A 115,343-nucleotide genomic window follows, 5' to 3' on the forward strand; every position below is an offset into this window, starting at 1 on the left:
GCCCGCTCCTGCTGCAGCTCCGCAACCAGCTTCTAAACCAGCAGTTCAGGCGCAACCAGCTCGGCAAACAACTAACAATGTTCCAGTTAACAATGACGGCTCAATGGATTCAATTGCGCGCGTAGAATCAGGTGGTTCATACACAGCTCGTAACGGTCAGTACATTGGTAAGTACCAATTGTCAGCTTCCTACTTGAATGGTGACTATTCTCCAGCTAATCAAGAACGAGTTGCTCGGCAGTACGCAATTAGCCGATACGGTTCTGTTCAAAACGCCGTTAACTTCCGTGCTTCACACAGTTACTGGTAAAAATAAAAAAATCTATCTCGTTTGAGATAGATTTTTTTTATTTAATTACTGTTTAATGTTATAAATTTGGGAACCCAGCGTGATGGTGTCTAAATTTTGTTGTTTTGAATCTGAAAAAGGTTGCTCACTTTTAGAGATGGTTGCTTGAAGCGTGACTGGATCAGTTTGGTTTTTTAGCTGATAACTGGTGGCATTTTCTACCGATTGATTCGATTGAAGTTGTCGCTGGTTGTTATCAGGAATACTGGGATCTTTAAGGGTTGTCGTTGGTAATTGATTTCCCTGTTGTAGAGCGTTAAACGATTTCTTCCAAGTACTTTGTGGTGTGATCGAAGTGGACCCATTATTGGTAGTTTTATAAATAAAAGTAATGATTGGTTGCGGATAGGTTTGATTGGGTCGTGTGGTTTTAACTGCCGTAATCTTAATCGTGGCCTGATTTGTTTTTAGAATATTATTTTCAAAAGAAGCCTTTACGGGTTGCGAGGTGGTTTTCTGATTGGTTGATTTTGATTGTCGGTTAGCACCAGGATTAACAAACGAACAACCTGCTAATAATCCGCTACTTAAGATAATTGGAACGCTTAACCATCTTTTTTTCATTTTAATGTTCTCCTTTATTAATAGTCTAATCATATTGTACTCTAAATGGGCTGGAAAATTTTTGAATAAAAGTTAGTGAACACTTGGTTTCTATGCATTATCAGTTTATAATAAGTACAGGAACTGTGGTTGTGCACAATTTTAACGCACATACTCCGGCTCAAGAAAATTTAGGAGGTCCAATAGGATGAAAGTTGCTGTTATTGGTTCATCACACGGTGGGTATGAGGCTGTCAGAGGGGTTTTGCATGATTTCCCTGATGCTCAAATCGATTGGTATGAAAAGGGAGACTTTGTTTCGTTTCTATCATGTGGAATGGAACTATATCTTCAAGGAGTTGTAAAAGATGTTAACTCCGTTAGTTACGCAACCGTTCCTGGTATGGAAGCTAAGGGTGTTCACGTTCACATTAATTCTGAGGTAACTGCGATTGATCCAGATGCTCATCGCATGACGGTCGTTGAAGTTCAGAGTGGGAGAGATACGACGGCTGAATACGATAAGTTAATCTTGGCGGTCGGAGCGGTGCCCTTTAAACTGCCCGTTCCTGGTAAAGAGCTGAAAAATGTTTATGCCATGCGAGGCCGTGATTGGGCAATCAAGCTGAAACAAGCTAGTGTTGATCCAACGATTAAGAATGTGACAGTCGTTGGTTCTGGTTATATTGGTATCGAAGCTGCCGAATCGTTTGCAAAGGCTGGCATGCATGTAACCATTATTGATCTGAATCCAACCATCTTAGGAACCTATCTTGATTCTGAATTTACTGACATTTTACAAGACGAATTAACGGCACAGAATGTGGAATTGCGGTTAAGTCAGTCGGTTAAAGAATATGTTGGTAATGATCACGGAGCCGTTAAATCAGTTATTTCAACTACCGGTAGTACTTGGCCAGCCGATTTAGTGATTGAAACCGCGGGAATTCGTCCTGCTACGAAGTGGTTAGCCGATGTGATTGATCTAGATGAACACGGTATGATCAAGACAAATGAATATCAACAAACAAGCCAGCCAGATATTTTTGCAGCTGGAGATGCAACTGAAGTAGAGTTTGCACCGACTGGTAAAAAACAGTTGATCGCTTTAGCAACCAATGCTCGTCGTCAAGGGCGTTCGGCTGCTTATAATCTTGAAGAACAACGGCGGAAGACAACGGCAGTTTCTGGCTCGTCTGCTTTGCATGTGTTTTCTTACAAGTTTGCTTCTACGGGAGTTAAAGATGTAACAGCAGCTACAGTTGGCGCAAAGATTGAATCGGTCTTTCTTAAGGATACAGTGGTACCACCATTTGTTCCAGAATCACATAATGCACCAGTATATTTCAAACTAAGTTTTGATCCTGAGACCAGAGCCATTATGGGGGCTCAGATTATGTCTACAATGGATGTTACTGCTAATATCAATGCAATTTCGTTGGCATTACAACAACATCTGACGATTGATGATTTAGCCTATGCAGACTTTTTCTTCCAGCCTGGCTTCGATCGTCCTTGGAATATCATGAATGTTGCTGCTCAAAAAGCGCAAGATAAGTTAGATTAAAATTAAGCAAAAAACCTCATCATTTGATGAGGTTTTTTATTTACATAAGATAAGCGCAATTAACCGTAGCAAACCAATGATTTTATATTTTAGGTAAAATTATTAAGCTTGACAATTTTTTAATACTTAGTTAAATTTAAATGGTATTATAGAAAAATTGTTAGCATTATTATTTTGCAGGAGGGAGAAAACTTGAAGATGAGTTTCCTTCCTTTTTGTCTTTTAAGAAAGGATTACGTAGTTGAGTAATTATATTAATGTGGAAATTAGGGAACCAATTCAGCAGCGAAGCTTGGATTTGCGAATTTCTCGGAATTTAACGCTCAAAGAACTAAAAAAATTAATTGCTCCGGTAATTTTTCAAGCAGGTTTGTCAAAAAATGATGCATATAAGCTCAGGGTTGTTAACAAAAACGGTTTTTTTATCTTACCCTTGAAGGATTATGCCATTAGTGATGGTGATGTTTTTATGATTGATTATGATGAGGGGGGAACCCAAGATGCGTGAAATTAGTAACGGAACAATGCAACTGAAATTAAACAATCTAACTGATCGAATTGAAATTTATTTATCAGCCGAGCAAGTGCAAGAAAATGTCCTAGTAACAATCAATAATTATCTAAGCTTAGACTCCAATTTATTTTTGCGGGGTCACATTGAGCATCAAGATGATGGTTCTTACAAACTTACTTACCAAAACCCCGGTAAATTAATGTCATTGAGAAATACCGCTAGTCAAGCCAGCTATATCGATCGATTAAAATTAAGCTTGGCCGTTATTGATTTGATTGCACTACCACATTATCGGTTCATAATGTTTTTGAATCCACGTAACATTTTAGTAGCACCTGGCGAGCGTTTATTAGTGGCACACCGTGGTATTCGTGAATTGCTTGATCCTAGAGAGCTTACTTCCACGGAAAAATTAAAACAAATTAAGGCCATGATAATTAGTATCGTAGTTAAGCAGGTTGAATTTGATGAGATCATTAATGATACCGATTTAATTGGTAGTAATAAATTTGCGGCAAAAATTTTATCATTACCAAGTTTGGAAGCGGTTAAGGATTATTTACTAAAGTTGGCTCAGACTGAATCCGAACGCCGTAATAAGGTTATTAAAACAATGCCCAAGTGGCTATATGATTTACTACGTTGGGGGAGCGTTACTCTGGCGGTTATCACCGTTTTAATTGGGTTAAGCTGGGGGATCTCACTCCATCATAATCATGAGCAGCAGTTGGCGTTGAAATCTGCAAATTCATATCTAGATGGTCGTTATCAGGATGCCGTAGATGTAATGAAGGGGCAAGATCCTAGCCAACTCTCTTTAGAAGCACAGTATGTCTTGGCAGGGAGCTATGTGCAGCTGGCTAACTTGAGTAATCAGCAAAAACAAAAATTCTCAGCGCAATTATCGCCTAATTCCGATAATAATTTATTGATGTATTGGATTAGTGATGGGCAAAAAGATTACACTGGCGAACTCAACTACGGCAAGAAAATCAATGATAATGAGTTAATTCTACATGCATATCAGCAACTGTTGGGAAGTGTTAAGGACAATGGTTCCATTAATGGTGAAAAGAAGCAGAAACTGTTGAAAAATTACCAAGATGAAATCAACAAATACCAAAAAAAGGTTAACCCACCCAAAAAACACTAGGGTTTAAATGATAACAGATGGTTGCTGGTAAAGATTTGTAATGAACAGACGATGATGTAGTAAATAAGGAATGTATAATTATGCCAAAAGATAATGCTACAGTAAAACAACGCTTATTTTATCCATTTGCTCCTAATTTTGATAATAGTATTATTTCTAAAGAAAATGTAACTTTTATCGTGTTTTGCTGGGGAGCAACGTTTGATTACTTTGAATTTGATAGGCAAAACACCAGTTGGAAACTACCCAATCAGCAACAACTAACCATTCAAGATGATCAAGTATATCTCGAACAGGAGCAGCTTCAACTTAACAAGCTGATTAATTGCCAGGATCTGGTGTTAATTGTCAAACGGTATCAGGATTTAGTGATTAAAACCACTAACTTACCTAATACAGCCATTACCATTAGTAACCAACGAGCAGCACCGCTGAGTGGTTTGAATCAAATGGCTGGACAGGAAATCCTGATGCTACCCAGCAGTAATAAAAAGCAAGAATCGTCCTTTGAATATGATTTGGGAAAGATAAATGCGGCGACAAAGACTTATTTTAATGACCAACTAGTGAAAACTCAGTTAGCAGGAAAGTTTGAAGTCGGCGATAGTTTCTTTGTTAACGGTCTTTATATTGAGATGAATCCGCAACAATTTAAGATTACAGAAGTTTTTGGTAAATTATGGTTAGATGAGCGTTATTTCATTGAAGAAACATTTAAGCCGTTAGTACCAATCGATTTTCCCGAATATACTAGGTCGCCACGAATTCGACTAGCACAGCCAGATGACAAGGTACCTGTTAATAATCCCAAACCAGCTGATCGAAAACCAAGTAATCTATTGCGGATGTTGATTCCATCACTTGGAATGTTGGCGGCAAGTGTGTTAATGACCTTTGTTTCGGGGATGAACTTGTACATGATGATGGGAATGGGGTCAATGTCCTTAATTACGGTGTTGATGACATTATATCTAGGGCATAGTGACAAGAAAAAGTTTAAAAAAGATCAAAAAGATTTTAAAAATGCCTATAAATTTACTAGAAATTGTATTAATCACTTTAATCTGTGGGGAAAAGAAGCTGTCTCAGGAGGTAAAATTGCGATTAATTCAGAAATTGTTGCTGAAATGTCACATGATGCGAGTGAGATTAAAGAACAGTTAACACAAATTAAACATGCAAACGACACCATTATTCCAGAAATGGATAAGGCATTACGTGAGGTTAAAGAAAAGTTTGTGAATATGTTTCCAGTTGATATGAGTAGTGTGATTGAGGAAACCATCAGTGAAAATCGATTGCGTCCCCATCAGTATGCTGATCTTGGAGCAATTCACGAAGTTGATCATGAAATCATGCACAATGAAGTAAATCTTGGTCAGTTGGAGCGGGCTGTTCATCGAACGGTTATTGATGAACAGCAAACGGATTCGGAATGGAGTCGGAAATTCCATCTTTAAAAATATCACCTAATAACATTGTTAGTGGAGGAAATNCCCTTTTTATCCCTTTTACTTACGCAATTGACCATAGTTCCACCGCTATGGACGTGATGGGTGGGGTGTTAATGGGACTTTGTGGATTTTTATTAATTTTTTATTGGTGTTTTACAAGTGCTCCCCGCTCGGAGATTAGTAATCATATTGATCAAATTGTAGTTGGAGAGATTAGCGATAATTGAAGTAATTATAAAAAAACGATCTTGTTTATGCGGTTGGAGGATGGTCATGGAAAGAGGCAATGCCAAATTATATGGGATTAGATTTAATTTAGATCATCAAACAAGTTCGGCTAGCCCGACGGATTCCCAGTGGTTTTTGCCACCGTACGCTTGGTTAGAAAAAGATGACCAGTGGTATTTGATTAAGATTTTCACTCCATGGATCGCCAATCTTTTCCCACGTTATCTGACTAAGTTTCCCCACCAAGCGTGGCAGGTAACACCGGACGAAGTGCTGAATAATGATATTTTTCGTTTACATGAATATCATCAGCCGAATCTTGATTATGCAGCCTCAGGATCCTTAGGCGCGGCTGGTGGATATTCGGGAATAGGAGCTTTACCCCTTGTATTAATAGGAATTTTTTTACCCACGGATAATAAATTATCCTTTTGGCCGGCCTATTTGCTTTATTTTGCAACAATTTTAATTTCATACTTCTTTTTTTCGTTTTTAATGAAATTTTATAATTATGTAACAGTAGGGTCATCAAAAAATCCTATTAAAAATTATTCTGAGTTAGAAGCACAGATCAAGAGCATCTCTCAAACACATGTTAAAAAACACGTTTTAATTTCACAAATAAAAACTTTAAGTGGTTTGGTAATAGTTATTAAAGTGGTGTGCCTTACCCTTTTCTTGATTGTATTCCTTCCGTTTACATATGGAGCTTACCGTAGTTCAACTTCCATGGTTGTCTTTATGGGAATTATAGTTGGGATGGACACATTTTTCTTTTTAGTTTTGGGATGCTTTAAATTTCCTTCACGTATAACAATTAGCAATCACGTTGATCAGATCATTGTCAGTAAAATTGAGTGAGTAGGAGATAATTTATGCAAGACTTTAATGCTTTAAATCAAAGTTTATCTTTGGGTTCGACATCACCTAATAACATTGTTAGTGGAGGAAATTATTAATGGTACTAAAAGGAAATGCCAAATTATATGGGATTAGATTTAATTTNATTAATGGCACTAAAAGGCAATGCCAAATTATATGGGATAAGATTTAATTTAGATCATCAAACAAGTTCTGCTAGCCCCACGGATTGCCAGTGGTGGCTAACGCCATACGCCTGGTTAGAAAAGGATGACCAGTGGTATTTGATTAAAATATTTACTCCGTGGTTTGCTAATCTTTTTCCAAGGTTTATTACTAAGTTTCCCCACAAGGCTTGGCANCGGCTAGCTTTTTTCAATATTTTCTGCAAACCTCATTTTTAATGATCATATCATTGATTAATTTTAGTTTTGAAATATTTATCTTTTAAAAATATAACTAACCCTTATTATGTTGTAGTTTATAAATTATTTATGGAAGCCATTAAAGATGGTAAGGAGAGTGTAAAAATGAATAAATTAAATGCAAACCAGGTAAGTTTAAAAAATCCTCAAACTGGAGAAGTTCAAATATGTAAGTTAGGGGTTTCGTGGACAGTTTTTTTCTTTGGTTTCTTCGTACCAATTTTTAGAAAAGATTGGACATGGTTTCTAATCATGTTTATAAGTCAAGTAGTTGCATTTTATATTTTTCCGCCTATTAACCTTCCAGTGCAAATTGGTTTTGTATTTGCTTATAACAATCAGTATATCAAAGGTAAACTGAATGATGGCTGGATTGGTACTACAGAAAGGGATGTTCAGATTTTAAACTTGGAAAATTTGAAGAAATAAAATATTGAATTACGCCGATGCTTAATTATTGGCATAAATTATTTTTTCATAGCAAGTAAAACTATTTCAATATTAAATTTAATGGTGTCAAACTTTTATTAGTATATAAAAACTGGAGCATATAAAATATATGATGACGATAAAAAAATGAAAAATCCGGATATGTATAATATATTTTGAAATACAAATAATTTCTTTATTATCGAATAAGGAGTAGCTATGCCTAGGAGTATTTTTTCAGCAACATTCGATGAAAGCAAAAATTTAATAAATGATATTCTTCTTAATATGAATGTTGCTAATCTAAAGAAACCTAGCAAAATTGGTATATTAATTTATTCTCTTTTGTTAATACTATTACCAAATTATATCATTGTTTATTTTGTAGCATTAGAATGGAAAGACTTTCGTTCATTTTCTTATGCCATATTCATTGTAGGATTAATAATTTGGTTACTGATATGGATTATCGTTTTCTTAGCACCTAATTATCTCAAGCTGTATCTTAATTACTTTAATTTGCTTTTTATAGGAGCAGTGTGGTTGACGGTTGAGATGGTTTGGTTTCTAATATATTGTCTTCATAGATATCACCAAGAATATTTACTTGTATTTATGTTTGCAACAATCATAATTTTTTTGACTATCTTTATTAAACATAGAGTTCACTTGTTTAGAGTTTTACTATTCAATGATAAAGAAAATTGGGCAGATAATCTTTTGAAAAAAAAAAAGAAGGTTTTATATGCGATTTTACCACCGTTTGTTGCAGTATGCTTAATTATAAAATATATTTCAAAATATATTTTTAAAGTTAACATTGAATTGCATTATAATTTATTTAGTCTTTTTATAATGTTTGACATAAGCCTTTTAGCATTAATTTTTGCTGAAATTTATTTCATATCACCAATTATGTTATTTGGCTACTATCTTCATAAGTATCCTGAAGAGTATCGTGAATTTAAAAACCAAACCTCGATTCAATGGTATGGAAAACTTTACGCTAGAATTAAAGGCTTCAAATTGGATGACAATTAACACGTCTAATACTCGTTTTTTTAGGAGGATAATTTTTACATGTCACAAGAAGTTAAGGAGCTCCTTCCACTAGGTAGTATTTTAATTTTAAAAGAGAGTCTACAAAAATTAATGGTTGTTGGAAGAGGAGCTGTTTACAATGATCCTAAAACTGATGAAGAAAAATTTGCAGATTATATGGCGGTTCTCTATCCTGAGGGAATTAATCCAAAATCTACGATTTTTTCAATCAAAACGATATTAGTAAAGTAGTTTTTCAAGGCTACACTGATGGGGCAAAAACCAGATTTTTAGAAATTTATAATCAATGGAAAAATGAAAATTATCCAAATTAAAATTAATCAGAAGCTTTTTATCAAAGTGAATCAGTTGTGATCAGAAAGTTTCAAAAATAAAATGCTATAAATGTACTTACCAAATTTATTATAATTCTGATTATTAGGGCGCTAGTCTAAAGTATCACTTAAGACTAGACGCTTTTTTATTTTATGAAAATAAATTTAAAATATTTATTTATCTTCACAACTAAATAGCATATAATTATAATCATTAGTATCGTAAATCAAATGCAATTTGGATAGTGATTGTTTATAACGGAGGATTATCAGTGGGAAAAATAAAAAAAGCCGCATAATGAGAGCTATCATGCTAGTTTTGGTATGTGTGGTTCCAGTATTGATTACATATGAAACCTTTCAGTTAATTGAAAATAGTTCCACATATAAAGCAAATAATATTCGAGTGGCAGTCGTCAATCAAGATCGACCAACTCAGCAAAACAATCGAACCTGGGATGTTGGTGGTAAATTAATCAATCGCTTACGCGATGAGCAGCAACGAGATGTTCATTGGAAATTTCTTTCGGCTGGAGCAGCCAAGCGGGAATTAAATAACGGGACCGTTGATATGATGGTCACAATTCCAGCTGATTTATCATTCAATGCGTCCACGGCGCTAAGTCCCTCACCGCGCATGAGTACAATTAAGATTAAGATGGCAAAAAGGAATAATTTTTTGTCCGTACAAGTTAATCAACAAATCGCGGCAGGAGTTAAAGAAAAAGTCACAAAGGACATCCAGGCGGTTTATAATAAACAGTTACTGAATGATATCAAGGGATTAGGTTCTCAAATGAAGACTGCTTCAAAAGGAAGCAGCCAAATTAATGGCAATGTACTCTCAATTAAATCAGGGAAGATTTCTGTTTCTCGTGATCTGGATGGCTTAGTGCAACAAATGCTCGTGTTTCAAACTGGCTCGAAAGCGGTCGATGATCAAATTGCCGAGAGTAGTAGTAAATTAAGCAATCAGGTTAATAATAATGCCGAAAAATTGAATCAGAATCTGGATTCAAATTCTCAGCAATTTGATCAACAGCTTGGCAGCAGTCAACAATTGATGGGCAAACAAATTAATTCGGCAGCTGCGCAAGTAAATGGACGGATTGATACGATCGCAAGTGGAATTGATACCTTGGCAGTTAATAATAAAAAAATAAATTTGAATGTCAGTAATTTGCAGGCACAATCAGGAGTCATGGGAACGGGATTGCAGAATTTATCAGCCACTACTAAGGCAGCTAATGGAACCGTTGATGATTACACCAATCAATTGGGGAGTTTGTACCAACAGATTGACAGTAATTCGGCTTCCTTAGGAAAATTGGCGCAAGCCACTGATAGTGATGTTGCAACAATTAATCAAGCACAAGCATTTATCAAAAATGCTGGAAGCCTGATTACGAAAGTCCTAGTACTAAAAGGTGCTAAACTGGATCAATTAGATTCAGAAAAAACGACTCAGGACGATTTGAAAAAAGCAACGGGAAATATTGATGATGAAACCAAGCAAATTGACGATCATAATCAACAAGCGTTGCAACAACTCAATGATTTGCAAAATGATGACACGATTGATGCCGATACTAAGGCTAACCTAAATAAATATTTGGATCCTGTTAAAAAGAACTTAAATGATAATAAAGATGCTTTGAAATTGATTAACCAAAATACAGGGACAATTAATGATAAGTTATCCGGTCTAAATGAAGATATCGATAAAATTAATGATTTACTACCAAAGATTGATGATCTCACAAAAGAAAAATTAGTTGATCAAAAAAGTATTGATGAGATTAATGATCTAGTAAAAACTTTACCGCAAACGGTAACCACCTTAAATGGCTTCCAAACAGCGAGCGCACAAGCACAGCAAACCGCACAAACTGGAAAAGAGATGGCAAACCAGTCGGCAAGGATTAAACAATCTTTTGGGGGCGTGGGAAACAACTTAGCAAAACTAAATGATAATTATCATGGACTTAATGATGGAGTTACTACATTAAAGACTAGTTCCGATGAGGCAGTTTCACAAGGAAATGACCTTAACACCAACCAAGTAAATGTTCAAGATAATCAGAAACAAACGGTTAATGACCTTACTGATAGTAATGATCAAGAAAATCAGAAGCTGACAGGAGGGCTACAAGCAGCAACTGAACAGTTGAGTAATAATTTAAACCAATATCAAGAAAACTCTGATTTTGCTGATCCTTTGAATGCGCAAACAGCTGCTGGCAGATCAGAAAATGCTGATCGCTTAGAAGCGGGAACAAATGCCGCCAAAGATATTTCGAAACGAGCAGCAGATAATGATAATAAGATTCACGGTAGCTTAGCCGATTTACTAAATAATAACGCCCGTCTGTATCAAATGTTAAATCGAGATTCAGGAAAAGTAATGCGGGTAAATGCTGGTCAGCGAAACGTGAACAAAATGATTAATCCTGTTAATAATACGATTTCTGGCAAAGGTTATGGGGCAGCCCTTAATAAACTATTTGCACCAACCATCATTTCAATTGCGTTATATGTGGGTGCCATACTGACGTATGCTGCTAAGCTGTATTTACGTAGACACGGAAAGAAATCTTTTAATGATAAAAAAGCGATGGCTGTTGCAGTTGTTCAGGCACTTGGAGTGGTAGTTTTCTCGGTGCTTTTCAAAGTTAATCCTAATAATTTTGGACTATTTGCCTTTAATATCTTGTTTATTTCGCTAAGTTTTACGGTGATTGCCCTGATTTTAAATCGGATGATGGGAACCAACGGTTTAATTTTAATGGTGATTTTATTAGCGGTACAAGCATTGATTTCAAATAATATTGTGCCAACGAGTGCACTTGGTATTTTCAATAAAATTGCATGGCTATTGCCACTTACCTATGCTGTCAATGCGCTTAATGACGCAATTAATGCAGTTTATTTTGGAGCTGGTCAGTTGTTATCCTTAATTGGCCTAGGGATTTATCCAGTTATTTTGGGAGTAGCCATGCTATTGTTGGAATTTAAGAAAAAAAGGAATCAATTAGCGACTGATTAGTGCTGGTTGTCGTTGTACACAACCAGATTAATACGGGAGGAAATAACCAATGGATATTAATCGAGTTGAAAAAGAAATCTTTAAACGAGCCATCAAAACTGCTTTGCCGGCCGCGGTCCGAGTTAAATATCAAATCATTAAGAGTGAAAAGCAAATTAAAATTAATGAAGCTAGCGCTGAACGCAGTTCCAGTATCAAGGACATGGAATTAGCACTACAGCTCAAGCTGCAGGGGAAAGCGGGTCGTGCTGCTGAAAAAGCGTGCGCTAAGCTACAAAAAGGTCACTTTACCAAGGGTGCCGATAGTTTATAATTCTGATCCAAAGTTTAAAATTAAGAGATTGTGATAAAATTAGCAAAAAGTCTTGTAGTTTTTTAGAATTCAGCTAAACTGACAGTAATCAAAAGTTGATAAGGGAGAAGACTATGCCAAACTTAGATCCTAATTTAACGGAGGTTTTTAATCAGCATTTAACGCAGATTAAACCGTCGCAAATTCGCTCGTTTTCAAAAGAGATTAAAGATATTCCTGGTCTGATTAGTTTGAATGTTGGAGAACCTGGATTTAATACTCCTGAGCACATTAAAAAAGCCGCTATGGCCAGCATTGCAGAAAACAAATCCCATTATTCGCCACAAAATGGGTGGCTTGAGTTGCGCCAAACGATTAGTGATTTTCTTCAGCAGCGACTTCATTTGACCTATGACCCTGAACAAGAGGTAATTGTGACGGATGGTGCTACCGAGGCACTTTCTAGTACTTTTTTAGCCACTGTTAATCCCGGGGATCAGGTTTTGGTACCCCAACCAGCTTATCCAGCTTATGGCGCAATGATTGAACTGGCTGGGGCAAGTGTAATCCCATTGGATACATCTCCAAACCAATTTAAAATTGATCCACAAACATTAGATGAGCAACTAACGGCTTATCCAGAAGTCAAGGAAATTATTTTAAATTATCCAAACAATCCAACGGGAGTGGAATACACAGCCACGGAACTAGAGGCATTGGCAGCAGTGATTCAACGCCACCATTTGTTGGTAATTGCGGATGAAATTTATTCCGAATTAACCTATAGTTTACCGCATACTTCGATTGCCAACATTATTCCAAATAGTACCATTTTAATTAATGGAGTTTCAAAATCACATGCGATGACGGGTTATCGATTGGGGTATGTTGCTGGACCAGCTGCGGTAGTTGCAAATATCAATAAGGTGCATGGTTATTTAGTGACGTCTCCATCTAATCCGGCCCAATATGCTGCAATTGAGGCACTCCAGCATGGTCGCCACGATACTGAACCCATGCTGGTTGAATACCAGCAACGTCGTGATTTAGTAACCGAGACCTTGCGTCCGTTAGGATTTGAAATTATTAATCCAGACGGAGCGTTTTATATCTTTGCTAAAATACCTAGTTGTTATCATGAAAGCTCACGTGAATTTTGTCTCAGACTGGCACAAGAAGCTCATGTGGGGGTTACTCCTGGCAGTGCTTTTGGAACTAGCGGGGAAGGGTATTTTCGGATTTCCTATGCTGCAAATCTTGCTCAAATCAAACAGGCGCTTACAAATATTAAACGCTTTGTAGCAGAGACGGCTACTCCTAAATCATTGTAATTAAAAAAAGCATCCTAATGAAATAATTAGGATGCTTTTTTATAAATTCATCTTTAAAAATTTCAACAGGTTTGTGAGGTAGTTGCGGCGCTGTTTTTGCCATTTACCGGTATAATCGGTAAAATTAAAGCAATCGGCACAAAAACTAACGAGGTGAGTAAAATGGATGTTGGAATTGATCGGATGGGTTTTTATACGCCGTCTTATAAGGTAGCAATGGCTGATTTAGCACAAGCACGGGGGGAAGATCCCGCTAAATATCTAATCGGGATTGGCCAGACTAGCCAAGCAGTAATCCCCCCTTCACAAGATGCTGTCACGATGGCTGCTAATGCGGCGCTGCAGGTATTAGATGAAGAAAATCGATCAAAAATTTCATTGATTATTTTTGGAACGGAAAGCGGTGTCGATAATTCGAAGTCGGGAGCAATTTATTTACAAAAATTACTACACTTAAACAGTGCGGCACGTGCTTTTGAGATTAAACAGGCTTGTTATGGGGCAACCGCTGGTCTGCAAATGGCTCAAGATTTTGTACGTGCGCATCCAGAGCAACAGGCTTTGGTTGTTGGTTCAGATGTGGCACGGTACGGTCTATATACACCTGGTGAAGTGACCCAAGGTGCAGGAGCAGTAGCCATGATAGTTAAGGCTAAGCCAACCATTTTAGCACTCAGCACGTGCAGTAGTGTTTATTCAGAGGATGTGATGGATTTTTGGCGTCCTTTGAATCGAACCGAAGCAATGGTTGATGGGCATTATTCAAATGATGTCTATCAACAGTTTTTTGTAAAAACAGTCCATGAATATTTACGACAAACAGGTTTATCGCTAAACGAATTGCAGGCGCTAGTTTTTCATTTGCCATATACAAAGATGGGTTTGAAGGCGCTTAAAAGGTTACTACCTGAAGTTAGTGAAGCACAACAACAAAAATGGCTAGCAGCTTTTAATGCTAGCAGTCTAGCCAGCCGTGAAGTTGGAAACTTGTATACGGGATCATTATATTTGAGCTTGTTGTCATTGCTTGATCACTCGGATAGCTTACAGCCAGGTGCTCAGATTGGCTTATTTAGTTATGGTTCGGGAGCACAAGGTGAGTTTTATACCGGGACGTTGCAACCAGGATTTAGGAATCAGAGGCGGTCTCAGTTAATCGAACAGATGTTGGAGCAACGCACTCAGTTATCGGTGCACCAGTATGAAATTATGTTTTCGCAATGGCCATCGGCAGGAACTGAAAATTTAGTTGTCGATACTCAACATGACCAGTCTGATTTTGTGTTTACTGGGATAGTTGATTATAAACGTCAGTATGTACAGCAGAGTCTTAGTTGACACTCCTTTGGAAAACGGGTAAGTTTGTAATAATTAATCTTGAAGCACGTCCAGAGAGACAGCAAGATTTTAGTTGCGAATACGGATGTTTAGCCAGCTAAAAATCACTGTCTCTGGATAGTGATTTTTTATTAGGAGGAGCTCCGTGACAAAAGAAAATGAGATTGTTTTGGACGTTAATGATCGTCCTGGTTGGTTAAGCTGGATCGGTTTATCGTTGCAGCATATGTTTTCTATGTTTGGAAGTACGGTCATTGTTCCGTTGTTGGTCGGATTAAGTCCAAGCATTGCATTGTTTGCTTCTGGGATTGGAACTTTGCTGCATATTCTAATTACCCGCGGGAAGATTCCAGCTTATATGGGTTCCAGTTTTGCATTTGTAACCCCCATGCTTGCTTTGATGAAAACGACAGGAATTGCTGGGGTTCAGCAAGGAGTAATTGCAGTTGGGTTGATGTATTTGATTGTCGCGCTGTTAGTGTGGCTTTTAGGAACCGCTTGGATTGACCATCTCTTGCCACCAGTGGTTGTTGGACCAATCGTCATCGTGATTGGACTATCCTTAGCTGGAAGTGCAGCAACTGATGCGATGATGAAGCATGGCAGTTATAATCTAACTTATTTTTTAATTGCCCTCGCAACCCTTTTTCTAGCGATTTTCTTTAACATGGTATTAAAGGGATTTTTAGGGATGATTCCAGTGTTGTTGGCAATTGTTTGCGGATATTTACTTTCAATTGGCTGTGGCTTAGTTGATCTGCATGCCATTGCGGTAGCCCCCTGGTTTAAAGTTCCACAATTTTCGTTTTTGGGAACCGAAACCGGTTTTCATTTCGAATGGAATGCCATCTTAGTAATGGCTCCGATTGCATTTGTAACTATGACAGAACATATGGGACATCTCTTGGTATTAGGTGAGCTAACTCATCGTAATTTTTTTAAGCATCCTGGATTAAATCGAACGCTTGCTGGTGATGGGGCCGCTTCGATTGCAGCTGGTGTAGTTGGTGGTCCAGCAGTGACTAGTTACGGCGAAAACATCGGCGTTATGGCGATCACCAAAATTTATAGTGTGTATGTGATTGTAGGAGCAGCGTTATTTGCAATTGCTTTTGCATTTATTAATAAGTTGAACGTCTTGATTATGCAGATGCCGTTACCGGTCATCGGGGGAATAAGTTTTCTCCTTTTTGGAACGATTGCAACTAGTGGGATTAAAGTGATGGTTGATGATCGGCTTGATTTAAATGAAAAACGAAATCTTATGATTGCATCTGTTATTTTAGTAATTGGAGTCGGCAATGCTTACCTTCAAATTGGCGCTTTCCAGTTCACGGGAGTAGCATTAGCAACCGTTATCGGGATTGTTTTAAACTTGATTTTGCCACCGGCCTCAACCACTAAATAAAGATTAACCGCGACCGACTAGCTCTTATTAGCTAGTCGGTTTTTGTTATATATTTTTAGAGAAGTTTAGTAATCCTTGGAAAAAAGTAAGTAATTATGTATAATGAAAAAGTCAAATTTTTTAAGATGAGGGATGGATTAATTATGAAGAAAAAATGGTCATTGTTGGTAATGACAGGATTAACAATTTTGGGATTGACTGCCTGTGGTAAGACTCAGACGGCCGAAACTAAGACACCTAAGACACTTACAGTTGGTCTTGAAGGAACCTATGCGCCATATTCCTATCGTAAAGACGGTAAGTTAACTGGTTTTGAAGTGGAATTGGCCCAAAAGACCGCTCAACGAATGGGATTAAAGACTAAATTTGTAACAACCGGTTGGGACTCGTTGATTGCTGGGCTGAATACTAATAATTATGATGTGATTTTTAACAATATGGCTGAAAATCCTCAGCGAAAAAAACAGTTTCGATTTGCTAGTCCATATGCCTATTCTAAGTCAGTGATTATTACTAAAAAAGATTCTAAGATTAAAGCTCCACAGGACTTAAAGGGTCAAAAAGTTGCGGAAGGAACCGGAACTGATAACTGGAATAATGCTAAAAAAATGGGAGCACAACCAGTAGCATCTCCTGATTTTCAAACCTCGATGGACATGATTGACCAAGGACGAGTGGTGGCTGCTGTTAATTCACGGGAAGCCTTTGAATACTGGAAGAAGAGCCACAAATCTACTGATTTGGTTTATAAAGAAGTTCCTAATGACGTAATTAAGGCCGATGTGATTGCACCAATGATGAATAAAAAATCTAGTGAGCTCAATCAGAAGATGAACAAAGCGCTTGCTGCTGAACGTCGTGATGGGACATTGAAGCAACTGTCAATTAAATATTTTGGAACTGATATTACTAATAAATAGGGGTTAATTAACATGTGGGAAATCTGGAGTTCATCGTTACCCAGTTTATTCGGGGCAATGCTTAAATTTACCATTCCACTGTCATTATTATCATTTGCAATTGGTTTAGTAATTGCAGTCGTGGTGGCTTTGATAAAATTTTTACCAGTGCAAGGTAATCGATTCATTAAACTGTTGTGGCAGGGAATTCGGCTCTTGGTTAGTTTTTATGTTTGGGCCTTTCGCTCAACTCCACTGTTAGTGCAATTGTTTATTATTTTCTTTGGACTACCATCGATTGGAATCAAATTAGCACCGTTTACAGCGGCAGTCATTGGCTTTTCCCTCAATACAGGTGCTTATGGTTCAGAAACGATTCGCTCCGCACTTTTAGCTGTTAATCAAGATCAATGGGATGCAGCCTATACTTTGGGATTTAGTACACCACAAACTTTATGGAGAATTATTATGCCACAAGCTTTGCGGATCGTGTTGCCACCATTATCAAATGAATTTATTGGTTTAGTAAAAGATACTTCATTAGCAAGTACGATTACAATTGCAGAGATGTTTCAAGTTAGCCAGCAGATTGCTGCACAAAATTTTCAACCACTGACAATGTATATAGAAGTCGCCTTTTTATATGCGATCTTATGTACAATTTTGAGTACGCTACAACATTATTTGGAACGTCGTTCGTCAAAATTTGTACAGGAGGTCAGTCACTAATGTTACAAATTTCAAAATTAACTAAGCAATTTGGTAGCCAACAAGTACTAAAGGGAATTAGTGCTCGGTTCCCCGAAAAACAAACCACGGTAATCGTTGGTCCATCTGGTTCGGGGAAAACAACACTCTTACGTTCTTTAGATTTACTAGTGCGTCCCGATTCCGGCGAATTAATGTTTGATGATTTAAAGCTTGATTTCAGCCAACCAATTAGTTCCAAGCAGCGTAATAAATTACGCAATAAAACTAGTATGGTGTTTCAAAATTGGAACCTTTTTCCTAATTTGACCATTCTGCAAAATATTACGAGTGCTCCAATTCATGTTCACAAAGTTGCAGTTGACCAAGCAGAGCACCAGGCCCACAAGTTATTGCAAGAAGTTGGTTTAGATGAATATGCGACGGCATATCCACATGAGTTGTCTGGCGGGCAGCAACAAAGAATTTCTATCTGTCGGGCGCTTGCGGTGCAGCCTCAGTATATTTTGTTGGATGAACCGACTAGTGCGCTTGACCCGGAAAGGGAAAATCAAATTTTACGTATGCTTGAACGGCTTTCTAATGAGGGTAATTCGTTGATTATGGTTACCCATAATATGCAATTTGCCAAAAATGTTGCTGATAAAATTTTATTTTTAGAAGATGGCGAACTTCAATTCGATGGTGATAAAGAAGCATTTTTCAGTGCTAAAACTGATCGGATTCAACAATTTTTACAAGGAGTCACGCTCAATTAAAAAACGTAGCCTTAGGCTACGTTTTTTAATTGAAAATAATAAGGCTTAAACAAAGATATAATAAAAATCCTAGTATCCAACTTTCTCGATTAGTAAAAATCTGAAAGCCATAGCTACCGAGCAGGATTGCAATGGCAACGACTCCTTTATAAATTGGATAGTTAGCAAGTAATAGTCCGGCAAGCAGAATGATGGCTATTAAATTTGCTCTAGTTTCAAGGTGGTTTGTAAAATGTAGATTAAACGATATAAAATAGAGGGTTGCTAAAATGGCAGCGTTAAGAATGGTGTGTTGATCGAGGTACTGGTTGTTGAGATAGTTTAGAGCGGTGATTGGTAAGACCGCATTGACTAAGCAAAAACAAATGAGACCGTAGTAGTTATGCAATTGAAATTTAGGCATTAAAACAGCAATATTAACAACTGCAATCAATAAAAATGAACAGTCTAAAACGATTGGAAAACCGGAACTAATTGCTAAAATGACTGGAATTGGATTAAAAATTAACGAGAGACGCCCATCCAATTTTCCTAACACGATCCAGCCAGCGATTGCCCAGCAGAGCTGATTGATTAACATGACATGACCAGTTACGTTAGTGCTAAGTGCCCAATTACTACCGGCTGCTAAATTCCAAATTAAAAGATTAGCACCAACAAAGCTAATTCCTAAAATCCAATTGCTGATTTTATTTATAAAAATTGTTTTCATAGTAATAACCTCGATTACTATTATATTAATGTAATTTATTAGCAACGGCAACTTAAATTATGGTAACATTAAATAGTTATAAGCATGTTCCCGATGGGATTCACATTTTGTGAAGCTGCCTTGTAACCAATTTTTAAGGGGGAAAATAAATTGACAGAAAAGCATTTATTCAGTTCAGAGTCTGTTTCAGAAGGGCATCCTGATAAGATTGCAGACCAAATTAGTGATGCGGTTTTAGATGCAATTTTAAAACAAGATAAACAGGCTCGAGTTGCTTGTGAAACATCAGTTACAACCGGGTTAGTCTTGGTATTTGGGGAGATCTCGACGACTGCTGATGTAAATATTCGTGAAATTGTGAAAAAAACTTTACGGCGGATTGGATATGATAATCCTGCGTATGGGTTTGATGCGTCGAATGTGGCGATTTTAGTATCACTAGATGAACAGTCGCCGGACATTGCAGTGGGCGTTGATGAGTCGGAAGAGACCAGAAGCGGAGCTAGTGATCCAATGGATCAATTAGGTGCTGGTGATCAGGGGATTATGTTTGGCTATGCTACAGATGAGACTCCCGAACTAATGCCATTGCCGATTTCTTTAGCGCATCAGTTGATGAAGCGAACTGCTTTGGTGAGAAAAACCGAACAATTGCCATATCTTCGTCCCGATGCAAAAGCCGAAGTGACAGTTGAGTACGATTCAAATGGACAGCCATTCCGAGTTGATACGGTAGTTTTGAGTACGCAACATGATCCAGAAATTAGCCAGCCACAGCTGCACCAGGATGTCATCGAACAAATTATTAAAGCGACGATTCCAAAACAATATCTAGATGCAGAGACTAAATACCTAATTAATCCAACTGGTAAATTCGTGATTGGCGGTCCTAATGGAGATGCAGGGCTAACCGGACGAAAGATTATTGTTGATACCTATGGTGGTTCTGCCCATCACGGTGGAGGGGCATTTTCTGGAAAAGATGCAACTAAGGTTGATCGTTCTGCCAGTTATGCTGCTCGGTATATTGCTAAAAATATGGTGGCAGCCGGACTCGCTCGTCGAATTGAGCTTCAGTTAGCGTACGCCATTGGCGTGGCCGAACCAGTTTCCATTGAGGTTAATACCTTTGGTACATCTCAGTATTCGGATGACGAGTTAATTCGTGCAATTCGTGCAATTTTTGATTTACGTCCGGCTGGGATTATTAAAATGCTTGACTTACAAAGACCGATCTATGAACAGACAGCTAGTTACGGTCATTTTGGTCGTACTGATATCGAATTGCCATGGGAACAAACGGACCAAATTGAAAAATTGCAACATTTTTTTAATTAATTTTTAATCGACTCTTTGGGAGTCGATTTTAGTTTGAAGGGAAATTTTAATGCAAGCGCGAACAAACATCAAAATTACTACGATTGCTTTATTTATTGCAACCTTTATGACAGCAGTCGAGGGGACGATTGTTTCAACAGCGATGCCAACCATTGTTGGTGATCTGCATGGAGTCTCCCTGATGAATTGGGTTTTTTCCATTTTTCTATTGACCAATGCAATTACCACGCCAATTTATGGTAAATTAGCTGATCAGTTAGGGCGAAAAAAGATTTTTCTTGCCGGAGTTGTTGTGTTTATCATTGGCTCGCTTTTTTCTGGTCTATCTAATAGTATGGAAACGCTGATTTTTTGGCGGGCTCTTCAAGGAATCGGGGCGGGAGTGATCATGCCGGTTTCCTTTACTATCGTGGCTGATATGTATCCATTTGAGAAACGAGCCCAAGTGATTGGAATCCTCGGATCAGCATGGGGAATTGCTTCAATCATCGGGCCGCTCTTAGGGGGATTCATCGTTGACAGTTTATCATGGCACTGGATTTTCTTCATTAATGTTCCAATTGGCTTGTTGACAATTGTTTTGCTTGCTTGTTTTTTCTATGAGCAGCCCCATAAAAAGACGCAGCCGCTCGACGTGGCGGGAATTATATGGCTGGGCATCTTTTTATTAGCACTAATGGTGGGTTTTCAGCAACTAAGCAGCCAACCTATAAATTATCTAGTGTTAGGTAGCTTTTTATGTGTGACAATTTTGAGTGGGCTCGCTTTTTACTTGCAGGAGCGACACGCTAGTGATCCAATTATTCCCATTGATTTATTTCATAATCGCACTTTCGTAATCCAAAATTGTATTGCTGCTTTGATTAGTGGGTTTATCTTTGGCTACGAAGTATATTTGTCTGATTGGACACAGGGAATTATGGGATTGAAGGCCACATTTGCTGGATTTGCAGTCACTCCAACATCGATTCTTTGGATGGTAGGATCATTTTGGTCAGGGAAATTACTATTAAAGTGGCGACCACAGTTGGTAACCGGGCTTAGTTTAATTTTTATTGGCTTTGGAGCAGTTTCATTAGCATTGCTACCAATTACAACCCCGCTTGTAATCTTTTGGGTTCTGTCAACGATTATGGGGATTGGCTTTGGTCTGTGCATCACGACCTCATCTGTAACTTCTCAAAATGAGGTTAGCAATGAACGAATTGGGGTGGCTTCTTCGTTTAATACTTTGAGCCGAACTTTGGGGCAGACGTTGATGATCTCAGTTTTTGGGATCGTTTTAAATCAAGGAATGGCCAACGGAATTAAGCAGCATCCCCAAGCGAGCCTTAAGTTGATGGATCAATTGATTAATCCACGTACCGCAACTACGTTACCAGCAAGTGTTTTGCCGACGTTACGTCAGATTTTATATGGCGCTTTACACAATGTTTTTTTAGTAGCGTTGTTGTTGGTAATAGCTGCAGTAATCGTTAATTTTTTTGATCGTAAGCAGATTAACTAGCGCTTTTCGATCGCAATCAACATTGGTGGGTGGTTAATTTGATTAATAAATTGATACTGCATTACGTGAAAGTCGGTTTGGGGAAGGTGGGTTACAAAATTTAAAACGGCTTGTTGTTCTTGTTGGCTTCCGTGATGACCGACGTAAACCACTAGGAGCAAGACACCATGGCGGCGTAAGTTTGCTAGCAATTTTTGCATGGCAATTACCGTGGTCTGAGCGGTAGTTGCCAGCTGATGGTCGGCGCCTGGTAAATAGCCAAGATTAAAAATTGCGGCGGCAAGCGGTTCCTTAACGTAGTGATCGGCATTCTCGTGTCCAGTATTTATGAGGCTAACTGGTGTTTCGACGTGATGATTTTCTAACAATGCTCGAGTAGCCTGGATGGCTTTTTTCTGAATATCAAAGCTATAGACATGACCATGATGACCGACTAACTGAGCTAAAAAAAGGGTATCATGCCCATTCCCAGCCGTTGCATCGACAACGGTATCACCAGGATGGACACTTTTAGCTAAAAGATCATGACTGGTTTGCAGTGCTGATTTTAAGTACATGGCAGGTTCCTTTCAGACTAGATAAAAAGACGTTTGAAACTTGTTTTTTGGCAATTGATTTGCTATCATTAATTTAATTATAGTTTAACTTAAATTGTTGAGATGAATTATTACGTTGAAGGTATTGGTCAGCGACTAGGTGGATGGTGTGAACCTAGCTTACCCTCTGCGGAACTTATCATTGAGAGTTAGCCGAATCGAGTAGGTTAATCGTTGTCCGCGTTAAGGAAACCAAGGGTCCCGGTTTTGCGGGGAATTTAGGTGGTACCGCGGTTTTTCGTCCTATAGAATGAAATGTTCTATGGGGCTTTTTTTATCGAGACAGGAGATGGATAAAGATGGTTTATGATCACAATAAAATCGAGGCAAAATGGCAGCATTACTGGGAACAAAATCAAACTTTTCAAACGGAAAATAGTCCCAAACCTGAGCAAGAGAAGTATTATGTCTTAGACATGTTTCCCTATCCATCTGGACAGGGCTTACATGTGGGTCATCCAGAGGGTTATACTGCAACTGATATTATGGCACGATTTAAACGGATGCAGGGAAAGAATGTTCTACATCCCATGGGTTGGGATGCTTTCGGCCTTCCAGCAGAGCAGTATGCTCTAAAAACTAAACATAACCCAGGAAGCTTTACGCAACAGAATATTGCTAACTTTAAGCGTCAAATTAAATCACTCGGATTTTCTTATGATTGGAGTCGAGAGGTTAATACGACTGATGCAAGTTACTATAAGTGGACTCAGTGGATTTTTGAAAAGCTCTATGAAAAGGGCTTGGCGTATGAAGATGAAATTGAAGTTAACTGGGCTCCTGATTTGATGGGAGGAACGGTGGTTGCCAATGAAGAGGTCGTTAATGGAAAAACTGAGCGAGGTGGTTATCCGGTCTATCGTAAGCCGATGAAACAATGGGTTTTGAAAATCACGGCGTATGCGGATCGCTTACTTGATGACCTCGAAGATCTCGATTGGCCAGAAAGTATTAAACAGATGCAACGAAATTGGATTGGTCGTTCAACGGGAGCGCGGATCACTTTTCCAGTGGTTGATTGTCAAGACACCATCGACGTCTTTTCTACTAGGGCGGACACGTTGTTTGGGGCAACTTATTTAGTTCTTGCACCTGAAAATGAACTAGTTGACCGCCTGACTAGTTCCGAACAACAAGCAGCCGTAGCCGATTATAGAAAACAAATTGCCTCAAAATCTGATTTAGAACGAACTGATCTTAATAAAGACAAGACTGGCGTTTTTATTGGATCATATGCTACCAATCCCGTAAATGGTAAGCATTTACCCATTTGGATTAGTGATTATGTACTATCATCTTATGGAACGGGAGCGGTTATGGCTGTTCCAGCTCATGATCAGCGCGACTATGATTTTGCTAAAAAGTTTGCGCTACCGATCATCCCAGTGATTGACGGTGGAAATGTTGAAAAGGAAGCTTATACTGGTGACGGTCAGCACATTAATTCTGGTTTTTTGAATGGATTGAACCGCCAAAAGGGTCTAGATAAGATGATGGAGTGGTTACAGGACCATCATGCTGGGAAATCTCAGGTGAATTACAAATTACGTGATTGGATTTTTTCACGGCAACGCTATTGGGGTGAACCTATTCCAGTAATTCATTGGGATGATGGCACGACTAGCTTGGTTCCAGAGACGGAACTACCACTAAGGTTGCCACAAACGGATGATTTAAAACCATCTGGAACCGGACAGAGTCCCCTTGCAAATCTGACTGAGTGGGTAAATGTAACCGACTCACAGGGACGCCATGGGGTTCGTGATACCAATACCATGCCACAATGGGCGGGTAGTTCTTGGTATTACCTACGTTATATTGATCCTCATAATGATCAAATGATTGCGGATCCAGCAAAGCTAAAGTACTGGCTACCAGTTGATTTGTATGTCGGCGGTGCCGAACATGCGGTGCTCCATCTTTTGTATGCTCGCTTCTGGCATAAGTTTTTATATGATCTGGGGGTTGTCCCAACCAAAGAGCCATTTCAAAAACTAGTTAATCAAGGGATGATTTTGGGTACAAATCACGAAAAGATGTCTAAATCAAAAGGAAACGTGGTTAATCCTGATGAAATTGTAGCGGAGTACGGAGCTGATACGTTGCGCCTATATGAAATGTTCATGGGTCCGCTCGTGGAGTCAAAACCATGGAGTACCGAAGGGCTTGCCGGGGCAAATCGCTGGATCAAACGTTTTTGGCGCCTCTTTATTGATGATGATAATCAAATGAGCGAATTTTTAACGACTGAGAATGATGGCAATTTGACTAAAATTTATCATCAGACTGTGCAGAAAGTCACTAATGATTTGGAAAAAATGCGGTTTAATACTGCTATTTCACAATTAATGGTTTTTGTTAATGCGGTTTATAAGGAACAAAAACTGCCAACTGAATATGCGACCGGACTCGTTAAACTACTGTCACCAATTACGCCCCATCTCTGTGAAGAACTTTGGCAACGTCTAGGAAATAAGAATTCGATTGCCTATGCTGACTGGCCTAGCTATGATGAACAGCAAACGGTTGCTGATCAAATTGAAATTGTAGTTCAAGTCAATGGCAAAGTGCGGGCTCATCTACAGGTTGAGCCGAACATAAAAAATAGTGAACTACAAGAATTAGCACTTGCTAATCAGCATGTGAAAACAGCGGTCACAGGGAAAAAGATTCATAAAATAGTGGTAGTTCCTAGCAAAATTGTTAATATTGTAGCTAGTTAATAATCTGATTGCTTAGAATGTTGAAGGCGGGTTTGATTTTGAATAATGATTTTGATGAAGACGCAGTTCTAGCTGCCAAACAGGCGACGGCTTCGGAACACGGTCGTGCTCAAATGTTGAAGGGTTCAGCCTGGATGACAATTGGGAGTATTCTTTCAAGGATTCTTGGTGCGCTATATATCATTCCATGGCGCTTGATTTTTGGCGCTTCATTATTTCCAATTGCGAATTCACTATATACGCAAGGATATAACATCTATAGTTTTGTATTGATTGTTGCAATTGCAGGGATTCCATCTGCGATTGCAAAACAAGTTGCGCATTACAATGCTTTAAATGAGTATCAAATTGGAGTTAAACTGTATCAGCGTGGACTCATGTTAGCAGTTGGTATGGGGATTATTAGCGCTTTGATTCTATGGCTAGGAGCTCCATTTTTAACTAACGGAGATGCTAATGTAATTCCTGTAATTCGGTCACTAGCATGGGCAGTTCTGATTATTCCAACCATGAGTTTGACCCGTGGATTTTTCCAAGGATATGAAGACATGGCACCCTCAGCTCTGTCGCAGTTTGTGGAACAGCTGGCTCGGGTTATCTATATGTTATTGTCTGCTTTCGTTATTTTACGGGTGTTCAATGGCAGTTGGGTTACCGCAGTGGCACAATCAACCTTTGCTGCTTTTATTGGTGCTATCTTTGGCTTGCTAGTACTCGGTTGGTATTATTGGCGACGGCATGATTATTATCAGCAATTAATAGCGCAGAGTAGCAACAAACTAAGTGTACCAACGCGTCAATTGTATCGCGAAATTATTATGCAAGCAGCTCCGTTTGTGATTTTAGGAGCAGGTGTAACCATTTTTTCTTTGATTGATCAATTTACCTTCTTCCCGATTATGCAAGCTACCACCAAGATCTCAATGCAAGCTTTGCAGGTGAATTATGCAATCTTTGCGGGCAATGCCAATAAACTGACTATGATTGTGATTTCGCTTGCGTCTTCGATTGCAATTACGATGGTTCCGATGTTATCGGCAGCCTTTACCCGCAAAAATGGTCAAGAAGTTCGTTATCAGTTTTCAAATGCATTAATTTTATTTGAATTTGTGATGCTCCCGGCGGCGCTGGGGATGGCTGCAGTTGCGGGTCCTCTAAACAGAACCTTCTATGGTACTTCTAATATGAATTTTAGTAGCAATATTCTATCATTTTCTGCTCTGCAAGCGATTCCAGTGGGGCTGTTTGTGGTAGCGGCTGCCTTAATGCAGGGGGTTTCCCAAAACAAAAAGGCAGTAAAATTTTTTGTGATTGGAACGGTTGTGAAACTGTTGACGCAGTACCCATTGGTAGTCTGGATGGGAGCTTTTGGAACCTTACTATCAACGATCTTGGGTTTTTCGCTAGCTAACTATTTAATCTTGCGAGTGTTAAGTCGACAGTTCGGGATTGAAACTGGTCGAGTTGTTCAAAAAACCGCTGAAATTTTATTATTTTCTTTGGTGATGTATGTCGTATCCTTAGTGGGTGTTTATGCTCTGAACTTCTTGATTGGTTTGGTAGGAAATCCGTTTGGCTCGCTAGCAAGCTTTTTTGTGACAGTGGTTGTTGCTTGCATGGGGGGCATGGTGTATATCTATCTAACTTTAAAAACACATGTTGCTGATGAAGTATTGGGTCAAAAAGTGCAACGTCTCCGTGATGGACTGCACATTAAAAGCTAATTTAAGTAAAAAACAGGGCAGAGATCGTTCAACGGTCTCTGCCCTGTTTAGTTTGATTTTAAAGTGATAGTTTCTGTTCGTGCTGTTTCATAAAGGTAGGTAATGCGGCTGAAATTTGATGTGGCAGGACAACATATTGGGTGGTGGCCAGTTGTTCAGCAATGGCACTGTGGGTATAGACAGCGCTAAGTAAGGCATTTTGGACATCAGTAAACTGGGCAAGGAAACCCGTAATGATGCCAACCAGAGTATCTCCCATTCCTCCAGTTGCCTGGGCTGGGGTCCCAACGGTGTTTTCATAGCAATCGGTAGGGGTATAGACACAAGTTCGATGGGACTTTAAAACGAGATAGCCAGATTGTGACCCTAAAATTTGTTGAAAGGCAATCCGATTTTTCGTGGTAGTTTGTTGGGAGACCTGCAAACCAGAAAGTCGTTCCCATTCGATTTGATGTGGTGTCAGGACGATTGTAGCGGTTGGCAGTGCTAACTGATGGTTTGCGATTAAGGTTAGTGCTGATCCATCTAGGATGAGGATTTGATCAGCAGTAATCATGGCTAAAATTGCTTTCAAGATATGTAGTGCTTGATCTGAGACCCCTAGTCCTGGACCAATGGCCACTACTTTTGCCGTCTTTATAAGTTGCGATTGTTGTTGCTGATAATCAGCCGTCATGGCTTCTGGCACCCAATTATGCACACTTGCAAAATTGATGGGATCAGTTAGGGTGGTAGTTAATCCGGTTCCGGCATACACGGCACCCAGAGTGGCCATGATGATAGCTCCGCCAAATTGCTGATTACCGCCCACCAATACTGCTTTTCCATAGGTTCCCTTAAAACTAGTATTCGGCCGAATCCGAATCGTTTGTGGTAAGATTGCTGATGTAATCTTTTGCATAATAGTTCACCTCTTGTTTAGTATAGCACGAGCTCTTGCATAAGAAATTAACACAGAAAAGGATGATTAAAATGGATTGGAAAGCAGCTGCAGCCGCTCTGCAACCTGAATATTTGGCTGACTTAAAAAAATTAGTAGCAATTGATAGTTCTCGTGACGTAGAACATCAGACGGATGAATTTCCGCTTGGTCCGGGTCCTGCCCATGCGTTACAACAATTCTTAGCATTTGGGGAACGAGATGGGTTTGTTACTAAAAATATTGATAACATCGTTGGTTATATTGAGTACGGTAGTGGTTCTGAATATTTTGCGGTGTTGGGACATGCAGATACGGTTCCCGCTGGAAAGGGTTGGACGACTGATCCATTTAAACTTGAAGTTAGTGGTGATAACCTGATTGGGCGAGGTACTTCAGATGACAAGGGTCCGGCCCTTGCCGCTTACTATGCTTTGCGAATCTTAAAAGCTAATGGGATCCACCCTATGCGTAAAATTAGATTAGTTATTGGAACTGACGAAGAAACCAACTGGACTGGGATGAAACGTTATTTTGAAACTCAACCAGCTCCTTGCGGTGGTTTTTCTCCAGATGCTGAATTTCCATTGATAAATGGAGAAAAAGGTAACACAAGTTTTGAAATTAAATTCCCTCAAACCCAAGATAGCGTTGTGCCCCAATTAAAATCTTTTCAAGCCGGGTTGAAAGAAAATATGGTTCCTCGGGATGCCACTGCGGTGTTGACTAGTGATGAACCGCAAACAGTGGTGAAGGCTTTTAATGATTTCTTACAAACAGTTCCGGTCACTGGAAGTAGCGAAACAGAATCTAATCTGATTCGGTTAGCAATTGTAGGAAAGGCAGCCCACGGAATGGAGCCTAAAAAAGGTTTGAATGCTGGAACATATTTAAGCTCGTTTTTGGCTTCGCAGTCATTAGATCCGGTCGGACAGAAGTTTGTTACTTTCATTGCCCAAAAGCTGCATGATGATTCTCGAGCGGTAAAATTAGGCTTGAATTTCACTGATGAAGTCATGGGGGATCTAACCATGAACGTTGGTCAGATGCAATATACAAATGATACTGGCGGTCTGATTAACACTAACTTTCGTTATCCGCAAGGTGTGGATCCAAATCGAATTGCACAGCAGCTTCAGGCAGCAACTGCTACAGCAACCGTACGACAAATCAGTAATATGCAACCTCATTTTGTAGCAATCGATGATCCGTTGGTTGAATCATTAATGGAAGTTTACCGAAAACAGACTGGTCGTTACCATGATCAACCAGAAGTAGTTGGTGGTGGAACTTATGCACGTCTAATGGAACATGGAGTTGCTTTTGGGGCATTGTTGCCAACGACAACTGATACGATGCATCAAGCAAATGAATTTCAGCCACAGTCGGACTTATTGCTAGCAATGTCAATTTACGCTGAAGCACTGGCAACAGTTACTGATAAATAATCATTGACAAATGATCGCGTTCAGATTATATTCATTGTCAAACGAATAAAAATAAACGGAACAGCAGAGTATAAAACAGGTTAATCTCAGAGAGTTTCTGGTTAGTGCGAAGAAATGATAACGGTTTTAGAAGATGGGCTGGGAGTTATTCTTACTAGTTATGGTAGGAACGGGATGGATGCCGATATTAAATCCGGTGAGATCCAGTGTGATGCTGGGAACTAAGGTGGTAACGCGAGAGCACTCGTCCTTTATGGATGGGTGTTTTTTCTTTTTAAACTTTTTAGGAGAATGAAGATGCGACTAAAAAAACATTGGATTTGGGGCGGAGTTTTGCTGATGATTTTTGTTTTGGGCTACTTTAGCTTTGGAAACAATCGTTCTCAGCAAAAAAATACCATTCGGGTTGGTATTATGGCAGGGTCACAATCTGAACAAGAAATTTGGAATACAGTAGCTGCGACAGCAAAAAAAAGGTATGGATTAAATGTCCAGTTTCAGACCTTTACTGATTACAGTCAACCGAATGCAGCCTTGAGCAGCCATAATATTGATGTTAATGCATTTCAAAACTATCCGTTTTTAAAGCTTTGGAATCAAAAACACCACACCAACATTACAGCGGTTGGCGATACTATTATTGAACCAATGCGAATATATTCTTACCAAGCTAAGCGGCTTAATGATCTGCCAACGAAAGCTACAATTACGATACCTAATGATACCAATAATGAATCGCGGGCACTATTTTTATTGCAGAGTGCGGGATTACTAACACTGAAACCACACGTTAAAATCGCTACTTTACAATCAATTCAGTCTAATCCCAAGCAGCTCAAAATTAAGGAAGTTGATGCTAGTCAGACGGCTCGTTCATTATCTGATGTGTCAGCGGCAGTAGTTAATGGCAACTATGCCCAAACTGCCAACTTAAATCCGCAGCGAGCTATTTTTTCAGAACCATTGCAAAAAAATGCGCACCAATGGATTAATTTTATTGCGGCTAACCAGGCTGATCGTAACAACCCCAAAATTCAAAAATTAGTAAAGGCATACCAATCTGAGCCAACCGCTCGTAAGATCAAACAGGTTTCTGGAACTAATCAAATTCCCGCTTGGAAATTAAATTTAAAGGAGTAATTAGCGATGGAACGTGCACAAAAAATTCAAATTCTGCAAAATATTATTAAAATAAAATCAGTTAACGGTAATGAAAAAGCGGTGTTGCGTTACTTATCGTCCGAGTTACGTAATTTTGGCATTGAGAGTACGCTACTCCCATTTGCTAATGAACCGGAGCGAGCCAATTTATTGGTAGAAATTGGGCAAGGCAAAGATCCCCGAGTATTAGGTCTGACGGGTCATGCTGATACAGTGGCAGTTACCAATGATGATGATTGGAAATTTCCACCATTTTCCGCCACCATTTTGGATGACAAGCTGTATGGACGAGGTGCGGCAGACATGAAAAGTGGGTTGGCGGCTGAAGTGATTGCTTTGATTGAACTAGTTGAAAAGCAGCAAGAACCAGCAGGGATCGTGCGCTTATTGCTCACTGCAGGAGAAGAATTTGGAGCACCAGGAGCCTATCAATTTTTGCCAGAAAAAATCAAAGATTTATCGGCGCTGATAGTTGGGGAAGCAACTGATGGGAATGTTACATTTGCGCACTCCGGCAGTATTAACTATCGGATTACTAGTCAGGGGAAACCAGCGCATAGTTCAACCCCAGAGCTTGGAATTAATGCGATTACGGGACTTGCTAAGTTTTTAGCGGTAGAGGCACACTTGTTTGACAAAGCTCCTCACGACGAAGTTTTGGGTGAAGTTCAGCATAGTGTCACTGTAATCGAAGGAGGGAATCAGGTTAATACAATTCCAGCACGAGCCACCCTCTTAGGAAATGTACGACCAACTACTAGTTTTGATAATCAGGCAGTGATTAGCACGATTCAAGCAGCTCTAGATAGAATTAATCAAGAATCTAGCTACAAATTGAAGTTTGAACTATTACATGATTTTTATCCAATTGAAACGGAAGCAAACCATGCTTTTGTGCAACTAGCTTTGAAAATTAGTCAAATGAACTATCAAGATCGGAAACCAAAATTAATTGTTAATAATGGGGCGAGTGATGCCAGCGTATTTGTACAAACTAATCCAAAAATGCCAGTAATTCTGCTTGGGCCTGATAAAGATCAGTCATCTCATCAAATTGATGAACACACGACCATTTCAAGTTATCTAACCACGATTGCCATCTACGAACAGTTAATCACTGACTATTTTCGCGAATCATCGGCGGACTGATCTAGCTAATCTATTGTACGATTAAAGTCAGGTGTTGACGATAAAATTAAAAACAGCCGTGGGATATAACGAGATGCACGGCTGTTTTTAATAGACTTTTAGGGTTTTCAAACTGAGAATTTTTAATTAGATGGACGCTAGTTTTTGATCGATTTTTTTCAGGACAATTTCGGTATTTTTAGCATCACTTAAATCATATTTTTGTAGATTAAGCATCATTTTTGGACCAAGATCATATTCTTGATACCATGTTTGGTAAGCTAACCACATTTTGTAATAATATTTTTCTAATTCGGGATTTCCCTCAAACTGTTCATAGTCCCGCCCGCGTTTTTTGATACGGGCAAGAATAGTAGGAAAATCTGTTGCTGCATAAACTAGTAAGTCGGGATGCTTTTTTGGTAACTCGTTCAATTCTGACATCATGTTGTCGAGCAGTTTGAGATAAACGCTTAACTCAATGTCAGAAATATTGCCAGCTGCATTATTTTCACGAGTAAAAAGTGCATCTTCATAAATTGAACGGTCTAAGACATTATTATCATCGTTGAGCGCTTGTTTTATCATAGCAAAACGCTTGTTTAAAAAATATATTTGTAATAAAAATCCATATTGTTGTGGATTTTGATAGTACAATGGAAGCACCGGATTATCACCAACGGGCTCAAAAAAAGGTTTGGTTCCTAAGTGGTTTGCGATTAGACTAGTTAGTGTAGTTTTACCGACACCGATCATTCCTGCTGTAATTATCACCATAATAGCTCCTTTTTACTGATGATCTTAGTATAGCATGCTCTATTTTTGGCGGTAAATAGCTGTGAAATAAAGTTTACTAATATGATATTCTAGGAGTGATTAGTTTTGATCAAGATAGTGGTTGCACAAGTATTACAGAAATCTAATAGTTTTTTGCTATTTGGTCTTAGTAACAATGTCATTGGATTTTTTTCTGGTAAAAGCTGGAAGTTACTAATGCTACTTGTCATGATTGCAGTAGTAATTCGAATGGTTTTAACTCCGATAGTGATGCTGATTTTTCAAAAGCTGGATAAGCAGCGCTCCGATGACGTAGCCAATAAAAAGCAGGGGGAACAGGATGAAAAATAGATCACTACTCTGGCAGTATATAATGAGAACCCTGATTTTAGTAGTTTTAATTACAATGGTTTTATTTGTTTCTTCGCCAGTCATCTATCTAGCAAACCATTCGACTAGTATGGCAATACAAATTGTCACTGGAATTGTTTACATAGCCGGATTTTTGATTGCGATTGCGATAGCTTGGCAAGCTTATCAGTCAGTCTGGAAGCAGTCCACGCACCGCCTAACAATCACAGACGTTGGGTTAGTGATAAAAACTTGGATTTTATTTTATGTAATTGAAGTTTTGATGCAGATTTTAAATGAATTGGTTTTTCATCAAGTCGGAACTAAAAATGACCAAGCAATTTCTCATTTGTTACGATCAAATCCGACAGTTCTCTTGTTATTGAGTTTCTCCGTGATTTTTTTGTCTCCGGTTTTAGAAGAACTGGTGTTTCGGGGGTATTTAATTCGCGGTGTTTTTGATAGATTTCCAAAGTGGCTCTCATTAGTTGCCAGTGGCTTGATTTTTTCTAGCGGACATTTAAGTTCTAATATTATTAGTTTTTTTATCTATGCTTTTTTGGGAATGTTATTAGCTTATGTATATTTTAAATCTGAAAAGATCGAAGTAGCAATTATGGTTCATTTTCTAAATAATCTGTTGGCAACGATCCTAATGATTATCTCCTTATACAAAGTGAAAGGATGATTTGGAATGGATATTAGTGAATTTAACTACTATAACAATTTAAAAAATCGACTTGCAAAGGTTGCTTTAGAAATAAAAATCACAGAGCAAGAATATTTGCAAAATATGAAAAATCTCCCGCAGTTACTCAATGACAATGATGTAGCAACGGTTTCTGATCTAGCTCTGGTATATCATCAGGGGAACGATGATCAAGTTGCCGAGGAAATTAAGATGGCACTCGAACATCATGATCGCAACTACCTCTTGAAACACGTAACGTGGTTTTCGGATCCAACCGCAACAAACCTTGCTGCATTGACATCAGAGCAAAAACAGGTTGAAGCGGAGTTAGCTGATGCAGTTTCTTTTTACAAATCATTTGTGCTACCCATCATTCAGAAAATGAAAAAGAACCGCCTTATTCGGATTGATGAGATTAAATCAGACGGTGGTAGCTGTGATACAATCATAAAAATCGATTATTTTTCAACGATTGATGATTTTCGTGAAGACTTTCAGGGAGCTGATTTTGTCACTAGTGTGATTGAAGATTTGTTAGAACGCCATGCATCATTGCATATTCTAATCACTAATAATCAAAACCCGAACCCGTATGATGTAACCGTTACCCCAAAAACAGATGTCAGATAGGAGAAGACCATGGTTGATAAGCGAGACTATAAATATCCGGATACCCAAGCGTATAATTTTGTGATAAAAACTTTAAATGACAACGGGGTCACTGTTCGGGATATTGCCCAAGTGACCTATAATTTACAAAAATCCTATATAAAAATTCCAAGCATGGAGTATGTCGATAAGATCGTAATCGATGTTTTGCACAAACGTGAAGTTTTAAATAATGCGATGGTGGGTTTAGAAATTGACCGCTTAGCAACGCAACATAAATTAGAAGAGCCATTACAGAGTATTGTTGAACATGATTTGGGTGTTTTCGGAGTCGATGAAACCCTTGCGCTCGGCATAGCAAACATTTATGGCACCATCGGAATTACAAATTATTGTGGTCTAGATACAAATAAGCAGGGAATCGTAAAAAAGCTTGATCAAGCGCAAGATCGAGTAACTACTTTTATTGATGATTTGGTTGGTTCGGTGGCTGGAGCCGCCTCGGCTAAAATCGCTCACGAAAATTCATAGTTGCTTAATCAATCTGATCACGGTATAGACCGACCACTTTTCCAAGGATGGTACATTCAGTTAGGATGATGGGTGTCATGCTGTCATTTTCTGGTTGGAGTCGAAAATGGTCGCTTTCTTTATAAAACCGCTTACACGTAGCTTCACCTTCATCATTCATAGCAATTACAATCTCACCATTTTCTGCATTGGGAGTTCGCTCTACAATGACTTGGTCGCCGTCTAGGATGCCAACATTGATCATGCTTTCGCCGCTGATGGTAAGCATAAAGAGATCTTGATGCAGGTGTTTTAAGCTGTCGGGGATGGGAAAGTAGTCAGTCGCCTCTTGAACGGCCAAAATCGGGTTTCCGGCTGCAACGGTTCCAAGTAACGGAATTTTTGTAGCTGTAGTCGGTTGTTCGACTCCTAAAACATCAATCCCGCTCGGAGTAATTTCAATTGCTCGAGGTTTGGTGGGATTTTTAGTTAAAAGCCCTTTTTTTTGCAAACGAGCCAAATGACCGTGCACTGTTGAGGCAGAAGATAAGCCGACGCCGGCTCCAATTTCGCGAACGGTTGGTGGATAACCCTGTTTTTTTACCTCGTCATAGATAAATTGTAAAATTTGAATTTGTTTTGAATTAGATGACATGTGACACCTCAATGTTTTTTGGTATGTTAATAGTAGCATAATTGACCATGATTGCAAACGTTTGTTCGTGCTTGAGCATTGTCTTTTTGGGATCTTTCATGCTATGATAGGAATATATTTTAAAAGGGGAGTGTCGTGATGGCTGAGGACGAAGAACTAAAAAAAATCATCCCAAGAATTAATGAGTTAGCTCATAAAGCAAAATCCGAAGGTTTAACCACTGCAGAAACAGCAGAGCAAGAAAAATTGCGCCGTCAGTATTTAGAACGATTCAAGTCCAACTTTAGAAATCAGGTTGAGCTTACTCGTGTTTTTGATAAAAATGGAAATGAAATCACTTCGGAAAAAGTAAAGGAAGTTCAAAGAAATAAAGATTTACGTGACAACTAGGGAAGGGGAACTCGATAATGTCGACTTTCATTTGGATTTTATTAATTATTTTGGCAGCCGTTGCTGGAGCGGCTGTTGGCTTCTTTGCAGCCCGCAAGTACATGGAAAAGTATTTAAAGGATAATCCGCCAATCAACGAAGAACAGTTGCGAGCAATGATGTTACAGATGGGACAAAAGCCCTCCAAGAAAAAACTAAATCAAATGATGATTGCCATGAAGCGTAACGCGAAGGCATAACAAAAAAACAACCAACTCAATTATCTAGTTAATTGAGCTGGTTGTTTTTTAATGGGGCATTTTACTAACATCCTTATACACGTAATTTGGATTGATTTCATTGTCTAATTCTTTAAAAGCAGCGGTCATTTGGGTTTCAATCTTTTGCTGAGCCGCTTCGTTTAGTTTCAGCCCCTTTTCAATATAAATGGGGTTACCAAAGTTAATGAAAGCCTTATTTCTGCAAAAAGCTGCTTTCAAGGTCAGAGGCCCCTGATAAACGACTGGAATCATAGGCACTCCAGCAGCCTGGGCGATGAATGCAGCACCGCCCTTAAGTTTGCTGGAGTGACGGGTGCCAGAGGGGAACATCATTACGGATAAATCAGTTTTTCGTAAAGTTTTGATTGGTTTTTTAACCACCGAAATCCCTGGATTATCACGATCAACGGGCTCAACATGACATTTTTTCAGACACCAAGCAAAAATACGGTTTTTAAACAATTCTTTTTTAGCGAGAAAGTAAAATTGTTTGGGGAGAAGATTTACGGTGAAGAACAGCATATCAAACCAGGTGCGGTGGGGAGCAATTAACACATAGTTTCCTTGGGGAATTCGGTCTTTGTTAGTAACTTTAGTTTTTCCATTCAGAATCCAAATGATAAATTTAATGAGTGAGAATATAATCGAGTAAAACAAGCTTCTCATCCTTTCTTTTGAGAGGTACAATTGGCATTATATCATCTTTACGGGTTTAGAAATTGAAAGGATTTTTTGATGGATCACATTCAATTATTTCCTGGCGAACGAATTGATCAATTATACAGTCAGAAAATAAAAATTATTCAAAGTTCAGCTGTTTTTTCGTTTTCACTTGATGCCGTTCTTTTAGCTGATTTTGCCCAGGTACGCACTAGTTCAAAGGCTCAAATTGTTGATCTCTGTGCAGGAAATGGGGCAGTGGGGTTGTTTGTAAGTCAAAAGACACATGCTAAAATTACCGAAATCGAAATTCAGCCCGAGCTCTGTGATATGGCTAGGAGAAGTGTCACATTAAATCGTTTAGAAGAACAGATTACGGTTTGTCAAGCAGATCTCAGCGATAGTTTACAATTTTTTACTAAAGAATCCGTTGATAATGTATTGGTAAATCCCCCTTATTTTCCAGTAGCTGCCACTAGCCTAAAAAATCCAAACCAGCATTTGGCGCTAGCACGACACGAGATTGCTACCAATTTAGCCACGGTGGTGGCGATGAGCAGTAAGTTACTGAAAACCGGTGGTACGCTTTTTTTAGTGCATCGGCCAGAGCGACTAACCGAAATTTTAGCAACTTTAGTCCACGAGCGCTTGGTTCCAAAACAAATGCAATTGATCTATCCTCGTATGGGGCAAGCGGCCAATTTAGTATTAATCTCAGCAAAAAAAGACGGCAGACCTGGCGGGTTGAAAATTAAATCCCCAATTGTAACCTATGAAGGAGACAAGTATAGTCCATACTTGCAGCGGTTGTTGTATGCCAAATAAGAAATATTTTATGTATGTATTACTTTGTGGTGATGGCTCATTTTATGGCGGATTTACCACCGATGTTTTGCGACGCTTGCATCAGCATCAGCAGTGCTGTGGTGCTAAATATACCAAGAGCCGACAACCGGTTAGTCTATTGTATAGCTGTCAATTTGCAACTAAGCATGAAGCTTTACAAGCAGAATATCAGTTTAAGCATCAGAGTAGACGCAGTAAGGAAAAGTTTTTGCGGGATCACCAAATTCATTGGTAGTTTAAAGCAGTTACTGAACTTGCCACTTGTATTTTTAATCAAGTGTTTGTATAATTGGTATCGGTATTAATTTACTAATACGCACTCAGACGGTTTTATTCAATAGTGCTCAATGAGTTTTGAATATAAGTCTGGGGAGGTCTAACTATATTTTGGAGGTTTTATTATGGCTGTAGTATCAATGAAACAGTTGTTGGAAGCAGGGGTTCATTTTGGACACCAAACTCGTCGTTGGAATCCTAAGATGGCGAAATATATTTTTACCGAACGAAACGGGATTTACATCATTGATTTACAAAAGACGGTTAAGTTGCTTGGAGTCGCCTATGATTTCTTGAAAAAAGAAGCTGCAGATGATGCCGTTGTATTGTTTGTTGGAACTAAGAAGCAGGCACAGGACTCGATTGAAGAGGAAGCTAAGCGAGCTGGTTCTTTCTATGTTAATCATCGATGGTTAGGTGGAACTTTAACTAACTGGGATACGATCCAAAAACGAATTAAGTATTTAAAGCAGTTAAAGAAGATGGCCACTGATGGAACCTTTGATCGGTTGCCCAAAAAAGAAGCTTCCTTATTAGCAAAACAAACAGAAAAATTGGAACGCTTTCTTGGTGGTATCGAAGATATGCCTAAGCTTCCTGATGTGATGTTTATTGCTGATCCACACAAGGAACAGATTGCTTTGAAAGAAGCGCAAAAATTAAATATCCCTGTGATTGCAATGGTTGATACTAACACTGATCCTGATGGAATTGATTATGTGATTCCTTCTAATGACGATGCGATTCGAGCTATTCGACTGATTACTGCTACGATGGCAGATGCGATTATCGAAGGTCGTCAGGGTGAAGATGAAGTTAGTGAAGAAAGCTTTGAAAAAGCTGATTCAACTAGTGAATCTGAAGATAAATAAGCAGTTAATGGCTGACTTTGCTGAGACCAATGCGGCCTAGCAAGTTGGCTTTTTTAATCGATATATATATATATATATAAAGGAGAGTTAGTTATGGCAAATATTACAGCAAAACAAGTTAAAGAATTACGTGACAAAACTAGTGCCGGCATGATGGATGCTAAAAAAGCACTGGTGGAGGCAGATGGTGATCAACAAAAAGCAATTGATATCTTACGTGAAAAGGGAGTTGCCAAAGCACAAAAAAAGAGTGGGAACACTGCTGCTGACGGATTAACTCGGGTTGCTATCCACGATGACCGCGCTGCAATTGTAGAAGTAAACTCCGAGACGGATTTTGTGGCTGCAAACGATGATTTTAAAGATTTAATTGATGCAATTACTGATCAAATTGCGTTAGAGCAACCGGCTAATTTAGAGGCTGCTAATGAGCTTCACCTTGAAGATGGGAAAGTTCAAGATGAAATTATTCACACTAGTCAAATTACAAATGAAAAGATCACTTTACGTCGGTTTGAAACAATGACAAAGACTAGCGATCAAAGTTTTGGAGCTTACCTCCACAATGGTGGACAAATTGGTGTGTTGGTTAAATTAGACGGAGCTAATTCTACGATTGCTAAGGATGTAGCAATGCATGTGGCTGCGGAAAACCCAGAATTTTTAACGAAAGATGACATCTCCAAAGAACGCCTTGAGCACGAAACCGAAGTTTTGAAAAAAGAGGCTCTGTCAGAAGGGAAACCTGCTAACATTGTTGAAAAAATGGTTGTTGGTCGTTTGAACAAGTTTTTGGCAGGGATTTGCCTGGCAGACCAACCATTTGTAAAAGATCCTGATCAAACCGTTGGCGAATATGTGAAAGCAAATGGTGGTAAATTAGCCGGCTTTGTTCGTTACCAGGTTGGTGAAGGAATTGAATCGGCTTCAGAAGCTGAAGACGAATAATTATGAGAGTTGGCGGGTTCGCCGACTCTTTTTTTGTGGCTAGAATGCATGCTGTTGTTCTAAAAATATTTATGCTAAAATTAAACCATCATGGAATATTTCAGGGGGAAAATTTTAATGTCTGAGTTAAAATATAAACGAATCATTTTAAAGCTAAGCGGGGAAGCGCTGGCTGGAGAAAAGGGATTTGGGATTAATCCTCCGGTAATTAAAAAAATTGCTAAAGAGATTCACGATGTTTATAACCAAGGAATTCAGATTGCAATTGTCGTTGGTGGTGGCAACATGTGGCGTGGCGAAGCTGGTGCTGAAATGGGCATGGAGCGTTCCCAAGCTGATTATATTGGGATGCTATCAACAATTATGAACGGTTTGGCATTACAAGATAACCTCGAATCTGAGGGAGTTCCAACAAGATTACAGACTTCAATTGAAATGCGACAGATTGCAGAACCATACATTCGGCGAAAAGCAATTCGTCATCTTGAAAAGGGACGAATTGTTATTTTTTCTGGTGGAACTGGAAACCCTTATTTTTCAACAGATACAACCGCAGTTTTGCGGGCGGCTGAAATCGACGCCGATGCAATTCTGATGGCAAAAAATGGAGTTGATGGCATCTATTCGGCTGATCCCAAAACCGATGCTTCGGCTATTAAGTATGATAAATTAACTCAACTTGATATTTTGAATAAAGGCTTGCAGGTAATGGATTCAACGGCAAGTTCCCTATCGATGGACAATAACATTCCATTGGTAGTTTTCAATTTAAACGAGCCGGGGAATATTAAACGAGTTGTTCATGGTCAAAATATTGGAACAATTGTGGAGGGGAAATAATTTATGGCAGGACAGCAACAGTTAGTTAAAGATGCACAAGATAAAATGAAAAAGAGTAATTCAGTATTAGCAACCGATTTAAGTCAGATGCGAACGGGACGAGCTAATGCCAACGTATTAAAACCGGTTCGCGTTGATTATTACGGTGCTAGTACGCCACTAAATCAAGTCGCATCGATTTCAATTCCGGAAGCACGGATCATCATGGTGACACCTTATGATAAGAATTCATTAGGAGACATTGAACGTGGGATTTTGGAAGCTGACTTGGGATTAAATCCGATGAATGATGGTGACAACATTCGAATTGAGATTCCCCAGTTAACTGAGGAACGGCGTCAAGAAATCGCTAAAAAAGCTAAGGCAGTTGGAGAACAGACCAAAGTAGCAATTCGTAACATTCGACGTGATAGTATGGATTTAGTTAAAAGACAAAATAAAAGTGATGAACTTAACGATGATGAGGCTCATGATTTAGAAAACCAGATTCAAACGGCAACGAATGATGCCATTAAAAAAGTTGATGAGATTGTAAAAGATAAGCAACAGTCAATCATGACTGATTAGCTTGGGATTGAAACTATGAACGAACAACCGCAAGAAATTTTGCCTGGAACGCCTGCTTTCGATAGGATGGTTTTTCGGTTAAAGAAAACACCAACTGCAGATAATATTGCAGTGTTTGATTTTTCTAGTCAGCGGCTAGTCCGATTGGAGCCGCAAGTGTATACAATGCCAGCTTGCCTGACCCATCAATTGCAGATCTTTTTTTTGGTTACTAAAACTGTTCCTGGTGATTGGGTAATGGCCTTCTCGCGGGCGACTATGGATGATCAAAATCAGGTGACTAATCTGTCAGCAGCACTACCAACGGGACAAGGCTTAAATCTGATTAGTGAGAACAACCCAGCAATAGCTAATCAGTTGCTACGGTATTTTCAAACATTAGCGGATGCAAATTATGGCGAATGGAAATTAATTGGTTAAAGGGTGAGATTTCTCATCCTTTATTTATGCTAATGATGGAGTAAATCATGGATCATGAATTAGATGAACACCGACTTCCAGCTCACGTTGCAATTATTATGGACGGAAATGGTCGCTGGGCACAGCAACGTCATTTGCCAAGAATTGCTGGACATAAACGGGGAATGAACGTCATTGAAGAAATTACAACAACTGCTAGTGATTTGGGAATCAAAGTTCTAACTGTCTATGCTTTTTCAACGGAAAATTGGAAAAGACCAGCGAAAGAAATAAAGTACATTATGAGTTTGCCAACGATTTTTTTTAAAAATTTTGTTCCTAAATTGATTAAAAACAACATCAAGGTAACAACAATCGGTGATGAATCAGCGCTACCACCAGCAACTCAAGCAGCAGTAACAGCTGCTAAGGAAGATACGAGTGAAAACACCGGGATGATTTTAAACTTTGCGATTAATTACGGCAGTCGTGATGAATTAGTTGAAGTAATGCAGAGGTTAGGTAGTTTTGTTCAGCAAGGAAAGTTACGTCCCGATCAGATTACAGCAGCAACCATTGCTTCCCAATTAGAAACAGCTCAATTTGGTGAAGCTGCTGATCCAGATGTAATTATTCGAACAAGTGGTGAGCAACGCTTGTCTAATTTTTTGTTATGGCAAGCTGCTTATAGTGAACTCGTATTCACGAATACGCTTTGGCCGGATTTCACCTCGGCAGATTTTATGGATTGCTTACTAGAGTTTCAAAACCGACATCGGCGCTTTGGTGGCGTAAAAAACAAATAGGAGAAGACCAATCATGAAGCAACGGACTATAACGGCAGTAATCGCTTTATTAATTTTTATTCCCATCATTATTTTAGGCGGAGTGTGGGTTAGCAGTGCGGCAGTCGGATTGGGCTTGCTAGCAATGGCAGAGATTTTCATCATGAAGAAGAAACTACTAATTTCTCCAGAGGCGTTAATTACGTTTGTTGGAGTGACTGCGATTATTATTCCCAAGGCTTTTTTAGGGTTTCTCCCCGCCGCATGGTCACCCTCCTTTTCATTTTATGTAGTAGTGATGTTATTATTACTAACAACGGTTTTTTCCAAAAATAAGTTTAACTTTGATGATGCCGGGGTATATACGTTAGCAATGCTATACATTGGAATGGGTTTTAATTATTTCATTACGGCTCGCCAGGAGGGACTGACAACCCTTTTGTATGCTTTGCTAATTGTTTGGTGTACGGACACAGGAGCTTACATGGTTGGAAAGTACTTTGGTAAGCATAAATTAGCTAAGCATATCTCTCCTAATAAAACTTGGGAAGGTTCCATCGGTGGAACAATTTTGGCTACGCTGATTGTTAGTATTTTTACCATAGTTTTTCCAATTGGAAATTTAACACTACTTCCTATGATTGCGACTACCATTTTATTATCTATTGGTGGTCAACTGGGTGATTTGGTTGAATCAGCGCTTAAACGTTACTATGGAGTTAAAGATTCCGGCAAAATCTTACCAGGTCATGGTGGGATTTTAGATCGTTTTGATAGTCTGTTATTTGTATTACCACTGCTACATTTATTTGGAATTATCTAGTTGAAAGGTATGTGAGGTTGTGTTAACTACCATTATCAGTTTTATTATTGTGTTTGGAATTTTGGTCTTTGTCCATGAGTTTGGTCATTTTATCGTTGCAAAACGAGCTGGCTTAATGGTGCGAGAGTTTTCAATTGGAATGGGGCCAAAACTGTTCTTTTATCACTATCATCAAACAACTTATACGTTGCGCCTTCTTCCGATCGGTGGGTACGTCTTATTAGCTGGCAATGATGACGATGAAGTTAATCAAATTAAGCCAGGGACAGATGTTCGGCTCCAACTAAATCAGGCGGGTATTGTAACTAAAATTGATTTGAGTCGCAATCAACAATTACTACAGGGAATTCCATTTCAGGTTGCCAAGGCCGATTTAGTTAATACCCTTGAGATTAGTGGATATGAAAATGGAGCTGAAGAAATAAAAAAGCAGTATCAAGTTGACCATGATGCGTTAATAGTTCAACCAAACGGAATCGCACTGCAGATTGCTCCCGTTGATGTCCAATTTCAAAATGCTCCGGTTTGGAAAAAGCTACTGGTTAACCTAGCTGGAATTGTTAATAATATTTTGTTGGCAATTGTTGCTTTTACAGTACTGGCTTTCTTGCAAGGTGGAGTTAGCAAAAATACCAATCAAATCCAGATTAGTAATGTAAAGCCCGCCATTGCAAAACAGGCTGGTTTACAAAATGGGGATCGCATAACAACAGTTAATGGACAGAAAACAGCTAATTTTACTGATCTTAGCCAGGCAATTAGCAAATTACCTGGAAAACGAGCTAAATTAACTGTCAAACGTGGCCAACAAGAGAAAGATGTAGTAGTAAAATTAGGTTCCAAAAAAGTTCAAAAACAACGAGTTGGCTATTTAGGGATTACCGCTGCAGTCGACCATAGCTTACGAGCAAAATTTCTAGCTGGATTTTCACGAACCTGGATGACAGCCAAACAGCTTTTTGGGGCACTGTGGTATATGGTTAGCGGTCATTTTTCACTAAATGATCTGGGTGGTCCGGTGGCGATTTTTGCCACCACCTCACAGGCAACTTCATATGGAATGGTTGGCGTTATTTCATTTTTAGCTTGGCTGTCAATTAACTTGGCGATCGTTAATCTGATTCCGATCCCCGCGCTTGATGGGGGCAAAATTCTTTTAAATGTCATTGAAATGTTACGTGGCAAGCCACTTTCAGAACGGTTTGAAACGTTGCTTACAATTGGGGGCTTCGTCTTTTTGATTGGGCTGATGCTCTTGGTAACGTGGAACGATATTATGCGGTATTTTATCCGTTAAATTAGAAGTGAGGAAAACTATGCGACAATCAAAAATATTAATTCCAACACAAAAGCAGGACCCAGCGGGAGCCGAAGCATTGAGTCATAAGTTGTTGTTGCGGGCAGGCTTTATTCGGCAAATCTCAGCGGGAAACTATGCGTACTTGCCACTAGCTTACCGGGTTTTAGCTCGAATTAAGACCATTATTAGAGAAGAGCTAGATCGCACGGATGCAACGGAAATGTTATTACCGACAATGATTCCAGCTGAATTTTGGAAAAAATCTGGTAGATATGCTGCTTACGGGCCCGAACTCTTTCGATTAAAGAATCGCCATGATACCGATTTTATTTTGGGACCAACGCATGAAGAAACAGTTACGGAACTGATTAAAGCAACAGTTAGTTCTTACAAAAAATTACCTTTAAATATTTATCAGATTCAATCTAAATATCGAGATGAGGATCGTCCTCGATATGGGTTACTCCGCAGTCGAGAATTTATGATGCTTGATTCTTACTCTTTTGCTGCTTCAGATGAAGACTTGGATCAGACCTATCGCGCTATGCGACAGGCTTTCACTAAAATTTTTGATCGAATCGGGTTAGACTATCAAAGCATTATTGGAGATAGCGGTAGCATGGGTGGCTCTGATTCAATGGAGTTTTCTGCACCAGCTGCTGTTGGTGAAGATACAATTGTGTACTCTGACAATAGTGAATATGCCGCTAATCTTGAAATGGCGACAAACTTAGTAATGAACAAAAAATCCCATGCTGAGCCCCAATCGCTTCAGGTGGTAGCAACTGCTAACTGTAAAAATGTAGCAGATGTTGCAGCGCTTTTAGAGGTTTCAACTGACCAAATTATCAAAAGTCTTTTGTATGATGTTGATGGGCAACTGGTCTTGGTTTTATTACGTGGATCACAAACAGTAAATGAAAATAAGCTGCAAAACTTTTTTAATGCCGATCGCCTTCAACTAGCAGATGCAATTGAAACAAAGGTGCAAGTGTTGCAAGATGGAACGCTTGCACTTCCCTCCAAAATGGTTGTCGTCGCTGATGAATACGTTCATGGGATGGTAAATGGTGTAATTGGGGCCCCAGCAATGGCAGTGATTGTTAACAGTCAGGGCGCTAAGTTGCCAAATGTAGACCTGACAACGGATCCTATTGGTAAACACTACACTGGTTTTAATCCCAGTCGTGATTTTCCTGACTTACAATATGGCGATTTTCGCATGGTTAATGAGGGGGATATTTCTCCTGATGGAAGCGGAGTATTGCATTTTACCAAGGGAATTGAGGTTGGGCACATTTTTAAATTGGGTACTAGATATTCTACTAGTTTGGATGCTACGATCTTAGATGAAAATGGTCGTCAGCAGCCGGTTATTATGGGCTGTTATGGAATTGGCGTAAGCCGACTGCTATCAGCAGTTACTGAGCAACAAGCTGATGAAAACGGTCTAATTTGGCCACGGAGTATTGCTCCGTTTGATGTCCATGTGCTTCCAATTAACATTAAGGATGAGAAACAAAGAACTTTAGCTGAGCAAATTACCACTAATCTTGAAAATGATGGTTTGGAAGTACTTTTAGACGATCGGAAAGAACGCGCAGGAGTTAAATTTGCTGATGCAGATTTGATTGGAATCCCAATTCGGATAACTCTCGGCAAAAAAGTTGCAGAAGATATTGTTGAGGTTAAGATTCGTAAAACTGGTGAAACCATTGAGACGCGAGTTGATGATTTGAAAAATACAATTGATATTTTAGCTAAAAACATTTAAATGGCTAAGCCAGTTTTTACTGGCTTTTTTGCTTGCGAGGGAAGGAGAACGTTGTGCCTTTAGATCAAACTGAGACATTTAATAAACTACTTGATCAGTTGCAAATTCCAACTGAACAACGGTCAGTTTTCCAAGGTGGGAAGATTGAAGGGGTTATCGTCCACGAGAAATCGAAGTGTTGGGAATTTAATTTTTATTTCCCCGAAATTTTACCGTTTTCAGACTTTAACAATTTGGTTATGCAGTTAGAAACGGTTTTTACGCCGATTGCTCGAGTAGATTTTACTATCAAAACTACGCAATCCCAATTGGATGACCGTAAGCTCGGTGATTATTGGGATTGGGTGGTAACTCATGCTGACTTGCAGTCCAGCTTTGTTCAGGAGCTTTGTGATAAAAATGTCCCAAAATTAGATAACGATCACCGCGTAACTTTTTTAGCAGTCAATGAGATGGTTCAGCGTTTCTTAACTGAAAAGGGACTCGGTTCCATTGAACGTACCTATCAAAAAGTCGGTTTTCCTAAATTTAACATCCATACAATGGTTGATGACAGTGCCTCTCAAAAACAACTGGAGAATTTACAGACGCAAAAAAAGGCACGAGATGAGAAACTTGCTGCGCAAGCCCAGCAGGCAATGAATCAAACTACGGTTCAAAAAGAGGCCCACCAGCGGGGAAAAACAGCAGTAATTGGCAGAAAAATTGCTGACGGAAGTGAAACGACGCAGCTAGAACAAATTACTGATGAAGAACGGTCAGTAATAATTAATGGGTACGTTTTTGATCGTGAAGTCCGAAAGCTACGTTCTGGTCGTAAGCTACTCATCCTAAAGTTAACCGATTATTCATCGTCAATAACGGTTAAGAAATTTTCAAAGGATGACGAGGAAGCCCTTCAGTTTGATCAGCTACAAGTGGGGGACTGGTTGAAAATTCGAGGAACAATTCAAGAGGATAACTATGCACATGAGCTTGTTATGAATGCTTATGATATTAACCCAGTTGTTCATGAAAATCGTCAAGACCAAGCCGAACCCGCACAAAAACGGGTGGAGCTTCATCTGCACTCGAATATGAGTCAGATGGATGCGACCAATTCGATTACTGATTTTGTTAAGCAGGCGCATACCTGGGGACAACCAGCGCTTGCGATCACTGACCATGATAATGTTCAGGCATTTCCCGATGCTTTTCGTGCTGCAGAAAAATATCAAGTAAAGATGTTATACGGAATGGAAGCAAATGTAGTTGATGATGGTGAACCGATTGCTTACAATGATGCGCACCGATCATTAAGGGATGCAACTTATGTAATTTTTGACACTGAAACAACGGGATTATCGGCTGTTTATGATCGGGTAATTGAATTATCAGCAGTTAAGATGCAAGGAAATCAGGTCATTGAAAAATTCGAAGAATTTATTGATCCCAAGTTTCATTTGTCAGAACAGACAACCAATTTGACATCGATCACCGATGAAATGGTGGCAGGTTCTAAAAGTGAGGCTGAGGTTTTTCGGCTTTTTCGGGAGTTTTGTGGTGACGCTATTATCGTTGGTCACAACGTTACGTTTGACATTGGATTTATGGATACTGGTTATCGTCGGCATGACATGGAAGAAATCAAAAATCCAATCATTGATACGCTCACACTCTCCCGCTTTTTATATCCTGATTTTAAAAGTTATCGATTAAATACACTAGCTAAAAAATTTGATGTAGCCTTGGAACATCATCACCGTGCGATTTATGATGCTGAAACGACGGGAAAATTAAATTATTTATTTTTAAAAGATGCTGAATCCGAATATCATATTGAGTTTCATGATCAATTAAATGAACATATGACAGAAAATGATGCTTATAAGCACGCTCGCCCCTTTCACGCCATTTTATTAGCGCAGACGCAAGCTGGATTAAAAAATCTGTTTAAGTTAGTTTCGCTTGCTCACATCAAATATTTTTACCGAGTTCCTAGAATCCCACGGAGTGTTTTAACAGAATATCGTGATGGAATTTTAGTGGGTTCTGCTTGCTCAAGTAATGAAGTTTTCACCGCCATGATGCAAAAAGGGGAAGCAGCAGCGTTAGCCAAAGCTGATTTTTATGATTATTTAGAGATTCAACCACCAGCTGCTTATCAACCATTACTTGATCAAAAATTGATAAGTGATCGGGGAAAGTTACAAGAAATCTTAAAGAAAATGGTTTCGGTCGCCCATAAAGTCCAAGTTCCAATTGTGGCAACGGGAGATGCGCATTATTTAGAACCACATGATGCCATTTATCGTAAGATTTTAATTAATTCTCAGGGTGGAGCTAATCCACTAAATCGAACGGAATTACCAGATCTCCATTTTCGGACAACGGATGAAATGTTACATGATTTTAGCTTTTTGGGAGAAGCAACTGCTAAACAGTTGGTTGTTACTAATCCTCAAAGCATTGTTGATCGAGTTGATGAAATCCACCCTTTGAAGGACAAACTATACACTCCCAAGATGGAGGGGGCGGAAACAGAAATCAAGGAGCGGAGCCTTGATCGTGCACACCAATTGTATGGTGATCATCTCCCTGAGATTGTCCAGCAACGACTTGATCGGGAACTTAAAAGTATTATCGGTAATGGATTTTCCGTGATTTACTTAATTTCTCAACGTTTGGTAGCTAAGAGTAATAAGGATGGTTACTTAGTTGGATCTCGAGGTTCGGTTGGGTCAAGTCTTGTTGCCACAATGACCGGGATTACGGAAGTTAACCCGCTTCCCCCGCACTATCGTTGTCCGCAGTGTCATTACTCAAAGTTTTTTACAAAGGGTGAATATAGTTCTGGATTTGATTTACCAGCTGCCCAGTGTCCGGAGTGTAAAACAACCATGATTGGTGATGGTCATAATATTCCCTTTGAAACCTTTTTAGGTTTTAAAGGGAATAAAGTCCCTGATATTGATTTGAATTTTTCCGGTGATTATCAGGCAATTGCCCATAACTATACGAAGGTACTCTTCGGTGAAAATAATGTTTTCCGAGCAGGAACGATTGGAACGGTTGCTGATAAAACCGCCTATGGGTATGTGAAGGCTTATGAACGAGATACCGGGAAAAACTTTCGCAATGCTGAGATTGATCGGTTAGCAAAGGGAGCTACTGGAGTTAAACGAACTACTGGTCAACATCCAGCTGGGATCATTGTTGTTCCTGATTATATGGATATCTATGATTTCACTCCTATTCAATATCCAGCTGAAGACCAGCATGCTGCGTGGAAAACAACTCATTTTGATTTTCATTCAATTCATGATAATATCCTGAAGCTTGATATTTTAGGGCATGATGATCCGACCATGATTCGGATGCTTCAAGACTTATCTGGGATTGACCCCTATTCGATTCCTATGAATGATTCAGGAGTTATGTCATTGTTTAGTAGTCCTAAAATTCTCGGTGTTACGAGTGAAGCCATTTCCTCAAAAACCGGAACTTTAGGGATCCCAGAGTTTGGGACGCGCTTTGTTCGAGGGATGTTAGAAGCCACCCATCCACAGAACTTTTCCGATTTACTACAAATTTCTGGACTCTCGCATGGAACTGATGTTTGGTTAGGAAATGCTGAAGAATTAATTAAGGAAGGCATTGCTACCATTTCAGATGTGATTGGTTGCCGTGATAACATCATGACTGATTTGATTAATTGGGGAGTCGATACGGAAACTTCCTTTCAAGTTATGGAACAGGTGCGGCATGGTCGTGGAATCGATGATGAGAAGCAAGCGGTACTGAAACAAGCGAAGGTTCCAGACTGGTATATTGATTCGTGTCTTAAGATCAAATATATGTTTCCTAGAGCACATGCTACGGCGTATGTATTAATGGCGCTGCGAGTGGCTTATTTTAAAGTCTATTTCCCATTAGTATATTATGCAGCTTATTTTTCAGTTCGTGCTGATGATTTTGATGTGGTTGCAATGGCTCGTGGAACTAACGCTGTTCAGGATTTAATCCAACAGATTGAAGCTAAAGGATCAGAGGCCTCAACTAAGGAAAAAAACTTGTTGACGGTCATGCAGTTAGCTAATGAAATGTTAGCTCGTGGGTATCAATTTGAAATGGTTGATTTGGAGCGTTCAGATGCGGCGCAGTGGCTGATGGATGGTGACCGCTTGTTGGCTCCATTTAGTGCTATTCCTGGATTAGGGCTAAACGTTGCAAAACAGATCGTGGCAGCTCGTGCCGATAAACCGTTTATTTCTAAAGAAGACCTAGCTAAGCGAGGTGGGGTATCTAAGACCATCATTGAGTTTATGCGGCAACATCAGGTTTTGAACGACTTGCCCGATGAAAATCAACTTAGTCTCTTTGATCTATAGTGATTGTCATGACATGCAATTCGTGATACTATTAGAGTACGATTAATCAACTCTCTTGGAGTGAGCAGCGATGCTCACTCTTTTTATTGAAAGCATTTTGGAGGAAAATAGTTGAGTGAAGCAAACGAAATTATTAAGCAAGTTGCGGCAGTGGTGACGCCCATCCTGCAGGCTCATCAGTTTTATTTAGATCGGATTGAATTTGTTAAAGAAGCTGGAAACTGGTATCTAAGAGTTTTTATCGATAAGGATGAGGGGATTACTCTTGATGACTGTGTGTTAGTCAGCGATCAACTGGGGACTCGTTTGGACGAACTAGTACCAGATCCGTTTGTGGATCCCTATTTTTTGGAGGTTTCGTCCCCAGGGGCAGAACGCCCGTTATTAAACGAAACGGATTATCAGCATGCCCTCCATCGATTTATCCACGTTAGTTTGTACCAAAAATTGGAGCAGCAGAAGGAGTTTGAAGGAACGCTAATGGAGCTTGACGCAGACGAGCTTACTTTGTCGGTTAAGCAAAAAGGAGTTAGGCAAACGGTGGTAATTCCACGTCAACTGGTTGCCAAAGCTCGTCTAGCAATTGACTTTAGTCAGGAGGAATCACGATGAGTAAAGAATTAGTAAGTGCCCTTGATGATCTCGAACGAGAAAAAGGGATCAAAAAGGATGTGGTGATTGAAGCCCTAGAAGCAGCACTGGTTTCAGCTTATAAACGCAATTATGATCAAGCTCAAAATGTATCGGTAGTTTTTGATGAAGCCAAGGGAAACATGAATGTTTATGCAGTGAAAAAAGTGGTCTCTGATGTTAGTGATCCACGACTCGAGGTTAGTTTGGACGATGCGTTGAAAATTAATCGTGGCTATGAACTTGGAGATGAGATCAAATTCCAAGTCACGCCCAAAAATTTTGGGCGCATTGCTGCGCAGACCGCCAAACAGGTCATTATGCAAAGGGTGCGAGAAGCCGAACGGGCAACTGTTTATAATAAATACAGCAAATATCAAGATGAATTGGTAACTGCTGAAGTTGAACGGCAAGACAATCGGTTTGTATACTTGACCTTAGATGGGGTGGAAGCCGTCATGGCAGCTAAAGATCAAATGCCAAATGAACATTATCGTCCCCAAGATAAGCTTAAAGTTTATGTAACCAACGTCGATGATGCAGCTAAGGGTCCTCAAGTTTTTGTTAGCCGCACGGCCCCAGGGATGTTAAAGCGATTATTTGAACAAGAAGTTCCAGAAGTTTATGATGGGACGGTGGAGATTGTCTCAGTTGCACGAGAAGCAGGCGATCGTTCTAAAGTAGCGGTTCGGTCTAACCAGCCAAATATTGATCCAGTTGGAACGACTGTCGGTCCGCGCGGACAACGGGTGCAAGACATTTTGAATGAATTAGATGGAGAAAACATTGATATTGTTCAGTGGAATGATGACCCAGCTGAATTCATTGCAAACGCACTCAATCCCGCCGATGTTATTGATGTAATTTTCAAAGACGGTCAGGACAAAGCTTGCACAATTGTAGTGCCAGACGACCAGCTATCATTAGCTATTGGTAAACGTGGGCAAAATGCCCGATTAGCTGCTCGATTGACTGGATACCGGATTGATATCAAATCGGAATCTGAAATGAATGATTCTGAAGAGGAAGCACCGGAAGCAACAGAATAGGTAAAGGGGGTCGACTGATATGAAAAAAAGAAAGATTCCCATGCGAAAAGATGTGCTTTCGCAGGAAATGTTTCCCAAACGACAGTTAATTCGAATTGTGCGTGATCAGCAGCACCAAGTGACTCTCGACCCTACGGGGAAAAAATCAGGACGCGGGGCCTATGTTCGCATTGATGTAGCTGCGGTAAAAGAAGCTTATCAACAGCGCACTCTCGATCAGGTTTTTGAGATCCCACTTTCTGATCAGTTTTATGAGGAATTAATTGCTTACGTCGATCATTTGCAAGCACGTCAGGAATTAATTAAAAATGAAAAACTATGATAAAGTAGTAAATTTATTGGGAATTGCTCGTCGAGCTGGTAAAATAATCTCAGGTGAAGAAATTGTGTTAGCGGGAATTAAAAACGGTTCAGTGGCATTTTTGTTTTTAGCCAGTGATGCTGGTCTTGCTACCGCAAAAAAAATCCAAAATAAGTGTCAGTATTATCAGATTCCTAGCTGTACAGCGTTGTCAAAAGCAGCTTTAAGTACGGCGATAGGACAACAACGAACGATTGTAGCAGTTACAGATCAAGGGTTTGCGAGGAAAATAAATGAACTGATTAAAGAATAAAGGAGCGTGATTCCATGGCGAAAAAACGAATCTACGAATTAGCAAAAGAGCTTAAATTACCAAGCAAAAGGGTTTTAGATGCAGCTCAGGCACGTGAAATTGATGTAAAAAATCATATGGCAACCTTGGATGGTTCACAGGAGAAAACAGTGCGAGCATACTTACAACCACGCAAGGCAACTAATAATAAGCCAAAACCGGCTGCTAAACGAGCTACCACTCGTTCGCAAACGGACCAAGCAACGGCTTCTAAACCAGTGCGGTCAGCAAAAGCAAAGCCACAGGGAAAGACGGCTACTACTCAACATCAGCAGCCACATTCAACTACACAAAAACCAACAACTGGAAAGAATCACAGTTCCCAGGGACAGCATCAAACTAAGACCAAAACTACCGGCAACGGAACTGGCAAGTTTGGTGGAAGTCTAAAGCGAAGTAGTAATCCGAATGGAACTGCAAACAGTAACAAAAAGAAGCGTCGAAACCGGAAAAATCGGACTAATCGCTTTAATAGCATGTATTCTAAAAACCAGCGAATTCGTCAGAATCATAAGAAAAAGGCGCCAACAGTTCGAAAAAATCGGCCGTTACCAGAAGTGTTAGTTTATCAAGACGGAATGAATGCACAAGATTTGGGTAAGATTTTGCATCGTGAACCAGCAGAAATTATCAAAAAGTTATTCATGCTTGGGATGATGGTTAATCAGAACCAATCATTAGATAAAGATGCGATCGAAGTTTTAGCTGACGACTACGGGATTAAGTCCCAAGAGAAAGAAACGGTCAATGTTTCTGATATTGATAAGTTTTTTGAAGAAGAGGAACAAAACAAAGACTATCAGGCTCCACGTCCACCAGTAGTTACAATTATGGGGCACGTTGACCATGGGAAGACGACGTTATTAGATTACTTGCGCGACTCTCATATTACGGCTGGGGAAGCAGGGGGGATTACGCAGGCAATTGGTGCGTACCAGTTACATCATGATGGTAAAATTATTACCTTCTTAGACACGCCTGGACACGCTGCCTTCACAGAAATGCGAGCTCGTGGTGCTAACGTGACTGATATTACCGTTTTAGTGGTTGCTGCCGATGATGGAGTGATGCCACAAACCGTTGAAGCAATCGATCATGCTAAGGCAGCCCAAACACCAATTATTGTTGCCGTTAATAAAATCGATAAGGCCGGTGCTAACCCTAACCATGTCAAAGAACAATTGATGAATTATGGCTTAGTGCCAGAAGATTATGGTGGCGATACGATTTTTGTTGATATTTCCGCTAAGAATGGAACGAATGTTGACGAATTGCTCAACATGATTCTTTTACAGTCCGATGTGATGGAATTACAGGCTAATCCTAAACAAAATGGAGCTGGTTCAGTGATTGAGGCTCGACTTGATCGGGGAAAAGGTCCAGTTGCCACTTTGTTGGTTCAGCAGGGAACTTTACACACGGGTGATCCAATTGTGGTTGGCGATACTTTTGGTCGGGTTCGAACAATGGCAAATGAACTTGGTCAGGATATTACGACCGCTACTCCCGCCACTCCAGTAGAAATTACAGGTTTGAATGGGGTTCCAGAAGCCGGTGATCGGTTTGTAGTCTTTAACGATGAAAAAACGGCGCGAACTGCTGGAGAAGAACGGGCTAAAGAAGCTCAGTTGGAAGAGCGAAAACAAAATAATCGAGTCACGCTTGATAATCTGTTTGATTCCATGAAACAAGAGGATTTAAAACAAGTAAATGTGATTATTAAAGCTGATGTACAGGGATCTGTTGAAGCACTCGCTGATAGTCTTCGTAAAATCGATGTTTCTGGAGTTAATGTGAATGTCATTCATGCTTCGGTAGGAGCCGTCAATGAAAGTGATGTTGCGCTTGCCAAGGCTAGTAATGCAATTATCATCGGCTTTAATGTGCGTCCTACGCCTCAAGCAAAGAGCCAAGGAGAACTTGATAATGTTGACATTCGCTTATACCAGGTGATTTACAATGCCATTGATGATGTGACGGCCGCAATGAAAGGTAAACTTGATCCAACCTATGTTGAAGAAGTTACTGGGAATATTGAGGTACGTCAGCTTTATAAGGCTTCTTCTGTGGGTACGATTGCTGGTGGCATGGTTAGCGATGGTTTTGTTGCCAACGATAGCAAAGTTCATCTTATTCGAAATGGAGTCGTTAAGTATGATGGTGAACTTGGGAGCTTGAAACGGTTTAAAGACGATGTTAAGGAAGTTAAGCAGGGCCATGAATGTGGTTTAACCATTGAAAATTACAATGACATTAAAGTTGGCGATGTGATTGAAGCTTATCGAATGAAAGAAGTTGCACCGCAATAATTTTAAGAGGTGAGAAACATGGCACAGTATCGCGTTGGTCGGTTGCAACAAGAGATTCAAAAAGAAGTTGATGATATCTTGTTAAAGCGAGTACGAGACCCACGAGTACAAGGAGTTACCATTACTGGAGTAAAGGCAACTGGTGATCTTCAGCAGGCTACGATTTATTACAGTATTTTGTCCGATGACCAGCAAGAACAAGAAAAAGTGCAACAAGGACTGGATAAAGCTACTGGATTAATTAGAGGAGAACTTGGTCATCGCCTTAGTATTTATGTTACTCCAGAGATTCACTTTGAGTTAGATCAGTCGGTTCAATATGGAAATAAGATTGATCAACTAATTAACAAATTAAACCGTAACTAGCAAAAATGACTGAGATCAATCTCAGTCATTTTTACGTACATAAGGAGCGTGTGGAAATGATTAGTGGCATAATTCCGCTAAATAAACCGGTAGGAATGACTAGTTTTGATTGTGTTAGTCGGATTCGCCACCTTTATAACCAGAAGCGGGTGGGACACAGTGGCACCCTCGATCCGAATGTTAACGGGGTACTACCCATCTGCTTGGGATATGCAACCAAACTAGTTGATAATTTAATGGCTACGGGTAAAATCTACCAGGGAGCAATTACATTAGGATTTGCAACGACTACAGAAGATTTAGATGGAACGATTATTGCAACTGATTTTGACTTTAAGCCATTAACAGACCAGCAAATTAATAATGGGCTCCAACATTTTTTGGGGGATACGATCCAAATCCCACCAATGTATTCGGCAGTCAAAGTTAAGGGACGTCGTCTTTATGACTATGCTCGTCATGGGGAAACAGTTGAGCGTCCGAGACGACAGATTAAGATCACCAATTTTCAACAGCGATGCGCTAGTTGGATCGATCCTATTTCAAAAACTCAAACTATTTATTTCACGGTACATTGCAGTAAAGGAACCTATGTACGAACACTAGCGGTTGACTTTGGAAAGTATTTTGGAGTTCCAGCAGTAATGACGCAGTTAACTCGCATGATGAGCGGTGGGTTTACTCTAGCAGAGACAGTTACCTTGGAGGAATTGGAGCAGGCCGCCCAAACCGGGCAACTTGCAGAAAAAATCCAACCCCTCGGACGGGCTTTGCAGGGACTGCCAACCCGAGAGCTAACAGCATCTCAATTTGAGCGAGTTCAGCATGGTGGTTTTTTAGATGCACGTGAGTTGGCTAGTCAAAAACCAATTTTAGTCTTGCGCTATAATAATGAGGATCGTGCGACCTATCACTTAGATCAAAGCAAACAACAGTATCGTCCTGAAAAAATGTTTAGATTGAATTAGAGGAAATTATGAAAGTAGTTAAGATTGCATATCCACAACAACTCCCGGTTTTTGGTGGGCAGCCATTGGTTTTAGCAATGGGATTCTTTGATGGAGTCCATCGGGGGCACCAACAGGTTTTACAACAGGCTGCGGACCTTGCTCATCAGAAACAAGTACCGTTAGCAGTTTTGACCTATGATCATCATCCGGCCTTAGTTTACCAAAAGCTTGATGGTGATGCCGGGCGTTATTTAACCTTGTGGGAGCGAAAACAAGAATTATTAGCACAGCAGGGTGTCGATCAGATTTATCAAATTAATTATAACTTTGCGTTTCAAGCACAAACGCCACAGCAGTTCGTTGATCGGTTTTTGCTACCATTACATCCGATTGCAGTTGTAGCAGGTTTTGACCATACATATGGGACAAACCAGGCAGATATGGATCATCTAGAGTCCTATAGTCATCAGCAGTTTTCAGTAGTAAAGGTCGGGCAAGCCTCCCTTGGGGGTGCCAAAATTAGTTCGACTGACATTCGCCAATCCTTAGCAATGGGGAAGTTGACCTTGGTTAACCAGGCGCTTGGATACCAGTTTGAAACAACGGGGACGGTGATTCACGGCTTTGCTCGAGGGAGAAAATTAGGTTTTCCAACGGCAAATATTCAACATAGTGAATTGCAACGGTTACCAGCTGAGGGTGTTTATGTGGTTCAAATTGCGGTCAATGGTCGGTGGTATCAGGGAATGGCTTCAATCGGACGTAATACAACCTTTGGTGATCATAATCCAATTACGGTAGAAATCAATATTTTGGATTTTAATCAAAACATTTATGGAAATCAGGTTCAGATTCGCTGGTTACAAAAGTTGAGAGATAATGTTAAGTATCAGGGCGAAGCCGCTTTGATTGAGCAACTTAAGCTTGATAAAATTGCCACTATAAATTATTTTAAATAGTCAGCATTAATTTGACCTTATTTCTTGACGCCTGTGACATTCCTTGTTAAAGTATATTTGTACCTTAGCACTTGGAGTGCTAGAGTGCTAAAAAGAGGTGGTGAAGATGCTCACTGAAAGGCAGAGCTTGATCTTAAAGCAAATTGTTGACACTTATTCTGCGACTGGAGAACCAGTCGGATCGAAATCACTGGCACAGCGACTTCCAATTAGGGTTAGCTCAGCTACGATTCGCAATGACATGAGTATTTTAAGTGCAAACGATTACATTGAGAAGCTGCATACTTCATCAGGGAGAGTACCATCCGAACGGGGTTATCGGTATTATCTTGATCATCTTGCAGAACCAGCTCCACCAGATGCTCAGTACCAGCAATACATTCAAGAGTTGCTCGGTGGTTCATTTCAACAGCTTGATGATATTGTCAGGCAATCAGCAGAGGTTCTTTCGGAGTTGACTGAGTATCCGGCGATTACTATTAGTCCGGAATCACAAACTGGTGAAATTGTTCAACACCTTCAGGTTTTAAAATTAAATGGCCACCATCTTATGGCTGTCGTGATTATGAATACCGGTCAGGTTGAAAATCAGGCATTTGTGGTTCATGAGGATTGGAGCACGGCACAGCTTGAGAAAGCTACTAATATTCTCAATGAAACATATGCTGAGCAACCATTTTCATTAGTGGTTAAAGACTTAGCAACTAATCGCTTGCAATCCCTAGCAGCGGTAGTTCCAAATCTTGCAGTTCTTAGACATGTTTTCCAGTATGTTTTGCAAAAGTTCACTCGGGATCAATTTTTCTTGAGCGGACGTACTAAACTATTTCCTGTTGGAGTTGCCAATGCAGATGATTACGGACAGTCTAATTCGCTGGTAGATATTAATGATGATTTGTTATCAATTGTGGATGGGGTTATTAGCCCCCTATCAGTTCAACTAGGTTTTGAACTGCCCAATAATTCATTACGATCTTATAGCATTGTCAGCGGACTTTATGACGTTGGTGTTCATGGAATTGGTAGGATTGCAATTATTGGTCCAACGCGGATGGAATATCCGAAAGTAATGGGCTTAGTCGATGCGTTTCGAACTGAATTACAGAATCGTATCAGTGGTTATTACCATGGATATGAATAAAAGGGGAGGATTAAGATGTCAACAGAGCATGACAAGCAACAGAAATCTAAACAAGTTGATGAAACAGTTGCTAATAAAGCTAAAGCTAAAAAAGAAGCTCCTGTTAATGAAGCAACTGTTGATCCTGCCACAGAAAAAATCAAACAATTGCAGGCAAAGTTAGATCAAACTCAAAATGATTATTTGCGTGCTCAGGCAGAGATTCAAAACATTGAAAAAAGTAATCGAAAAGAACGAGAGGCGCTGGCTAAATACGGTGCACAGGATCTCGCCAAGGAAGTAGTACCAGTCCTTGATGACTTGGATCGAGCGCTTACTGTGAAAGTAAATGATGACAGCGGGAAACAGCTCAAAAATGGGATTGAGATCGTTCAGCAGCATTTAAAAAAAGCTCTGCAGGATAATCAAATCACTGAAATTAAGGCTGTCGGTGAACCGTTTGATCCAAATCAGCATCAAGCAATTCAAACAGTTGCTGTTAGTGAGGAACATCCTAAAAACACGGTCGTGCAGGTCTTGCAGACCGGGTATTTACTTGACGATCGGGTGTTACGACCAGCAATGGTAGTTGTTGCTCAGTAGTGGGATATAATAAAATAACAGAAAGAGGTTTTTAAAATGGCAAGTAATAAAATTATTGGAATTGATTTAGGAACAACCAACTCAGCTGTAGCAGTGATGGAAGGTGGCAAGCCCAAAATCATCACTAATCCCGATGGTTCTCGGACTACTCCTTCGGTAGTTGCTTTTAAAGATGGTGAAATTCAGGTTGGTGAAGTTGCTAAACGGCAAGAAATTACCAACCCAAATACGATTCGTTCTATCAAAAGTCATATGGGTGATGGTAGCTACAAAGTTGATGTTGAAGGGAAGCAATATACACCTCAGCAAATTTCAGCAATGATTTTACAATACATTAAGGGTTATGCTGAAGATTATCTTGGTGATAGTGTGTCGGAAGCTGTCATTACAGTTCCAGCTTACTTTAATGATGCCCAACGGCAAGCAACCAAGGATGCAGGTAAAATTGCCGGATTAGATGTAAAACGAATTATTAATGAACCAACGGCGGCTGCTTTGGCCTATGGTCTTGATAAACAGGATAAAGACGAAAAGGTTTTGGTTTATGATTTAGGGGGAGGAACCTTTGATGTTTCTGTCCTTGAATTAGGTGATGGTGTTTTCCAAGTTCTATCAACAAATGGTGATACACATCTTGGTGGTGATGACTTCGACCAACGGATTATTGATTGGTTGGTTGCTGATTTTAAGCAAGATCACGGAATTGATTTGTCCAAAGACAAGATGGCTTTACAACGGCTGAAAGATGCTGCGGAAAAGGCAAAGAAGGAATTGTCTGGGGTTCAGCAGACCGAGATTAGTTTACCGTTCATAACTTCGAATGATAGCGGTCCACTTCACCTGCAAACAACATTAACACGGGCTAAATTTAATGAATTAACTTCCGATTTGGTTGATAAAACGAAGGTTCCATTTGAGAATGCTTTAAAAGATGCTGATCTAACTACCGGTGATATCGATGAAGTTATCTTGAATGGTGGGTCAACTAGAATTCCAGCTGTACAAGAGGCTGTCCAGAACTGGACCGGTAAAAATCCAAATCACTCAATTAATCCAGACGAAGCAGTTGCCTTGGGAGCTGCGGTACAGGGTGGTGTACTAACAGGTGATGTTAAAGATGTCGTCTTGCTTGATGTTACCCCATTGTCGTTAGGGATCGAAACGATGGGTGGCGTCTTCACAAAATTAATTGAGAAAAACACGACGATTCCAACTTCTAAATCACAGACGTTCTCAACGGCTGCTGATAATCAAACGGCAGTTGATATTCATGTATTGCAAGGGGAACGTCCAATGGCAAATGATGATAAATCATTAGGACGGTTTCAATTAACTGATATTCCAGCTGCTCCCCGGGGAATTCCTCAAATTGAAGTTACTTTTGATATTGACAAAAATGGGATTGTAAATGTTTCTGCCAAGGATAAGGGAACTGGAAAAGAACAAAAAATTACCATTAAGGATTCAAATGGTCTTTCCGATGAAGAAATCGATAAGATGATGAAGGAAGCATCAGCCAACGAAGAAGCAGATAAAAAGAAGAAAGAAACGGTTGATTTAAATAATGAAGTTGACCAGCTGCTATTCCAAACTGATAAAACTTTGAAAGATGTTGAGGGCAAAGTTTCTGAAGATGAGATTAAAGAAGTTAAAGCTGCCCAAGAGGACTTGAAAAAGGCCAAAGAAGCCGGGGATCTTGACGATTTGAAAGCTAAGAAGGATGCTTTAAATGAGAAAGTTCAGGCTGTGGCAGTAAAATTATATCAACAGCAACAAGAAGCACAGGGTGACCAAGCTACTGGTACTACTGATGATCAGAAAAAAGATGATGGGGACACTGTTAACGGTGATTTTCATGAAGTTCATGATGACGACAATAAATAATCCGATTCAAGAGCTGTTATAACTGGTAAAAAGCCAAAGCCTCGTTGAATTGCTTTGGCTTTTTGTTGTAAGAAGCGGATTACGGCTTGGAGGCTAATGATGGCGGAGAAAAATTATTATGACGTATTAGGAGTTGCAAAAGATGCCTCTGAAAAGGATATCAATCATGCTTATCGTCATTTATCAAAAAAATATCATCCGGATCTGAATAAGGAACCCGGAGCTGAAGCAAAATTTAAAGAAATAACAGAGGCTTATGAGGTTCTAAGTGATCAACAAAAACGTGCTAATTATGATCAATATGGTTCTGCTGATGGTCCACAAGGATTTGGTGGAAATGGCGGAGCTGGTGCTGGTGGCTTTGGCGGAGGCGCTGGCTATAGTGACTTTTCAGATATTTTTAGTGATTTGTTTGGTGGCGGACGTCGTCAACAACAAGATCCCAGTGCTCCGAAAAGAGGTCGAGATCTACAATACGAATTAACTTTAACGTTTGAAGAAGCTATTTTCGGTAAAAAAACTAAGATTAGGTATCACCGAGCCGCACAATGTTCTGATTGTCATGGTACCGGGGCTAAACCGGGGACGACTCCGGAAACCTGTCCAGATTGTCATGGTAGTGGTGCAATTACACGAACGGTGAATACCCCGATGGGGCAAATGCAGACGCAAGCGAGCTGTCCTCGGTGTCAGGGAACCGGTAAAATCATTAAGGAAAAGTGTCCTAAATGTGGTGGAACTGGTCACTTAGAGGAACAGCATCAAGTTGAGGTTGATGTTCCTGCTGGAGTTGAAGAGGGACAACAAATGCGCTTGCAGTCACAAGGTGATGCTGGTGAGAATGGAGGACCATACGGCGATCTCTACATTGTCTTTCGAGTCCTTGCTAGTAAAGACTTCGAACGAGATGGTTCAACCATTTACTACAATAAAGCGATTGATTTTACCGATGCCGCTCTCGGCAATGAAATTGATGTTAAGACAGTCCATGGAAATGGAAAACTAACCATCCCAGCCGGTACCAACACTGGGACGGTGTTTAAATTAAAGGGTAAGGGGGCTCCCCGCCTGCATAGTAATGCAAAGGGGGATGAGTTGGTCAAGGTAACCATCAAGACCCCAAAGAAACTATCATCTGATCAAAAACTTGCTCTGCGTGCTTTTGCCGAAGCAAGTGGTGATCATTCAAGTGCAAATAAAGGTTTCTTTGAAAAATTAAAGGATAAATTAAAATAACAAATTCGGGGTAGATGAAAATCTACCCCGAATTTGTTTCCATCGGGGCAGCTTGCTATAATTGAAATAATCATTAAGAGTTGCAGCAGAAAGCAGGTACGAAACGTGAACTATGATGAAATGAACGTAAGACAAAAACGGATTCGGAATTTTGCGATTGTTGCTCATATTGATCATGGCAAATCAACCCTTGCCGATCGGATTCTAGAGTTAACAGAAACTGTTTCAAAACGAGAAATGAAAAACCAACTCCTAGATAATATGGATTTAGAGCGGGAACGCGGAATTACGATTAAGTTAAATGCAGTGGAATTAACTTATCATGGGCAGGATGGAGTTGATTACGTCTTTCATCTAATCGATACCCCCGGTCATGTGGATTTTTCCTACGAAGTTTCTCGGAGTTTGGCCGCTTGTGAGGGGGCAATTTTAGTTGTAGATGCGACACAGGGGATTCAAGCCCAAACCTTAGCAAATGTTTATTTGGCACTTGATGATGATTTGGAAATTTTGCCGGTAATCAATAAAGTAGATCTGCCCTCAGCTGAACCAGAAAAAGTTAAGCAGGAGATTAAAGATGTGATTGGAATTGATGCTAGTGAGGCCATTGAGATTAGTGCTAAAACTGGTTTACATGTCGATCAAGTTCTAGAAGCAATTGTAGCAAGGATTCCAGCACCAACTGGCCGCATTGAAGCTCCCTTAAAAGCATTAGTGTTTGATTCTATCTATGACGATTATCGAGGTGTGGTCTTGAGTGTTCGATTATTCGCTGGAACCGTACAGGCGGGGGATCGAATCTCATTAATGAATAGTAAAACAGAATATGAAGTGACGGAAGTGGGGGTTAATTCGCCCCATCCAATTGCTCGCGATTACCTTATGGCTGGGGATGTCGGGTACCTAACAGCTAGCATCAAAGATATTACTAAAACACGTGTCGGAGATACGGTTACTAAAGTAAACAATCCAACGGAACAAGCTTTGCCTGGTTATCGAGAGATGATTCCGATGGTTTATGCCGGTTTATATCCTACCGATAACGCAAAATTCGAAGATCTGCGCGAGGCCTTAGAAAAGCTTAAATTAAATGATGCTGCGCTTGAATTTGAACCAGAGGTATCAGAGGCTTTGGGGTTCGGTTTTCGCTGTGGCTTTTTAGGGTTGTTGCATATGGATGTAGTTCAGGAGCGATTAGAGCGAGAATTTGATGTTGATCTAATTACAACTGCCCCTTCAGTTACTTACCGAGTGGAACTAAATTCTGATGAAACAGTTGAAGTTGAAAATCCAGCTGAAATGCCAGATGCCTCACAAATCAGAGCTATTCTAGAACCCTATGTTAAAGCGACGGTGATGGTTCCAAATGAATATGTAGGGGCGGTAATGAAGCTTTGCCAGGCGCGCCGGGGTCAATTTGTAACTATGGATTACTTAGACAGCACTCGAGTTAATGTAATCTATCAGATGCCGCTATCAGAAATCATTTTTAATTTCTTCAATAAATTAAAAGCCAGTACCCGTGGATATGCGTCACTTGACTATGAAGTTAGTGAATATCAAAAAAGTGATTTAGTAAAAGTTGATATTTTATTAAATGGTGATCAAGTCGATGCCTTAAGTTTCATTTCCCATCACCAGTTTGCTGAGGAACGTAGTCGAGAAATTGTGAGAAAGCTAAAAGAAATTATTCCACGACAAAATTTTGAGATTCCAATTCAAGCCGCGATTGGTGCTAAGATTATTGCCCGAACTAATATTAAAGCGTATCGAAAAGATGTAACAGCTCGGATTCATACGGGTGATCCTGATCGAAGAGCAAAGCTTTTAGAAAAACAGAAACGTGGGAAAAAGCGAATGAAATCAGTTGGAAAGGTTGAAATTCCACAAGCTGCGTTTATGACAGTATTACAAACCGATGAAGAACAGGAAAACTAAGCTGATTATTTGACTACTGAATAATTATTTTGTGAAATATAGTATAATAATGGTTGTAAATAATTTGTTGGAGGATATCATTAATGAATAAAAAAGTAGCCTTGGTTACTGGAGCAGGTCAAGGAATCGGTGCTGCAATTGCTTGGCGTTTACATCAAGATGGTTTTGCCGTTGCTTTGTTTGGTCGGACATTGAGCAAAGTTGAACAAGTAGCGGAAAAAATTCAGGCTGATCATGGATCAGTACTGGCATTGGTTGGGGATGTCGCCGAACGAGATGAAGTTTTTGCGGCTGTTGAACGGACATCCCAGCAATTTGGTGATTTTAATGTCATTGTTAATAATGCTGGGGTTGCCCCAACCACTCCAATTGAGGATGTGACACCAGAAATTTTGGCTCAAACAGAACGAATCAACGTGGGTGGCACCATTTGGGGGATTCAGGCGGCAGCAAAACAGTTTCGTAAATTGCAACATGGTGGGAAAATCATAAATGCTTCTTCGCAAGCTGGAATGACTGGTAATCCGAATTTAACAGTCTATGGTTCGACTAAGTTTGCCATTCGTGGAATTACGGAAACAGCTGCCAAGGAACTCGCTGTTGATAATATTACTGTAAATGCGTACTGTCCAGGGATTGTAAAAACCCCGATGATGACTGATATTGCTCGCAATGTGGCAAAGGAAGCCGGCAAACCATTTGAATGGGGAATGCAACAATTTGCTAAAGATATTGCTTTAAAACGTTTGTCTGAACCAGAAGATGTAGCTGGCTGTGTTTCTTATTTAGCTAGCTCCGATGCTGATTACATGACCGGGCAATCTTTGTTGATTGACGGAGGCATGGTCTTTAACTAGACGGGCAGCAATTAAAATTTGAATATGGCAGTCAAACCATGCTTTACAAAAGAATCCATAGCGGGTTCTTTTTTTGCAAATAAATAAATAACTAGCTAGTACAATTAACTGTCAACAAGAACCAATGGAGAAGGGAGGGCTGCAACCAGTTATCACTAAGCAGCCCTCGGTTGGGAATTGTACTTTCGTGGTTTTATGCATTCATAAAAGGCACCTTAGGCTATTTGTTCAATCCTGACCATTTGGCAATTGTAGCAAGCTTACTAACTTAGCAGGTTTTTAACAACGTTGGGTGAGGTTGTTGCGATTATATCTATTAATTAATGACATAACTTTATTAATTAAGAAAAATGGGATATAATATAGTTGTTATTAATTTCACATGTGTGAAAAATAAAACTACTGGGAGAGATTATCATGGCATTTTCGAAAAATTTCACTGGCTTACAACACGTTGGAATTCCTTCTGGCGATTTAGATCAAACCATTGCTTTTTATGAAAAGCTTGGTTTTGAGAAAGTTGGTCAGTTTTTATATGAAGGGAATCGTTGTGCTTTCATGAAGTACGATACCTTAATGATTGAAACTTGGGAAGGTGACGCGATTGCTAATGCAGATGGTGCAATTAATCACATTTCTCTCAACACCAACGATGCTGCCGCTGCGTTGCAGGATGCTAAAGATTTAGGGTTAGACGTTCAGGAAAATGAAATTCAAACCCGTCCATTTTGGGATAAGGGAATTCGTTTCTTTAATATTTACGGACCTAACCACGAAAAAATTGAATTCTGTGAGATTGTGAAATAATTCAAGTAATTTAGAGCAGCAGGCGTGTAGTTGGCGTCTGCTGTTTTGTTAATTTGTTATAATTTCGTGCCTTGTTATTTACGATGAGCTCCAGTAGTATTAAAACCATAGTTAATCGACTCAAAAAGGGAAGGAGGATGTTAGCATGTTAGCTTCAACCAAACAATTCCTACGGGAAAATGGTTATCATTACAAAAAGGGATACATCCGTCCGCTTATGACTCCTGACAGCGTTTATATCTTTCGGTTTGGGAAGGATCAATTAAATAATCGAATTATTGTTCGTTATGGACATGGTTGGACGGGACGACAAAAAATAAAGGAAATTGATTTGCGTCTTCACAAGCAACGCCATCCGAGAATTTTTAAGACTGAGCATAGTTTGTTGAAATATTTAACGGGTCACTTGGCGTCACATGAACAAAAACTAATTCGCTTGGGACTAGATAAATAACAGGATGCATCCATTCAGCGGATGCCTTTTTTATAATAATGGATAAGGATAATTTTATGGATTTGTATCAAATGACCATTAAAATGCCGGCGTTGGCCGCTCCCGCCGTTGAAAATCTATTGATGGAGGCTGATTTTGATGGGCTACAATGGCAAGATGATTATGCCATGAAGCAAGTTGCTGTGACAGTTTATGCCACAACGAAACAAACTTTACAAACAAAAAGCACTATTTTACAGCCACAAATTGACCGGCTGCTGGAGTTTGGAATTAACCCTCATCCGTTTAAAATTGAAATAAAACCGGTTAACGGTAAATGGAAAACAAATTGGGAAGCATCATATCAAGCGGAAAGGATCACTAGGTTTCTAACCATTGCGCCTACATGGAGTGATTATGAGCCGATGCCAAATAGTGATGAACGGGTAATTCGCCTTGATCCAGGAATGTCGTTTGGCACGGGAACACATCCGACCACAAAGTTAGCACTCCAAGCATTGGAAACAGTTTTACGGGGTCAAGAAACGGTATTTGACGTTGGTTGTGGGTCAGGTGTTTTGAGTATCGCAGCTCGTTCCTTGGGAGCTTTGCAAATCGTTGCTGGAGATAATGATCCAATCGCGGTTGCTGCAACGCAAAGAAATTTTGCTAATAACCCTGTAATGAAGCTCAATCATCAGGTTAAACAGCAGAGCTTGCTCACTGAACAGGATCAGCTTGCTGATGTAATTGTGGCTAACATGCTGGCAGAAGTTTTATTGTTGTTAATTCCGCAAGTTAATGATCATTTAACTGCAACGGGGAAATTTATTTTAGCCGGAATTTATGTAGATCAGTTAGCCAAGGTTACGAATGCGCTTAATCAGCAACATCTGAAAATCGAGCAGACGTTGACCAGGGGAAAGTGGTACGCCCTAATTGCTAGTAAGGAGCAGCGGTAAGATGCAGCACTATTTTCTACAGCAACACCTTCAGCTTGGAATGGAGCTAGTTTTACCTTCTGAAATCAGGAAACACTGGATTCAAGTTTTGCGAGCAAAGTCTGGCTCCAGTGCCGAATTTGTTGATAATAATCAACAAGTTTATTTAGGTAAATTAATTAATCCGGTGACAGGTTTAATCGCAATTACCGCTAGTAAAAATTTTCAGGCAGAACTGCCAGTGCAGGTGACGATTGCCTGTGGGGTTCCTAAAAGTGGCAAGGCCGAATTTATTGTCCAAAAAGCAACCGAACTAGGAGCGACCAAGATCGTTTTTTTGCCGATGGAATGGTCGGTCGCTCGCTGGCAAGGAAAAAGTGAAAAAAAGCTGCTACGCTTGCAAAAGATTGCTCAAGGGGCAGCGGAACAATCGCACCGTAATGTAATACCAACTGTAATGTATACCAGTGGCTTACCAGCATTAAATAACTTGCAAGCTTGGGATGAAAAGCTGGTATCGTACGAAGAGGCAGCTAAGCAACACGAGCATCAACAACTAGCCAAGACCTTAGCTAGAACTCCGGTTCAGAGCAGGATTGTAGCCTTGTTTGGACCAGAGGGGGGAATTAGTCCTGCTGAAATAGCTCAGTTAGCAGCCCTCGACTTTTGGCCGATGGGACTTGGACCTAGAATTTTACGAGCAGAAACGGCTCCTTTGTATTTTTTAAGTGCTGTTTCTGCATTTTACGAACTAAAATGCTAAAATGGTTACATTATCGTCTATAAAACGAACTAAATTGATTTTTTGATTGGAGATGTTGGTAATGCCGAGCTTGAAAATTTGGCAGCCGCACGAAGTATTCGCGCAAGTTGCACAAAATAATTCGGATGAGCAGGTGCGTCAAATCAAGCGAGCCTACCAATTCGCTTCGATTGCCCACGGAAATCAGCAACGTCAGTCGGGTGAACTATACATTGTACACGCAACTCAGGTAGCAGGGATCCTAGCTGGGTTAAAGATGGATGCAGTGACGATTACAGCTGGTTTTTTACATGACATTGTCGAAGATAGCGGTGTTGAGCTGGGTGATGTGCGAGAATTATTTGGCCCAGATGTAGCTTTAATTGTTGATGGTGTCACTAAGATCAGTAAAATTAAATATAACTCTACGCGTGAAGCTTTTGCTGAGAATTATCGAAAATTATTGCTGGTAATGTGCAAAGATATTCGTGTGATGATCGTCAAGCTGGCTGATCGAATGCACAATATGGATACTTTGGAGCATTTGCCAGAGGATGTACAACAACAATATGCTCGTGAAACATTAGATGTATATGCTCCAATCGCAGATCGGCTGGGGATGGGAACCACTAAGTGGGAGCTGCAGGATATGTCCTTACGTTACCTAAATCCCACTGCTTACTATGAAATTGCTCATGCAATGAAGTCAAAGCGAAATGAGCGAGAATCTTATATTGCCAATGCTATTCAAGAAGTGCAAGCCTCGATTGCTGACTTTAACATTGATGCCGAAATTTATGGTCGTCCAAAGCATATTTATTCAATTTACAAAAAAATGGTAGACAAGCATAAAAAATTTGCTGAAATTTATGATCTGTCTGCGATTAGAATTATTGTGGACACGGTCAAAGATTGTTATGCGATTTTAGGAGCTGTCCATGCTAAATGGCGGCCGATGCCAGGGCGGTTTAAAGATTATATTGCGATGCCTAAAGCCAACCTTTACCAGTCACTCCACACTACGGTCGTTGGTCCAGAAGGGAAACCCCTTGAAATCCAGATCCGAACGAGAGAGATGCATCGGATTGCTGAGTATGGGGTTGCAGCGCACTGGGCTTATAAACAGGGAGAGACCGATGAAGTGACTTCAGATGAGAATAATCTGCAGTTAAACTGGTTTAAAAGAATCATTGAAATTCAAGAAGAGACGGATTCAGCAGCTGATTTTATGGATCAGGTTCAAGGAGATCTTTTTTCTGACAAGGTTTATGCCTTCACACCGAATGGTGATGTGTTAGAGCTTCCTAAAGGGGCTGGTCCGCTGGATATGTCGTATGCAATTCACACTGAAGTTGGCAATAAAACAACCGGTGCCCAGGTTAATGGTAAGATGGTGTCTTTGGATTACCAAATTAAAAATGGAGATATTGTTGAGATTATTACCTCAACTAATTCAACTGGACCAGGTAAAAACTGGTTAGATTTAGTTCATACCAATAGCGCTAAGCATAAAATTAATCAATTTTTCAAAAAACAACATCGTGGAAATGATGTAAAGGTGGGCGTTGAGTTGTTGAACGATCAGTTGGAAACCGATGGTTTTGAGCCTAGCGCGGTGTTAACAGCTGATAATTGGAATCGAGTCATCGCAGAAATGCATTATCGGACACGGGATGATTTACTGGCAGCACTCGGTTTTGGTGATATTCACGCAGTCGGGGTTGCCAACCGCTTTACCAGTGAATTGAGAGAGGCACAATCACGCTTAGATGCTAAACAAGCTACGCATGACTTGCTAGATCAGCACCAATCGCTTTCAACTAAGTCAACGCAACCGCTAAGTGGCAATGATCCTGCTGATAACGTTGTTATTGAAGGAACTGATAATGTTTTGGTTCACATGAGCCATTGTTGTTTACCGGTTCCAGGCGATCGCATTATTGGTTATATTACAAAGGGACATGGTATTACCATCCACCAAATAACTTGTCATAATGTCTCAAATCAGCTTCCAGATCGCTTGATTGCAGCACATTGGCAAACGATTTCTACCAATCAGATTAAATATCCAACGAAGTTAAAAATTTTTGCTGATAACCGAAACGATATTTTAAATGATGTCGTTAAACGATTCAATAACAGTCCCGTGACGCTAACGTCAATTGATGGGAAAGTTCATGATGACACTGAACTAACGATTCGAACCGTGGTCAATGTAAAGAATAAGGATCAACTAGATCAAGTAATTGCAAATCTCAAAGCGGTACCCGGAGTTGCAACGGTTTACCGGGATTTAGGATAAAGAAGGGTTAGTATGAAATTAGTAATTCAACGTGTGAAAAGCGCTCAAGTCACAGTTTCCGGACAGCTGGTTAATAAAATTGGGGCTGGAAGCTTGATTTTTGTTGGGGTGGCCGCGCATGACCAACTGACTTCAGCTGTTCAGTTGGCTGCTAAGGTATGTAAATTAAGGATGTTTTCGGATCCAGCTGGTAAGATGAATTTAAATTTATTTCAAGTTGGAGGACAAATCCTTTCGATATCACAATTCACCCTGTTAGCAGATTTACGTCGTGGAAATCGCCCTTCATTTCAAGATGCAGGGGACCCAGAGCATGCTCAAGCACTCTATCATGAATTTAATCAACAACTTATTTCACACGGAGCAGATGTTAAGACCGGGATTTTTGGGGCTGACATGCTAATCAGCTTAGAAAATGATGGTCCGGTAACCTTTGAAATGGAAGCTTAGGAGCATACGCATGCATAATTTGATTTGGGATTTTGACGGCACGCTTTTCGATACTTATCCAACTATGGTAACGGCTTTTGCGAAAGCATTAGCTCAAAATGGAATTGATGAAATCGAAATTGATGCGGAACAAATTTATCAACAACTACGGGTGCATTCATTAGCAGCAGCGTTACAGCGTTTTAGTGCTGAATTTAAATTATCAATTACTGAGCTCTCGGCAAGCTATCATAAATGGGAACAACTGGAAATTAAACTTGCCAAACCAATGCCACATAGTCACGAAGTTCTTAAATTAGTTACCAGTGAAGGTGGCGAAAATGAACTTGAAACGCATCGAGATCAGCAGAGTATCGAACTACTAACGACTGCAAAAATGATTTCTGAATTTTCTGGAGTGGTGACCAGCCAACAGGGTTTTGCTCGAAAACCAAGCCCAGCAGGGATTTTATACTTGTTGCAACACTCAAAATTGCAACGGGAGAACACGGCGATGATTGGGGATCGAAAACTAGATATCCTTGCCGGGCAACGAGCTGGATTGCAGACAATCCTTTTTGATAAGGATTATCTGATCACTGATGATGGGCACCCTGATGTTATTATTAGAGATTTGAGCGAGTTAAAACCGTTATTAGCAGGTCATTAAGATTTATTAAAAAATCATCTGGTTTTCCAAAGTAAATAACCGATGAGATCGACTAATATCAACCGAACTAAGAGTAATAGCTTCTTTTCATGGTTCCCCAAAAAAATTTTGAAATCATAAATCTCCATTGATCAATTGGAGGTAATTACTGGTTATTAACAGAGGTTTGTTAGAATTATTCGATTCGGCAAGGATTTTACCAAACGATTTTTATTTATATTTTTGGGTGTAGGTTTTAATTCCGGCTGCAACAGCTGTTGCTACCTGATTTTGATAGGCGACGCTGTTGATTTGCTGGAAATCCTGATTGCTGTTAATGTAGCCCATTTCAAGTAAGACCGAGGGAACGGTGACGTCCCTAATTACTAAAAAATCCCCGAATTGGACCCCTTTATTTTCAAGGGGAAGCACGTTTAACTTATGATTAATGCGTTCGGCTAGTTGGTGAGAGTTACCACGATGGTAGTAATAGCTAGTAAAACCACTTCCGCTATTTTCGGTCTCAGAGGAATCAAAGTGAAAACTAATAAAAATATTCGCGTGGTTTTTAGTAGCTATTTTCGGTCTTTTTTTTAGGGATACGCTTTGATCATGTTGCCGAGTGAGAATAACGTTGCTTCCTTGCGTTTCTAGGATTTTTTTAGTTTTTTGAGCAACCTTTAGTGTATATTTTTTTTCTTGTTGACCATTGGCTGCAAGTGCTCCGGAGTCATTGCCACCGTGACCTGGATCTAAGACAATCGTTGCCTCTGATAAGGGAGTGGCCTTTTTGAGATGGTGGTTGGTTAAAAGCCAGTTTGGAACCCAGCCCACGTGTTGATGGTGATAAACAACTTTGACCCAGTCGTGGTCTCGGCTTAAAATTTGCACCCGTTCACCACGTTGCAAACGACCTACCGTTCGATTGGTTAGGTTGGGACCACTCTTAACGAGTAGGTTATTACTGGGAACAGTGAGATTATTTCTTATTAACAAAAAGCCTAGTAGTAAGATCGTAGAACTACTAACTAAAATGGTGAATAAAAGTCCCCGATGATTATTAGCATTTTTTTTCATAATAAATTCCTCGTTAGTGGATACGTTAGTTGGCTGTTATTATCATATAACTTTTCTAGTAGTTGCAACATCTTTGGTTTAGAGCAAGCTTGACTTTTACTAAAATTTTGCATACGCTAGGTATGCAAAATTGTTGATGATGGTTCCAAGTAACTAGTTACTGATTTTTAGCGAGCGTTTGGGAGTGGGAAAACGTAATTAAGGACTAGTGAAGACAAACCTAGATATTTAAATAATCTGATAGTTATAAATAAAGGTGGTACCGTGCTAATGCGCCCTTGACGCAGTTTTGGCATGGTTTTTTTGAAAGGACGAAATTTTAATGCAGCGAACAACCTATGCAGGAAAAGTTAACGAGCAATATTTAGATCAGCAAGTGTGTCTAGATGGCTGGGTTGCCAAAAAAAGAGATTTAGGGAGCCTAATGTTTATTGACTTGCGCGATCGGGCCGGCATTGTGCAACTAGTTATTAGTGAGCAGGAAGCCCCGGCTGCTTTCCAGGCAGCTCAGGATTTAAAACCGGAATACGTTGTTCAAATTAAGGGACGGGTGAATGCTCGATCCGAAAAAGAAATTAATCCTGATTTATTTACCGGTAAGGTTGAGGTGGCCGTAAATGAGATCGAGATTCTTAGTATCTCAAAACCAGTTCCTTTTGCGTTAACTGACAATACCAACGCAACTGATGAATTACGTCTTAAATATCGTTACTTGGATTTGAGACGGCCGGTAATGCAGCAAGGGTTATTAATTCGGAGCCGCATTATTCAGGCCACCCATCAGTTCTTAGAGCAGCAGGGCTTTTTGAATATTGAGACGCCTGATTTAACCGCTTCGACTCCTGAAGGTGCTAGGGACTATCTTGTTCCATCACGCCTTTATCCTGGTTCCTTTTATGCCCTGCCACAATCCCCACAACAATTCAAACAAATGTTGATGGGGGCTGGCTTTGACCGCTATTATCAGATTGCTCGGTGTTTTCGGGATGAAGATTTACGTGGTGATCGACAACCAGAATTTACCCAAATTGATTTGGAAACATCGTTCATGAATTCAGATGAAATCCAAACTTTGACAGAAAAGCTAATCCGCTTTGTTGTTAAAAGAGCGCTTGATCTTGATATTAAAACTCCATTTACAAGGATTAGTTGGCAAGAAGCAATGGATCGATTTGGAACTGATCAGCCTGATACTAGGTTTGGAATGGAACTTAAAGATGTATCTGAAGTCGTTGCTAATAGTGACTTTAAAGTGTTTTCGCAGGCGGTTGCTCAGCATGGGAAAGTAAAAGCTATTGCTGTTCCTGATGGGGCACAGCGCTACTCGCGAAAAGAAATTGATCGCTATACAGAGTATGTAAAAAGATTCGGTGCTAAGGGTCTGGCTTGGCTAAAAGTGACTAATGATGGATTGACCGGTCCGATTGCTAAATTCTTTCAAGACGAGACCTTACAGCAACAATTATTAGCAAGGACGGGAGCACAGCCGGGTGATTTGTTGTTATTCGCTGCTGATCGTGCCAAAGTTGTAGCTGATACGTTGGGTTATCTACGAACGGCCATTGCAGCTGAGTTGAATTTGATTCCGGACAATCAATTTAACTTTTTATGGGTTGTAGACTGGCCACTCTTTGAATATGATGAGGGAGCAGAACGCTGGACAGCAGCACATCATCCCTTTACGATGCCTAGATCTGGAGATGAGCATTATCTAAATTCCGGAGAGAATCCACATTTAGCTCATGCCCAGAGTTATGACATCATTTTGAATGGTTTAGAACTGGGTGGTGGTTCAATCCGAATTCATACTCGTGAACTTCAAGAAAAGATGTTTGCAGCGCTTGGTTTTACTAAAGAAAGTGCTGAGGCACAGTTTGGCTATTTCTTACGGGCACTTGACTATGGCTTCCCGCCTCATGGGGGATTGGCAATTGGACTAGATCGATTTACTAGATTACTAGCACAACGTCCCAATATTCGTGATGTAATCGCCTTTCCTAAAAATTCTAAGGCCATTGATCCGCTCACAAATGCGCCTACGCCAGTTGCCAACCATCAACTTGCTGATTTAGGGATTAAAATTGATGCGAAGCGAAGTGACTAAACTTCAGTTGGGAGAAGAAGGTTGCAGAAATTGCAACTTTCTTTTTTGAGTTAGTGAAATGTTATAATGAAGATGTTACCTAGTAATTTTTAGAGGGTCCAATTGATGAGTGATGTACAGCGAATTATTAAGCGCCATCAGGTTTTAAAGAAGGCATCTGTTTCGTTTACGTATGCGGTGTTAGTGTCAATTGCAATTAATTTTTTCTGGACACCTGGGCATATCTATTCTTCTGGGGTCACGGGATTTGCTCAATTGCTGACAACTCTCTCGCAACGTTATTTTTCTTTTACCATTTCAACGGCTTTGGGACTATTTCTACTAAACGTACCATTACTCTTTTTGGCCTGGAAACAAATTGGTCATCAGTTTGCTTTTTTTACGTTTTTATCGGTTTTATTGGCTAGTTTGATGATTAAAATTCTTCACCCGGTTGCACTAACTCATGACCCTTTGGTTTGTGCCCTTTTTGGAGGAGCAGTTAATGGATTTGGAACAGGGTTAGCGCTTAAAAATCAAATTTCAACTGGTGGCCTTGATATCTTGGGAATTGTGATTCAAAGAAAAACCGGACATTCAATTGGACGAATTAATATTTTGTTTAACTCTCTAATCATTGTCTCTGCTGGTTTTTTATATGGCTGGCCGTATGCGTTTTATTCTGCAATTGGTTTGTTAGTAAATGCTCGTGTAATGGATATGACATATACACGACAGCAACAGATGCAAATCATGATTGTTACGAATGTACCCAAGACAGTTATCGATAGTGTACAAAATCATTTACGTCGCGGGATTACGTTGGTACACAATGCCGAGGGGGCCTACCGTCACGATAAAAAGACAATTTTGTTTACGGTAATTTCTCGCTATGAGCGGAGTGAACTTGAAGAAGCACTCGAAGAAGCAGATCCGAATGCTTTTGCAGTAGCAGTTGATGTTGACGAAGTTTTTGGTCGTTTTTATGAAAGTAAACCAAAGTAGTTTATTTAAAGAAACAAAGTTCGCGAGGTAAAAATGAAAGTTATTTATACTTGGTTGATCAGATTAGTTTCTAGTTTGTGTTATTTTCGCAAGAAAAAAAACGTTTACTATCTAATGAGTTATAGTAACAATCTCCACTTGATTAAACGGATAGCTGCAACATTACCTAATGATCAAAAGCTAGTTGTCTGGTATAATCCGCGTGTTTTGGTTGCTGCTTATGATTTAAAGGCTTTTGGGATTGAAACAATTCCATTACACAAAAATTGGTGGTTTATTCTGAGGCAAATTCCTCGCCTGATGACGGCACGGGTGCTGTTTTGCGATAATTACTACTCGTTGTTAGCCGGACTGGTACGTCCTAAGACCAAAATGAAAATTGTCCAACTCTGGCATGCAGATGGGAGTATCAAGCGATTTGGCTGGAAAAACCCACGAAACCTCCAAAAATCATTCTTGCAGCGTCGCCGTCATCAACAAGTTTACAATCAATTTGATGAGTTCTTGTTATCGTCACCTCAGATGGGCTTGATTTTCAAAGAAAGCTTTGCTTTAAAGCGAGCAAAGTTACTTCCGATGGGCTCACCTCGGTCTGATCGCTTGTTTAGCAATAAATGGCTGACGCAAGTTCAAAAACGAGTTTATTTAGCTGCTCCAGAATTAAAAAACAAACGCGTAATTTTATATGCGCCTACTTTTCGGCGAACCGGTCAGATTAATCCACCGCTGGGAACAATTGCCGCCTTAACGGCAGATCCAGACGCAATAGTAGCTATTAAACTGTATCAAGAAGTTGATCGGAGTCAATTACACTTGGATCAACTGCACCAGGAGCGGGTTAAAATTTATGATGAATTTAGTACCACTGATTTAATGACCGTTGCTGATACCTTTGTTACCGATTATTCCTCATATGCTTTTGACTATAGTTTGATGGGGGGACAGCGCCAGGCAATTTTTTATATGTATGATTTGGAAGATTTTAAGAAGGTTCCGGGCATTCAGCCCGACTTTCAAGCTTGGCTCCCCACAGCTCCCATCACTACTCCGCAAGAATTAGCCGTAGCAATTTGTCAACAACAATCTACAGATTTTACAACCTTTAATCAAATGTGGAATACTTATAATGACGGACATGTGTATCAGCGTGTTTTAGACCGCTACGTATTGGCAACTAATCATAAGGGAGCTTAGCTAATGGACGAAAAATTTTTGATTGGATCACACGTAAGCATGAAAGCTCCTAAGATGTTCTTAGGATCCGCTGAAGAAGCGACTAATAATCATGAAACAACTTTTATGATTTATACCGGTGCTCCCCAAAACACTAAAAGGAAGCCGCTTGATGAACTAAAAATTGATGAGGGTCGTAATTTTATGGCAACACACGACTTACAGTCGGTGGTGGTTCATGCTCCCTACATTATTAATTTAGGGAATCCCAAAAAACCGCAAAGTTTTCACTTTGCGATTGATTTTTTACAACAAGAAATTAAGCGGGCAACTGCCCTTGGGGCAACTCAGATTGTTTTGCATCCAGGAGCCCACGTTGGAGCCGGTGAAAAAGCTGGTATCCAACAAATTATCAAGGGTCTGAATGAGGTGATCACTAAGGATCAGACGATTCAAATTGCCCTTGAAACGATGGCTGGAAAAGGGACCGAGCTGGGAACGACCTTTGAACAGCTCGCTACAATTATTGCTGGAGTGACTGAAAATGATAAGTTATCGGTTACGTTTGATACTTGTCATACTTATGACGCCGGTTACGATGTTAGAAACGATTTTGATGGGGTAATGCAACATTTTGATGATACGATTGGACTTGATCGACTCAAAGTGGTTCATTTAAATGATGATAAGAATCCCTTTGCAAGTCATAAAGATCGTCATGAAAATATTGGGATGGGAACGATTGGTTTTGCAGCACTTAATTACATTGCTCACTATCAGGCACTAGCTGCGGTTCCTAAAATTATGGAAACTCCGGCTATTAAGGTTGATGATACGAATAAAATTGATCCGCATGGGATTGAGGTTGCTATGTTAAAACAACAGCGCTTCGATGAGACAGCTTTTGCAAAGCTGAAAAACGTTAATTAGGTTAATCTAATTTTTCTGTGATAATTGTGGCCGTTTCTTCAATTGATTTGTCAGCCACATTAATGCAGAAGCAACCGATTTTTTGATACAGTAGTTGGGCATATTCTAATTCTTGTTTGATGCTTTGCGCACTAGAATACTTAGTATCATTTTCAATGCCATATTCTTTCAACCGTTCTTTGCGAATTTTTTGCAGACTAGCAATCGAATTTGTCAGACCAAAAATTCGGTTCGGTTGAACTTTCCAAATTTGTTCTGGAAGCTTCAATTCCGGTCCAATGGGTAAGTTAGCAACACGAAAACTTTGATTTGCTAGGTAGAGTGAGAGCGGGGTTTTCGATGTGCGAGAAACGCCTAAAATTACGATATCAGCATGTAAAAGATTGTCAGGGTTACGACCGTCATCATTGGCAACGGTAAATTCGATGGCATCAATTCGTTTAAAGTAGGCAGCATTAAGATTATGCACTAAGCCGGGCACTTCGGCAGATGAGCGCTGGAGCCGGTGGGAAATTAGCTTGATGGGGGTTTGAATTCCATCAAAACTTTCTAGTCGCTGATCTTGTGCAAATTGGGTAACCATTTCACTTAGCTCTGGATCAACTAATGTATGAAAAATAATGGCCTGTTGTTCGCTGGCTAATTTTAGAATTCCTGTTAGAATTGATTTGGTACGAATAAATGGATATTGTTTTAGATGAGCATGTGCGTTTGGAAATTGAGCAATTGCGGTTTTAGCAATATTTGTGCCGGTTTGTCCACTAGAATCGGAAATAATAAAGATGTTATAGTTAGTTTCCATGAAATATAGCTCCCTGTGATGATGTTTACTAAAGAGTATAGCTCATTTTGGTGATGATTATGCTAGTTTAAGAAAGCTGTTATAATCATTGACGAGTGATTGGGGATACGTTATAATTAAATACGTTGAGTTTTATTTACTTGGCACATTAAAGCACGGAGGGAGGGATTTTTAAATGTCAAAAACAGTTGTTCGTAAGAACGAATCACTTGATGATGCTCTTCGTCGCTTTAAACGTACCGTTTCTAAGAGTGGTACTCTCCAGGAATTTCGAAAACGCGAATTTTACGAAAAGCCTAGTGTGAAACGAAAATTAAAATCTGAAGCAGCTCGGAAACGTAACAATAAAAAGAAAAAGCGGCGTAATAATTTTTAAAAAGCAATCTTTTGATTGCTTTTTTTATTTGAAAACAGGATCATAACCAGTGACATCACATCCAAGTTGTTATCGATAAAATTATTATGCTAAAATCAAAAGAAAATAGGATGGGAGCGACAACTGATTGGACGAAAAATTTGAATTTAGTAAAGTAATGGCACTTGAAAATCCCAACGATCAGATTGTATTATTTGGAAATCAAGATCAGTTTATTAAAATACTTGAAAATGAATTAGCGATCTCAATTAGGTATGTGAATGGAAACGTTAAAATCGAGGGGCATCAAGAAAAGCCCGTGCAAAGTGGGCACGACATTCTTTTAAATCTGCTAAAGCTGGTTCATAGTGGAGTTAAACTAAATGAGAGTGATGTAGTTGCTGCCCTTCAGTTAGCAAGGACGAATCGGATTACAGAGCTCTCTGACTTGTATAATCAGGTATTAGTTAAAGACCAACACGGGCAGGCCGTGCGAGTTAAAAATTTTGGGCAGCGAGCGTATGTTCAGGCGATTAATTCGCATGACATCACTTTCGGGATTGGCCCAGCAGGAACTGGAAAAACTTATTTAGCAGTGGTGATGGCTGCAGCTGCCTTAAAAAAAGGACAAGTTGATAAAATCATTTTAACCCGACCGGCCGTTGAAGCTGGTGAAAGCCTAGGGTTTTTACCTGGAGATTTGAAAGAAAAAGTAGATCCGTATCTGCGACCATTATACGATTCTTTAGATGCAATTTTTGGCAGTAGTCATACTGAACGATTGCTTGAGCGGGGCATCATTGAAGTCGCTCCGTTAGCTTACATGCGAGGTCGAAGTTTAAATAATGCCTTTGTGATTTTAGATGAAGCGCAAAATACAACTAATCAACAAATGAAAATGTTTTTAACTCGGCTTGGATTTGGGTCAAAAATGATTGTAAACGGAGACATTCAGCAAATTGATTTAAAAGGGAATACCCCTAGTGGCTTGGTCACAGCTCCCAAACTTTTTGCGGGACTCAAGGAAATTGCGATTGTCCGACTGTCGGCAGCTGATGTAGTTCGTAATCCGGTAGTGGCACAAATTATCAAAGCCTATGAGGAACAAGAAACCATTCAGCAAGGGAGAAGTTAATGGATCTAGAAATTTATGATGAAACTAATGGTGCAATAACGGATGCCCAGTTAACTTTAAGCAAAGATTTATTGGATTTTGCTGCAAAACAATTGCAACTGAAAGAAAATACGGAAATGTCGGTTACTTTTGTTAAGAATGAACGGATTAGAGCAATTAATCGTGAATATCGTCAGGTTGACCGAGCAACTGATGTGATTAGTTTTGCCTTGGAAGATCAGAGTGAAGATGACTTTCCAGTTTTGATGGATGACGAACTTCAAGCAGAAATTCCAGAAAACCTTGGTGATCTATTTGTTAGTATTGATAAAGTTAAAGAGCAGGCGGATTTTTTAGGTCATTCTGAAGATCGGGAACTTGGATTTTTATTAGTCCATGGTTTTTTACATTTAAACGGTTACGATCATATGGAACCAGCTGACGAACAAGTGATGTTTGCTTTACAAAGAAAGATTTTAGATGCCTATGGACTCACAAAATAAGTATCAAACGGGGAAAAATAAAAGCTTTTGTCAATCTTTACAGCATGCGTTGCAGGGACTACAGGCTGTTTTTTGGGGAGAACGCAATTTTCGCTTTCATTTGGTTGCGACAGTCGTTGTTTTAATATTGGCGGAGTTATTGCATGTTGGGCTGGAGCACCTCTTATGGTTGGTTTTGGCTTGCTTTTTGGTGTTACTTGCAGAAGTTTTTAATTCAACGGTTGAGGCGCTGGTGGATCTGATTGTTGCTAAACATTATCATCCCCTAGCCAAACGAGTTAAAGATATGTCTGCTGGCTTCGTCTTGCTAGCAGCGGTGTTAGCATTGATTGTGGGATTAATCGTGTTAGGACCACCGCTTAGTCATTTTTGGTTTTGAAAATCAGCTAATTGAGGTAAATAATGACACAAACTAAACAATATAAATCTGGATTTGTAGCCATCATTGGTCGTCCCAATGTTGGAAAATCAACATTTTTAAACCGTGTAATTGGTCAAAAAATTGCGATTATGAGTTCGAAAGCGCAAACTACACGAAATAAAATCCAGGGAGTATATACAACCAAGCAGGCTCAGATTGTTTTCTTAGATACTCCGGGGGTGCACAAACCACATACGAAACTGGATGAATATATGGATGATGCGGCTTTGTCATCACTACAAGAAGTCGATGCCATCATCCTCATGGTTAGTGCCACAGAGACTAGGGGAGCTGGTGACAATTATTTAATCAAACAGCTACAAAATACCAAGGCACCTGTCTATTTGGTCATTAACAAAATTGATCAAGTTCATCCAGATCAATTATTACCAATCCTAGCAACCTACCAGAAAGCTTACGATTGGAAAGCAGTTTTTCCGATCTCGGCTCTTCAAGGAAATAATGTGAATGAATTATTGCAAGACTTAGTTTTGAATCTGCCAGCTGGACCTCAATATTACCCGGAAGATCAGATAACCGATCATCCAGAGCGGTTTATTGTTCAAGAAATTATTCGAGAAAAAATTTTAGAGAACACTAGTCAGGAGTTGCCTCATTCAGTGGCAGTTTATGTTGATCGGATGAAACCGAATGAAAATGGTAAATTGCAGATTGAGGCTTCAATTATGGTCGAACGGGAAGGACAACGTCGAATTATTATTGGTGATGGTGGAGCCAAGATTAAATACATCCGAATCGGAGCCCGGCGGGAAATTGAACAGGTATTAGGCAGCAAAGCTAACCTAAAACTGTGGATTCATATTCAACCAAATTGGCGGGATCAGTCCCAAATATTGCAAAACCTAGGTTACAGTCGTAAAAACGATTACTAAGCGGGTGGTGAAATGGTTAACACGAAGAGTCGGCAATTTCGTGGTATTTTGTTATATCGGCTAAAATATCGGGAATCTGATATGTTAGTAAAGTTTATGACAGCAACCGCTGGGAAAAAAATGTTTCTAGTTCGCAGAGCGACTAAGCCACATGCACCACTAGCAAGTGTGATTTTACCGTTTAGCTATGGAACCTACGAAGGGGTGTTAAAAACTAACGGTTTATCCTACTTGGACAGTGGCAACCAAGTTCATAACTTTGAACAAATTAGTAATGATATTATCCTAAACGCCTATGCAACTTATATCATGGGTTTGCTTGATCAGGCGTTGCCAGATAGCGTTGCTGACCAGCATTGGTTTAAGAACCTCTACTATGCCTTGACATTTATCAATAATGGCTTTGATCCAGAAATTATTACTAACATTGTAGAAATCCAGTTGCTTCCGCTTTTTGGAGTGGCCCCAGAATGGCATCACTGTGCGGCTTGTGGTTTGGATAAATCAGTTTATGATTACTCGGAAAAATACGGTGGTTTATTGTGTGCGGCTGATTTTGCTTTAGACTCACATCGGATGCACTTGGATCAACGAACAATTTATTATTTACGGCAATTCTCAGCCATTGATATGAAAAAGATTACACACATTCAAGTTAATCGTGAGACGAAAAAAAAGTTGCGGCAAGTGCTTGATAAGATTTATGACAGTTCGGTTGGAATTAATCTCAAAAGTAAACACTTCTTGGATCAAATGGATCGTTGGAAATTAGACTGAGACGTAGCAGAATCGTTGACGCAACTTTTTTTAGAGCGTATTATAAAACTAATATAATAACTGATAATGACAGAAGAAGACCTGCATACGATAATGTACAGCGAGACCATGGTAGTGGGAGTTGGTTCAGGATAAATTCAGGTTGGCGCTTTTGGAATCGGAGATAATCAAGCTGCTGATTAGATCAGAAGTAGGGTGGAACCGCGATGAAGTCGTCCCTATGCAAAAATTATTTTTATTTTTGCATAGGTTTTTTTAGTTGTTACGATAAAGGAGTAGCAGAATGCCAAAAAAAATGCCGTTACAAACAATTGCAAGTCAGTTAAAACAATTTTGGAGTCAGCAAGGTTGTATGATTATGGATGCTTATGATACGGAAAAGGGAGCTGGTACGATGAGTCCCTTTACTTTTTTGCGAGCAATTGGTCCAGAGCCTTGGAACGTCTGCTACGTTGAGCCTTCCAGGCGACCAGCTGATGGTCGTTATGGTAAGAATCCCAACCGGCTTTACCAACACCATCAATTTCAAGTTTTGATGAAGCCTTCGCCCGATAATATTCAGGAGCTTTATCTGACTTCATTGAAAGAACTTGGAATTAATCCTTTAGAACATGATATTCGCTTTGTTGAGGATAATTGGGAAAATCCTTCAATGGGGTGTGCTGGAGTTGGCTGGGAAGTTTGGTTGGATGGAATGGAAGTAACCCAATTCACTTATTTTCAAGTGGTCGGGGGACTTTCGATGAGTCCTGTTGCTGTCGAAATTACCTATGGAATGGAGCGGCTGGCCTCATATATCCAAGATGTTAATAATGTTTTTGATTTAGAATGGGCTGATGGTGTTCGATACGGAGACATCTTTAAAGAGCCAGAATATGAACATTCCAAATATAGTTTTGAAATTAGTAATCAAGCAATGTTACAACAATTATTTACGGCTTATGAACATGAAGCTCAGCGCTTGATTAAATTAGGACTGGTTCATCCAGCTTATGACTATGTTTTAAAGTGCAGTCACACTTTTAACTTGCTTGACGCTCGCGGGGCAGTTTCTGTAACCGAACGAGCTGGTTACTTAGCTCGAATTCGAAAAATGGCCCACGGTTTGGCTCAGGCCTTTGTTTTAGCACGACGCAAGTTGGGCTTCCCGTTAATTCAAGATGATGATCAACGACATGCTGCCCAGGAAAAATATGATGCTCAGCATCCGCACTCTGTAAAACAGACTTCGGGAGGTAAAAACTAATGACACACGATTTTTTATTAGAGATTGGTCTTGAAGAATTACCAGCAAATGTGGTAACCGCTAGTGTGGATCAGTTAGCCCAAAAAGTCACAAACTACCTAAAAGCAGAGCGGCTGACGTTCACCGGGTTAAAGAAATTTTCAACACCACGTCGGTTGGCACTGCAAATTAGTGGTTTAGCTGATCGGCAGCCTGATAGTGATACAGAGGTCAAGGGTCCTTCTGAAAAAATAGCACGAACTGATAATGGTTGGAGTAAGGCCGCTTTAGGTTTTGCTCATAGTCAGGGAATTCAGCCAGATGACTTAGTGATTAAAGAGGTTAAAGGGGTGGCGTATGTATTTGCTAATAAGCATGTTACGGGTCAACCAGCCGTTACAATTTTATCGCAGTTACCAAATGTAATCGCCTCACTTAATTTTCCCACGATGATGAGATGGGGGACTCACCAATTTCAGTTTGTCCGACCCATTAAATGGTTAGTGGCTCTATTGGATACGGAAATCGTTCCAATGCAACTGGTTGATATTCAGGCGGGTCGAACGACCCAAGGACATCGTTTCTTGGGGCATCCGTTAGAACTAAAGCAGGCACAAGATTACCAAGCAGCGTTAGAAGAGGTCTTTGTCCTTGCCGATGCTCAGCAAAGAAAGCAACGAATCAAGGATCAGATCATGGCAATTGCTCGCGAACAAGGATGGCAAGTTAATCTTGATGCGCAGCTGTTAGAAGAAGTGAACAATTTGGTTGAATGGCCAACTAGTTTTTACGGTCAATTTGACCAGCACTTTTTAACCATCCCGCGGGAGGTTTTAATTACCTCAATGCGTAATCACCAGCGTTTCTTTTATGTTGAAGATGAAAAAAATCAACTATTACCTTATTTCATTTCGGTGCGTAATGGTAATCGAGATCATTTGGAAAACGTAATCCAAGGAAACGAAAAGGTATTAGCTGCTCGCTTATATGATGCGGCATTTTTCTATGAAGAAGATCAAAAGCATTCGATTGCCGATTTTGTTACTAAATTAAAAGAAGTTAGTTTTCATGACCAAATTTCAACAATGTATGAAAAAATGGAGCGGGTTCAGGTCATTACCGCTTTAATTGGTAAGCAGGTGGGTCTGAGCCAACCAGAATTAGCTGAATTACAGCGGGCCGCTTCCATCTACAAGTTTGATCTTGTTACCGAAATGGTTGGGGAGTTCTCGGAGCTACAAGGAATAATGGGAGAAAAATATGCATTATTACAGGGGGAAAGCCCTGCAGTGGCAACTGCAATCCGTGAACATTATTTGCCGAATGTTGCGGGGGGAGCGTTACCCGCTACCAAGATTGGAGCAGTCTTAGCCGTTGCAGATAAATTAGATAGTATTCTAACTTTTTTTGCAGCTAAAATGGTGCCTAGTGGTTCTAATGATCCCTATGCGTTACGGCGCCAGGCCGCCGGTATCGTCAGCATTGTTTATCAGCAACACTGGCAGTTGCCACTGGATGTGCTGTTAAATGAAGTTGTCCAAACTGAAGCTCGCAAGCAATTTAGTCCCAAGGTGGAACAAGCGCCAGTGATTCCTCAAGTAATTTCATTTCTAAAGGAACGGATTAAACGATTTCTAAAGGATACCGAAGTGCGCTATGACCTTGTTAACGCTGCAACTGCATCGACGAGTACCGATATTTGTTTTATGATTTCCAGTGCTAACGAGTTACAAAAGCAACAAAACAAAGCTGATTTCAAAGCAAACATTGAAGCTTTGAGTCGGGTGACCAGGATTGCTAGTAAGCAAGCAGGATCATTTGCAACAATTGATCCATTGTTGTTTGAAAACGAGGCTGAAGTGGCATTACATGGGGCAGTTGACCAGCTTCAAAATGATTTCTCGCAAAAATCGGTAGCAAGTGACTATCAACAACTGGCTAATTTACGACCAGTAATTAATGACTATTTTGAAAAAACCATGATTATGGCCGAAAATCAGAATTTAAAAGCGAACCGTCTGGCAGAAATGAATCGGTTAGCAAGGATTATTAATGAATTCGCTAGCGTTGACCATATAATGACCAAATAATCTGAAAAGTGGTGAATTTGATGGTGAAAATTCCAGAAGAGACGATTGAAAAAATTAGAAGTAGCGTCAATATTTTGGATATTGTTGGACAACATGTGCAATTGAAAAAGGCTGGAAAGAATTTTTTTGGGTTATGTCCCTTTCATGAAGAACGCACACCATCATTTTCAGTTAATGAAGAAAAACAAATTTTTCATTGCTTTAGTTGTGGCCGTGGGGGAAATGTTTTTACTTTTCTAATGGAATTAGAGGGACTTTCTTTCACTGAGGCCGTTCAAGCAGTTGGTAAGGCTGGTGGTATGCAGCTGCCAGATGAACTGGTTCAAGCGCAGCAACCATCGGCTCGTGAACAGCAACTTCGACCGCTGTTCTCGGTTCATGAAGCAGCAACTCGTTTTTATCATCATATTCTAGTAAATACTAAGGCTGGTGCTCCTGCACGAGAATATTTAAAAAAACGGCAGATTAGCGCTGAAATGATTGAAACTTTTCAGCTAGGCTTTGCTCCATCAGAAAGGGTTCTCCAGCCCTTTTTTAAAGAACAACAGACTGACTATCAAACTTTACGGAAGACCGGGCTATTCATTGAAAATCAAGCTGGAGAATTAACTGATCGATTTGTTAATCGGCTGATGTTTCCAATTCGTAATCCGCAGGGGGCACCGATTGGTTTTTCCGGAAGATTATTGCAACAAAATGAACAGCAACCAAAATATTTAAATAGTCCTGAGACAGAACTTTTTAACAAGCGGAAGGTCATCTATAATCTTGATTTAGCTAAACCTGCTGTACGTAAAACCCAACGATTAATCCTGTTTGAGGGTTTTATGGATGTGATTTCTGCATATCAAGCTGAGGTATTCAACGGAGTTGCTTCGATGGGAACCAGTTTAACCGAGGAACAGATTTATGAGTTTAAAAAAGTTACTAGTCAAATCTGTGTTTGTTACGATGGGGATCAACCCGGTCAAAAAGCAACTAATCGTGCAATTGATTTATTAACTCAACAGGATAGCTTTGAAGTCAATGTCATTCAAATGCCCAATGGAGTAGACCCAGATGAATTTCGGCGAACAGCAGGACCAAAACGGTTTCGTGAGGTAATTTCAAAAGCACAAGAACCGGCCTTGAAATTCAAACTCAATTTTTTAAAAACCCAGTTTAATTTAAATAATGACGTTGACAAACTTAATTATGTAAATCAAGCGTTGCAACAAATTGCCAATACCAAACCGGGGGTTACGCAAGATGTTTATCTCAAAGAATTATCTGCTGATGTAGACTTGCCGTTTGATTCATTACGCAAACAACTTGGAAACTTACCTGATCAGTCTCGCAAAAACCATTCGAGTAAGTTGCATAATCAACATTCGCAGCAAGCTCCCCAGCTTGCTGAACGGCATTATTCTAGAATAGAAAATGCTGAACGGCATTTGCTAATGGCAATGTTTTATAATTCTAGTGTTTGGGATCAAGTAGTAGCAAACCCGACTTTTAACTTTATTCATGATCAATATCAGCAATTATACCTATTTGCTCAGGAATATTTTCGAACGCATGCCCGCTATCAATCTGCTGAATTTAGCGACTTTGTGAAGGAACCCAAGTTACAGTCAGTTTTGGCGGAATTAGAAATTGATAACGATGAGCAACTAGATAACGAAGAAGCGGCGACGGACTGTGTTAAAATGATAACTGAAAGTGCACCATTAGTTAGCAAAATTAACCAGCTGAAGCAAGAATTTGATAGTGCGGGTCAAATCGGCGATGAACTGCAACAACTTAAACTTGCAAGTGAATTAATTCGCTTGCATCGCCAATTAGATCAGTTGCGGACATCTAACGATTAGAGGAGGATTATCGATGGCAGAACAAGAGGCAAAGAAAACACAAACGCTTAAAAAAAAGGCTGTTGCTCCTAAGAAAAAAACGCGGGCTAAAAAGTCCGAGACAACCAAAGCTTTAAAGAAAGATTTCGATAAAACTAATTATCGAAAGGTATATAATGCGCTAATAAAAAAATATAAAAAAATTGGTCATGTTAGTTATGCCGTGTTAGAAACGGAATTTCAGGATCCATTTACTTTGAAAAAGAAGCAAATGGATGAATTAATGGAAAAGATTGAAGACGATGGGATTAGTATTGTTGATGAAAATGGAGAACCTGATCCTAGAGCACTGAAAGCTGCAAAGAAAGTTACGCAAAAAGAGTTAAAAAATGCCTCTAGTTCTAAAGGGGTTAAAATCAATGATCCAGTTCGCATGTATCTCAAAGAAATTGGACGAGTTCCACTACTAACAGCAGATGAAGAAGTGCAATTGGCACTGCGCATTGAACAGGGAGACGAAGATGCTAAGCAAGAATTAGCGGAGGCTAATTTACGATTGGTTGTCTCGATTGCAAAACGGTACGTTGGTCGTGGCATGCAGTTTTTAGATTTAATCCAAGAAGGCAATATGGGATTAATGAAAGCTGTCGAAAAATTTGATTACCGCAAGGGTTTTAAATTTTCAACGTATGCTACTTGGTGGATTCGTCAAGCAATTACTCGAGCAATTGCTGATCAAGCGCGGACGATTCGTATTCCAGTGCATATGGTTGAAACTATTAACAAACTAATTCGAGTTCAACGCCAACTGCTCCAGGATCTTGGCAGAGAGCCACTCCCAATTGAAATTGGGGCAGAAATGGATATGCCAACCGCAAAAGTTCGTAATATCATGAAAATTTCGCAAGAGCCAGTTTCACTAGAAACTCCAATTGGTGAAGAGGACGATTCCCATCTAGGTGATTTTATTGAGGACAAAGAGGCCACTAGTCCTGAGGATCATGCTTCCTATGAATTACTCAAGGAACAACTAGAAAGTGTATTGGACACGTTGACTGATCGTGAAGAAAACGTTTTACGGTTACGGTTTGGGCTTGACGATGGGCGAACGAGAACTTTAGAAGAAGTCGGAAAAGTCTTTGGTGTGACGCGCGAACGGATTCGCCAGATTGAGGCCAAGGCGCTTCGAAAGCTTCGGCATCCTTCACGCAGCAAACAATTAAAAGATTTCTTAGATTAAAATTTTTAAAGCAGCGGCCAGTTTTCGGTGCGCTGCTTTTTCACATATAGGAGTGAATCCCATGGATGCGAAGCATCTTTCTAAACGATTACAAGCAGTTGCTGATGTGGTTGAACCAGCTACTTTATTAGCAGATATTGGTTCCGATCATGCCTATTTACCAGCCTTTCTGGTACAAACCGGACGAGTTCAACGGGCAGTTGCCGGAGAACTTCGCAGTGGCCCCTTACACAATGCGCAAACTGAAATTGACCGGTTGCATTTACAAGCTCGTATGCAAGCGCGGCTAGGAGATGGGCTAACGGTGCTCAAGTCCTCTGATCATTGTCAAACAATTACCATCGCTGGGATGGGAGGGGCACTAATTGCTGATATTTTACAGCGTGGACAGTCTCATTTGCAGGATCATCCGCAGTTGGTGTTACAACCAAATATTGATGAAGATTTAGTGCGCACTTGGCTAGTCGCACATCACTATCGAATTAAGCAAGAGCAAATTATTTTTGACGGCGGTCATTATTATGAAGTAATCGCAGCTAGTTATACGTCAGTTCCAGTTAATTATGACCGAAAAGATTTGTTATTTGGTCCTTTGTTACGCCGAGCTCACAATGAAATTTTCACGAAAAAATGGGAAAAGCGCATAGTTAAACTTGATTTGATCATTGATCAATTAGCCGCAGGAGAAAATCAAGCCAGAGTTCAAGCAATTAGGCGTCGTCGCAGAGAAATTCAGGAGGTATTATCATGACTACGGTTCAAACCATAGTTGATCAGTTTGAAAAATTTGCTCCGCTCGTCTTTAAAGAAGCGGGTGATCCAACTGGATTTCAGCTGGGAAATCGAGAGGCGGTTGTGCATAAATTATTGACCACATTAGATGTCAGCCCAGCAGTAGTACAAGAAGCCATTGATTCAGATTGTGACTTCATTGTTGCCCATCATCCGCTGATTTTTTTCCCAGCTCGTAATTTAGACGAGGCTGATCCACAAACGAAAATGTATGCAAACTTGCTTAGACATCATATTAATGTTTATTCCGCACATACTAATTTAGATAAGGCTCCAGGTGGAATGAACGATTGGTTAACAGCAGCGCTACAATTACAGCAAGTCTCAGGATTGGTGCCTGATGCCGCTCCGGTGCAAGGTGAAATGTTGTCGTTGGGGCGAGTTGGGTATTTAAACCAACCAGTTACAGTAGCTGAACTAGTTGAACTTTGTAAGCAACGGTTGGGTGTGGATCATTTGCGCTATGCAACCGCCACTTTGCAAAAAAAAGTTCAAAAGATTGCAGTATTAGGGGGAACTGGTGGTAAGTTTTATCCTGCATCGCTGGAAGCAGGCGCAGATGCTTATCTAACTGGCGATCTATCATATCATATCACCCAAGAGATGGTGGCAAAGGGACTAACCGTCCTTGATCCGGGGCATCATATCGAAAGTATCTGTAAGGAACAGCTAAAAACGATGTTTTCCAATTGGAATAAAAAGTTCAAATGGGGAATTGAAGTGCAAGCTTCTGAAATTAGAACTGATCCTTTTTACTTCAATTAAAAAAGGACCCAACAAGCACAGCTAGTCAGCTCATTGGGTTCTTTTTAATTTCCAAATCATTATGGTTTTATAACTAATTTTAATAGATTAATTCCAATTAGGGCGATTAAACCACCGACGATAGCAACGTTAATGGCAATTGTTTTAGTAAAGGTTGATTGCACCAGGGCGGAACCAATGTAGCCAATGATTTCGCCATAAACAATTCCCCAAAAAAGTGTGGTTAAATTTGCAGCAATTGTCTTCATCTTCACCCCTCCTTACATGCGCTAAGTCTAGCACTATTTTTTAAAATTGCAACGAACGACCTAGCCATCAATCATAAAAGTTCTTTGCTATAATGATTATAAAGAATTAATGATGAAGGAGATTAATTAATGGCGTATGCAGCATTACAAAATTTAAGTTCCTATAGCTTATTACAAAGTACGACCACTATTCCCCAGCTAATTAGTAATGCTAAGCAAAAAGGGTATCAGACACTCGCACTAACTGATCAAAATGTTTTGTATGGAGCGGTGGCTTTTTACCAGACGGCCATAAAAGAAGGATTACATCCAATTATTGGACTGGAGCTAACGGTCGCAGGTAGCGTTTCTGTTGAACATCATTATCAGCTGTTATTATTAGCTAGAAATCAGAATGGTTATCAGCATCTATTGCAACTTTCTACGCTAAAAATGACTCAGTCGGCTCCACTTGCTTGGCAGCAGTTAACACCTGAATTATTACAGGGACTATTTATTCTCTTACCAGAGACTAGTGAGGTTAATAGCCTAATTTCTTATCAACGAATAGATCAAGCTCAAGCAGCCCTACAGGAACTCTTAGCGGTGGCGGCACCTGAAACTATTAAGCTAGGAGTCACTCCCACCATTTCAAACGAGGAGTTGCAACTTCGAACTAAGCTGACTGCCGATAACCACCTAGAATTAATTGCTTTACAAGAAACTCAGTATCTGCAAGCGGAAGATGCATTTTATACTCACGTACTCCAGTCAATTGCAACTGGGTCAACCATGTCGGATATCAATCAGACTCCCTCCCTTGGATCCAATTGGCTACCCCCCGTAGAATTAATTGAACAAAAGTATCAAAACAGAGGATTAGTTGCTGCATTAGAAGTAAATGCGCAAGTAGCTGCTGCATGTCAGGTTGAAATTATAAAGCAAGCTCCTCAATTGCCAACTTACCAAACTCCTAATGCTCAGCCCGCAGTTGCTTATTTAAGGAGACTCTGTCAAGCTGGTCTGCAAAAGCGCCTTAGTAACCAGCAAGCTGATAATTCTAAATACCAACAACGTCTGGACCATGAATTAGATGTAATTGAACGAATGGGATTTAGTGATTATTTTTTGATTGTTTGGGATGTAATTAACTTTGCTCATCAGCACCACATTCTTACCGGGCCGGGTCGAGGTTCTGCTGCGGGCTCGTTGGTTTCGTATTGTTTAAAAATTACCGATGTTGATCCAATCAAGTACGATCTGCTGTTTGAACGGTTTTTAAATGAAGAACGGGCCCAGATGCCTGATATTGACTTAGATATTCCAGATGAACAACGAGAAATTATTTTACAATATGTTCATGATAAATATGGAAATGATCGGGTTGCACAGATTATTACATTTGGTACTTTGGGAGCCAAGCAAGCCTTGCGGGACACGGGGCGCGTGTTTGGATTACCAGTTACGACTATGAATCGTTGGAGTGCTGCGATTCCCAAGCAACTACATGAAACTCTCACACAGGCAGAAAAGGAATCTCAAAAACTCCGAAATTTATTAGCCGATTCAGACACCAATCGGAAGCTCTTTGAAACGGCTCAAAAAATTGAGGGACTCCCTCGACACTATTCGACGCATGCTGCGGGGCTAATTTTGAGTGATGAACCAATCGTTAAGAAAGCTCCATTACAAAATGGTAATGAGGGGCTTTTGATGACCCAGTACTCAAAATATTATGTAGAAGATGTTGGGTTATTAAAAATTGACTTTTTGGGTTTGCGAAACTTATCAATCATGAACCATATCCTAACGTTGGTTCATCAGCAGTTTGATGCAGAATTTGATGTGACTAAGATTAGCTTAGAAGACGAACGGACTTTACAATTATTTCAAGCGGGTAAAACAAATGGGGTATTTCAATTTGAATCGGCTGGCATTAAAAATGTTTTGCGACGTATGCATCCTGATTCCTTTGAATTAATTGCAGCGGTGAATGCCTTGTATCGTCCCGGCCCGATGGAAAATATTGATACCTTTATTGCGCGAAAAGATGGCTTGGAAGCAGTTGATTATCCAAACCAAACAATTAAAGAAATTTTAAGCTCAACCTACGGCATTATTGTTTATCAAGAGCAAGTGATGCAATTGGCAGCAGCAATGGCTGGTTTTTCACTGGCACAAGCTGACGTTTTGCGTCGAGCAATGAGCAAGAAGCACCATCAAGAGATGGAGTCCATGCGCCAACGTTTTATGCAGGGGGCGCTTGCAAAAAAATACAGTGAGCAGACGGCCACCACGACTTTTGATTATATCGAGCGCTTTGCCAGCTATGGTTTTAATAAATCTCATGCGGTTGCTTATAGTAAGATGGCATTTGAATTAGCCTATTTAAAGGTCCATTTTCCTGGTCCATTTTTTGTAGCGCTATTGAATTCGGTGGTTGGAAACTTTGCTAAAATCAAGACCTATATTCAAGAGGCAAAGGACAATGACTTATCAGTACTAAATCCCAGTTTAAACCATAGTAACGCTGATTTTACCTATCAGCAGGGAAGCATTCGGTTTGGATTTCAGGCGATTAAGGGCTTGCGATCCGATTTTATTAAAGAAATTCTGGCCTTGCGCAAGGAGCAAGGCAACTTTACAAGTTTAGTTCAATTTGTCCAACAGTTGCCACCAAAGTTTCAAAAGGAAGACCAGTTACAGGCCTTGGCTTATACGGGGGCACTAGATGAATTTGGTTATAATCGGCATGAGGTAGTTGCCGCATTGCCTAAAATTCTTAGTTCGGCTGAATTTTCTGGTTCATTGCTGGCAGATTTGCCGGGAATGGAAGTTGAAATTAGTCATAAACCAGATTTTCAAGATTGGGAAAAAACTAATTTTGAAAATGAGTATCTTGGCACTTACTTATCGGGGCATCCGGTGGAACGCTATGAAGAATTAAGAAAAAAATCACATGCAATTCGTACGTCAGATTTACAACCAACGACCAAAACGGTAAAACTGATTTTACTAATATCTCACATCAAGACAGTTCGGACGAAACGGGGACAGTTAATGGCCTTTATCAATGCTGGAGATCAGTTTACGACCATCGACCTAACGATTTTTCCGCAACTTTATCGAGAAATCAGTAGTTGGTTAAAGCCTAATATCGTAGTTCTTGTCCAGGGAACTGTAGAAGAGCGGCGCGGGTTACAATTAATTGTTAATCAGATTGAACCAGCTGCGAACGCCAGTCGGGTTAGCGGTCCAGTGCAGCAAAAATTATTTATTCGATTAAACGAGGCTAACGATCAACCGGCTCAACTGCAGCAATTACAGCAATACTTAGTAAGCCATCAAGGTGATTGTCCGGTCGTTTTGTATCGTGTTAAAACTGACCAGAAACAGTTATTGCCTTCTAAGTATCGAGTTAAGGCAACTGACGCTGTCTTGCAGCATCTTCAAGGTTTGTTTGGAGCAGCTAATGTTGTCTTACAGTGATTTTTAATGAATCAAGACAATCCTGGGTAAACGTGATACAATACAAATGGATTCTAAAGCAGTAGCCTAGTGATTTATGGGCTGCAAAAAAGGAGAGGCTTTTATGAAGAGAACTAAAATCGTTAGCACGCTTGGACCTGCTTCCAATGATTTGAATACGATTGTAGATTTATTGAATGCAGGAGCAAATGTTTTTCGTTTCAACTTTTCTCACGGGGATCATGAGGAACATTTATCCCGAATGAATTTGGTTAGAGAAGCTGAAAAGAAAACCGGTAAGATTGCCGGTGTTTTGCTAGATACCAAGGGCGCCGAAATTCGAACAACTGTCGAACAAGGTGGCAAGCTTGATTTTAAAATTGGGGAAAAGTTTCGGATTTCAATGGACGATAGTCTTGAAGGAACCAAAGAAAAGATTGCAGTAACTTATCCTGGTCTCTATGATGATGTTAAGATTGGTGGGCACGTCTTGTTTGATGACGGCTTGTTAGATACTAAAATCTTAGAAAAAGATGACCAAAATCGCGAATTAATTGTTGAAGTCATTAATGACGGGGTCTTAGGATCACGTAAGGGAGTTAATGCTCCGGGAGTTTCAATTAATTTACCGGGAATTACTGAAAAAGATTCTGATGATATTCGCTTTGGTTGTGAGCATGGGATTAACTACATTGCTGCTTCCTTTGTTAGAAAGCCACAGGACATCCTCGATATTCGAGCTCTCCTCGAAGAAAAAGATATGCAGGATGTTCAAATCTTTCCAAAGATTGAGTCCCAAGAAGGAATTGACAACTTTAATGAAATCATCAAGGTTTCTGATGGTCTGATGATTGCCCGTGGTGACATGGGAGTGGAGATTCCACCAGAAAACGTCCCAGTTGTTCAGAAACGACTAATTAAGATTTGTAATGAAGCTGGCAAACCAGTGATTACTGCTACGCAAATGTTGGATTCCATGCAAGAAGAACCTCGACCAACACGTGCAGAAGTTTCTGACGTTGCAAATGCTGTTTATGATGGAACTGACGCTACCATGCTTTCTGGTGAGAGTGCCAACGGTGACTATCCAGTGGCTTCCGTTGCGATGATGAGTCGAATTGATAAGAAATCTGACGATCATTTCAAGGAATTTGGTACACCACGTCCAGTTTTCCATAATAGCGATGTGACCGAAGCATTGGGCGAATCAGTAGCACGGATTGCTAAAGACATGGACATTCATACGATTGTAGCTGCGACCGGTTCTGGTTACACAGCTCGGATGATTTCTAAGTATCACCCTGACGCAAACATCCTAGCCCTAACTTTTGATGATCGAGTTCGTCGTGGTTTGACAGTTAATTACGCTGTTAAACCAGTGCTAGTTGACAAGCCAGAATCATTAGAAGCCATGATTAACCTTGCCACTGCTAAAGCCGTTGAAACCGGCCTAGCTAAAGAAGGCGAAGAAATCATTGTGACTACTGGAGTACCTTTAGGTGACGAAGGGACTACTAATACGATTCGGGTTCAATTAATTGGAACTAAGTTAGCTCAAGGTCAAAGTGTTGGTGATGAAACGGTAATTGGAAAGGCCGTTGTTGCCAAAGATGCTAAAGATGCCGTTGCTAAAACAGCAGATGGCAGTGTCTTAGTAGTTAAGGATACGAATAAAGACTATTTGCCAGCAATGAAAAAATCTAGTGCAATTGTAGTTGAAACTGGTGGCTTAACTTCATATGCCGCGGTTGTTGGGATCTCACTTGATATTCCAGTAATCGTAGCTGCTAATGATGCTACTAATAGCATTAGTGATGGCGAGTTAGTTACAGTTGATGCACGACGCGGTATTGTGTATCAAGGTAATCAAGCTAAAAATGACTAATTAATCCAGTTATGTACCATAAGAGGAGGGTCTAAGTCTGCTTAGACCCTCCTTTTTATGTTTGGTTTAAATTAATTTTAAGAAAAACTTTAGATAAATACGATTTTGTTTGTTATAATAAAAATGACAAACTGGTGCATTGGAGCAAGGTATGAATGAAGATTTAGGACTCATCAAGACAGGGATCATTACTGATGAAAATGAACAAAATTATTTTGTTCAAATTCACGGTAGAACTTACGCACTTAACAAAACAGAGCCCGCTGAACAATTTTCACTAGGAGCTTCGTTACGGGGCTTTTGCTATGAGAATAAACATCGCCAATTAAAAATAACGGAGGCAATTCCAGATATTAAACCGGGGTACTATGGTTGGGGAACAGTTGTTGGAGTAAAGCACGATTTGGGAGTTTTTCTTGATATTGGTCTGGTTGACAAAGATTTAGCTATTTCTCTTGATGAATTGCCTGCTATGAAATCACTTTGGCCGGATACTGGGGATCGGTTGCTCGTTACGATGCAGTTTGATGCAAAACATCGTCTGTGGGGCCACCTTGCTGATGATCAAATTTATAAAGCAATTTCTCAGCCAGCTAGTAAAGAGAAAGATCAAAATCAAAACGTGGTAGCTACCGTTATTAATCCTAAAAAAATGGGAACTAAGGTTTTAACTAAAAACTATCAACTAGGCTTTATTGATCGTTCTGAACTAGAACAAGAACCACGGTTGGGTCAACAATTGCAAGCGCGTGTGATCGGAGTTCGTCCCAATAAAACACTATATCTTTCGCTTCGACCACGGGCGTACGAAGCAATTAGTGACGATGCAACAATGCTGCTGCGCATGCTAGAAATGAGTGCTACCCATCAGTTACCATATGGTGATAAAAGTGATGCAGAGCAAATCAAGGCAAACTTGGGCATTAGTAAGGGTCAATTTAAACGCGCTGTCGGGAACTTATTAAAAAAGCGTTTGATTGAAATTGAGCCTAATATGCTGATTTTGAAGCAGCAGGATGACAATGATGCAGGATCAAATTGACGATTATTTACATTTTTTATTAATCGAACGGGGATTAGCCCATAACACCATCATTAGTTATCGAGAAGATTTACACCAATTCGCAAGTTACCTAGCCAAACATCACCTTTCGTCATTTGTAGAGGTTGATCAATATCAAATCCTTGATTTTTTAACTTGGGAACAACAGCAAGGGAAGGCTAGAAATTCAATTATCCGTCTCATTTCAACCCTTCGTAAATTTTTTCAGTATTTGATCAGAATGAAAGTGATCAATAACAATCCTATGACCAAAATAAAACCACCCAAGCAGGGACTTCATTTACCAGCCGTGTTGTCTGAACGTGAAATGAATCAAATTTTAGCACTTCCAGATTTGAACAAACCACTTGGAATTCGTGATCGAGCGATGCTGGAGGTGCTATATGCCACTGGATTACGGGTTTCTGAGTTAGTTAATCTAAAATTGCAAGATCTTCATTTAGAGGTTCAGTTGATTCAAACAATTGGAAAGGGCGATAAAGAACGATTAGTGCCAATTGATTCGGTGGCACAATCGTGGTTAAATCGTTACCTCGCTGAGGTTAGACCTAAGCTAGTAAAACAAGCAAATAGTTTTATTTTTTTAAATGCTCACGGGGGGCAACTAACCCGGCAAGCTCTGTGGCAAAAAATTAAAGGGTATGTCCAACAAACTGGTATCAAAAAAATTGTTACACCACACACTTTTCGCCATAGTTTTGCAACTCATTTATTGGAAAATGGTGCTGATCTACGGACAGTGCAAGAATTGCTCGGACACGCAGATATCTCAACCACCCAAATTTATACGCATGTCTCACATGAGCATCTTACAAAAGCCTATAAGCGATTTCATCCCCGGGCATAGCTTGGAAAGAGGGTTCATTAATGTTATATAAATACCAAGATGATAATAAACGGATTGCAATGGGGATCCTATCTTTAGCCAAAGTTCGCGATCGAGCGGATTATTTGGAACAGGAACTTCATTGGTACAATGATAGTAAGCAACGTAATTTGTATTTATGGCGCGATCAATTTAATAATTGGGCGGGAGTAATCGGAACTGAATCTTTTTCTAGCTGTCTGGTTGTTCGTCGCATTACTCTCACTCCAGATGTTAATACGGTCTTTAACATTTTTAATGTTCTAGATGATTTGAAACAACTGTATCCAGATATTCCGCTGCAGGGAACGTTAGCGACACAAAATTATTTAAATACTTGGGAGCAAAATAATGAGCGAAAAAATGCTTGAACTTCATTTAGATAGTTTTGATGGACCATTGGCCTTATTGCTACATTTAATTCGACAGTCAAAGATGGATATTTATGACATTAACATCACTGCCATTACGGAGCAGTACATTGCTTATTTGCAGCAACTAAAGCACGTGCATATTCAAATAGCTGGCGAATTTTTAGTAATGGCAGCGAATTTAATGCGGATTAAATCGAAAGTGCTCTTAGCTGAAGAGTTAGCAATTGATGAGCCGGAAGATCCAAGACAACCACTAGTTGACCAGTTATTAGAATACAAAAAATATCAAGAAGCAGCTAAGCAGTTGCGAAAAAAAGCAGCTAAGCGACAACTTTGGCACTCAATTACTCCAGGGGCAGTTCAGAAACAAACCACAATCCAGCCAAATGATTTATCGGTAGAACTACTACGACAGGCTTGGCAACGGTTGCAAAGTCGGCGGCAACTTAACCAACAGCCGATTTCGAATGAACAAATTCAAGAATGGAAATTTGAGATTCCTACTCAGATCAAAATATTGGAAAACGCTTTAGATGAGCATCCAGCTGGGCTCTTTTTTTCGCAACTACTAAACCCCATGATGTCAAAAGAAGAGTTAGTAACAGATTTTTTAGCATTACTAACCATGGTGCGCTCGCAATTAGTGGAGGTCACGCAACAGAATTATCATGCTGATATTTGGATTAGGAGGCGAGTGCATGAACTTGTTAGCACAAATTGAAGCTCTCGTCTACATTTCTGCTAATCAGGGGATTACGATCCAAAAGCTTGCAGAACTTACAAACGTTCCTGTAGCAGCAATTCGGGAAAATGTAAAAAAATTACAATCCACTTATGAAAAGCGGAATGGTGCACTGGTGATTGTGCGCCATGGCGATCTAATTCAAATTGCGACCAAACCGGAATTTGACAAGTTACTACAATCTTTTACGGAAACAAATGAACCATTACTATCAAAACCAGCATTAGAAGTTTTAACGATTGTCGCATATCGTCAACCAATTACTAGAATCCAGCTTGATCAGTTACGCGGGGTTAATAGTGCTGTTTCGCTACGTAATTTACAAAGTTATAGTCTGATAACCGTCAGTGGTCATGCTGATGAGCCTGGAAATCCGGCTCAGTATGCGACGACTGATCAGTTTTTACAGGCCTTTGGTCTCCAGTCACTTGCAGATTTGCCAGCGATTCGTGCCAAGCCACAACCAGTTAGCGGTGATTTGTTTCACCCTAAGCAAATTAATAAAGGAGCAAAGACCAGTGAGTGATCGTTTACAAAAAGTCCTTGCACATGCAGGAGTAGCGTCTCGTCGTGCAAGTGAAAAACTAATTTTAACCGGCCATGTTCGAGTTAATGGCAAAATAATTACAACATTAGGGGCAAAAGTTGAACCAACTGATCGAATTGAGGTTGATCATCACCCAATCAAATTAGAAGATCCCGTCTATTTTGTGTTAAATAAGCCACGTGGTGTGATTACATCCGCAACGGATGAAAAAGATCGAAAGACCGTCCTAGATTATTTCAAACATAAGGTATCTGAAAGAATCTATCCGGTCGGGAGGCTGGACTATGATACCAGTGGGGTACTGTTATTAACCAATGATGGTCAATTAGATTTCCAACTAACCCATCCTAAGCACCATGTTCCGAAAACTTACCTTGCAAAGGTCGAAGGAATTCCTGACGAAAACGCCCTGGAGCAGTTGCGGACAGGAGTCAGATTACCTGATCATCAGCGAAGTGCTCCAGCGGAAGTTCGCCGATTAGCTAACGTTGGTCAACACGAGGCTCGAGGACTGCTCGAACTAACCATTTTTGAAGGTCACAATCATGAAGTTAAGAATATGCTTCAAGCAGTTGGTCATCCAGTGGAGCGCCTGAAACGAACTGCATTTGCTGGAATTGATCTTGGTGGGTTAGAGCCTGGCCAATGGCGCCCGCTACGAAAAAGAGAAGTAAGAAATCTATTGGAAATTAGTGAAGCGAAGGAGTAACTACCAATGAAAAATAATCAACAGTTGAAGCGTCAAGTTTTTGTGGCTGTATTAGCAGCAATTGCATACTTATTAATGTTTATTTCCTTTCCCGTATTACCATATGTACCTTTCTTAAAATTAGATTTTGCTGATATTCCGATTTTAATTGGACTTTTTATGTTGGGACCCAGTGCGGCTGTTGAAACGACCGTTTTAAAATTGTTTCTTTATTGGATGACAATGGGCTTTTCAGTCATTGAATTGATTGGCTTAAGCAGTTCTTTAGTGGTTTCCTTAGTGTTCATTACTATTTTTTGGCTAGGGAAAAAATATGTCCTAAAATCAGGCTATCGTTCAATCTTAGTGGTTATCACGGTTGCTTTATTGCTGACCGTGATCATGAGTATTCTTAACTATCTCGTTTTTATGCCACTGTACATCAATGTAGTCGGCTTTCACTTAGGGATTCCGCTAGCCAAACTAATTTTGATTGGAATTGCGCCATTTAACCTCTTGAAGGGTTTAATTGTGGGAACAGTCTTTACAGTAATTATTAATGTCTTGCCTGGTCGTTATGTCAAATGAAATCACGGCAAGTGATGCTTTATTGTTAGAACTACTATCAGACCATCAGCCCCGTCGACCGCGCTTATTAGTGAATCTTCTGGCTGGGAAAAAGACCGTGGCGACTCGGTATTGGGGGCTTCGCTATGGATTGTTAGGTTTTGCTGGATTGCAACGCTACTGGGGTTCCTTGAAGTTAGATTTTTCTGGTACTCAAGGACAGGGACTGGTGACGACTACTTCCAAAAATGAGTTGAAGCTGACCAAACAAGGGATTGCACAGCAACGACGGCTTCAATTTTTGGAACCCTGGCAGGGTTGGCAAGCAAGCTTTCAGTCGTTAGACTTGCTCCATTTTAAGCAACGTTTATTGTTGTTGATTCAAGTTATGTCCGAACGGGCTCATGGTAATCGACAATATCATCCATTACTAGTAGCAGGATCGGATCGTCAATTTATTAAGACTTACTATACTAGATTGGTTAGTCCATTGGAGACTGCGCAGCAGCTCAAAGAAGATTTGCAAAAGATGTTGGGTTCACTAACAACAACAGCGGCGACCGTGGTGGCAGAACAGTTGGTTGGCTTTGAAAATAATGGAGCCACTTTGACACAAATTGCTTTCAATCATCAATGGACTGACTGGGAAGTTATCCAGGCGGACTTGTTTGGAATCGCTCAACTTGCGCAGCAAGCACTACAAGATACCTCTTTAACACTAAGTCCGTTACTTCAGGGATTGCAAAAACCGATCATTGATCCAAGCGTAGCAACGACTCTACAGCTCTATCAACGTTTTCATAGTTTGAAGGCTGTTCAAAATAAACGGCAAATGCGTCCATCAACGATTACAGAACACCTCTTGCTAGCAGCGATTGACCTGCCACTGGCAAAATTTCCATATCATGATTTTGTGAGTGATTTACAAATTAGGGAAATTCAAAAAGAACTTGGTCAGCAACTAGATCATTGGCGCTACGAAGCGCTTTCTGATCGTTTTCGCAGCACCTGTGATTTTTGGCAGTTTCGGCTTGGAGCCATTAAACTAACCAAAGAAGGGCAGAAAGTTCAAAATTATGGCAGTGATTGATCAACTTTTGCAACAAAAATTCCACTACAAAGCTTTTCGTCCGGGGCAACGAGCAACATTAACAATGTTACAACGGGGACAAAATGTGTTAGCAATTTTACCAACGGGAGCAGGCAAAACTTTAATTTATCAGATCTATGGTGAGTTAATTCACCGTCCGATCCTGATTATTTCGCCTCTCTTAGCACTAATGAATGATCAAGTAGAACGAATGCGTTATTCAGGAGAGCGGCGAGTGGTTGCTTTGAATTCAACGCTAGACTGGTCAGAACGACAAGATGTCCTAACGCATTTAAACCGCTATCGCTATCTCTTTGTTTCACCAGAAATGTTGGCGAACCCCCAGATTTTAAAAAAATTCCAAAAATTATTAATCGGCTTGTTTGTAATCGATGAAGCCCATTGTATCTCTCAATGGGCAATTGATTTTCGTCCAGATTATTTAAACTTAGCGCATGTTTTAAAAAAATTAGGCCAACCACAGACGCTATTATTAACTGCAACCGCAAGTCAGCAAGTTCGTGCCGATTTGCAACATAAATTACGGTTACCGTCCCTGCAAACGGTGGTTGAGAGTATTAATCGGCCTAACATTTATTTAGCGGTTCATCACTTTAATAATGAGGCGGCTAAACAAAACTATCTTTTGCAGTTGTTGCAGAAATTGACACCTTCTTCTGGAATCATCTATTTTTCTAGTAAAAAAATGGCCAATGTCATGGCAACTGCGATTAATCGTGCAACCAACCTTGCTACGGCAGCCTATCATGCTGATTTGAGTAATCCAGATCGGTATAAAATTCAGCAACAATTTATGAATAATCAGCTACAAGTTATTTGTGCTACCACAGCATTTGGAATGGGGATTAATAAACCAGATGTTCGCTTTGTAATTCATTATCACTTGCCTCAGGATTTACCAAGTTACCAACAAGAAATTGGCCGCGGGGGGCGTGATGGATTACCGAGTCTGGCATTATTGTTGTATACAGATCAAGATGCTAACCTGGCTCGCCAATTAAATAGCTTAGATCAGTTAACATCGGTCGATTTAAAAGCATACCAAACCAAACAGCTTACTCAAGTTGCACCGCAAAAACAACAATTGTTGCGTTTTTATCACCACCACCGGGTTACTATGGAAAAATTACGCATCATTTTTGCACAACGTGCGCAACAAAAACAACAGGCTTTCCAAGCCCTGCTAGAGTATATTAATCAAACTGGTTGTCGGAGGAAGAAGTTACTTGCCAGCTGTTCTGAGAGTTTCGATCAGCATGACGATGATTGTTGCGACAATGGGATTGAAACTGAAATTAATGCTGATTTATACAGTTCTACCAGTCAACCAGCTACTAACAAACCAATAATGGACTGGCGAGAAATCATTACCAAGTTATTTTAACCGTGGCAATTCATGGTATAATCAAAAGCAAATATTGATTTTGGGGGATTAATTTTGAAACAAACTGATAAACATAAATCAGAACCATGGGATGAATCATTTTCTGATGATCGTGACAATAAGGGAAACCTTTCCCGAATTGAATTGAGAAAAAGCAAGAGTAATTTTCGCATCATCTTGCTAGTGTTAATTTCGGTCGTTATTATCATTGCAATTTTTTCATTAGCATTTGGAATGTCACAGCAGCGCTCGCTTCAACAATCCGCAGAGCCTAATAAATCAAGTAAACAGCGGACTTCGAAGAGCCAAACAAAGCATCGACAAGCCAAGCCGAAGAAGCAACCACAATCTTCCGTCAAAAATGAGTCTCAGAAAACCTCAGAAAAGGAAAATTCACCAGCTGACGAGCATTCGACAAATGCTCCTTCAGATCAAGCGCAGTCGGTCACTAATACGACTAAGCAAACCGAAAAATCTGTGCAATCAGAACCAAATTCACCCACTAATCGTGATCAAAATCAAGAACCACAGTATGTCACCGTTAACCAAAGCGAAGGCATGTATCGCGTAGCTAAAAATGCCGGAATTACAGTGCAGCAGTTGCAACAGTTAAACGGATTGACACCACAGAGTACGCTGACACCTGGGCAAAAACTGCGGGTTCATTAATAATATAAAATAGGGATTGAATAAAATGGGCAAAGACGGATTACAAGTAGCAATTGATGGACCAGCTTCCGCTGGGAAGAGTACCGTAGCTAAAATTGTGGCGCACAAGTTTAACTACATATATGTTGATACTGGGGCCATGTATCGTGCCTTAACCTTAGCAGCGCTCGATCAGCGGCTAGAATTAACTAATGAAGATCAACTTATTGAACTTTTACGACAAATCACAATTAGTTTTCAGCCAGCATCGGCGGGGCAACGGGTATTTATCAATGAAACCGAAGTAACTGATGAGATTCGCTCTGAAATAGTCACTAATAACGTGTCCACGGTTGCGGCTCTACCAGCGATTCGTAAGGCACTGGTTGCTCGGCAACAAGAATTAGCACTTGCAGGTGGCATTGTGATGGATGGTCGCGATATTGGAACGACCGTTTTACCTCGGGCAGATTTGAAACTTTTTTTGGTTGCTAGCGTTGCTCAACGGGCCAAATGGCGGTATTTGGAAAACCAGCAAAAGGGAATTACAACTAGTCTCAAAACTTTACAAGCAGAAATCGCAGAGCGGGATTATAAAGATTCCCATCGAGCTACTTCTCCACTAAGAAAGGCTCCAGATGCGATTGAAATTGACACGACGTCACTCACAATCGAGCAGGTTTGTGAACAAATCACTCGTTTAATGATCCAAAAAGCTAATGAATTTAGAAAATAGTCGAATGTTAGATATTATTTGCTGGAAAAATAAAACTAATTAAGATACAATAAAGTTAGAGTAGTTTCGAGGAGGAATCGTTTAGATGAGTGATAATGAAAACAAGCAATTATTGGACGCTCTTGATAATATCAAAGAGGTAAAAATTGGTGATGTTGTTAATGGTGAAGTTTTGGCTGTTGACAATGACCAACAATTAATTGTTGGAATTGAAGGCGCCGGTGTAGAAGGGGTTGTCCCTAGCAAAGAAGTTTCTGCTGATCCTGATGAAAATCCATCTGATAAATATTCAGTTGGTGATCAAATCAAAGTGGTTGTTGTTTCTAAGATTGGTGACGACAAAGAAAATGGTAGTTACTTGCTATCTGTTCGGCGACTTGAAGCATTAAAAATCTGGGATGAGATTAAAGACAAAGAATCCAAGGATGAAAACATCACTGTTAAAGTTACCCGCCCGGTTAAGGGTGGTTTAGTGGTTAATGCAGACGGAGTTCGTGGTTTCATTCCTGCTTCGATGATTACTGATCACTTTGTAAGTGATTTAAATCAATACAAGGGTCAAGAACTAGAAGTTAAGATTATTGAGGTTGTTCCAGAGGAAAATCGGTTAATCTTATCTCATCGAGCAATTGCTGAAAAGAACCGGAAGCAAGCTCGAGAAGAAATCATGAACAACTTAGCTGCTGGCGATGTTGTTGAAGGAACCGTTGCGCGGCTAACTAACTTCGGTGCTTTCATCGACTTGGGTGGTATTGACGGGCTGGTTCATATTTCAGAAATCTCTTATGATCATGTTAACAAAGCCGCTGATGTATTGAGTGTCGGTGAAAAAGTTAAAGTTAAGGTACTTTCGGTTGAACCAGAGCGTGATCGGATTTCACTTTCAATTAAGCAATTACAACCGGGACCATGGGATGACATCGAGGAAAAAGCACCGGTTGGAAGTGTACTAGATGGAACCGTTAAACGCTTAGTTGATTTTGGAGCCTTTGTTGAAGTCTTTGCTGGAGTGGAAGGTTTAGTTCATATTTCACAAATCTCTCACGAACACATTGACAAGCCTAGTGATGTCCTTAAATCTGGTCAGAAGATTCAGGTTAAAGTACTTTCGATTGATCCAGAGGAACATCGTTTGGCGCTATCGATTAAAGCACTTGAAGAGCCAGAGGAACAGGCTGCTGCTAAGGACGAACCCAAGCAAAACGTCGATGATCATGCAACTAATGCTGCTCCAGAAGAAGAGAGTGGATTTACTTTAGGTGACATCTTGGGTCATGAACTTGATAATGATGACCGTGAATAAAAATAATTCATTAAAAAATCCTTCAAGCTTGAAGGATTTTTTAATGCTTAAATCGAGGTAAAATAATGGCTAAACCCACTGTAGCAATTGTCGGTAAACCAAATGTTGGTAAATCAACCATTTTTAATCGGATTGCAGGAGCAAGAATTTCAATTGTGGAAGATACTCCTGGAGTAACTCGTGATCGGATTTATGCTCCGGCAGAGTGGCTGGGGGTGAATTTTAATCTAATTGATACTGGCGGGATTGAGCTGTCTGATGCGCCCTTTATGAAACAAATTACCGCTCAGGCAGAAATTGCAATTGATGAAGCAGATGTTATCATCTTGATAGTTGATGGCAAGCAGGGCGTCACTGATGCCGATGAACAGGTTGCCCATCTGTTATATCGATCAGACACCCCCGTAGTTGTGGCGGTTAATAAAATCGATAATTTTGAAAGCCGTACCAATGCCTATGATTTTTATGCGCTTGGATTGGGAGATCCGTACCCAATTTCTGGAGCACATGGTTTAGGGCTGGGAGATTTATTAGATGCGGTTATCCGTAATTTTCCAGAGGTTCCCGATGACGCACCGGATAATAGTCTACGATTTAGTTTAATTGGAAGACCCAATGTTGGAAAATCATCATTAGTAAATTCGATGCTGGGCGATCAGCGTGTGATTGTATCACAAGTTGCCGGAACCACCCGCGATGCTATTGATACCAAATTTGTGGCGGATCAGCAATTATTCACAATTGTTGACACCGCTGGAATTCGGAAACGTGGTAAGGTTTACGAGAAAACTGAAAAGTATAGTGTCATGCGCGCCATGAAAGCCATTGAAGATAGTAGCGTTGTTTTAGTTGTTTTAAATGCTGAAGAAGGAATTCGAGAACAAGATAAGCGCGTAGCTGGCTATGCACATGATGCTGGTAAGGGAATCATTATTGTTGTCAATAAATGGGATACAGTCAAAAAAGATAATCATACCCAGCAACAATTTGAAGCGCTAATTCGATCTGAATTTCAATATTTAGCCTATGCGCCAATCATCTTCGTTTCCGCAAAGACTAAGCAGCGTTTAGGTCAACTTCCTAGTTTGATTAAACAAATCAATAATAACCATACTAAGCGGATTCAGTCCTCCCATTTAAATGAGATTATTATGGATGCGATTGGCATGACGCCTACGCCCACGATCAAAACCCGAAAATTACGGATTTATTATGCAACTCAGGTGGCAACAGCCCCACCAACGATCGTTTTATTTGTAAATGAACCTGAATTATTACATTTTTCATATCGTCGTTATTTGGAAAATCAGATTCGTAAACAAATTGACTTTACAGGAACTCCATTGCGTTTAATTGCACGAAAAAGAAAATGATTTTTTGGTTAAAATGAAATTAATAATAAAAAAATGAAAAAATCTGACAAAGATTACCGGCAAACGTTGCAAACTCGGTTTTCGTGTGCTATCTTTAGTCTATGAGATAGCCATTTTGTTATCTCGTTCTAGTTCCGGTACATATCTATCAGGAGCTTATAGTCGATGTTTTTGTCAGACATCTTTCAGGAGGTGAAACACTCATGGCCAACAAAGCAGAATTAGTGGATGATGTTGCGAAAGCAGCAGGATTAACTAAAAAGGATGCCACCGCTGCAATGGATGCAGTTTTTGATGCCATCCAAGATCAGCTTGCTAAGGGTGAACGTGTTCAATTGATCGGTTTTGGTAGTTTTGAAGTCCGCGAACGTGCTGCTCGCAAGGGACGCAACCCACAAACTGGTAAGGAAATTGAAATTCCTGCAAGTAAAGTACCTGCCTTCAAAGCTGGAAAAGCTTTAAAGGATGCTGTCAAATAATTCTTTATTTGATTAATAGTCGGTTCGCAGTTGCGAGCTGGCTTTTTTGTTACTTAAAGACGGGAGATAATTATGAGTTTTTCAGAACAGGTGCTCACAGCGCTCCATAACCAAGAATTGCAAACTTATCAACAAGCACTCGGGCAGGCCTTGGAGCATGATGATGATGAGTTGCTGAACTCTTTGGCTGAAGAATTATACGCCTTAGGTTTTAATGACGATGCCATTAAAATTTATCAACAATTATTACAAAAGTATCCAAGCGAAGATGAACTCCGGACGAATTTGGCTGATTTAATGATCGCTCAGGACGAAGAAGATCAGGCACTCAATTATCTAAACGAAATTAAACCGTCGTCAGATTACTATGTAAATGCGCTACTAGTTGCTGCGGATTTATATCAAACCCAAGGATTTCCAGAAGTTAGTGAGCAAAAATTGTTGCAGGCTAAAGCACTTGCTCCGCACGAACCAGTGATTACGTTTGCTCTTGCTGAATTGTATTATGCGACACAGCAACCCGAAAAGGCACAACCGCTCTATTTACAACTACTTAAAAGTGGACATTTAGAGATTTCAAATGTTAATTTAGTGGAGCGTTTGGGGGTGACCTACGCTCAATTGGGTCATTTTGAGCAAGCTTTAGGATATTTGGAGCAAATTGAAGCTGGACAGCAAACCCCAACGGTTAAATTTGAATTAGGCGTTACCTATTTACAACTAGGGCAGTTAAAGGCTGCTATTGAACAGTTACAGCAGTTACAAACAACTGATCCTCAGTTTGCCTCACTCTATCTTCCTTTAGGAGAAGCACTTGCTGCTGATCAGCAACCAACCGCCGCGTTGCACACGCTACAAGAAGGGCTACGGGTTGATGAATATAACGATGATTTATATCTAAAGCTTGCCGAGCTTGCTGAGCAATTACAGCAGCCAGAGTTAGCAAAACAAACTTTGAGGCAGGGATATCAGATAAATCCCGAAAACCAAGCTCTGATTAATCAGCTATCGGCATTCGAGCTCAAACAAGGGAACTATCGGCAGGTTCTGGAGCTGGTTGACTCGGATCAAGGAAAAGTTGATGTAACACCTCAACTAGCTTGGGACGCCGCAACGGCTGCAACCAAATTAGAATTGTGGGAGCAGGCGGAATCATTTTATCAACAAGCTGCGACCGGCTTACTTAATAATCCTGATTTTTTAAAGCAGGCGACTTTATTTTATCGAGAAATGGGTAAGCAAACCCAAGCAATTAAATTTTTAAACCGGTACCTAGCAATAGTTCCCGACGATCCAGAGATGGAAGAGTTATTAATTGATTTAAATGAAACCTTATAAAACAGGATTAGCTACGGGAAAAGGCTAATCCTGTTTTATTTTCTTGTTATAATAGGTTTATTGAGGTTGGAGGGGAGAAATTAATTTTGCAGATTAAAGAGTTACCGCCAGAATTTCTTGATGCTAAGCAAGTTTTACAAAAAATTGAACAACATGGTTATCAGGCCTATTTTGTTGGGGGATGTGTTCGAGATACGCTCTTGCATAAAGAATTGCACGATGTCGATTTGGCCACCTCGGCTTATCCTGCAGAAATCAAACAAATTTTTCCAATCACGATTGATACGGGGATTGAACATGGAACCATTACGGTACGATATGACCGGAAAAGCTTTGAAATCACTACTTTTCGTACGGAGAGTGGTTACCAAGACTATCGTCGACCAGATCAAGTGACGTTTGTTCGTTCTTTAAAAGAAGATTTACAGCGCCGTGATTTTACTATTAATGCCCTTGCAATGACAGCGACCGGAGATGTCATTGACCTATTTTCTGGATTGCGAGATCTAGACCAGCGGCTGATTAAAGCAGTTGGTGATCCCGAACAACGGTTTCAAGAAGATGCACTTCGTTTGATGCGGGCTGTCCGGTTTGGCAGTCAGCTTGATTTTTGCATTGAAAAGCAGACCTTGGTAGCAATGTATCATAAGGCTGCTTTGTTAGAGAAGATTTCAATTGAACGAATTAATGCAGAATTTAGTAAAATGATGCTTGGCCAAACCCCCATGCATGGTTTAGAACAAATGATTAAAACCAAAATTTTACAGCACATCCCGGTGTTATCGGCGTATGAGCCTCAACTGCAACAATTAATTAGTCATGTTCCAGCTGTTCGTTTGAAAACAAATGTAGAAGTTTGGACATTGCTTGCGGTTGCGCTACGGCTCAATTCAACCAAGCTTAAACATTTGCTACGAACCTGGAAAAATTCTAATCAATTGTTAAATGAAACTGTTATTGCGACGCAGGCTGCTCAGACTATGTGCCAAAGAGAGCTCACGGCTTGGGAGCTTTATCAAACTGGTTGGGTTCTACTTCAACAAAGTGCTCACGTGGCTTTACTTTATCGATCAACAATTTCTTTAGCTCGTTTGCAAAAGCAATATCAGAAGTTGCCAATCAAAAAACGGGGCGAATTGCATATTAATGGAAAAAGCCTACTGAAAGCAGGCTTTACTCCGGGACCGAACCTCGGCCAAGTATTGGAACAATTAGAAAAATCCGTGGTTGCAGGAGAACTACCTAATGATACGGTAGCCTTACTTAAGGCTGCTCAGAAATTAAACCCTAAAGAAGATTGAGGATATTTATGGCTGAAACATTAAAAGCAGTTGCTTTAACAAAAACATACGGTGAAAAGACCCTCTTTTCCAACATCGATTTTATCATTAATGAACATGACCGAATTGGATTGATTGGTCCAAATGGAAGTGGGAAAACATCATTATTGAATTCAATTGCGGGATTAGATGAAACTGTCACCGGAACAATTAAAACTCCCAAAAATTATCGGATTGGTTATTTGAAACAACAACCGGTGCTGGGAATGGATTTAACGGTATTGGATGCAGTGTTAGCCGGCAAACAATCCATTTTTCAGATAATTCGTCGCTATGAGCAGACGCTCACTGCTTATAGTGAAAACCCAGGGGTGTCTGAACTAGAACAACAGTATCTAAAAGCTGAAGCACACATGAACGAGTCAGATGCTTGGAATGCTGAAAGTCGGATTAAAACAATTTTAAATCAATTAAAGATCACAGATTTGAATCAAAGAGTTGAAACAATGTCAGGAGGACAACAAAAAAGATTGGGTTTAGCCCAGGTTTTAATTCAAGCCCCCGATTTGTTATTACTAGATGAGCCAACCAATCATCTTGATTTTGATTCAATTGCCTGGTTAGAACAGTTTTTAGCCGGATATCACGGAGCTTTGGTGGTAATAACCCACGATCGTTATTTTTTAGATCGGATTTCCAATCAAATCTGGTCATTGTCTCGGGGTCAGCTACAACGTTCTTCTGGTAATTATCAAGATTATGTTGCTCAGCGGGCCAAGTTATTAAACGATCAGACAGCGGCTGCTCACAAACGGCGTCGGCTTTATCAGCAAGAACTTGCTTGGATGAAGGCGGGAGCAAAAGCTCGGTCAACTAAACAAAATGCTAGAATTGAACGATTTAATGATCTAAAACAGCAAGTCCAAAATGAACCAACAGCCACCCAGGAACTCAATATTGAACTTGGACAAGCTAGACTGGGAAAGCAGGTGTTAGAATTTAAAGACGTCGATTTGACCATTGCTGGGCATCCGGTTTTGCATGACTTCAATTATTTAATTAAAAATGGTGATCGAATCGGAATCAGTGGTCAAAACGGTGCCGGGAAAACTACTTTTCTCAAGGCAATTATGCAGCAATTACCCCTACAGCATGGCCAAATTATAGTGGGGGAAACAGTTAAATTTGGTTATTATTCCCAACAGATGGAGCCGTTTCCACAAGATCAGCGAGTAATTACTTATTTGACGAAAATTGCCCAACAAGTTCCTAATAATGAGGGTGAACAAATTAGTGTAACTAATTTGTTAGAGGAATTTTTGTTTCCAAAAGAGATGCATGGAACAATGATTCGCAAGCTGTCAGGGGGCGAACAACGTCGTTTATATCTGCTTAAAATCCTAATGGAGCAGCCCAATGTCTTGCTATTAGATGAACCAACCAATAACCTTGATATTGAAACGTTAACGGTACTTGAAAATTATCTGGCTAACTTTTCCGGAACGGTCTTAATTGTTTCTCATGATCGCTACTTTCTCGATAAAACTGCCGATCAGTTGTTATTGTTTAATGGTGATGGGCAATTAACGCAATTTACTGGCCGGTTTAGTGATTACTTGCAGCAAACCGCTGTTGTAAAAGATGCACCAACTAACAAAAAAACTAAGCCGATTAGTTCGAAACAAGTAACCAAAAAAACAAAATTAACCTACGGCGAGCAATTAGAATGGAATAAAATCGAAAATAAGATTGAAGAAAACGACCAGCAAGTGCAGCAGTTACAGCAAGCGATGGTAACTGCAAGCAACGATTATCAAAAACTGGCAAAATTACAACAACAGTTGGCTGATACCCAACAGCAAGGTCAACAGCTGATGGACCGATGGGAATATTTAAGTCAATTTATTAGTGATTAAGGAGTAGCGATGTTAGAAGAAGAGTATTTAAATTTAGCTAAATTTGTTTTAGAGCATGGGCAGCGGAAGGATGATCGGACTAATACCGGAACTTTGAGTTATTTCGGCTATCAAATGCGTTTTGACTTGACAACTGGGTTCCCGTTATTGACCACTAAAAGCGTCCCATTTCGTCTAATTAAGAGTGAATTGTTATGGTTTTTACACGGTGATACTAATATTAAATACCTACTACAACACAATAATCACATTTGGGATGAGTGGGCTTTTAAAAAATGGGTCACCTCAAATGAATATCATGGACCTAATATGGATGACTTTGGTCACCGAGCTGCAAAAGATGTTGAATTTAATCGAATTTATCAAACCGAAAAAGCCCGCTTTTGTGACCGTATTCTAAATGATCCTGAATTTGCTGCTAAGTATGGTGACCTTGGCTTGGTTTATGGTAGCCAATGGCGAAATTGGAAGACATCGACTGGAAAAACTATCGATCAGCTAAAAAATGTAATTGAAACAATTAAACATCATCCTGACTCACGTCGAATGATTGTCTCAGCCTGGAATCCTGAAGATGTCGACCAAATGGCCTTACCACCTTGTCATACTCTGTTCCAGTTTTACGTTAATGACGGTAAACTTAGTTGTCAGCTATATCAACGCAGCGCTGACATTTTCTTAGGCGTTCCTTTTAACATTGCCAGTTATGCACTTTTAACCAATTTAATTGCTAAGGAATGTAATTTACAGGCAGGAGATTTTGTTCACACACTTGGCGATGCCCACCTATATCTAAATCATTTAGATCAAATCAAAGAGCAGCTAACAAGAAAACCGCATCCAGCACCACAACTATGGTTAAATCCAGAAAAAAGCAGTATCTTTAGTTATGATATTGATGATATTAAAATTGAAAATTATCACCATGATAAACCGATTCATGGCACTGTCGCAGTATAAGGGGGGACTTCCATGTTAGCTTTTATTTGGGCAGAAGCGCACAATCATGTTATTGGAAGCAAGGGTGAGCTTCCTTGGCATCTTCCGGATGATCTCCAGTTTTTTAAACGACAAACGAGCCAGCATCAAATTCTAGCTGGAGCACGAACTTATGCTAGTTTTAAACGACCACTTCCTAACCGGAAAAATCTGGTATTAACTCACCGGAACGCCACTGAGTTTCCAGCAGAAGTTTTGGTTTTCTCGACCTTGTCGGAATTCTTGCAATATGCAAATGAATTCAAAAATGATTTGATTTTTGTTGTGGGTGGTTCCATTATTTTCAGACAGCTTTTACCTTATACGCAGTTTTTGTATCGTACAACAATTGACGCAACGGTCCCAGGCGATACCTATATGATTTCCATTAATTATGATGATTTTGTTAGACAGGAAGTTATCGCCGGCGCTCACAATGAGCAATTTCCTCATCAATTTGAAATCTTTGCCAGAAAAACTGTAGCGAAAGGATCTCCTGATGCAAACAAGTTTTTATGATTATTTAATGACGCGCAGAAATCCTCTTGATCATGGAGCGGTAGCTGAATTTGCAAATAATGCCTTCTTTGATCAATCATTTCCTAAACACACTAATGACTTTGCGACACTTTCACAATATTTAGAAGAAAATGCTGGTTATTTGCCAACCATGACCATTTTTGATGCTGCTTGGCAACAATATTTGGCAGCAATGAACTAAAGAAGGAGCATTCAATTGCAAACGAACATCCAATGGTTTCCTGGACACATGGCAAAGGCCATTCGTCAATTTGAAGAAAATATTAAAGTAGTTGATGTGGTCTTTGAAATCTTAGACGCGCGAATTCCAATCAGTTCGATTAATCCAGAAATAACACGAATTAGTAGAAATAAGCCCCGTCTCCTAATCTTGACTAAAGCAGATCTAGCCGATCATCAGCTAACTAAACAATGGCTATTATGGTTTCAAAAACAGGGGCAAGCGGCAATCACCATTGATGCTAAAACTCCTGGGGTACAAAAAAAAGTTGAGCAGGCAGCGAAACGCTTACTTGCTAACAAACTATCGCAACAACAAGCAAAGGGATTTAGTCCCCAAAAAATCAAAGCCATTTGTGTTGGTGTGCCTAACGTTGGGAAGTCAACGTTACTAAATCAACTAATTAATCGGCGATCGGCTCCAGTTGGAAATCGACCAGGGGTTACTAAAGGACAACAGTGGCTGACTGGCAATGGTCGCTTAGAGTTATTAGATACGCCTGGAATTTTATGGCCGAAATTTGCAGATCAGCGGGTGGCCGAAAAGTTGGCTTTAACTGGAGCGATTCGTGAGCGAGCTTATCACAGCGATGATGTGGCTCTCTTTGCAATACAATTTTTTAAACAAACTTCTCCAAGTGCTTTGTTGCAGCGATATCATTTGGATGTTTCCGAACTAGAATTAGCTAATCCAGAACTTTTGTTGACGATCACGGCTAAATTAGGTATGAAAGATGATTATGACCGAGCTGCTGATCGAATCATTACGGATGTTCGCAAGGGAAAATTGGGTCCTTTTACCCTTGATAATCCTTACGATTCAGAATTAACTGGAGCTACTGATTGATGAAAGTTAGTGAAATTAAGCAACGGCTACAACAGGTAACCATGCTTACCAGCCCATTTTTACAAGCAATGGAGACTGATGACCGACAGGGAGTGCAGCAAGCTGTTCGACAAACAAGGCGGCGCCTCCTTGCAGAGCAGCAGTTACAAGAAGATTTTCAGAAAAGATTTCATTATGAAAAACAGTTCTGGGAAAT

112 protein-coding genes, 1 pseudogene, 1 riboswitch and 2 other annotated features (1 of these 116 running past the window's edge) are annotated in these 115,343 nt (G+C 40.0%); of the genes and pseudogenes, 103 read left to right on the forward strand and 10 right to left on the reverse strand.

Annotated elements, in window-relative coordinates; all coding sequences use genetic code 11:
- Nucleotides 1-310, forward strand: a 310-nt coding sequence (locus tag FC87_RS07115) for an aggregation-promoting factor C-terminal-like domain-containing protein (protein ID WP_477190167.1), incomplete at its 5' end; no start/stop codon positions are given.
- 45 nt (nucleotides 311-355) lie between these two features.
- Here FC87_RS07115 and FC87_RS03470 read toward each other — a convergent pair.
- Nucleotides 356-913, reverse strand: coding sequence for a DUF5067 domain-containing protein (locus FC87_RS03470; RefSeq protein ID WP_009166377.1), 558 nt, complete (start codon nucleotides 911-913; stop codon nucleotides 356-358).
- Nucleotides 914-1,100: 187 nt separating this feature from the next.
- Between FC87_RS03470 and FC87_RS03475 the strand changes: the two genes are divergently transcribed.
- The 16 genes and pseudogenes from FC87_RS03475 to FC87_RS03555 all read left to right on the forward strand — a co-directional run bounded on the left by FC87_RS03475 (nucleotide 1,101) and on the right by FC87_RS03555 (nucleotide 18,679).
- Nucleotides 1,101-2,459 carry an FAD-dependent oxidoreductase gene (locus FC87_RS03475; RefSeq protein WP_056961640.1) on the forward strand — a complete coding sequence of 453 codons (1,359 nt, stop codon included), beginning with the start codon at nucleotides 1,101-1,103 and terminating at the stop codon, nucleotides 2,457-2,459.
- A gap of 241 nt (nucleotides 2,460-2,700) precedes the next feature.
- Nucleotides 2,701-2,967 (forward strand): hypothetical protein, encoded by a 267-nt coding sequence (locus FC87_RS03480; protein WP_035422153.1) that lies wholly within the window; start codon nucleotides 2,701-2,703, stop codon nucleotides 2,965-2,967.
- A complete protein-coding gene (locus FC87_RS03485) occupies nucleotides 2,960-4,126 on the forward strand; it encodes a type VII secretion protein EssB/YukC (RefSeq protein ID WP_056961642.1) in 1,167 nt (388 codons plus the stop codon). The genes FC87_RS03480 and FC87_RS03485 overlap by 8 nt, the downstream gene beginning before the upstream one ends.
- An 80-nt stretch (nucleotides 4,127-4,206) precedes the next feature.
- Nucleotides 4,207-5,586, forward strand: coding sequence for a hypothetical protein (locus tag FC87_RS03490; protein WP_056961644.1), 1,380 nt, complete (start codon nucleotides 4,207-4,209; stop codon nucleotides 5,584-5,586).
- Between the two features lie 267 nt (nucleotides 5,587-5,853).
- Nucleotides 5,854-6,669 carry a hypothetical protein gene (locus tag FC87_RS03495; RefSeq protein ID WP_056961646.1) on the forward strand — a complete coding sequence of 272 codons (816 nt, stop codon included), beginning with the start codon at nucleotides 5,854-5,856 and terminating at the stop codon, nucleotides 6,667-6,669.
- 530 nt (nucleotides 6,670-7,199) lie between these two features.
- On the forward strand, nucleotides 7,200-7,523 hold the full coding sequence (locus tag FC87_RS03505; protein ID WP_056961650.1) for a hypothetical protein: 324 nt from the start codon (nucleotides 7,200-7,202) through the stop codon (nucleotides 7,521-7,523).
- 219 nt (nucleotides 7,524-7,742) lie between these two features.
- The gene (locus tag FC87_RS03510) at nucleotides 7,743-8,564 is read left to right on the forward strand and encodes a hypothetical protein (protein ID WP_056961652.1); all 822 of its coding nucleotides are present in this window, start codon (nucleotides 7,743-7,745) and stop codon (nucleotides 8,562-8,564) included.
- Between the two features lie 39 nt (nucleotides 8,565-8,603).
- Nucleotides 8,604-8,899 (forward strand): annotated as a pseudogene (locus tag FC87_RS03515) (DUF4176 domain-containing protein).
- Nucleotides 8,900-9,197: 298 nt separating this feature from the next.
- Complete coding sequence (locus tag FC87_RS03520; RefSeq protein WP_082619213.1) at nucleotides 9,198-11,945, forward strand: YhgE/Pip family protein; 2,748 nt, start codon at nucleotides 9,198-9,200, stop codon at nucleotides 11,943-11,945.
- A gap of 49 nt (nucleotides 11,946-11,994) precedes the next feature.
- A complete protein-coding gene (locus FC87_RS03525) occupies nucleotides 11,995-12,258 on the forward strand; it encodes a hypothetical protein (RefSeq protein ID WP_054690800.1) in 264 nt (87 codons plus the stop codon).
- Between the two features lie 113 nt (nucleotides 12,259-12,371).
- Nucleotides 12,372-13,568: an aminotransferase class I/II-fold pyridoxal phosphate-dependent enzyme gene (locus FC87_RS03530; protein WP_056961655.1), complete on the forward strand. Its 1,197-nt coding sequence runs from the start codon at nucleotides 12,372-12,374 to the stop codon at nucleotides 13,566-13,568.
- 162 nt (nucleotides 13,569-13,730) lie between these two features.
- Nucleotides 13,731-14,906: a hydroxymethylglutaryl-CoA synthase gene (locus tag FC87_RS03535; RefSeq protein WP_054690799.1), complete on the forward strand. Its 1,176-nt coding sequence runs from the start codon at nucleotides 13,731-13,733 to the stop codon at nucleotides 14,904-14,906.
- Between the two features lie 145 nt (nucleotides 14,907-15,051).
- Nucleotides 15,052-16,314 carry a solute carrier family 23 protein gene (locus tag FC87_RS03540; protein WP_156656531.1) on the forward strand — a complete coding sequence of 421 codons (1,263 nt, stop codon included), beginning with the start codon at nucleotides 15,052-15,054 and terminating at the stop codon, nucleotides 16,312-16,314.
- Nucleotides 16,315-16,457: 143 nt separating this feature from the next.
- Nucleotides 16,458-17,234 carry a transporter substrate-binding domain-containing protein gene (locus FC87_RS03545; RefSeq protein WP_009167277.1) on the forward strand — a complete coding sequence of 259 codons (777 nt, stop codon included), beginning with the start codon at nucleotides 16,458-16,460 and terminating at the stop codon, nucleotides 17,232-17,234.
- Nucleotides 17,235-17,246: 12 nt separating this feature from the next.
- Nucleotides 17,247-17,942, forward strand: a complete 696-nt coding sequence (locus tag FC87_RS03550) for an amino acid ABC transporter permease (protein ID WP_009167276.1) — start codon at nucleotides 17,247-17,249, stop codon at nucleotides 17,940-17,942.
- Entirely contained in the window at nucleotides 17,942-18,679 is a 738-nt protein-coding gene (locus FC87_RS03555; protein WP_054690797.1) for an amino acid ABC transporter ATP-binding protein, read from the forward strand. Before FC87_RS03550 ends, FC87_RS03555 begins: the two co-directional genes overlap by 1 nt.
- 25 nt (nucleotides 18,680-18,704) lie before the next feature.
- Here FC87_RS03555 and FC87_RS03560 read toward each other — a convergent pair whose 3' ends face one another.
- Nucleotides 18,705-19,391: a hypothetical protein gene (locus FC87_RS03560; RefSeq protein ID WP_009167274.1), complete on the reverse strand. Its 687-nt coding sequence runs from the start codon at nucleotides 19,389-19,391 to the stop codon at nucleotides 18,705-18,707.
- Nucleotides 19,392-19,462: 71 nt separating this feature from the next.
- Nucleotides 19,463-19,544: riboswitch (SMK box riboswitch) on the forward strand.
- On the opposite strand from FC87_RS03560, the gene metK reads away from it, so the two are divergent.
- Both metK and FC87_RS03570 read left to right on the forward strand, forming a co-directional pair.
- Nucleotides 19,542-20,729, forward strand: coding sequence for a methionine adenosyltransferase (gene metK / locus FC87_RS03565; protein ID WP_035421407.1), 1,188 nt, complete (start codon nucleotides 19,542-19,544; stop codon nucleotides 20,727-20,729). (Overlaps the previous riboswitch by 3 nt.)
- Nucleotides 20,730-20,778: 49 nt before the next feature.
- Nucleotides 20,779-22,236: an MDR family MFS transporter gene (locus FC87_RS03570; protein ID WP_056961659.1), complete on the forward strand. Its 1,458-nt coding sequence runs from the start codon at nucleotides 20,779-20,781 to the stop codon at nucleotides 22,234-22,236.
- On the opposite strand, the gene mnmM is transcribed toward FC87_RS03570, so the two are convergent.
- A complete protein-coding gene (mnmM, locus tag FC87_RS03575; RefSeq protein ID WP_056961661.1) occupies nucleotides 22,233-22,793 on the reverse strand; it encodes a tRNA 5-(aminomethyl)-2-thiouridylate-methyltransferase MnmM in 561 nt (186 codons plus the stop codon). The genes FC87_RS03570 and mnmM overlap by 4 nt on opposite strands.
- A gap of 88 nt (nucleotides 22,794-22,881) precedes the next feature.
- Nucleotides 22,882-23,081: a binding site (T-box leader), on the forward strand.
- Between the two features lie 50 nt (nucleotides 23,082-23,131).
- Here mnmM and leuS point away from each other — a divergent pair.
- Together leuS and FC87_RS03585 are read left to right on the forward strand one after the other, a co-directional pair.
- Nucleotides 23,132-25,555 (forward strand): leucine--tRNA ligase, encoded by a 2,424-nt coding sequence (gene leuS / locus FC87_RS03580; RefSeq protein WP_056961663.1) that lies wholly within the window; start codon nucleotides 23,132-23,134, stop codon nucleotides 25,553-25,555.
- Nucleotides 25,556-25,572: 17 nt separating this feature from the next.
- Entirely contained in the window at nucleotides 25,573-27,279 is a 1,707-nt protein-coding gene (locus tag FC87_RS03585) for a putative polysaccharide biosynthesis protein (protein WP_009167269.1), read from the forward strand.
- Nucleotides 27,280-27,337: 58 nt separating this feature from the next.
- Here FC87_RS03585 and FC87_RS03590 read toward each other — a convergent pair whose 3' ends face one another.
- On the reverse strand, nucleotides 27,338-28,180 hold the full coding sequence (locus tag FC87_RS03590) for an NAD(P)H-hydrate dehydratase (protein WP_009167268.1): 843 nt from the start codon (nucleotides 28,178-28,180) through the stop codon (nucleotides 27,338-27,340).
- Between the two features lie 65 nt (nucleotides 28,181-28,245).
- Here FC87_RS03590 and pepV point away from each other — a divergent pair, with 65 nt between their 5' ends.
- From pepV to FC87_RS03605, 3 genes are all read left to right on the forward strand, one after another.
- The gene (gene pepV, locus FC87_RS03595) at nucleotides 28,246-29,646 is read left to right on the forward strand and encodes a dipeptidase PepV (RefSeq protein ID WP_035421425.1); all 1,401 of its coding nucleotides are present in this window, start codon (nucleotides 28,246-28,248) and stop codon (nucleotides 29,644-29,646) included.
- A 49-nt stretch (nucleotides 29,647-29,695) separates the two neighbouring features.
- Nucleotides 29,696-29,901 (forward strand) — a binding site (T-box leader).
- A gap of 42 nt (nucleotides 29,902-29,943) precedes the next feature.
- A complete protein-coding gene (locus FC87_RS03600; RefSeq protein WP_156656532.1) occupies nucleotides 29,944-30,786 on the forward strand; it encodes a MetQ/NlpA family ABC transporter substrate-binding protein in 843 nt (280 codons plus the stop codon).
- A 6-nt stretch (nucleotides 30,787-30,792) separates the two neighbouring features.
- Complete coding sequence (locus FC87_RS03605; protein ID WP_035421400.1) at nucleotides 30,793-31,956, forward strand: ArgE/DapE family deacylase; 1,164 nt, start codon at nucleotides 30,793-30,795, stop codon at nucleotides 31,954-31,956.
- Between the two features lie 126 nt (nucleotides 31,957-32,082).
- On the opposite strand, the gene FC87_RS03610 is transcribed toward FC87_RS03605, so the two are convergent.
- Complete coding sequence (locus FC87_RS03610) at nucleotides 32,083-32,712, reverse strand: deoxynucleoside kinase (protein ID WP_009167264.1); 630 nt, start codon at nucleotides 32,710-32,712, stop codon at nucleotides 32,083-32,085.
- 105 nt (nucleotides 32,713-32,817) lie between these two features.
- Between FC87_RS03610 and FC87_RS03615 the strand changes: the two genes are divergently transcribed.
- From FC87_RS03615 to FC87_RS03630, 4 genes are read left to right on the forward strand one after another with little or no spacing between them, the layout of a single operon-like run.
- Complete coding sequence (locus tag FC87_RS03615) at nucleotides 32,818-33,063, forward strand: hypothetical protein (protein WP_035421397.1); 246 nt, start codon at nucleotides 32,818-32,820, stop codon at nucleotides 33,061-33,063.
- Nucleotides 33,053-33,751: a CPBP family intramembrane glutamic endopeptidase gene (locus FC87_RS03620; RefSeq protein ID WP_035421395.1), complete on the forward strand. Its 699-nt coding sequence runs from the start codon at nucleotides 33,053-33,055 to the stop codon at nucleotides 33,749-33,751. Before FC87_RS03615 ends, FC87_RS03620 begins: the two co-directional genes overlap by 11 nt.
- A 6-nt stretch (nucleotides 33,752-33,757) precedes the next feature.
- Nucleotides 33,758-34,384, forward strand: coding sequence for a hypothetical protein (locus FC87_RS03625; RefSeq protein WP_035421393.1), 627 nt, complete (start codon nucleotides 33,758-33,760; stop codon nucleotides 34,382-34,384).
- Nucleotides 34,385-34,393: 9 nt separating this feature from the next.
- Nucleotides 34,394-34,894 carry a phosphatidylglycerophosphatase A family protein gene (locus FC87_RS03630; RefSeq protein ID WP_009167260.1) on the forward strand — a complete coding sequence of 167 codons (501 nt, stop codon included), beginning with the start codon at nucleotides 34,394-34,396 and terminating at the stop codon, nucleotides 34,892-34,894.
- A 4-nt stretch (nucleotides 34,895-34,898) separates the two neighbouring features.
- On the opposite strand, the gene lexA is transcribed toward FC87_RS03630, so the two are convergent.
- Nucleotides 34,899-35,528, reverse strand: a complete 630-nt coding sequence (gene lexA, locus FC87_RS03635; RefSeq protein ID WP_035421392.1) for a transcriptional repressor LexA — start codon at nucleotides 35,526-35,528, stop codon at nucleotides 34,899-34,901.
- A 138-nt stretch (nucleotides 35,529-35,666) separates the two neighbouring features.
- Here lexA and FC87_RS03640 point away from each other — a divergent pair, with 138 nt between their 5' ends.
- Nucleotides 35,667-35,918 (forward strand): DUF896 domain-containing protein, encoded by a 252-nt coding sequence (locus FC87_RS03640; RefSeq protein ID WP_009167258.1) that lies wholly within the window; start codon nucleotides 35,667-35,669, stop codon nucleotides 35,916-35,918.
- 17 nt (nucleotides 35,919-35,935) lie between these two features.
- Nucleotides 35,936-36,157, forward strand: coding sequence for a YneF family protein (locus FC87_RS03645; RefSeq protein WP_009167257.1), 222 nt, complete (start codon nucleotides 35,936-35,938; stop codon nucleotides 36,155-36,157).
- Between the two features lie 48 nt (nucleotides 36,158-36,205).
- On the opposite strand, the gene FC87_RS03650 is transcribed toward FC87_RS03645, so the two are convergent.
- Nucleotides 36,206-36,835, reverse strand: a complete 630-nt coding sequence (locus tag FC87_RS03650) for a lysophospholipid acyltransferase family protein (protein WP_035421388.1) — start codon at nucleotides 36,833-36,835, stop codon at nucleotides 36,206-36,208.
- A gap of 78 nt (nucleotides 36,836-36,913) precedes the next feature.
- Here FC87_RS03650 and FC87_RS03655 point away from each other — a divergent pair, with 78 nt between their 5' ends.
- The 33 genes from FC87_RS03655 to FC87_RS03815 all read left to right on the forward strand — a co-directional run bounded on the left by FC87_RS03655 (nucleotide 36,914) and on the right by FC87_RS03815 (nucleotide 71,516).
- Nucleotides 36,914-37,663: a tRNA1(Val) (adenine(37)-N6)-methyltransferase gene (locus tag FC87_RS03655; RefSeq protein ID WP_009167255.1), complete on the forward strand. Its 750-nt coding sequence runs from the start codon at nucleotides 36,914-36,916 to the stop codon at nucleotides 37,661-37,663.
- On the forward strand, nucleotides 37,653-37,919 hold the full coding sequence (locus FC87_RS03660; protein WP_035421385.1) for a GIY-YIG nuclease family protein: 267 nt from the start codon (nucleotides 37,653-37,655) through the stop codon (nucleotides 37,917-37,919). The genes FC87_RS03655 and FC87_RS03660 overlap by 11 nt, the downstream gene beginning before the upstream one ends.
- Nucleotides 37,920-38,085: 166 nt before the next feature.
- Nucleotides 38,086-38,832, forward strand: coding sequence for a 30S ribosomal protein S2 (gene rpsB, locus FC87_RS03665; RefSeq protein ID WP_009167253.1), 747 nt, complete (start codon nucleotides 38,086-38,088; stop codon nucleotides 38,830-38,832).
- A gap of 93 nt (nucleotides 38,833-38,925) precedes the next feature.
- The gene (gene tsf / locus FC87_RS03670) at nucleotides 38,926-39,780 is read left to right on the forward strand and encodes a translation elongation factor Ts (protein WP_009167252.1); all 855 of its coding nucleotides are present in this window, start codon (nucleotides 38,926-38,928) and stop codon (nucleotides 39,778-39,780) included.
- Nucleotides 39,781-39,897: 117 nt separating this feature from the next.
- Nucleotides 39,898-40,620, forward strand: coding sequence for a UMP kinase (pyrH, locus tag FC87_RS03675; RefSeq protein ID WP_009167251.1), 723 nt, complete (start codon nucleotides 39,898-39,900; stop codon nucleotides 40,618-40,620).
- Between the two features lie 3 nt (nucleotides 40,621-40,623).
- The gene (gene frr, locus FC87_RS03680) at nucleotides 40,624-41,187 is read left to right on the forward strand and encodes a ribosome recycling factor (RefSeq protein ID WP_009167250.1); all 564 of its coding nucleotides are present in this window, start codon (nucleotides 40,624-40,626) and stop codon (nucleotides 41,185-41,187) included.
- A 15-nt stretch (nucleotides 41,188-41,202) separates the two neighbouring features.
- Nucleotides 41,203-41,607, forward strand: a complete 405-nt coding sequence (locus tag FC87_RS03685) for a hypothetical protein (protein ID WP_035421383.1) — start codon at nucleotides 41,203-41,205, stop codon at nucleotides 41,605-41,607.
- A gap of 47 nt (nucleotides 41,608-41,654) precedes the next feature.
- Nucleotides 41,655-42,392 (forward strand): isoprenyl transferase, encoded by a 738-nt coding sequence (locus FC87_RS03690; protein ID WP_035421380.1) that lies wholly within the window; start codon nucleotides 41,655-41,657, stop codon nucleotides 42,390-42,392.
- A gap of 13 nt (nucleotides 42,393-42,405) precedes the next feature.
- On the forward strand, nucleotides 42,406-43,194 hold the full coding sequence (locus tag FC87_RS03695) for a phosphatidate cytidylyltransferase (RefSeq protein ID WP_035421379.1): 789 nt from the start codon (nucleotides 42,406-42,408) through the stop codon (nucleotides 43,192-43,194).
- A gap of 19 nt (nucleotides 43,195-43,213) precedes the next feature.
- Complete coding sequence (gene rseP / locus FC87_RS03700; protein ID WP_009167248.1) at nucleotides 43,214-44,491, forward strand: RIP metalloprotease RseP; 1,278 nt, start codon at nucleotides 43,214-43,216, stop codon at nucleotides 44,489-44,491.
- A gap of 19 nt (nucleotides 44,492-44,510) precedes the next feature.
- Complete coding sequence (locus FC87_RS03705) at nucleotides 44,511-46,268, forward strand: proline--tRNA ligase (protein ID WP_056961667.1); 1,758 nt, start codon at nucleotides 44,511-44,513, stop codon at nucleotides 46,266-46,268.
- A 53-nt stretch (nucleotides 46,269-46,321) separates the two neighbouring features.
- Nucleotides 46,322-50,638 (forward strand): PolC-type DNA polymerase III, encoded by a 4,317-nt coding sequence (locus FC87_RS03710; protein ID WP_056961669.1) that lies wholly within the window; start codon nucleotides 46,322-46,324, stop codon nucleotides 50,636-50,638.
- A 111-nt stretch (nucleotides 50,639-50,749) separates the two neighbouring features.
- Nucleotides 50,750-51,250, forward strand: a complete 501-nt coding sequence (gene rimP / locus FC87_RS03715) for a ribosome maturation factor RimP (RefSeq protein ID WP_009167245.1) — start codon at nucleotides 50,750-50,752, stop codon at nucleotides 51,248-51,250.
- Nucleotides 51,247-52,317, forward strand: a complete 1,071-nt coding sequence (gene nusA / locus FC87_RS03720) for a transcription termination factor NusA (RefSeq protein ID WP_051393774.1) — start codon at nucleotides 51,247-51,249, stop codon at nucleotides 52,315-52,317. The genes rimP and nusA overlap by 4 nt, the downstream gene beginning before the upstream one ends.
- A 19-nt stretch (nucleotides 52,318-52,336) precedes the next feature.
- Complete coding sequence (gene rnpM, locus FC87_RS03725) at nucleotides 52,337-52,639, forward strand: RNase P modulator RnpM (protein WP_035421377.1); 303 nt, start codon at nucleotides 52,337-52,339, stop codon at nucleotides 52,637-52,639.
- Nucleotides 52,626-52,931 carry a YlxQ-related RNA-binding protein gene (locus FC87_RS03730; RefSeq protein WP_009167244.1) on the forward strand — a complete coding sequence of 102 codons (306 nt, stop codon included), beginning with the start codon at nucleotides 52,626-52,628 and terminating at the stop codon, nucleotides 52,929-52,931. The genes rnpM and FC87_RS03730 overlap by 14 nt, the downstream gene beginning before the upstream one ends.
- Before the next feature lie 14 nt (nucleotides 52,932-52,945).
- Entirely contained in the window at nucleotides 52,946-55,279 is a 2,334-nt protein-coding gene (infB, locus tag FC87_RS03735; RefSeq protein WP_035421375.1) for a translation initiation factor IF-2, read from the forward strand.
- 18 nt (nucleotides 55,280-55,297) lie between these two features.
- Entirely contained in the window at nucleotides 55,298-55,645 is a 348-nt protein-coding gene (rbfA, locus tag FC87_RS03740) for a 30S ribosome-binding factor RbfA (protein WP_009167242.1), read from the forward strand.
- Nucleotides 55,646-55,701: 56 nt separating this feature from the next.
- Entirely contained in the window at nucleotides 55,702-56,613 is a 912-nt protein-coding gene (truB, locus tag FC87_RS03745; RefSeq protein WP_155830442.1) for a tRNA pseudouridine(55) synthase TruB, read from the forward strand.
- A gap of 8 nt (nucleotides 56,614-56,621) precedes the next feature.
- Nucleotides 56,622-57,554: a riboflavin biosynthesis protein RibF gene (ribF, locus tag FC87_RS03750; RefSeq protein ID WP_035421373.1), complete on the forward strand. Its 933-nt coding sequence runs from the start codon at nucleotides 56,622-56,624 to the stop codon at nucleotides 57,552-57,554.
- A 106-nt stretch (nucleotides 57,555-57,660) separates the two neighbouring features.
- On the forward strand, nucleotides 57,661-58,695 hold the full coding sequence (gene hrcA, locus FC87_RS03755; protein ID WP_035421370.1) for a heat-inducible transcriptional repressor HrcA: 1,035 nt from the start codon (nucleotides 57,661-57,663) through the stop codon (nucleotides 58,693-58,695).
- A 15-nt stretch (nucleotides 58,696-58,710) separates the two neighbouring features.
- Nucleotides 58,711-59,277: a nucleotide exchange factor GrpE gene (gene grpE, locus FC87_RS03760; RefSeq protein ID WP_035421367.1), complete on the forward strand. Its 567-nt coding sequence runs from the start codon at nucleotides 58,711-58,713 to the stop codon at nucleotides 59,275-59,277.
- Nucleotides 59,278-59,313: 36 nt separating this feature from the next.
- Nucleotides 59,314-61,161, forward strand: a complete 1,848-nt coding sequence (gene dnaK, locus FC87_RS03765) for a molecular chaperone DnaK (RefSeq protein WP_035421365.1) — start codon at nucleotides 59,314-59,316, stop codon at nucleotides 61,159-61,161.
- Between the two features lie 99 nt (nucleotides 61,162-61,260).
- Nucleotides 61,261-62,397, forward strand: a complete 1,137-nt coding sequence (gene dnaJ / locus FC87_RS03770; RefSeq protein WP_035421363.1) for a molecular chaperone DnaJ — start codon at nucleotides 61,261-61,263, stop codon at nucleotides 62,395-62,397.
- 120 nt (nucleotides 62,398-62,517) lie between these two features.
- Nucleotides 62,518-64,335: a translation elongation factor 4 gene (gene lepA, locus FC87_RS03775; protein ID WP_275452989.1), complete on the forward strand. Its 1,818-nt coding sequence runs from the start codon at nucleotides 62,518-62,520 to the stop codon at nucleotides 64,333-64,335.
- An 83-nt stretch (nucleotides 64,336-64,418) separates the two neighbouring features.
- Nucleotides 64,419-65,192 (forward strand): (S)-acetoin forming diacetyl reductase, encoded by a 774-nt coding sequence (locus tag FC87_RS03780; protein ID WP_009167234.1) that lies wholly within the window; start codon nucleotides 64,419-64,421, stop codon nucleotides 65,190-65,192.
- 417 nt (nucleotides 65,193-65,609) lie between these two features.
- Nucleotides 65,610-65,999 (forward strand): VOC family protein, encoded by a 390-nt coding sequence (locus FC87_RS03785; RefSeq protein ID WP_009167233.1) that lies wholly within the window; start codon nucleotides 65,610-65,612, stop codon nucleotides 65,997-65,999.
- 145 nt (nucleotides 66,000-66,144) lie between these two features.
- Nucleotides 66,145-66,453, forward strand: a complete 309-nt coding sequence (locus FC87_RS03790; RefSeq protein WP_009167232.1) for a hypothetical protein — start codon at nucleotides 66,145-66,147, stop codon at nucleotides 66,451-66,453.
- Nucleotides 66,454-66,509: 56 nt separating this feature from the next.
- Nucleotides 66,510-67,394 carry a 50S ribosomal protein L11 methyltransferase gene (prmA, locus tag FC87_RS03795; RefSeq protein ID WP_054689814.1) on the forward strand — a complete coding sequence of 295 codons (885 nt, stop codon included), beginning with the start codon at nucleotides 66,510-66,512 and terminating at the stop codon, nucleotides 67,392-67,394.
- 1 nt (nucleotide 67,395) lies between these two features.
- A complete protein-coding gene (locus tag FC87_RS03800; protein ID WP_035421352.1) occupies nucleotides 67,396-68,136 on the forward strand; it encodes an RsmE family RNA methyltransferase in 741 nt (246 codons plus the stop codon).
- A gap of 61 nt (nucleotides 68,137-68,197) precedes the next feature.
- Nucleotides 68,198-70,417 carry a RelA/SpoT family protein gene (locus tag FC87_RS03805; protein ID WP_056961671.1) on the forward strand — a complete coding sequence of 740 codons (2,220 nt, stop codon included), beginning with the start codon at nucleotides 68,198-68,200 and terminating at the stop codon, nucleotides 70,415-70,417.
- Between the two features lie 12 nt (nucleotides 70,418-70,429).
- Entirely contained in the window at nucleotides 70,430-70,867 is a 438-nt protein-coding gene (dtd, locus tag FC87_RS03810) for a D-aminoacyl-tRNA deacylase (protein WP_035421347.1), read from the forward strand.
- Between the two features lie 10 nt (nucleotides 70,868-70,877).
- Nucleotides 70,878-71,516 carry an HAD-IA family hydrolase gene (locus FC87_RS03815; RefSeq protein ID WP_054689798.1) on the forward strand — a complete coding sequence of 213 codons (639 nt, stop codon included), beginning with the start codon at nucleotides 70,878-70,880 and terminating at the stop codon, nucleotides 71,514-71,516.
- A gap of 210 nt (nucleotides 71,517-71,726) precedes the next feature.
- On the opposite strand, the gene FC87_RS03820 is transcribed toward FC87_RS03815, so the two are convergent.
- A complete protein-coding gene (locus tag FC87_RS03820) occupies nucleotides 71,727-72,572 on the reverse strand; it encodes an N-acetylmuramoyl-L-alanine amidase family protein (RefSeq protein ID WP_035421343.1) in 846 nt (281 codons plus the stop codon).
- A gap of 322 nt (nucleotides 72,573-72,894) precedes the next feature.
- Here FC87_RS03820 and aspS point away from each other — a divergent pair, with 322 nt between their 5' ends.
- From aspS to FC87_RS03840, 4 genes are all read left to right on the forward strand, one after another.
- Nucleotides 72,895-74,676 carry an aspartate--tRNA ligase gene (aspS, locus tag FC87_RS03825; protein ID WP_035421342.1) on the forward strand — a complete coding sequence of 594 codons (1,782 nt, stop codon included), beginning with the start codon at nucleotides 72,895-72,897 and terminating at the stop codon, nucleotides 74,674-74,676.
- A gap of 105 nt (nucleotides 74,677-74,781) precedes the next feature.
- On the forward strand, nucleotides 74,782-75,660 hold the full coding sequence (locus FC87_RS03830; protein ID WP_009167223.1) for a YitT family protein: 879 nt from the start codon (nucleotides 74,782-74,784) through the stop codon (nucleotides 75,658-75,660).
- 33 nt (nucleotides 75,661-75,693) lie between these two features.
- Nucleotides 75,694-76,854, forward strand: coding sequence for a CDP-glycerol glycerophosphotransferase family protein (locus FC87_RS03835; RefSeq protein ID WP_056961673.1), 1,161 nt, complete (start codon nucleotides 75,694-75,696; stop codon nucleotides 76,852-76,854).
- Nucleotides 76,855-76,857: 3 nt separating this feature from the next.
- Entirely contained in the window at nucleotides 76,858-77,763 is a 906-nt protein-coding gene (locus FC87_RS03840) for a deoxyribonuclease IV (RefSeq protein ID WP_056961675.1), read from the forward strand.
- Between the two features lies 1 nt (nucleotide 77,764).
- On the opposite strand, the gene FC87_RS03845 is transcribed toward FC87_RS03840, so the two are convergent.
- On the reverse strand, nucleotides 77,765-78,565 hold the full coding sequence (locus FC87_RS03845; RefSeq protein ID WP_056961677.1) for a pyruvate, water dikinase regulatory protein: 801 nt from the start codon (nucleotides 78,563-78,565) through the stop codon (nucleotides 77,765-77,767).
- A 175-nt stretch (nucleotides 78,566-78,740) separates the two neighbouring features.
- On the opposite strand from FC87_RS03845, the gene rpsU reads away from it, so the two are divergent.
- From rpsU to FC87_RS03905, 12 genes are all read left to right on the forward strand, one after another.
- On the forward strand, nucleotides 78,741-78,941 hold the full coding sequence (rpsU, locus tag FC87_RS03850; protein WP_035421333.1) for a 30S ribosomal protein S21: 201 nt from the start codon (nucleotides 78,741-78,743) through the stop codon (nucleotides 78,939-78,941).
- Nucleotides 78,942-79,068: 127 nt separating this feature from the next.
- Nucleotides 79,069-80,055: a PhoH family protein gene (locus tag FC87_RS03855; RefSeq protein WP_035421332.1), complete on the forward strand. Its 987-nt coding sequence runs from the start codon at nucleotides 79,069-79,071 to the stop codon at nucleotides 80,053-80,055.
- The gene (gene ybeY, locus FC87_RS03860; RefSeq protein ID WP_035421330.1) at nucleotides 80,055-80,537 is read left to right on the forward strand and encodes an rRNA maturation RNase YbeY; all 483 of its coding nucleotides are present in this window, start codon (nucleotides 80,055-80,057) and stop codon (nucleotides 80,535-80,537) included. The genes FC87_RS03855 and ybeY overlap by 1 nt, the downstream gene beginning before the upstream one ends.
- Nucleotides 80,515-80,916, forward strand: a complete 402-nt coding sequence (locus FC87_RS03865) for a diacylglycerol kinase (RefSeq protein ID WP_054689796.1) — start codon at nucleotides 80,515-80,517, stop codon at nucleotides 80,914-80,916. Before ybeY ends, FC87_RS03865 begins: the two co-directional genes overlap by 23 nt.
- Before the next feature lie 23 nt (nucleotides 80,917-80,939).
- The gene (gene era / locus FC87_RS03870) at nucleotides 80,940-81,851 is read left to right on the forward strand and encodes a GTPase Era (RefSeq protein ID WP_009167216.1); all 912 of its coding nucleotides are present in this window, start codon (nucleotides 80,940-80,942) and stop codon (nucleotides 81,849-81,851) included.
- Between the two features lie 12 nt (nucleotides 81,852-81,863).
- Nucleotides 81,864-82,628 carry a DNA repair protein RecO gene (gene recO, locus FC87_RS03875; RefSeq protein ID WP_054689793.1) on the forward strand — a complete coding sequence of 255 codons (765 nt, stop codon included), beginning with the start codon at nucleotides 81,864-81,866 and terminating at the stop codon, nucleotides 82,626-82,628.
- Between the two features lie 283 nt (nucleotides 82,629-82,911).
- A complete protein-coding gene (gene glyQ, locus FC87_RS03880; protein ID WP_054689790.1) occupies nucleotides 82,912-83,874 on the forward strand; it encodes a glycine--tRNA ligase subunit alpha in 963 nt (320 codons plus the stop codon).
- Nucleotides 83,874-85,943 carry a glycine--tRNA ligase subunit beta gene (glyS, locus tag FC87_RS03885; RefSeq protein ID WP_056961679.1) on the forward strand — a complete coding sequence of 690 codons (2,070 nt, stop codon included), beginning with the start codon at nucleotides 83,874-83,876 and terminating at the stop codon, nucleotides 85,941-85,943. Before glyQ ends, glyS begins: the two co-directional genes overlap by 1 nt.
- Before the next feature lie 20 nt (nucleotides 85,944-85,963).
- A complete protein-coding gene (gene dnaG / locus FC87_RS03890) occupies nucleotides 85,964-87,793 on the forward strand; it encodes a DNA primase (protein ID WP_056961681.1) in 1,830 nt (609 codons plus the stop codon).
- A 13-nt stretch (nucleotides 87,794-87,806) separates the two neighbouring features.
- Nucleotides 87,807-89,012: an RNA polymerase sigma factor RpoD gene (rpoD, locus tag FC87_RS03895; RefSeq protein WP_009167211.1), complete on the forward strand. Its 1,206-nt coding sequence runs from the start codon at nucleotides 87,807-87,809 to the stop codon at nucleotides 89,010-89,012.
- A gap of 61 nt (nucleotides 89,013-89,073) precedes the next feature.
- Nucleotides 89,074-89,763, forward strand: coding sequence for a tRNA (adenine(22)-N(1))-methyltransferase (locus FC87_RS03900; protein WP_054689779.1), 690 nt, complete (start codon nucleotides 89,074-89,076; stop codon nucleotides 89,761-89,763).
- Complete coding sequence (locus FC87_RS03905; protein ID WP_056961683.1) at nucleotides 89,760-90,569, forward strand: Nif3-like dinuclear metal center hexameric protein; 810 nt, start codon at nucleotides 89,760-89,762, stop codon at nucleotides 90,567-90,569. Before FC87_RS03900 ends, FC87_RS03905 begins: the two co-directional genes overlap by 4 nt.
- A 59-nt stretch (nucleotides 90,570-90,628) precedes the next feature.
- On the opposite strand, the gene FC87_RS03910 is transcribed toward FC87_RS03905, so the two are convergent.
- Nucleotides 90,629-90,817, reverse strand: a complete 189-nt coding sequence (locus FC87_RS03910; protein ID WP_009167208.1) for a DUF2929 family protein — start codon at nucleotides 90,815-90,817, stop codon at nucleotides 90,629-90,631.
- Between the two features lie 129 nt (nucleotides 90,818-90,946).
- Between FC87_RS03910 and dnaE the strand changes: the two genes are divergently transcribed.
- The 24 genes from dnaE to FC87_RS04030 all read left to right on the forward strand — a co-directional run.
- Nucleotides 90,947-94,285, forward strand: a complete 3,339-nt coding sequence (gene dnaE / locus FC87_RS03915; RefSeq protein ID WP_056961685.1) for a DNA polymerase III subunit alpha — start codon at nucleotides 90,947-90,949, stop codon at nucleotides 94,283-94,285.
- 103 nt (nucleotides 94,286-94,388) lie between these two features.
- Complete coding sequence (gene pyk, locus FC87_RS03920) at nucleotides 94,389-96,149, forward strand: pyruvate kinase (protein WP_054689776.1); 1,761 nt, start codon at nucleotides 94,389-94,391, stop codon at nucleotides 96,147-96,149.
- A 151-nt stretch (nucleotides 96,150-96,300) separates the two neighbouring features.
- The gene (locus FC87_RS03925) at nucleotides 96,301-97,191 is read left to right on the forward strand and encodes a CvfB family protein (protein ID WP_056961687.1); all 891 of its coding nucleotides are present in this window, start codon (nucleotides 96,301-96,303) and stop codon (nucleotides 97,189-97,191) included.
- A complete protein-coding gene (gene xerD / locus FC87_RS03930) occupies nucleotides 97,175-98,059 on the forward strand; it encodes a site-specific tyrosine recombinase XerD (RefSeq protein WP_191979372.1) in 885 nt (294 codons plus the stop codon). The genes FC87_RS03925 and xerD overlap by 17 nt, the downstream gene beginning before the upstream one ends.
- Nucleotides 98,060-98,079: 20 nt before the next feature.
- Entirely contained in the window at nucleotides 98,080-98,448 is a 369-nt protein-coding gene (locus FC87_RS03935; protein WP_009167203.1) for a hypothetical protein, read from the forward strand.
- Nucleotides 98,429-99,172: a segregation and condensation protein A gene (locus tag FC87_RS03940; RefSeq protein WP_056961691.1), complete on the forward strand. Its 744-nt coding sequence runs from the start codon at nucleotides 98,429-98,431 to the stop codon at nucleotides 99,170-99,172. Before FC87_RS03935 ends, FC87_RS03940 begins: the two co-directional genes overlap by 20 nt.
- Complete coding sequence (scpB, locus tag FC87_RS03945) at nucleotides 99,150-99,719, forward strand: SMC-Scp complex subunit ScpB (protein WP_054689767.1); 570 nt, start codon at nucleotides 99,150-99,152, stop codon at nucleotides 99,717-99,719. Before FC87_RS03940 ends, scpB begins: the two co-directional genes overlap by 23 nt.
- Nucleotides 99,712-100,449 carry a pseudouridine synthase gene (locus FC87_RS03950; protein ID WP_054689755.1) on the forward strand — a complete coding sequence of 246 codons (738 nt, stop codon included), beginning with the start codon at nucleotides 99,712-99,714 and terminating at the stop codon, nucleotides 100,447-100,449. The genes scpB and FC87_RS03950 overlap by 8 nt, the downstream gene beginning before the upstream one ends.
- Before the next feature lie 6 nt (nucleotides 100,450-100,455).
- Nucleotides 100,456-101,016, forward strand: a complete 561-nt coding sequence (locus tag FC87_RS03955; RefSeq protein ID WP_009167199.1) for an ECF transporter S component — start codon at nucleotides 100,456-100,458, stop codon at nucleotides 101,014-101,016.
- Entirely contained in the window at nucleotides 101,006-102,085 is a 1,080-nt protein-coding gene (locus FC87_RS03960; RefSeq protein ID WP_056961693.1) for a helix-turn-helix domain-containing protein, read from the forward strand. Before FC87_RS03955 ends, FC87_RS03960 begins: the two co-directional genes overlap by 11 nt.
- A complete protein-coding gene (locus FC87_RS03965) occupies nucleotides 102,072-103,490 on the forward strand; it encodes a RecQ family ATP-dependent DNA helicase (RefSeq protein WP_054689744.1) in 1,419 nt (472 codons plus the stop codon). The genes FC87_RS03960 and FC87_RS03965 overlap by 14 nt, the downstream gene beginning before the upstream one ends.
- 54 nt (nucleotides 103,491-103,544) lie before the next feature.
- Complete coding sequence (locus FC87_RS03970) at nucleotides 103,545-104,159, forward strand: LysM peptidoglycan-binding domain-containing protein (protein ID WP_056961695.1); 615 nt, start codon at nucleotides 103,545-103,547, stop codon at nucleotides 104,157-104,159.
- Nucleotides 104,160-104,184: 25 nt separating this feature from the next.
- Entirely contained in the window at nucleotides 104,185-104,874 is a 690-nt protein-coding gene (gene cmk, locus FC87_RS03975) for a (d)CMP kinase (protein WP_054689738.1), read from the forward strand.
- Nucleotides 104,875-104,959: 85 nt separating this feature from the next.
- On the forward strand, nucleotides 104,960-106,177 hold the full coding sequence (rpsA, locus tag FC87_RS03980; RefSeq protein ID WP_009167194.1) for a 30S ribosomal protein S1: 1,218 nt from the start codon (nucleotides 104,960-104,962) through the stop codon (nucleotides 106,175-106,177).
- Nucleotides 106,178-106,242: 65 nt separating this feature from the next.
- Nucleotides 106,243-107,550 (forward strand): ribosome biogenesis GTPase Der, encoded by a 1,308-nt coding sequence (der, locus tag FC87_RS03985; protein WP_056961697.1) that lies wholly within the window; start codon nucleotides 106,243-106,245, stop codon nucleotides 107,548-107,550.
- 203 nt (nucleotides 107,551-107,753) lie between these two features.
- Nucleotides 107,754-108,029, forward strand: a complete 276-nt coding sequence (locus tag FC87_RS03990) for an HU family DNA-binding protein (RefSeq protein WP_009166255.1) — start codon at nucleotides 107,754-107,756, stop codon at nucleotides 108,027-108,029.
- A 72-nt stretch (nucleotides 108,030-108,101) separates the two neighbouring features.
- Nucleotides 108,102-109,367 carry a tetratricopeptide repeat protein gene (locus FC87_RS03995; RefSeq protein WP_056961698.1) on the forward strand — a complete coding sequence of 422 codons (1,266 nt, stop codon included), beginning with the start codon at nucleotides 108,102-108,104 and terminating at the stop codon, nucleotides 109,365-109,367.
- Between the two features lie 86 nt (nucleotides 109,368-109,453).
- Complete coding sequence (locus FC87_RS04000; protein ID WP_056961700.1) at nucleotides 109,454-110,668, forward strand: CCA tRNA nucleotidyltransferase; 1,215 nt, start codon at nucleotides 109,454-109,456, stop codon at nucleotides 110,666-110,668.
- Nucleotides 110,669-110,676: 8 nt separating this feature from the next.
- Entirely contained in the window at nucleotides 110,677-112,563 is a 1,887-nt protein-coding gene (locus FC87_RS04005) for an ABC-F family ATP-binding cassette domain-containing protein (RefSeq protein WP_056961702.1), read from the forward strand.
- A 9-nt stretch (nucleotides 112,564-112,572) separates the two neighbouring features.
- Entirely contained in the window at nucleotides 112,573-113,523 is a 951-nt protein-coding gene (locus FC87_RS04010; RefSeq protein ID WP_056961704.1) for a thymidylate synthase, read from the forward strand.
- A 12-nt stretch (nucleotides 113,524-113,535) separates the two neighbouring features.
- Complete coding sequence (locus FC87_RS04015; protein ID WP_054689734.1) at nucleotides 113,536-114,060, forward strand: dihydrofolate reductase; 525 nt, start codon at nucleotides 113,536-113,538, stop codon at nucleotides 114,058-114,060.
- A complete protein-coding gene (locus FC87_RS04020; RefSeq protein ID WP_009166261.1) occupies nucleotides 114,041-114,262 on the forward strand; it encodes a YozE family protein in 222 nt (73 codons plus the stop codon). The genes FC87_RS04015 and FC87_RS04020 overlap by 20 nt, the downstream gene beginning before the upstream one ends.
- A gap of 15 nt (nucleotides 114,263-114,277) precedes the next feature.
- Nucleotides 114,278-115,147: a ribosome biogenesis GTPase YlqF gene (gene ylqF / locus FC87_RS04025; protein WP_082619216.1), complete on the forward strand. Its 870-nt coding sequence runs from the start codon at nucleotides 114,278-114,280 to the stop codon at nucleotides 115,145-115,147.
- Nucleotides 115,147-115,343, forward strand: partial view of a ribonuclease HII gene (locus FC87_RS04030; protein ID WP_056961706.1) — the start only. The gene runs 562 nt beyond the window's last position; only the first 197 of its 759 coding nucleotides appear in the window; it begins with the start codon at nucleotides 115,147-115,149; the stop codon falls past the right edge of the window. Before ylqF ends, FC87_RS04030 begins: the two co-directional genes overlap by 1 nt.

It is taken from the genome of Fructilactobacillus florum DSM 22689 = JCM 16035 (genome assembly GCF_001436645.1).
Classification (GTDB): Bacteria; Bacillota; Bacilli; order Lactobacillales; family Lactobacillaceae; genus Fructilactobacillus; species Fructilactobacillus florum.

Bases quoted from the DNA above. Each gene is read 5' to 3' on its own strand.
- FC87_RS03470 (WP_009166377.1), bottom strand. From the start codon at position 913: ATGAAAAAAAGATGGTTAAGCGTTCCAATTATCTTAAGTAGCGGATTA.
- FC87_RS03475 (WP_056961640.1), top strand. From the start codon at position 1,101: ATGAAAGTTGCTGTTATTGGTTCATCACACGGTGGGTATGAGGCTGTC.
- FC87_RS03485 (WP_056961642.1), top strand. From the start codon at position 2,960: ATGCGTGAAATTAGTAACGGAACAATGCAACTGAAATTAAACAATCTA.
- FC87_RS03490 (WP_056961644.1), top strand. From the start codon at position 4,207: ATGCCAAAAGATAATGCTACAGTAAAACAACGCTTATTTTATCCATTT.
- FC87_RS03495 (WP_056961646.1), top strand. From the start codon at position 5,854: ATGGAAAGAGGCAATGCCAAATTATATGGGATTAGATTTAATTTAGAT.
- FC87_RS03505 (WP_056961650.1), top strand. From the start codon at position 7,200: ATGAATAAATTAAATGCAAACCAGGTAAGTTTAAAAAATCCTCAAACT.
- FC87_RS03510 (WP_056961652.1), top strand. From the start codon at position 7,743: ATGCCTAGGAGTATTTTTTCAGCAACATTCGATGAAAGCAAAAATTTA.
- FC87_RS03520 (WP_082619213.1), top strand. From the start codon at position 9,198: ATGAGAGCTATCATGCTAGTTTTGGTATGTGTGGTTCCAGTATTGATT.
- FC87_RS03525 (WP_054690800.1), top strand. From the start codon at position 11,995: ATGGATATTAATCGAGTTGAAAAAGAAATCTTTAAACGAGCCATCAAA.
- FC87_RS03530 (WP_056961655.1), top strand. From the start codon at position 12,372: ATGCCAAACTTAGATCCTAATTTAACGGAGGTTTTTAATCAGCATTTA.
- FC87_RS03535 (WP_054690799.1), top strand. From the start codon at position 13,731: ATGGATGTTGGAATTGATCGGATGGGTTTTTATACGCCGTCTTATAAG.
- FC87_RS03545 (WP_009167277.1), top strand. From the start codon at position 16,458: ATGAAGAAAAAATGGTCATTGTTGGTAATGACAGGATTAACAATTTTG.
- FC87_RS03550 (WP_009167276.1), top strand. From the start codon at position 17,247: ATGTGGGAAATCTGGAGTTCATCGTTACCCAGTTTATTCGGGGCAATG.
- FC87_RS03555 (WP_054690797.1), top strand. From the start codon at position 17,942: ATGTTACAAATTTCAAAATTAACTAAGCAATTTGGTAGCCAACAAGTA.
- FC87_RS03560 (WP_009167274.1), bottom strand. From the start codon at position 19,391: ATGAAAACAATTTTTATAAATAAAATCAGCAATTGGATTTTAGGAATT.
- FC87_RS03570 (WP_056961659.1), top strand. From the start codon at position 20,779: ATGCAAGCGCGAACAAACATCAAAATTACTACGATTGCTTTATTTATT.
- mnmM (WP_056961661.1), bottom strand. From the start codon at position 22,793: ATGTACTTAAAATCAGCACTGCAAACCAGTCATGATCTTTTAGCTAAA.
- leuS (WP_056961663.1), top strand. From the start codon at position 23,132: ATGGTTTATGATCACAATAAAATCGAGGCAAAATGGCAGCATTACTGG.
- FC87_RS03585 (WP_009167269.1), top strand. From the start codon at position 25,573: ATGTTGAAGGCGGGTTTGATTTTGAATAATGATTTTGATGAAGACGCA.
- FC87_RS03590 (WP_009167268.1), bottom strand. From the start codon at position 28,180: ATGCAAAAGATTACATCAGCAATCTTACCACAAACGATTCGGATTCGG.
- FC87_RS03600 (WP_156656532.1), top strand. From the start codon at position 29,944: ATGCGACTAAAAAAACATTGGATTTGGGGCGGAGTTTTGCTGATGATT.
- FC87_RS03605 (WP_035421400.1), top strand. From the start codon at position 30,793: ATGGAACGTGCACAAAAAATTCAAATTCTGCAAAATATTATTAAAATA.
- FC87_RS03610 (WP_009167264.1), bottom strand. From the start codon at position 32,712: ATGGTGATAATTACAGCAGGAATGATCGGTGTCGGTAAAACTACACTA.
- FC87_RS03620 (WP_035421395.1), top strand. From the start codon at position 33,053: ATGAAAAATAGATCACTACTCTGGCAGTATATAATGAGAACCCTGATT.
- FC87_RS03625 (WP_035421393.1), top strand. From the start codon at position 33,758: ATGGATATTAGTGAATTTAACTACTATAACAATTTAAAAAATCGACTT.
- FC87_RS03630 (WP_009167260.1), top strand. From the start codon at position 34,394: ATGGTTGATAAGCGAGACTATAAATATCCGGATACCCAAGCGTATAAT.
- lexA (WP_035421392.1), bottom strand. From the start codon at position 35,528: ATGTCATCTAATTCAAAACAAATTCAAATTTTACAATTTATCTATGAC.
- FC87_RS03640 (WP_009167258.1), top strand. From the start codon at position 35,667: ATGGCTGAGGACGAAGAACTAAAAAAAATCATCCCAAGAATTAATGAG.
- FC87_RS03645 (WP_009167257.1), top strand. From the start codon at position 35,936: ATGTCGACTTTCATTTGGATTTTATTAATTATTTTGGCAGCCGTTGCT.
- FC87_RS03655 (WP_009167255.1), top strand. From the start codon at position 36,914: ATGGATCACATTCAATTATTTCCTGGCGAACGAATTGATCAATTATAC.
- FC87_RS03660 (WP_035421385.1), top strand. From the start codon at position 37,653: ATGCCAAATAAGAAATATTTTATGTATGTATTACTTTGTGGTGATGGC.
- rpsB (WP_009167253.1), top strand. From the start codon at position 38,086: ATGGCTGTAGTATCAATGAAACAGTTGTTGGAAGCAGGGGTTCATTTT.
- tsf (WP_009167252.1), top strand. From the start codon at position 38,926: ATGGCAAATATTACAGCAAAACAAGTTAAAGAATTACGTGACAAAACT.
- pyrH (WP_009167251.1), top strand. From the start codon at position 39,898: ATGTCTGAGTTAAAATATAAACGAATCATTTTAAAGCTAAGCGGGGAA.
- frr (WP_009167250.1), top strand. From the start codon at position 40,624: ATGGCAGGACAGCAACAGTTAGTTAAAGATGCACAAGATAAAATGAAA.
- FC87_RS03685 (WP_035421383.1), top strand. From the start codon at position 41,203: ATGAACGAACAACCGCAAGAAATTTTGCCTGGAACGCCTGCTTTCGAT.
- FC87_RS03690 (WP_035421380.1), top strand. From the start codon at position 41,655: ATGGATCATGAATTAGATGAACACCGACTTCCAGCTCACGTTGCAATT.
- FC87_RS03695 (WP_035421379.1), top strand. From the start codon at position 42,406: ATGAAGCAACGGACTATAACGGCAGTAATCGCTTTATTAATTTTTATT.
- FC87_RS03705 (WP_056961667.1), top strand. From the start codon at position 44,511: ATGCGACAATCAAAAATATTAATTCCAACACAAAAGCAGGACCCAGCG.
- nusA (WP_051393774.1), top strand. From the start codon at position 51,247: ATGAGTAAAGAATTAGTAAGTGCCCTTGATGATCTCGAACGAGAAAAA.
- rnpM (WP_035421377.1), top strand. From the start codon at position 52,337: ATGAAAAAAAGAAAGATTCCCATGCGAAAAGATGTGCTTTCGCAGGAA.
- FC87_RS03730 (WP_009167244.1), top strand. From the start codon at position 52,626: ATGAAAAACTATGATAAAGTAGTAAATTTATTGGGAATTGCTCGTCGA.
- infB (WP_035421375.1), top strand. From the start codon at position 52,946: ATGGCGAAAAAACGAATCTACGAATTAGCAAAAGAGCTTAAATTACCA.
- rbfA (WP_009167242.1), top strand. From the start codon at position 55,298: ATGGCACAGTATCGCGTTGGTCGGTTGCAACAAGAGATTCAAAAAGAA.
- truB (WP_155830442.1), top strand. From the start codon at position 55,702: ATGATTAGTGGCATAATTCCGCTAAATAAACCGGTAGGAATGACTAGT.
- ribF (WP_035421373.1), top strand. From the start codon at position 56,622: ATGAAAGTAGTTAAGATTGCATATCCACAACAACTCCCGGTTTTTGGT.
- hrcA (WP_035421370.1), top strand. From the start codon at position 57,661: ATGCTCACTGAAAGGCAGAGCTTGATCTTAAAGCAAATTGTTGACACT.
- grpE (WP_035421367.1), top strand. From the start codon at position 58,711: ATGTCAACAGAGCATGACAAGCAACAGAAATCTAAACAAGTTGATGAA.
- dnaK (WP_035421365.1), top strand. From the start codon at position 59,314: ATGGCAAGTAATAAAATTATTGGAATTGATTTAGGAACAACCAACTCA.
- dnaJ (WP_035421363.1), top strand. From the start codon at position 61,261: ATGGCGGAGAAAAATTATTATGACGTATTAGGAGTTGCAAAAGATGCC.
- lepA (WP_275452989.1), top strand. From the start codon at position 62,518: ATGAACGTAAGACAAAAACGGATTCGGAATTTTGCGATTGTTGCTCAT.
- FC87_RS03780 (WP_009167234.1), top strand. From the start codon at position 64,419: ATGAATAAAAAAGTAGCCTTGGTTACTGGAGCAGGTCAAGGAATCGGT.
- FC87_RS03785 (WP_009167233.1), top strand. From the start codon at position 65,610: ATGGCATTTTCGAAAAATTTCACTGGCTTACAACACGTTGGAATTCCT.
- FC87_RS03790 (WP_009167232.1), top strand. From the start codon at position 66,145: ATGTTAGCTTCAACCAAACAATTCCTACGGGAAAATGGTTATCATTAC.
- prmA (WP_054689814.1), top strand. From the start codon at position 66,510: ATGGATTTGTATCAAATGACCATTAAAATGCCGGCGTTGGCCGCTCCC.
- FC87_RS03800 (WP_035421352.1), top strand. From the start codon at position 67,396: ATGCAGCACTATTTTCTACAGCAACACCTTCAGCTTGGAATGGAGCTA.
- FC87_RS03805 (WP_056961671.1), top strand. From the start codon at position 68,198: ATGCCGAGCTTGAAAATTTGGCAGCCGCACGAAGTATTCGCGCAAGTT.
- dtd (WP_035421347.1), top strand. From the start codon at position 70,430: ATGAAATTAGTAATTCAACGTGTGAAAAGCGCTCAAGTCACAGTTTCC.
- FC87_RS03815 (WP_054689798.1), top strand. From the start codon at position 70,878: ATGCATAATTTGATTTGGGATTTTGACGGCACGCTTTTCGATACTTAT.
- FC87_RS03820 (WP_035421343.1), bottom strand. From the start codon at position 72,572: ATGAAAAAAAATGCTAATAATCATCGGGGACTTTTATTCACCATTTTA.
- aspS (WP_035421342.1), top strand. From the start codon at position 72,895: ATGCAGCGAACAACCTATGCAGGAAAAGTTAACGAGCAATATTTAGAT.
- FC87_RS03830 (WP_009167223.1), top strand. From the start codon at position 74,782: ATGAGTGATGTACAGCGAATTATTAAGCGCCATCAGGTTTTAAAGAAG.
- FC87_RS03835 (WP_056961673.1), top strand. From the start codon at position 75,694: ATGAAAGTTATTTATACTTGGTTGATCAGATTAGTTTCTAGTTTGTGT.
- FC87_RS03840 (WP_056961675.1), top strand. From the start codon at position 76,858: ATGGACGAAAAATTTTTGATTGGATCACACGTAAGCATGAAAGCTCCT.
- FC87_RS03845 (WP_056961677.1), bottom strand. From the start codon at position 78,565: ATGGAAACTAACTATAACATCTTTATTATTTCCGATTCTAGTGGACAA.
- rpsU (WP_035421333.1), top strand. From the start codon at position 78,741: ATGTCAAAAACAGTTGTTCGTAAGAACGAATCACTTGATGATGCTCTT.
- ybeY (WP_035421330.1), top strand. From the start codon at position 80,055: ATGGATCTAGAAATTTATGATGAAACTAATGGTGCAATAACGGATGCC.
- FC87_RS03865 (WP_054689796.1), top strand. From the start codon at position 80,515: ATGCCTATGGACTCACAAAATAAGTATCAAACGGGGAAAAATAAAAGC.
- era (WP_009167216.1), top strand. From the start codon at position 80,940: ATGACACAAACTAAACAATATAAATCTGGATTTGTAGCCATCATTGGT.
- recO (WP_054689793.1), top strand. From the start codon at position 81,864: ATGGTTAACACGAAGAGTCGGCAATTTCGTGGTATTTTGTTATATCGG.
- glyQ (WP_054689790.1), top strand. From the start codon at position 82,912: ATGCCAAAAAAAATGCCGTTACAAACAATTGCAAGTCAGTTAAAACAA.
- glyS (WP_056961679.1), top strand. From the start codon at position 83,874: ATGACACACGATTTTTTATTAGAGATTGGTCTTGAAGAATTACCAGCA.
- dnaG (WP_056961681.1), top strand. From the start codon at position 85,964: ATGGTGAAAATTCCAGAAGAGACGATTGAAAAAATTAGAAGTAGCGTC.
- rpoD (WP_009167211.1), top strand. From the start codon at position 87,807: ATGGCAGAACAAGAGGCAAAGAAAACACAAACGCTTAAAAAAAAGGCT.
- FC87_RS03900 (WP_054689779.1), top strand. From the start codon at position 89,074: ATGGATGCGAAGCATCTTTCTAAACGATTACAAGCAGTTGCTGATGTG.
- FC87_RS03905 (WP_056961683.1), top strand. From the start codon at position 89,760: ATGACTACGGTTCAAACCATAGTTGATCAGTTTGAAAAATTTGCTCCG.
- FC87_RS03910 (WP_009167208.1), bottom strand. From the start codon at position 90,817: ATGAAGACAATTGCTGCAAATTTAACCACACTTTTTTGGGGAATTGTT.
- dnaE (WP_056961685.1), top strand. From the start codon at position 90,947: ATGGCGTATGCAGCATTACAAAATTTAAGTTCCTATAGCTTATTACAA.
- pyk (WP_054689776.1), top strand. From the start codon at position 94,389: ATGAAGAGAACTAAAATCGTTAGCACGCTTGGACCTGCTTCCAATGAT.
- FC87_RS03925 (WP_056961687.1), top strand. From the start codon at position 96,301: ATGAATGAAGATTTAGGACTCATCAAGACAGGGATCATTACTGATGAA.
- xerD (WP_191979372.1), top strand. From the start codon at position 97,175: ATGCAGGATCAAATTGACGATTATTTACATTTTTTATTAATCGAACGG.
- FC87_RS03935 (WP_009167203.1), top strand. From the start codon at position 98,080: ATGTTATATAAATACCAAGATGATAATAAACGGATTGCAATGGGGATC.
- FC87_RS03940 (WP_056961691.1), top strand. From the start codon at position 98,429: ATGAGCGAAAAAATGCTTGAACTTCATTTAGATAGTTTTGATGGACCA.
- scpB (WP_054689767.1), top strand. From the start codon at position 99,150: ATGAACTTGTTAGCACAAATTGAAGCTCTCGTCTACATTTCTGCTAAT.
- FC87_RS03955 (WP_009167199.1), top strand. From the start codon at position 100,456: ATGAAAAATAATCAACAGTTGAAGCGTCAAGTTTTTGTGGCTGTATTA.
- FC87_RS03960 (WP_056961693.1), top strand. From the start codon at position 101,006: ATGTCAAATGAAATCACGGCAAGTGATGCTTTATTGTTAGAACTACTA.
- FC87_RS03965 (WP_054689744.1), top strand. From the start codon at position 102,072: ATGGCAGTGATTGATCAACTTTTGCAACAAAAATTCCACTACAAAGCT.
- cmk (WP_054689738.1), top strand. From the start codon at position 104,185: ATGGGCAAAGACGGATTACAAGTAGCAATTGATGGACCAGCTTCCGCT.
- rpsA (WP_009167194.1), top strand. From the start codon at position 104,960: ATGAGTGATAATGAAAACAAGCAATTATTGGACGCTCTTGATAATATC.
- der (WP_056961697.1), top strand. From the start codon at position 106,243: ATGGCTAAACCCACTGTAGCAATTGTCGGTAAACCAAATGTTGGTAAA.
- FC87_RS03990 (WP_009166255.1), top strand. From the start codon at position 107,754: ATGGCCAACAAAGCAGAATTAGTGGATGATGTTGCGAAAGCAGCAGGA.
- FC87_RS03995 (WP_056961698.1), top strand. From the start codon at position 108,102: ATGAGTTTTTCAGAACAGGTGCTCACAGCGCTCCATAACCAAGAATTG.
- FC87_RS04005 (WP_056961702.1), top strand. From the start codon at position 110,677: ATGGCTGAAACATTAAAAGCAGTTGCTTTAACAAAAACATACGGTGAA.
- FC87_RS04010 (WP_056961704.1), top strand. From the start codon at position 112,573: ATGTTAGAAGAAGAGTATTTAAATTTAGCTAAATTTGTTTTAGAGCAT.
- FC87_RS04015 (WP_054689734.1), top strand. From the start codon at position 113,536: ATGTTAGCTTTTATTTGGGCAGAAGCGCACAATCATGTTATTGGAAGC.
- FC87_RS04020 (WP_009166261.1), top strand. From the start codon at position 114,041: ATGCAAACAAGTTTTTATGATTATTTAATGACGCGCAGAAATCCTCTT.